Source organism: Synechococcus sp. MW101C3, assembly GCF_002252635.1.
Taxonomy (GTDB): Bacteria; Cyanobacteriota; Cyanobacteriia; order PCC-6307; family Cyanobiaceae; genus MW101C3.
Genome location: NZ_NQKX01000004.1, coordinates 1 through 115343 on the forward strand (window position 1 = coordinate 1; position 115343 = coordinate 115343).

The window sequence follows — 115343 nt, forward strand, 5'->3', positions numbered from 1 at the left end:
CAGCTCCTGCACCTGGCGGCCCAGCGTGATCTCCTGCTCATGGCTCAGCAACGGCACGCGGCCGATGTCCCGCAGATACGAGCGCACCAGGTCGCCGTCCACGGGGGGCAGGGAACGGGGCAGAACCACGGGCCGGGGGTCGGCATCGGCCAGCGACTCGACGGGCCGGGACGGGGAGAGAGCGACAATCACGGCGTGGTGTTTTGACAGTGTGTAAAGCCTAACCTGAAGAAGTGTGAAGTCCCTCTCATCTCGGACTCTTCGGGGCGACATTCCCCTGAGCGCCAGCCAGAGCAGCCAGGGTCTGAGCAGTGCCGGTCGCCAGCTTCTTCCTGCCCTGGCGCTCGCTGGCCAGAGCCGCTCATCCACCCACAACGCAGACCCTGCCTGGGGAGTAGGCGCAGCCATCCAGCCAGCAGGCCCGCCAACCGGCCCCAACGCGCCGCCCTCCGGCAGGGGCCTTCCGCCCAGCTAGAGCGGCATCCCGAGTGAGTCGAGCAGCCAGGTGGCGGTCCTGAGGTAGATGAACACCCCCGCCACGTCGGTGGCGGTGGCGATGAAGGGCGCCGACATCAGGGCTGGATCGAGCCCCAGCCGATCGAACAGCAGCGGCAGCGCCGCGCCGGCCGTGGCCGCCAGGGTGGTGATGGCCACCAGGCTCAGGCCCGCCGCCACCGCCACCAGCCAGCTGCCTGACACATAGCGGGCCCAGGGCACCACCACCAGCACCATCAGCACCCCCAGCAAGGCGCCGGCCACGGCCTCGCGCCAGATCGCCGGCCAGGTACCGAGCGCCTGGATGCGCTGGGTGCTGAGGCCACGGATCACCACGGTGGAACTCTGCGAGCCCACGTTGCCGCCCGTGCCGATCAGCAGCGGGATGAAGGCCGTCAGCATCACCACCCGCTTCAGCACCGACTCCTGAGAGGCGATCACCGCCGCGGTGCCGGCATTGGCGATCAGCAGCACGAGCAACCACACCACCCGGCGGCGGGCCACGGTGAACAGGTTGCTGCGGAAGTAGTCGTCCTCATCGCCCGCCTGAACGGCGCCGGCCGCGTAGAGGTCACGGGTGGCCTCCTGCTGGATCACATCGATCACGTCGTCGACGGTGACGATCCCCACCAGCCGCTCCTCGCGGTCCACCACCGGCACCGCCAGGAAGTCGTAGCGCTGGATCACGCGGGCCACCTCCTCCTGATCCGTGGCGGTGGTGACGTTCACCACCTCCCGGGTCATCACATCGCCGATGCGGTCCTCCGGGTCGGCCATCACCAGATCCCGTAGCGAGAGGATGCCAGTGAGGTGACGCGAAGCGTCGGTCACGTAGAGGCTGTACACGGTTTCAGTGTCCCGGGCCCGCCGCCGCACGATGTCGAGCGCCTGAGCGGCGCTGTGGAACTCCTTGAGGTCGATGAATTCGGTCGTCATCAACCGGCCGGCCGTTTCCGCCTCGTAGCCCAGCAGCTGGGCCGTGACTCGGCGCTCCGCCGGGCTCAGCTCCATCAGCAGGCGCCGCACCACCTTGGCGGGCAGTTCATCGAACAGCCGCACCCGGTCGTCCGGCGACATCTCCTCCACCAGCTCCAGCACCTCGCCGGAACGGAGCCGCTCCACCAGGCTCTGCTGCACATCGCCATCGAGGTATTCGTACACCTCAATCGCCTTGTCCTTGGGCAGCAGGCGGAAGGCCAGGGCCTGCAGCGTGCGCGGCAGGGTGCCGATCGCCTCGGCGCAATCCACCGGCTGAACCGGCTCCAGCAGCAGTTTCACGCCGCCGTAGTTGCTGGCCTTGAGCAGGGCTTCCAGCTGGCGGGACACCACCTCGGCCACCTGCAGGCCGCCGCCGAGCACGATCGTGGAGCCGCTGATGCTGCCCACCGCGCCACCGCCGTGCTCAGCGCCGCCGGACTGGCCTCGGCCGGCAGGATCCTGGCGGCCATGGCGGGCGCCGCCGCTGTCGAGCTCGCTCATCGGCCCCGAAGTGGCGGCACATCGAGTGTATGGGGAGGGTTCCTGCCACGGCCTCCCCGCAGCGGCGCTCAGCTTCTAGGGTCAGCCGGCAGCGACAACAACAACCATGAGCGTGAGCGTTTCCAATGTGGTGGTGCGCAGCGCCACAGGCGCGGAGACACCGCTGGCCGGCTATGCCGGCTCGGTGCTGCTGATCGTGAACGTGGCCAGCCGCTGCGGCTTCACCCGCCAGTACGCCGGCCTGCAGACGCTGCAGGACACCTACGGCGCCCGCGGCTTCAAGGTGTTGGGCTTCCCCTGCAACGATTTCGGCGCCCAGGAACCGGGCACCCTGCCGGAGATCCAGCAGTTCTGCTCCACCACCTATGGCGCCAGCTTCGAGCTGTTCGACAAGGTGCAGGCCAAGGGCGTGAAGAGCGCTCCCTATGACGTGCTCACCCAGGCCGAACCGGCCGGCGATGTGGAGTGGAACTTCGAGAAGTTCCTGGTGGGCAAGGACGGAACGGTGCTGGCGCGCTTCAAGAGCGCCGTGGATCCCACCGGCCCTGAGCTGACGGCAGCCATCGAGGCGGCCCTCGCCGCCTGAGCCGACCGCAGAGGCCGAGCGGCTCCATGCCGCTCACAGCCTGCGGCGACGCAGGGCGGCCATCAGCCGATGGCTGGCGGCGACCCCTGCGGCCGCTGCCAGCAGACCCAGCACCAGGCTGGCCAGTAGCAGCCAGAGTCCCTCGCCGGCGCGATCGAGCTCGGCCAGCCGCACCAGGTTCAGCATCCAGCTGCTGAAGGTGGTGAGGGCCCCGCAGAAGCCGATGCCGAGGCAGAGCACCAGCGGCGTGCGCCAGGGGATCGGTCCCGCCAGCAGGCCGAGCACCAGGCAGCCGGTCAGGTTCACCAGCAGCTCCGCCCAGGGGGCACCGCCCAGCACAGGGCCGAGACGCGCTTCCGCCTGCCAGCGCAGCAGGGCGCCAGGCACCGCCCCCGCAGCCACCAGCAGCAGCTCCACGAGCTCGAAACGCAACCGCCGCGCCTGAAGGTCGCCCGGGTCAGGCACGGGCTACCGCCTGCCCCAGCAGCACGGCCAGCACGCCCAGCAGCACGGAGGCCGCCAGCAGCGCCAGTGTTTCGCGTCGCCTGCCGGCCTGCCAGGCCAGCAAGGCTTCCAGCATGAAGGTGGAGAACGTGCTGAAGCTGCCGAGAAAACCGGTGCCGATCAGCAGCAGCAGGGGGCTGCCAGTGCCGCTGGAGCGATCGAGCGCCACCACCAGCCCGAGCGCGAAGCTGGCGGACACGTTGACCGCGAGGGTGGCCCAGTGGCGATGAGGCAACAGCGGCTCAAAGTGGTTGACCAGCCGCAGCCGCAGCCAACTGCCGGGTACCGCACCGACGGCCACCAGCAGGGCCTCATTCACCCGACCAGCCAGCCGCGCCGGGCCGTTCCGGCGGCAGTCGCTGCCTCGACGTGCAACCAGCGTTCCCCCTCGGGCTCCTGCCACACGCGCAGCAGCCGCAGCGGCGCGCCCGCAGACACGGGCAGCAGGCAAGGCGCGCGGTGATGGGGAGAAGCGCGCAGCACGCCATCGCGCGAGCCCTCAGCAAGCAGCGGATCGCCGTTCTGGCGGCGGCGCAGCTCCGGGGTGCGCCAATCGGCGCCACCGGCGGGGAGGGAGGCCGGAGCGATCAGGGCGAAGCCCAGCACCCAGATCCAACGCCAGGCCATCAGATGTCGAGCTGAGCGAAATCGAGCTCGGCGCTGTGGGTTTCGATGAATTCGCGGCGGGGCGCCACTTTGTCTCCCATCAGGATGGTGAAGATGCGATCCGCTTCAGCGGCATCTTCGATCTCCACCCGCTTCATCTTGCGGGTGGAGGGATCCATGGTGGTTTCCCACAGCTGCTTGGGCATCATTTCCCCCAGACCCTTGAAACGCTGGAGTGTGTAATTGGCCTTCTCACCGAAGCCATCAAGGGTTTTCCTGAGGTCTTTTTCGTCGTAGCAGTAGGTGTGGTTCTTGCCGCGCTCCACCTTGTAGAGAGGCGGGCAGGCGATGTAGATGTAGCCGCCTTCCAGCAACATTTTCTGGTAGCGATAGAAGAAGGTAAGCAGCAGCGTGCGGATGTGGGCGCCGTCAACATCCGCGTCGGTCATGATCACGATCCGGTGATAGCGCAGCGAGGATTCATTGAATTCTTCTCCCTTGATGCCCAGCCCCAGGCCAGTGATCAGCGCCTGGATCTCGGTGTTCTTGTAGATCTTGGCGTCGTCGGTTTTCTCGATATTGAGGATCTTGCCACGCAGGGGCAGGATCGCCTGGAAGCGGCGGTCGCGGCCCTGCTTGGCGGAGCCACCGGCGGAGTCGCCTTCCACGATATAGATCTCGGATTCGGAAGGATCGCGGGAGCTGCAATCGGCCAGCTTGCCGGGCAGTGTGGAACTCTCGAGCACCGATTTACGGCGCACCAGTTCACGGGCGCGGCGAGCCGCCTCAGCGGCGTTGAAGGCCTGGATCGCCTTCTCCAGGATCAGGTCGATCACCTGGGGGTGGAACTCAAGGAATTCGCTCAGCGATTCGCCCACCACGGTGTCCACGATGCCGCGCACCTCGGTGTTGCCGAGCTTGGTCTTGGTCTGACCTTCGAATTCCGGATCGGGCACCTTCACCGACAGCACGGCGGTGAGCCCCTCGCGGATGTTCTCGCCCGCCAGGTTGGAATCACCGTCCTTGCGCTTGCCGCGCTTCCTGGCGAAGGTGTTGAGCGTACGGGTGAGAACTGTTTTCAGACCCTCGATGTGCGTGCCGCCGTCGACGGTGCGGATGTTATTGGCGAAGCCGAGAATGCTGTCGGAGTAGGCGTCCACGCACCACTGCAACGCAGCCTCCACCTGCACGCCGTCCTTCTCAGCATTCACATAGATGATGTCGGGGTGAAGGGGATCCTTGCCGTCGTTCATGTAGGCGACGTACTCGCGGATACCGCCTTCGTAGTGATAGATCTCCTCGTGGGCGCTGCCGTCGGCGCCGAGGGCCTCGCTGCGTTCATCGCGGAAAACAATCCGCACACCGCCGTTGAGATAGGCCAGCTCCCGCAGCCTGCCGGACAACGTGGTGTAGTCGAAGTGGATGCCGCCGGAGAAGATCTCGATATCGGGCTTGAAGCGCACCGCCGTGCCAGTGCGGCCGCTGGTATCGGCTTCCGAGCGCAGGGTTCCGATCGGGGCGCCGCGCTCGAAGCGCTGGCGGTGCACCTGATCCTGCCGGTGCACGGTCACTTCCACCCACTCGCTGAGCGCGTTCACCACCGAAACGCCCACGCCGTGCAGACCGCCGGACACCTTGTAGCCGCCACTGCCGAACTTGCCGCCGGCGTGCAGAACGGTGAGCACGGTCTCCAGGGCCGACTTGCCGGTGCGCGGGTGCACGTCGGTGGGGATGCCGCGTCCGTTGTCGGTGACCTCTGCGGAGCCGTCCTCGCAAAGGCGCACCAGGATCTCAGTGCAGTGGCCGGCAAGGGCCTCGTCCACCGAGTTATCCACCACCTCATACACAAGGTGATGCAGACCCCGCGGCCCGGTGGTGCCGATGTACATGCCGGGGCGCTTACGCACCGGTTCCAGGCCTTCGAGCACCTGAATCTGTTCGGCGCCGTAGGCGTGCTGAACTTTGGAGGAGTCGCTCATTCCGAAAGGCTCAGGTGGCAAGTTGCGGCGTGCGCCGGTAGCCGGGTGAAGCGGTGCAGCAGCGGCACAGGGCGCTCAAAAGGCCAATCGAGGTGTCGATCTTACCACTGCTGCTTCAGAGGGGCGCCCAGGGGGCGCTCAGCGCCCGTTTGCGACAGGGATGCACCCCCCAGTCGCATCTCTGCTCCGTCCGTCCCGCGCCGGGACCGCCCGCAGGCCTCCGGCGCATCCCCTCGGGCCGTTCCTCAGCGAGGCTCAGGTCACCCCGAGCGCGCCCTGCGCAGACGCCCCCCGGATGGCCGCTTCGCTTCCCCTCGTGCTCGTGCTGCTCGGGCCCACCGCCAGCGGTAAGTCGGCCCTGGCCCTGGAGCTGGCCGGCCACTTCGACCTCACGGTGCTCTCGGTGGATTCCCGACAGCTTTATGCGGGCATGGACATCGGCACCGCCAAACCCACCGCCGCCGAACGGGCGCGCGTGCCCCACGGCCTGCTCGACCTGCGCCCGCCCGACCAGCCGCTGAACCTGCAGGAGTTCCGCCAGGCGGCCGAGGCCGCCATCGCCGCCGAACACCAGCGCCGCGGCGTGGCCTTTCTCGTGGGGGGCAGCGGGCTGTACCTGCAGGCCCTCACCCAGGGGCTGCAGCCACCGGCGGTTCCGCCACAGCCGGCCCTGCGCGCCCAACTGGCGGCGCTGGGGCCAGCCACCTGCCACCAGTTGCTGCGTCAGGCCGACCCGGAGGCGGCAGGGCGCATCGACCATGCCGACACCGTGCGCACCCAGCGGGCCCTGGAGGTGCTGTACGCCACCGGGCGGCCCCTGTCCAGCCAGCAAAGCCAACGACCACCCGCCTGGCGGGTGCTTGAACTGGGCCTTGACCCCAGCGACCTCAGGCAGCGGATCGCCCGCCGTACCCGTTCGCTCTATGCCGATGGCCTGGTGGAGGAAACGCAGGAGCTGGCCCGGCGCTTCGGCCCCAACCTGCCGCTGCTGCAGACGATCGGCTACGGCGAAGTCCTGCAGCTGCTGGCGGGCGAGCTGAGCGAGGCGGAGGCGATCAGCCGAACCGACCAGCGCACGCGGCAGTATGCCAAGCGCCAGCGCACCTGGTTCCGGCGCCGGCATGACCCGCTGTGGCTGGATCCGGGCGCTGGCGCCACCGATCTGCTGAGGGCCGCCGTGGTGGCGGTCGAAGGGGTTCTAGGGTAAGTGTGAGTGCTCGACGGCTGTTCCCCGTGCCGGCCTCCGCTACGCCCCTCGCTTCTTTGAATGCCTCCTCGTCCTCGGTTTGATCGTCGTGCTCCCGTGCGGGAGCTCCCCAACATCAACGAACGCATCAGTTACCCCCAGTTACGGGTGGTCGATGCCGACGGCAGTCAGCTCGGCGTGATCACCAGGGAGGAAGCCCTCGAGGTCGCCAAGGACCGTGAGCTCGACCTTGTGCTGGTGAGCGAGAAGGCGGATCCGCCGGTGTGTCGGATCATGGACTATGGCAAGTTCAAGTTCGAGCAGGAAAAAAAGGCCAAGGAAGCCAAGAAGAAGTCGCATCAAACCGAAGTCAAGGAGGTGAAGATGCGCTACAAGATCGATTCGCACGATTACCAGGTGCGCATCGGTCAGGCCATCCGCTTCCTCAAGGACGGCGACAAGGTGAAGTGCACGGTGATCTTCCGCGGCCGGGAGATTCAGCACACGGCGCTGGCTGAGCAGTTGCTGTATCGGATGGCCAAAGACCTCGAGGAAAGCGCCGAGATCCAGCAGGACCCCAAGCGCGAGGGGCGCAACATGATCATGTTCCTCACGCCGCGCAAAACGCCGCTCACCAAGGAAAAAGATGCCGCCGCCCTGGCGGCCAAGGCGGTGCGCACCATTCCTTCACCGCAGCGCCAGACCAGCGCCGCCGCTGCAGGCGAGGCCGCCGAGGGCTGAGCGCGCACGCAGGCGCAGAGCGTTGCTCGCTGCTGCGGCACGCCCATGCTCAGAGCGTGGTGGCGAACAGTTCGAGCATTCCCCGCCAGCCGGCGGCGGCAGCGACGGGGTCATGGTCGGGCCTGGCCTCGCACATGAATCCGTGGCCCGCCTCCAGTTCGATCAGCCGGTGGCGCCCGCCCGCCGGATCGGCCTGGCGTAACGCAGCCCCGATCGCCGCCAGCTCAGCGGCCGGCATCAGCGGATCGCGCCGCCCGCAGAAACACCAGACCCTGCCAGTGACCTCCGGTAACACCTCCAGGGTGGGGGGGCCGCCCCCCGGCCTGCCGCTGGCCACCCCTGCCCCGTAAAAGTCTGCGGTGGCAGCGATCTGGGGCAGGCTGGCCGCCAGCAGAGCGGCGTGGCCGCCAAAACAGAAGCCCACGCAGCCCAGCAGGCCGGCCCCGGTGCGTTCCTGCAACCACTGGCAGGCCACGTCCAGATCAGCCAGCAGCTCGGCGCTGCTGGTGCGGTCCTTGTGGCTGCGTCCTTCGGCCAGATCATCGGCGCTGTAGCCCAGCTCCAGGGCCGGAGCGCTGCGGGCGAACAGGGGCACCGCCAGCGCCGCATACCCCTCCAGAGCCAGCCGGTCGGCGACCGAACGCACCCAGGCGTTGATGCCGAAAACCTCCGGCAGTACAAGGATGGCGCCTCGTGCGGGCTGGGCGGGAGCAGCCCACCAGCAACGCAGCGGCACCGAAACCACACCGGTGCGCTGCGCCTGCTCGCCTGCCAGCGAACCTGCCGGCCTGTCAGCAGCCACCAGGCCAGGAGCAGCAGCGGGGGCTGCAGGAAGGGTGATCCACTCGGCCACGGATGCTGTCGCAGGGGTCGGCCCACACGATGCCACTGCGGCGGTTGGGCCAGTGGCGGAGCAACCGGCACAGTCTCTTATGACAAACAGGGAATTGTCACCGGGGCCGAAGCTCCGTAGGGTGTCCCCAGACGTTCAGGTCCGGGCCGGCGTGCGATTTCACATCCAGCAGGAAAGCGACATCCCGGCGTCGACACAGCTGTACAACCAGATCTGCTTCGCGATCGCGGCCCGTCATTACCCGCCGGGCCACCGCCTGCCGAGCACGCGGCAGCTGGCCATGCAGACCGGCCTGCACCGCAACACGATCAGCAAGGTCTACCGCCAGCTGGAAAACGACGGTGTCGTGGAGGCGATGGCGGGCTCCGGCATCTATGTGCGCGATCAGCAGAAGCCGCGCGAGCTGAAGGCACCGCCGGGCCTGCGCAACCGCCTGCGGCCCGACATCGACCGCGAGGTGCGCCAGTGCGTCGACGGCCTGCTCAACGCCGGCTGCACGCTGCAGCAGGCAAGGGAGCTGCTCACCCGCGAAATCGACTGGCGGCTGCGCTGCGGCGCCCGCGTGCTGGTGAGCACACCGCGCGAGGACATCGGCGCCTCGCTGCTGATCGCCGAAGAACTGGTGCCGGTGCTGGAGGTGCCCGTCGAAGTGGTGCCGATGGAGGAGCTCGAGGCGGTGCTGGAGAGTTCGAGCAACGGCACGGTGGTCACCAGCCGCTACTTCCTCCAGCCCGTGGAGGAGTTGGCCCAGCGCTTCGGCGTGCGCGCCGTGGCGGTGGATCTCAACGACTTCCGCCACGAGCTCGATCTGCTCAAGGAGCTGCGGACGGGCAGTTGCGTGGGCCTGGTGAGCATCAGTCCCGGCATCCTGCGGGCCGCGGAGGTGATCCTGCACAGCATGCGCGGCAACGAGCTGCTGGTGATGACCGCCAACCCCGACGTGGGCAGCCGCCTGCTGGCCCTGCTGCGGGCCGCCAGCCACGTGCTCTGCGACCGGCCGAGCCTGCCGCTGGTGGAGCAGACCCTCCGCCAGAACCGCGCCCAGTTGATGCGGCTGCCCCAGGTGCACTGCGCCCAGAGCTACCTGGGGGCCTCCACCATCGATCTGCTGCGCAAGGAGATCGGCCTCACCGGCCAGCGCGATGGCTACGGCGATCCTGAAACCATGAAGGTGGGATGAGCAGCGTGAAGCCATCTCCGCCCGGCTCGATCGGGCGGTTGCTGCGTGCGATCGGCGCCGACCTGCGCATGATCAAAGAGCGCGACCCTGCCGCGCGCGGCACGGTGGAGATCCTGCTCTGCTATCCGGGCTTCCATGCCCTGGTGCTGCACCGTTTCAGCCACCGCCTGTGGCGGCTGGGCCTGCCGCTGGTGCCGCGGGTGCTCTCGCAGGTGGGGCGCAGCCTCACCGGCGTGGAGATCCACCCGGGCGCGCAGATCGGCCATGGGGTCTTCATCGACCACGGCATGGGCGTGGTGATCGGAGAAACGGCCGTGATCGGCGATCGCTGCCTGCTGTTTCAGGGGGTCACCCTCGGCGGCACGGGCAAGGAACACGGCAAGCGCCATCCCACGCTCGGCGAGAACGTGGTGGTGGGGGCAGGAGCGCAGGTGCTCGGCGCGATCGCGGTGGGATCGAACACCCGCATCGGCGCCGGCTCGGTGGTGCTGCGGGATGTGGCGCCCGACAGCACGGTGGTGGGCGTTCCCGGCAGGGTGGTGCATCAATCGGGGGTGAGGATCGATCCTCTGGCGCACTCGCAGCTGCCGGATGCGGAAGCCAGGGTGATTCGCAACCTGATGGAGCGCATCGACACGCTCGAAGGTGAGGTGGGTCGGCTGCAGAACTGCCTGCGGGAAGTGGCCGCCGGCCGCCCCCTGCAGGACATCTGCGGCGGCAAGGCCCAGAACCTGAGGGACCGCGAAATCCTTGAGTTCCTGGGCGATGGGCCCGGCGATGGGCCGGGTAGCGGGCTGCTGACGGCGCCGGCTGACGGCGCCGACTGACGCATGAGCTGCTGCGGCGCAGGCTCTGAAGCTCAGCCGGTGACCACCGTTTCGGCGGTTTCCATGCGGGGCTGAAACATGAACATGGAGTAGATCACGTTGCGGCGCATGGAGGTCATCATCTCCAGGAACATGTCGTAGCCCTCGTTCTTGTATTCGATCAAGGGATCCTTCTGCCCGTAGCCGCGCAGACCCACCGATTCACGCAGGGCATCCATGGCCTGCAGATGTTCGCGCCAGAGGGTGTCGATCTGCTGGAGGATGAAGAACCGCTCCGCCTCCCGCATCAGCCCAGGCCTCACCTGCTCGATCTGGCTCTCCTTGAGGTCGTAGGCGTTGCGCAGCTGCTCGCGCAGGAATGCCTTGAGCTCTTCGGTGGAAAGGCCCTGGAGCTGCTCGGGCGTGAGATCGGCCAGCAGGTACACGAACTCCTGAACCTTGGCCACCAACCGGCCCAGATCCCATTCCTCGGGCGGCAGATCAGGGTTCACGTAGGCATCCACAATGTCAGACATGGTGCGTTCGCCGTAGCCGATCACCTGCAGCTTGAGCTCCCGGCCTTCGAGCACGCGGCGCCGCTCGGCATACACGGCTCGGCGCTGGTTGTTCATCACTTCGTCGTACTCGAACACCTGCTTGCGGATGTCGTAGTAGTAGGTTTCAACCTTCTTCTGCGCCCCTTCCAGCGAGCGGGTGAGCATGCCCGATTCGATCGGCATGTCTTCTTCCACCCGGAAGGCATTCATCAAGCCGGCCACACGTTCACCGCCGAAGATGCGCAGGAGATTGTCTTCCAGCGAAAGGAAGAAACGGGTGCTGCCGGGATCGCCCTGGCGTCCGGCCCGGCCGCGCAGCTGGTTATCGACCCGGCGCGATTCGTGCCGCTCAGTGCCGATCACGTGGAGGCCACCGGCCTGCCGCACCCGCTCCTCCTCCTCCTTCACCACCACGTCGTACTCGGCGCGGACCCGGGCGATCAGGCTGCGCAGCGCCTGAATCTGGGGGTCGTCGGTGGGGGCCTTCTCCGCCGCCTGGGCGATCCGGTCTTCCAGCTGCAGCACGCTGAGGGCCCGGTCACCCCAGGCTTTCACCAGTTCACGGGCCAGCTCCACCAACGATTGCTCGGTGGCGGGGGTGAGGGCGCAGGGGAAAAGAGCGCCGATGGCACGGGCCTCGCTGGGCGCCGAGACCGGCAGGGGGGCACCGGGAGCAAAACCGGCACGGGAAGCCTCCCGGGGCAGGGGGATCGGCGGCCGATGGCCCTCCTCCGGCCGCACCAGCAGGGGCAGGAGCACTTCCCTGAGCTTCAGCCGTGCCATGTAATCGGTGTTGCCGCCAAGGATGATGTCGGTGCCGCGGCCCGCCATGTTGGTGGCGATCGTGACGGCTCCGGCCCGGCCGGCCTGGGCCACGATCTCCGCCTCACGCTCAACGTTTTCGGGCTTGGCGTTCAGCAGGTTGTGGGGAATGCCCTGCTCGGCCAGCAAAGAGGAAAGCAGCTCCGACTTCTCCACGCTGGTGGTGCCCACCAGGATGGGGCGCCCGTCGTGGTGAATGGTGGCGGTTTCCAGAGCCACCGCCCGCCATTTGGCCACTTCGTTCTTGTACACCTGATCCACCAGATCGGTGCGGGAGCGCTGCCGATTGGTGGGCACCACAGTCACTTCGAGTTTGTAGGTTTTCTCGAATTCCACTTCTTCTGTCTTGGCGGTGCCGGTCATGCCGGCCAGGCGTGGATAGAGCAGGAAGAAGTTCTGGTAGGTGATGCTGGCGAGTGTCTGAGTTTCCGGCTGGATCGGCAGATTCTCCTTGGCCTCGATCGCCTGATGCTGCCCATCGCTCCAGCGGCGACCGGGCATCACCCTGCCGGTGAACTCATCCACGATCACTGCGTCTTCGCCGCGCACGATGTAGTTGACATCTTTGATGAACAGCTCCTTGGCCTTGAGCGCATTGGTGATGTAGTGGGCCCAGGGATCGGCGGGGTCGAACAGGTCTTCCACTCCCAGCAACTGCTCAGCCTTGGCATACCCCTCATCGGTGAGGGTCACATTGCGCTGCTTCTCATCCACCTCGTAATCCCCTTCGGGATCCACACCATCTTTCGAGCTGCCTTCAGCACGGATGAGCTCATTGGCAATATCAGCAGCGCGGCGGTATTTCTCCTGGGGGCGCTCCACCTGCCCTGAGATGATCAGGGGCGTGCGCGCTTCATCCACCAGGATGGAATCAACCTCGTCAATCACGCAATAGTTGAATTCACGCTGCACCACTTCTTCGATATCATTTGCCATGTTGTCGCGAAGATAATCAAAGCCCAGCTCACTGTTGGTGGCATAGGTGATATCGCAGCCGTAGTTGCGACGCCGCTCGCTGGGCGGCATGTCCTGCTGGATCAGCCCCACAGACAGCCCCAGGAAGCGGTGCACCTGCCCCATCCACTCGGCATCACGACGCGCCAGGTAGTCGTTCACCGTGACCACGTGCACACCCTTGCCGGTGAGCGCATTGAGATAGGAGGGCAAGGTGGCCACAAGGGTCTTGCCTTCACCCGTCTTCATCTCGGCGATCTGCCCCTCGTGCAGCACCATGCCGCCGATCAGCTGCACATCGAAGTGGCGCATCCCGAGCACCCGCTTGCCCGCTTCGCGCACCACGGCGAAGGCTTCAGGCAGGAGCTCATCGAGAAGCTGGCGCTGACGGGCCGGAGTTTCCGCCTTTGCCAGGCGCTCACGGAAGTCGACGGTCTTGCGCCGCAGGTCGTCATCGTCGAGAGGGGCCACCTCCTCTTCAAACAGATTGATGTCGGAAACGAGCGGTTGGTAGCGCTTCAGCTTCCGGGCATTGGGATCTCCCAGGAGGAGCTTGAGCATGGAAACGGACCATTCGTATTGCGTCACCCTACCACCGCAAAATCATGGTCGGGAGCGGAGAAGCCAGCTGCTGCAAGGGTTTTCGGCACCCGCGCCAGCGGGAATCCACCCCTGCTGGTCGGGTTGACGAGGCACCCGCAAACTGTGCCAGTCCTAATGAGAGCTTCCCTACCGGCCAGATTTGACCAGGAGAAGCCCCATGAAACGCACGCGCCACACCCCCAAGCAGATCATCCGCAAGCTGCGCACCGCTGAGCAGCTCCTCAACCAGGGCCAGACCGTCGCTGACGTCAACAGGACCCTGGAGGTGGCGGCTCCCACGTATCGCCGCTGGCAGGAGCTCCACGGCGGCATGAAAGCCACCGAGGCAAAGCACCTCAAGAAGCTGGAGCAGGAGAACACCCGGCTGAGACGCTTTGAGCTCGACAAGGCGATGCCCTAGCAGAAGGCTTCTGCAAAGCATTAAGAGCTGGCCGAGGGAAGGTTCTGAGTCCGGAACGACGGCGCAGATGCGTCGTGGGTCTGCAGGATCGATTCCGGGTTTCTCAACGTCATGCCTGTGGGTTGGCATGCCAAAAAAGCAATACCCAGCGGCGCCCTGTCCCGCTGGCTGACGTCGAGGAGCAGAAGTTCAGGCAGCCGATCCGTGACTGTCCCGGCGCAATGTGCGTTGGGGCCGGCGGGTGCTCTATAGGAGGCTGAGGCTTGATGGTTGGAGTGTCAACTACAAGCGGGTGCAACGGATCTGGCGGGAAGAGGGGCTGCAGCGGCCCCAATCGCGCCAGCGGAAGCGCTCACAGCCGGCGGACGGCTCGAGGGAGCTGCTGAGGGCCGAGTACGAGCACCACGTCTTGACGGTCGACTTCCAGTTCGACCAGACGATGGATGGCCGGTCGTTGAAATTCCTGAACGTGCTGGATGAAAACAGCCGCATCTGTCTGGCCATTCGTGGTGGCCGGCGCTGCAATTCTATTCACATGATCTACACGGTTTAGGAGCTGCACAAGCTGGATCCAGCACCGACCCACCTACGGATGAACAATGGGCCTGAGCTCATTGCCCATGCCTTGCAGGAGTGGTGCACAGGCCGCCGATCCAGGACGGCCTGTATCCCGCCGGGTTCCCCCTAGGAGAATCCATTCGTGGAGCCGTTCGACGGCCAATTCAAGGATGAGTTCTTGAACATCGACCTATTCACGACGGCGCAGAAAGCCAGGCTATTGGCAGAGCAGCACCGAATCGAGTACAACACCTTCAGACCGTATTCAGCGCTCCAGGGGCGTACGCCCTTGGAGGTCGTCAAGCAGTGGAGAGCGGCTTGACTACCCACCAGCTCTCAGAGGAACTGGACCAGCAAAGGAGGTCACGTCATGATCGGCGCCGCACGTGTCACTTCCTGGGCGGAACTGGACCCGCTTGGGGGGATGCTTATCGAGGAAGTCCCTTAACATCCGGCCGTTGAAGTGGCGGAACTCGGAGTCCAGGCGGTTGGATATCTGCTCCGCGACCCAGATCAGGTGCTCCAGGCGGCTGGCAAGGACAAGCGAGTGCCAGGTGTACGCGAAGGCGGAGGCAGGTGGCGACTTTTCATCTCATCGAGTCGCAGGAACGGACTCGGAACGGTACAGGGGACACTCCTCGCGCGCAAACAACCCTAACTGCTCCGTGTATCCGAACTGCCTGGGGGTGACGGCTATAATCTGCAATGACAGCAACGTCATCCGGGACATACAACATGCCTATGTCAACCGCAATACCTAATGGGCGAAGAGAGGCTAAGGTCGAAAGGCGAATTACAGCAATATGCTTAATATTGCTTGTTCTTTTCTGGAGATGGTTATGGGGCGATTGCTGGAGCCCCATTAATCCCTCATGCGCTACCGCCCCACAACATGCTGACAACGTTCAACACTATTACGCATGGGCAGCCTACTCAAGAGGCACTCTATCAACCTGGCTACCGCCTAGGTTCAGCAACTGGACATGGCCTCAGGAAGTCCCTCTGATATTTGGCGACACAATCCCAATCGCCTCGATTCTACTGGCTCCAATTGCAAGAGTTTCCGGGCACAGCACCCAATACTTCAGCTTTGTGAGCCTGGTTAACTTCGTATGTTCATATCTGTGCGGTGCATGGATTGGTCGTCATTTTAACTTGCGAGCTTATTCAGCTGCGTTTATCGGTATTGCAATGGCACTTAGCCCAGTGGCAATTTATCGGGCATCAGGCCACGAAGCATTATCGCTACACGCAATAATCATATTTGCAATAGCACTGACAATTAAAAGGATTCGATCACTGCCTGCATGGTCTGCTTTAATCTTCGTGGCATTGGGCACGCACGCATACTACTTTCCAATTGTCTTTTCACTGGGAGTCTTTTCGCAGCTTGCATGTGATGAGAGCGACATTCAATGCAGGCAAAGTGCAATGCATTCTGGGGTCAAAAGGCTGTCAATACTTGTCGCGATCACAATCCTAAGTCTCTTGGTGTATGGATATATTCCCAACTCAGCAGAGCTAGACCCTGGTGGCGGCACATGGAGCGCAAACATCTTTGCCCTTCTAGACTCCCAAAGTCACTCATTCATAGCAAAGCCCTTGGACAGAATAGACCCCTATCAGTGGGAAGGCTTTAGCTATCTCGGATGGCTTGGCATCACTGCATTGATTCTTAGCGCAGGCGCCATTATATGTTCCGTCAACAATGGTCACAATGATCATCAAGCCATTTTTCCAAGACCACGTTGCTACTGGACTTTGATTACATTGTTTGCGGTGTTCTCTCTCGGAAATACATGGTTCATCGGAAGTCATAAGGTTATAGAAGTCAGTGATGATCTGCCTCTGATCAATCATATGTTTTCCACATTTCGCGCCACAGGCAGATTTATGTGGCCGATGTATTATAGCATCTTGCTTTGGGGGATGCTCTCTGCGATGAGATCAACAAGGGTCCCGAAATCATTGACGATTTTCTTTGCTTTGCTTTTGCTTGAGAGCCATGTCCCAATGGCTTTGTTTATAAGGCAGGATTTTGCGTCTCACTACCGTGAGGGCCAAGAGTGGCAGCAAAGACTAGATTCGAATCAAGATCCCCTGATTAATACACTTAAGAATGCTCAGCTTTTTCTAAACCTAACTGGCGACCCTCGGTTTGAAACTGACTCCCTCCCATCCTTTATACCTCAAGCGATTAATCCTACGATTGCAACCAATTATAAGCCCTACCTTGCAAGAATGCCCCAGAACTTTAGTGACTTAAACTCAGGAAAGCCGTGCGAACTCGCCATGATGATGCTCAAACGCGCAGGCGGCTCATTTCAACAAGACAGGATTTATGGAATATTGCCAGAGAAAGAAGCGAATGAATGCAGGCATATCGTTGACATTAGCTCGAAGCAGTCGCTTATCGCAAAAGACCCAACAGCTGTCTATGCTATTCGACAACAGCCAGGTTGAGAGCATTGCATCTATAAAACGGTTGACGGCGTAAGCCGTTGCCACAGATGAACTGTTGCCATCGTGGCTCGTTCTGCATGGAGGACTGTCGAGAAGAGCAAAGGGATGGCGGGGACTTTCGGGAAACTTGTCACTCCTAGGCGTGCATTCCCACGAGGTTGTTCATGCCTGCAGCTAAGCGAGCCGCTGTCGCGGGGTGAGGCTACCAAGGGCCATGCGGCACCTGTGGCCGCTATAGATCCGCAGATAGGCCGGCAGCAGCTCATTTCGACCCGATGAGTTGCTGCAGGGCATCACGTTGGTCCACTCCACCAGCAAGGTTTTGATGAACTGCTCGGCCTTGCCATTGGTCGTTGGGATGTAGGGCGCAGTCTTCTTGGCCCTCTTTCCCATCGCCTAGCAGCCTTTCGCTAGCCGTGCAATTTGTAGGCAGAACCGTTGTCGCTGACCACCCACCCGTAGGCACTTGATCCCTTGGCCGCTGTCCGACCACAATATGGTTGAGGTCGCCTACGTAGTTGACACCGGGCACCAGGCGGCTGGTTCGTATGGATTTTAGATCACTGCGGCAGGTGCGCAACAGGGTGGACCGTGGGTTATTCGCCCCTCTGCTCATGGCGTAACCGTTCAAGCTCTTCACGTGCTTGCTGCAGGGAATGCCAATGCTGCTCAGCTTGCAACCTGTAGGGCAGGTGGTTACGCTCACCCCACTGGCATTCAGGCCGCAGTTCAGCAATCTGGGCGAGAAGGCTGCCCTTGGCAGTGAGCAGCGGCAGGATCTCCCGAAGCGAATTCAGCCAAGCGGGCTCGCTCGTGCCAAAACTCAATAGGCCCAGGCCATGGCCATGGAGAAGGCCTAAACCATGGGTATCGGAACGTTCCAGCAGCTCGTTCCATAGCCTCCAAACACCAAATCCACGCTCCCTCACATTGATATCGTGAAACAGCACCACGGCTTCGGGCTTCAATAGCGGTCGCCAGGTTTCGAGATCGTGCTGGACGGCGTCATACGTGTGCAGACCATCGACATGCAGAAGATCAATGGCTCCGGATGGAAAGTGAGTAGCGGCTTCATCAAAGCTGGACCGAACCAGCCGCGAACGACAACGATGGTTGCGATCCTGCTCGCTCTGAACGCGTTGATAGACCTCCTCTCCATACCCGCCCGCATGCTCGTCTCCCTGCCAGGTGTCAACGGCGTAGACAAAGGTTTGGGGTGAAAACGCCTGTGCCGCCTCACAGAATGCGAAAAAAGAAACTCCAAAGTGCGTACCAAGCTCAACCACGGTCTGCGGTTGGAGGTGCTCCACAAGCCAATGGGCAAGGGGCACATGTTCCCACCACGCCGAGGGGGCCAGGTAGCGGGGCAAAAGGCCAAGATTTCGTTCCATCAGCAAGTTCATTGGCGGTGGCAGGCTCCCAGCTCCTTGCTGGATGGGCTGTCTTGGTGGGACAAACAGCCAAACTCGATCTCCTGCATCGGCAGACCTGCAATGCCGGCGTACATGGCACTCGATTCGCTGTGGAGGATCAAGGCATCATGCTGCCACTGCAGCTGACGATGGTCTTCCTGTGTTCCTGCCGCCAGGGAAACGGCAATGGCATAGTCACCAGGAGCCAGCACAGGCAGGGTAAATCGAAAGCGTGCAAAGTAGGTAGCTCCGGCCGGAACCGTGAAGGTCGGGTCTGGATGGGATAAACAGGTGTTGTCTCCGAGTACCGCCATCCCACGAGAATCTTTGAAGATGAATCCCACAATGGGCTGGCGGATCGCTGCGTGGGCACGGGCTGTGATCGAGAGATCGACAAGCTCTCCGCCCATGGCCGTGCGAAGCGGCAGGCCACTCGCCGCGTCAACCAGGTGCACGCTCTCCAGACTGGCCTCCGCGGTTCCAAACGAGCTTGAGAGCAACAGGGCCTGATCAAAAGGCGTGATCTCAATCAAATTCCCAAGCCCTGCATTGAGCCGTAGCTCCTGTCGGTAGTCGCGCCAACGGGTGTAGTACTCCTCCGCAGGCTCGACAGGTGGCTTGGTGGTCTTGTCTGGAGCCGTAACTGAACGGCCAGTCGATGCGTCCTGGGCGATGTAAAGGTCCTCAAGGTAGAAGTCGCTGACTGTGGACGCTTCTCCGGCGAACTTGATGCGACCCGCCTCAAGAAGAATGGCTCGATTGCAGAGGCTACGCAAAGCCTGTGTGTCGTGGCTCACGAAGAGCAGACACTTCTCCTCTCGCTGGCGATTCAGAAAGCGAAAACACTTCTGATTGAAGAAGGCATCTCCCACGCTGAGAGCTTCATCCACCACAAGGATGTCGGCATCCACATGAGCAACGACGGCGAACGCCAGCCGCACAGACATGCCACTGGAATAGGTTTTAACCGGCTGATGAACGAAGTTGCCAATGTCAGCGAAAGCGAGTATGTCGTCGAGCTTCTCTGCGGTTTCTTCTCGACTAAGCCCGAATAGGGAAGCATTGAGATAGATGTTTTCTATTCCTGTGAACTCAGGATTGAAGCCACTACCAAGCTCCAGCAAGGCAGCAACCCTACCCCGCGTCTGCACCTGCCCTTCGCTCGGCGTAAGGGTGCCACAAAGAATTTGCAACAAGGTGCTCTTGCCACTGCCGTTGCGGCCGATCACACCAAGTGTTTCGCCGCGGCGCACCTCAAAGCTGACATTCCGCAAGGCCCAGAACTCGCGAAAGTATTGGCGACGGCCACGCCAAAGGGCCTGCTTCAAACGTTGGGTGGGATCGTCGTAAATGTGGAAGCACTTTCCCAAGTCTTCCACGTGGATCATCAGATCATCCGACTCAATAGTCACGTTGGAAGAGGTAGCAGGGACGCCGGAGAAAGATTATAGTTCATGGGGTGGTGCTTCTTACATCACATCAGCGAAGGCCCCTTGAGCCTTTTGAAACAAACGTAGCCCCAGCTCAGCGATCACAACCCCAAGCAGAAGGCCAACAACGACATAGCCAAGCTCAGGAGCCTCCCCCTGAATCGCCACGCGACGGGTCTGCTCAATGACTTGTGCCAGGGGGTTGAGCTGCAACAGAGGCTGCCAACGTGGTGGCATCGCGGACATCGGGAAGAAGACCGGGCTCAGAAACATCAGCATGCTGACCACCACTTGCACAACTTGGCCGATATCCCGCAAAAAGACCCCCAGAGAAGACAGCAGCCAGGTGATCCCAAGGCAGCCAAGGAGGAGGGGAATCCAAATCACCGGCAGCCAAAGGATGGAAGCTGGAATGGCCTGAAACGCAACCAGTTCGAAAACAAGGAGAATGATGAGGCTTGCGAGTGCATGGAAGGCGGCACTGCCAAGAGCAACAGAGGCCAGGATCTCCAACGGAAACACAACCTTTTTCACATAGTTTGGATGCGACAAGACCAGGCCGGGCGCCCGATTCGCACATTCAGCAAAGAGGTTGAATACAATCAGACCAGCGAATAGATTGACAGCAAAAGCAAGAGACCCCTGATTTTGCAAAGTGCCCCAACGGGACTGGAACACTTGCGAAAAAACAAACGTATAAACGACCAACATCAACAGGGGCTGAAGAAAGCTCCAAGTCCAACCCAGGTGCGAACCCCGGTAGCGCCCCAACACCTCCCGCTCTGTCAGCCGCCACCAGAGCTCACGATTCTTGAGAAGCACGACGGGAAACTGCAACCTCCACCTACGTGATGGGCTGAGCGGATGGCGGCCTGGGCTATGGCCAAGTGCACGGCGAGTTACAATCATTGCGTGCTGATGGGGCAGAGAAATCAGGATGGCCGGCAGTCCATTGTAGAGGCTTGTCACTCCTCAAGGAGCAACGATCAATCTGTGGCCTCTGAGCATCCGGAACAACCGAGAGAGGCTATGAAATGGCTGGTGAGGTCATAGAAAGACCCTCAATGAAGAAATGCCTTCGAATGGATGCTCAAAGCGCTTGAATGAATCAACGAGTGCACCTAGAATTCGCAATCCTGGAACGCCACCAATGTGGAGATCTTCGCTCCAGTGAGATAAGAAAACAGAGCCACGGAAAGGGATACCGAGGTCAGGAAAGCCAACTGACTGATGGCATGCTCAGAGAGCGAGGCGTTTTGGTAGGCATGCAACAAAATCATCATGAGCGCCGTACCGAGAGCCAGCATGGCCACCGAGGACTTCATGAGGCGATCGATTCCGGATCGACCATGAAGCAAGCGATCAATCAACCGGCCGCCACGCCCGATGTGGTTGCCGTAGCGTTGCGCGAAGAAGAAGCGGGTAACCACATAATCAGAAATCAGCGCACAAGCAGAATAGAATAGGAAACCAGCAACCAGGAGCGAGGTTGTGCCGGTGAAGATTGAAAGCTGAGTTGCATAGGAAGAGTACAACAGCAGCGAGGCCACCAGACACACAGATCCAAATCCCAAGAAGGCATAGCGCGGACTGAAAGAAAGCATGAACTTGAGATGTCTCCACCCATCTCGCCACGTACGCAGATGGGGACGACGACCCGGTGGATTGGGGCGAAGGTCCGTAGGGATTTCAACCAGGTGCAGGTCACGAAGGCTGGCCTTGATGACCATCTCAGAGGCATATTCCATGCCAGTGTTGCAAAGGGAAAGGGCCAGGATCGAGCTTCTGCGGAAAGCCCGCAATCCACAGTGAAAGTCACCGACGTCAATGCCAAACAACATCCTTCCCAACAGGCTGAGCACAGGATTGCCCAGATAGCGATGCAAGAACGGCATCGCCCCTGGCGAAATCGTGCCGCTGAAGCGATTGCCCATCACCAGATCAGCCCCGGCTTGCAGCGGTGCCAGGAAGAGCGGCGCCTGATCGAAGCGATAGGTGGAATCTGCATCCCCCATCAACACAAAGCAGCCCCGTGCCGCCTTAATACCAGCAGAGAGAGCCGCGCCGTAGCCACGAATGGGAACGGGCACCACGCGTGCACCCTCCTGCTGAGCGATCTGCACAGAGCCATCTGAGCTGCCATTGTCAGCCACCACGATCTCAAAGTTGAGGCCCGTTGCTTCCCCTCCACGATGGCAATCACGAATCGTGGCGGCCAGAGTAGGCGCCTCATTCAGGCAGGGAATCACAAAACTAAGCTGAGGATCGGCATCAACTTGCAAATCCAATGCACCACTTCTGAATTCCCATCCTATTGGGCTCATCCGCCCGGCGGCGTTCGGCTGAAGTGAAGAAACTCAACGCAATGAAACGGAACAGAGGCTGAGATCCTCCACTCCTTTGCTCGTTTGATAGAACGAGCAGGTTCCCGCCTGGAAACCAGCAGCAGTGATCTCAGGGGCTTCCGCCAAGAACGCACGAAGCCGCTCCTCTGGCCGATCAGCACCACCTTGAAACATCAAGACCAGAAACGAGTCGAAACCGCTCTCCAGCAGCTGCCGCTGAATCCGCTGGTGAACCATGGGCAGCTTCGAGTGAGCCGCTGAGGCCGGGGCGATCCCCGGGTTCCAGTGCAACAGTGGATTGTTGCTGGCAAGGGTGTGCGACTTGATCCAACCGATGGGTCGATCGAGCAGGACAACGGGGACACCAGCAGGGAACTGAAGCCGACCATCACGCAGGGGCACCAGCGCCGATGGGGAGGCTGAGCGAATCAGAGTCCAGTGCTGCTGGAACCCTGAGCGCCCCCAGCTTGGCGTGATCTGGCTAGCCAGGCTGAGCGCCAGCAAGGCAGCGAGAAGGAGCGAGGGGTTCAGGAGCCGTGGCGGCATGGGCAGGGGGGCAAGCAGTTGCCGGCAGGCCATGGCGATCACCAAGCCCATCAGCAGTTGCAACGGGATGGCATAGCGCCCGATGCCGCTGAGAAAGAGCCAGAACACATAGGAGGCCGCAAGACCCAGCACCATGGCCCGTGGCCTCCGGCCCAATCGTTGCCGCAGGGCAGGGAGAACGAGCAGAGCCAGGCTGCTCAGAGCCCAGAGCAAGGTGCGCAGATCCCTGATGCCGACCTCGGAACGACGCGTCTGCAGGTTCTTCTCAGGATTGAACGGCGGAAAGAAGCTGTCGGTGAAATCAAACAGGGGAGCGAGCAGAAAGGCGGCTGGTGAATCAGGCTGAAAACGACGTTCGTGGGGGTGGACGTCTTCGTGAAGCGGCGAGCGGAAAAGATGATTGAACAGCGGGAAGAAGGGGCTCCCCGTATTGCGGCTGGAATGAAACAGCTGCGGAGAGGCGAACAGCATGAAGCTGATCAGAAATGGCATCAGCCAGGTCACCAAGGCCAACCGCAACCGGGAGAGCAGCGCCGGCCATCCCTGCGAGGCGGGCGGGCCCAGTGCCAGCACAGACACCAACAGCGGCAAGGTGATCAGAAAGGTGAGCTTCATCCCTACGGCCGCGCCTGCCATGCCAGCGGAGAAGGCCACCAGCACACGCTTCCGCCCTGGTGCAACAGATCCCCTCACCGCCAGCAAGGCCAGCGCAAGGCTGCTGACGCTGAGCAGCGACAGGGTAAGGTCAGCCATCGTGTTGCCCGCCTCGGACAACACCATCGGGGCACTTCCCCCCAGCAATGCCGCCAGAAATGACAGGAGGCGATCGTGGGCGAACACCATCAACCCGATCGCATAGATCACCAGCAGAGCAACGCCCTGGACCAATGAGAACAGCAGCGTCGGCAAGAGCGGCTCGACCACATGGCTACCTGCCAACATCCATGCCGCTGGCAGGCTGGCCAGGGGGTTCAGGAAGGTCTGAGTGCCACCGGGAAGAAGATCGGCTCCGTAATCACCGGCGAGAAAAGCCAGTGCAGCGTAGAGGTGATAGTTGCGAGCGTCGTAATTGATATCCTGGCCATGCATCCAGCTGTAGACAGGAAACACTGCCATCAGCAAGGTGGCCAGAAGCCAATCCAAACGAGTCAACTTCGAAAGAAGCACCAAAAGCCTGAGTTGGTTCGCAAACACTATCAGGAAAGATCCCAGCCCACTGGATGGCGGTGGAGGCGAAGATGGAACACTGTCGTCAGTTCCACCAGGAGCCAGGCCTGTTGATCACCGTGATTCGCCACCGTGCAGGCGCTCCCAGCCTGCGTCTGGGACTTGGACCAGGGCTGAGGCCGGTGGATGCAATTGGCCAGCTGCAGAAGCTGCTAAATTGCAACAGTTTTTGGGCCACGGCACGAAGCCGGGTTCAGCTGCGAACGATGCTCAAAGGTAGCTCCGTTGTGGTGAGTGCCTGGAGCGGACAGCAGCTTGTGGGGTTTGGCCGGGCCAACAGTGATGGCGTGTTTCGTGCCGTGCTTTGGGATGTCGTTGTGGCTGAGCAAAGCCAGGGGCATGGGTTGGGGCGCCAACTGGTGGAAGCGTTGCTGGCTGCACCAGCCTTGGCACAAGTGGAGCGCACCTATCTGATGACGACGAACTGCGAAGGTTTCTACCGGAAGCTGGGATTCAACGCCGTTCAGCACCAACGGCTGATGAGGCGTGAGGGCAGCGGGGAATGAGCAACTCCTCCCTGCGGGTGCGGGTGGCCATCCCCCACTACTTCCGTGAGTGCAGCGGCGGCACAGGCTATGGATCAGGAAAGCCAGGGGCCCGCTTTGAACGCTGCCTGGCGCTGGGCCGATGCCTGGCCGCCCTGCTGGCACTGGAGCGGAGCACGGAGGATCTGGTGCTCAACATCGGCCAACGTGTGCTGGAGGGCGCGGGGCCCCTGCAATTCGGCGACAAGCACCGGCTGGCCTCGATCAGCCTTGACTTGCATCTGTTCACCAGTGAGGGCCATCAACTGGAGGAAGCGATTCGGCCCTACGCCGATCGGCTGACCCTCCACACCTTGTCACTGGAGGATCCGCGCCAACTGCCCCTGGCCGCCCGCGACTTCCTGATCCAGGCTGACCCCGTACTGGATCTGGCCCTATACCTGGAAGACGATCTGGTGATCGGTGATCCCCTCTTCTTCGACAAGCAGGCCTGGTTCCTTGCCGGCTGTGAACACAAGGCGGTGCTGATGCCGCACCGCTACGAACGGGTTCCAGGCCAGGCGGGCCAAAGGTTGCTGGTGGATGGCCCCTTACGCAGCGATTTCATCGGCCGGTTCACCACGCCCCAGGCCGCCGTTGGCCGCGGGCGGTTCTGGGATGGGCAGGAGATCGTGTTTGATCGAACGGCCAATCCACATTCTGGCCTCTTCTGCCTGAGCAACAGCCAAGTGATGCAGCTGCGGGGTCAATCCTTGCCCAAGCAGGGGTTCGTCGGTCCGCTGGAAACCGCCGCCACGCTCACCGCCCTGCGTTTTTTCGCCGTGCTGAAGCCAGCGCTGGCGCACAGGCAGTTCCATTGGGTGGAGCATGGCCACCCCTCGTTTCAGCCGTACGCCAAGCAGTGGCCGCGCGCCTGAGCACCAAGCCAAGGCCTGGAAGCACGGTGATAAGGTGACATTGCATTTTGGATTCAGCCATGCCGGTTCGAAATATTATCTTCAAAGGGCGCCAATTCGTGATCGAAGATCTTCCCGAAGAAGCCAGGCAGGTGTTCGGCCTGCTCCAAGCTGCAGGGGAGCAGATCACCCGCGGCCAGGCAAGTGTGGCTGTGGCGGAAACAGCCCGGCAGGTATTAACAGCAAAGCTGGATCAGTTGCTTCATGATGTGCCTTCCAGCGAAGTCACTCAGCCATAGCGGTGGAGATGTGCAGGCTCTCTGAGAGGAGAAGCCTGCACAACCATAGACATTCAGCCTCTCCGATCCGTCGCGAGACTACCTGCCGCCTTGGTACTGTCTGCGACCCTGGTTGTGCACCCGAAGGAATGGGGCTGTGGCCATGAACATGCCGCAGCCCGCACCCGATCGCCTGTGACTCAACAGCTCTGAACGCCCCACCACCGGCAAGACCTGGTGGCAGGTGGCACTTCAGATATGCCCATGAAACGCATCTTGAATGAGAGCGTGGTGACGGACCAAACAATCAGCGCGATCGTAGTGGCTGATCACCGTTCGGCGTGCCGCAAGCCGCAATGAGGCATAGGCCCCTGGGTCACTCAAAACAGCATGCATCTGATTGGCAAGAGCATCGGGGTTGAAATAATCCACAAGCAGGCCATTCTCACCGTGGCGGATCACCTCCCGCACCGGTGCGGTATCTGAGCCCACCACCACACAACCGGCCGCCATGCTCTCAAGCAACGACCAGGAGAGCACAAACGGGATCGTGAAATACACGTGGCAACTAGAGATTGCCAACAGCCGCAGAAAGTCTGCATAGGCCAGGCGGCCAGGGAAATAGATGCGATCCAGATTGATCTGTCCTTCAAGTTCAGCCAGCAGCTGCTCTTTGTGGGGAACATCAGGACGGGCACCGTATCCGCCTTCGGATGTGCCCACGATGATGATGTGAGCCTGCGGGCACAACTCCTGAAACCTGGGTAGAGCGCGCATGAAACGGTGAAAGCCGCGGGCAGGCTCAAGCGATCGGCTCACGAAGGTGACAACGGGATCAGCCGCACTGAGCCTGCGGCCGCGCACCTCTAGATAGAGATCTTTCTGTGGCTTGGCATGGCGGGTATCGATGCCATCGTGAATGATGCGAATTCGTGAGCGAAGCTCCTGCGGATAGGTGCTGCGTTGAAAACGGGTGGGGCTGACACCTGCGGTGACCTGCTGCAGCGACAGCAGGATGCTGGCATTCTTGCCTCGCAGCTTTTGCAGAATCAGAGAATCGCTGGAGCAATACTCTGGATCAAAGCCGAGATCAAAGCCATCAGCGTTGTAGTAATACTCACAGTAACCAATCAACTTCGCAGTGGGCCATACATCCAGCAGGAAGAGATCCTCACCCCAGCCTGTATGCGTGCAGATCACATCCGGGATGAATCCTTCATCACGTAGCGTTTGTGCGGCTGCAGCACAGCTGCGCGCGCGAATCATCTTGCTTTCAAAGTCCACCGCCAGGGGATCAGTATCACGGCCGCTGGAGCGATCAAAGCCGTAGTGGCGATAGGGATAGGTCTTCGGAAAGGCGGAAAGGGGCCGAACATTGCCAAGCGCCAGAACCGTGTGGCCTTTCGCCTGGCAATAGGGCAGCAGATGCTTGTACTGGCCAGGAAAATTCTGATGAACGAACAGGATGTTCATGCAGGTGGAACTCAGGCGTCAACGGATCGAACAGAAAAAAAGCGGGGCCGAAGCCCCGCTTGAATGAGAAGGAGAAGACCAGACTCAGACCAGTTCAGTGCCGGTGAACAGGCTGTTGTCGAACACACCCAGCTGGCGGAGTTCGCTCGCTTCCACAGTGTAAGCCTGGGGATTGGCGAAGTCGAAGGACGACTCGGTGTACAGATACAGAGCCGTATCCGTTTGACCCTGCTGGACGATCAGGGCTTGGTTGGTGACAGCATCCACAAAGGTGAGGATGCCGACGAGATCACCAAGAGCAAGACCGTTGCCGATCACACCCACGCCGTTGATGTTTCCAGCAACAGCGTTGGCATCGAACAACTGGGCATCGGTAAGGCTGCGGGCCGGACCGGTGAGGTTGAGGACGTTGCGACCGGAGAGGTTGTTGCCTGCATTACCCGTGGAGCTCAGGCCACCCAGGACGAGCTGGGCATTGGTCGCCGGTGCGGTGGAGAGCAGCCCGCCGATGTCGGTGAGCAAGCCACCGGTGATATCGATGGAGTCAGCAAGGGAATAGCCGGTGATGAAGTCACCGCCAGTGCCTGTTCCACCAGTGCCACCATCATTGCCCGTGTTGTAGCGGACAACTTCAACTGCGCCGGAGAGAGCGATGGTGTCAGCACCGCCATTACCGGCCACTGTCACGTTTTGACTGGGGTCACCAGAGAAGTTGGTGAAGGTGTCATTGCCGGCACCCAGGTTGTAGGTGGAACCAGCAGCAGCATTGTCGAATCCGGTGGTGAAGACATCGACAGCCTGGCCCTGAACAAAGCTGGTGGCATTGAGGGTGAAGTTGTCACCATCAGAGTTGATGTCACCATCGAGATTGACCGCCAAACGACCACCGGTGGGCAGAGGCAGCAGAGTGGTGTCGAGAACCAAGGTTTGGTTGAAAGCACCGGGGGAAACGTTCAGAATTTCAATGTTCTGAACTTGCGTGCCGGTGACGGTGGTGGTGGAACCAATAACGGCATCGAGGGCGAACACGAGAGTGTCGACATCGGCACCACCATTGATGCGATCGCCGGGGGTGAAACCACCAAGGTCATCGGTGTGAACGATGCCTTCTGACAGGGCAAATGTAGAGCCAAGGACAATGAGATCATTGCCGGCGCCAGCAGTCACCGAATCATCGCCCAGACCCACCCGAACGGTGTCTGCGCCGGCACCAGAGGAAACCGTGTCGTCCTCGTCTTCAATGCCATCGGCAGTGCTGATGGAGTCAGCACCAGTGCCGGTCACGACCGAATCAGCACCGAGTCCAGCCAACACGGTGTTGGTGCCATCTCCGGCGTTGATGGTGTCGCTACCCGTACCACCAACGATGGAGTCGTTGCCGACGCCCGTGATCACCGAGTCTTCACCAGTTCCAGCGTTGATGGTGTTGTTACCAGTGCCGCCATCGATGATGTCATTGCCACCGTCACCCAGTACGGAGTCGTTGCCTTCGCCGACGCTGATGGAGTCAGCACCACCCTGGGCATCGACGGTGTCATTGCCACCGCCAGTAACGATGGAATCGTTGCCACCGCTGCCGAGAACACTGTCGGTGCCACCAGCGGTGACAACCGTGCCAGCTGCATCGAGGTCGACGGTGTTGTTACCGCTACCTGCATCGATGAACAGCGAACGCTCGATGTTGAGGAGGAAGTCGTCACCACCGGCGGTGAAGATCGACTGAAGCCCAGGAGCAAAGAACAGACCGATTCCACTGAAGCGAACCGGTTGGTTAACAGCCGCAGGGTTGAAATCAAAGATTTCGATGCTGCTGATGTTGGTGAGGCTCAGCTGCAGAGCCAGTGAGGCGAGCGGGTTGCTGACAGCAAACTCAAGCTCAAGGGTGTCCACACCGCCGAGGCCGTTGGCGAAATCGCCGACTTGCACGTCCGAGAGCTGGAAGGCCGTGAACGTGTCGCTGAACGCGGTGCCGACAAGATTGTCGGCATTGGGGGTGTAGAAGAGTGCCGTGTTGATAACGACGAAACCAGGCGGCACACCCACAACGGAAACGTTGAGATCGGCGCTTTGCTCAACAATGATGCGCCCGGCCAGCAGCGGATCAGCACCGGTGAGGTCGATGTTGAGGCTGGAAACCGAACCCGCCAGCAGAGGAGTGGCGCGGATGATCAGCACATCATTGCCATCACCAACAAGGCTGTTGAACTGGTCGACGCTGAGGTCGCGCAGATCAAACGTGAAGGTCTGAGGACCATTCACCGAGGAGCCAAGCTCAATAACCTCAAGACCCGTCACGTTGACGAGGTCGACGGCGGTGACATCTGCCGAATCAAGAATCAGCAGTGTGTCAGCGAAGGTTTCATCCTGATCGAGCGGTGCTTCACCGAAGGCAAGCACAGATTCGGGGCTGATCAGCTCATCGCGGATGATGATGGTTTCGCTGTCGGTGTCATCCTGACCGGAGTAGCGGATCGAGATGAGATTGCCAACGAGATCCACTGGGCTGAGGAAGCTCAGATCCAGGGTCACGTTGCCGGCGTCATCACCAGAAGTGAACACCGAGAAGATGCGTGAGCCGATGTCATCGGACGTGCGGACCAGCTCGTCGCTGAGGGTGATCGAGTAATCAGCGTTGCCAATCAGATCAAGGGCTTCGATCCGGCTCACCCGCAGGGTTTCCGAACGGAGCAGGGTTCCGCCATTGGCGAGGCTAATGGTGTCGATCCCAGCGCCACCGTTGATCGAATCGGCAAAGGTCAGGGAATCGGTGTCGATCACCAACTCATCGTTACCCAAGCCAAGCAGAACAGTGTTGGCGAAGGTGTCGTCTTGGATCACATCATTGACAACCTCACCAACAACGACGAGGTCATCATCATCGCCAGCATCAACGAGGTTGGCACCGCTGCCAGTGAACACAACGTCAGAGCCAGCGCCGGAGCTGATGGTGTCGTCGCCTGAACCAATCACATCGCCAGCGATGATCACATCACCAACGATGAAGTCTTGGCCGCTGCCGGTGGTGATGGAGTCGTCGCCGAAACCACCCGTCACTGCGTTGTCGCCGTCACCAGCGTTCACAACGTCGTCGTCGTCGCCAGCGTCGATCGAGTCGTCGCCAGAACCAGAGGTGATGGTGTCGTTGCCCGCGTTGGTGTCGACACTGTTGTCGCCATCGCCAGCGTCGACAAGATCGATTCCATCACCGGTCGTGATGGTGTCGTCGCCAACGCCAGCGGACACTGAGTTGCGACCATCGCCGGCATCCACCAGGTTGTCACCTTCGCCAACGAAGAGTTCGTCATCACCGCCTACGGTGAAGACGGTGTCGTCTCCGTCTTGGGTGACGACAAAGAAATCGGTGGGGAAGGTTGGCGACTGGGTTCCAAGCTCGAGGAAGTTATCCCCGATCGCCCCAAACACGCTCACATCCGGGAGGAAGTTGTTGATGACATCGCCCAGGATCGAGGTGTAGCGCAGGCTCAGATCACCATCGAGAGCAAATGCATTGATGGTGCTGATGCGGCGGTTGTCATTGATGGGAAGGCCGAGATCCGTGGTGATGTCGAGGGAAGCATCACCGTCGATCACCAAGGTGGTCAGCGCGTCACCAACGCTGAGCAGATCGACCACATTGGTGATCGAGCCAAGCGAGGTGAGCGCAAGGGTTTCGATGCTGGCGTTAGCGCTGAGAGGACCCTGGGTGAAATCAAGGCCGAGGGCTTCACCGAAGGTAGAGTCAACCGGTGTTTCTTCGATGACGACATTAACCAGATTGTTAGAGCTGGCTAGTGCGTTGACGTCGAAGTTGTATTCGATCGTGCTGAAGCTGTCCTTGATTTTAGTGGTGAAACCAACAGCTGATTGGATGTCCTCAAGGAAGAGGAACCCAAGCTTTGACTGATTGATGTTGATCTTGGTGAGCCCATCGGCTGCGCCGCTCGCGCCATTGAGGCCGAAGGCACGGCTGAGATCAACGGAGCCAACATCCCAGAGATCTTCGCCAGAAGGATTCAGCTCCAGGGTCTGAATGCCAAAGCTGGTGAAGTTGCCGATGGTGAAGCCACCATTGGTACCGATCTGCAGGGTGGACTCGGTGCCGGCGCGACCAGTCAGCTGATCGTTCTGACCGAGGGTCTGATCAGTGCCGATGAATTTGAACTCGGCCACAGCTGTGGCCGTCACCACATCGGTTGCTGTGGTGAGGACCGTTTCGGTGGGGAGGACAACCGGAGGAGTGGTGTCAATGATCACCACGGAGTCGCTACCAGGCGGCTTGGAGAAGACGATCTGGTTGGGGAAAGTGATCTCAAGGGTTTCCGTCTCGCCAACAATCGCGTCTTGCGCGATGGTGACCTGGAGGACGCCCACGCCGGTGGCACTGATCTCAACAGTGCCCGCCAGCTTTCCACCGACCACGTCAGCGGCCTGAACACCGCTGAGCTCGTAGGAAATGGATTGACCGGCCAGATCTGGGATCGTCTGAATCAGGAAGATGACCGTGCCACCTTCAGTGACGCTGCTGGCATTCGAGCTCAGCAGCGCAACTGTGCCGACGGGGGGCAGGCCATTGATGGAGGCTTGGGTGGCTGCCGACGAAGGAATGGTGGCCGTGGTAGTGACGGGCACCAGGAAGTCGACGCCGAAGGTAGTCGCGAGCGGACCGGCGTATTCAAGAGTTGCCGTGACATCCGCTGCCACAAGGCCGGTCCAGGTTTGGGAGGCCGCCTGCTTCGATTCCAAAGCCACGCGGTCTGGCGAACCAGCAGGCTGCGCCAGAGCGCCTAGGGCAACGAACAGGCCCACGTCCTGGATCGAAATCTCACCGTTGTTGACCTTGGCCGTCCAGAACTGAAGGCCGGCTGCATCGGCCTGACGCCCAAAGGCATTGACGTAGAACGAATTGATGATTTGTTCTGTTGTCTTGCCGACGGTCGTCTGGGCAAACTCAACGCTTGCAGCAAAGAAATCCGCGACTTGATCGAGGGGCAGGGCAGCCTGAGGGCCCGTGGTCCAGTAGGTGAGACCGGCCGGATCCGCTGGCCTGCCGAAATAAGTGATGTAAAGAAGTTGAGTTTCGAGGGCAGTTGCCATTCGTGGAGTTCTCCAGGCTTGGGGAAGAGGGGACGGTCTCCGCAGCTGGGCTGCGGCTGCGGCTGCCGAGAAACCTTAAGGGTCTTGGCAGTTCTGTCAAGGCTGTTGCCGCAGTGGCAGACCCAGCAGATCCGCCCAATCATACCCGAGCATTACGAGTTGAAACCAGCTTTTGCCGGTGTGATATGCCGCTTCGCTGACAGATCTTGGACTGGACGTACAAAGCTAGCAAACGTCGACTGGCTTCGGAATACTGCACTACCCCATCCGGCCGGCGCGAAGCCCACAACCCACCAGTTCCTGCTATCTGCTAAAGAGCCGCTTGGATCGCCTCTGCGGAGCACGGCTGTTGAGACAGGTCGTGACTCGTGAGCCGTTGCGGCTCGTGAGCCGTGTGGGTAAGCAGTTGAATGACGGCGTGAACCCAGAGGCGCACAAGTCAATTGATGGCCCCTATTGACAGCTCCCCATTCACGCCGACGGTTTCCTGCCTGGTGGTGTCCCGCAACGCCTCACTGCTGAACCGGCTGGTTCGCAGCCTTGGCGAAGCACGCCGCTTCTGGAACGACACCGATGAAATTCTCTGTTCGTGGAACGGACATCCGGAGGATGAAGCTCTGCTTCAGGCTGAAGCCCACCCACCATTGAGAATCGCAGCCCGCTCACCCTATCATTTCGCCACCAATGTGAATGCCCTGGCCGATCAAGCCCGCGGTGACCTGTTGGTAGTGCTGAACGACGACGTCATTCTCGATCGTGGCAGCCTGGATCGGGCCATTCAGATCCTGCAAAGCCGGCCCGAGGTTGGTGTGGTGGGGGGGCGCTTGCGCACCAGCGCTGGTCGCCTGGGTCATGCCGGCATCCTCTTTGCGAACCCAGGTGTGCCGTACAACCGCTTCCGTCCTGATCGCCTCGGCTCCCTGATCAACCCCGATGCGCTGGCCGTGCGGGAGTCGGGGCCCATGCCTGCCGTCACAGGTGCACTGATGGTACTGCGTCGCGAAGATTTCCAGGCCATCCGGCTGCGCGAGAGCTTCAGCGTGTGCGGGGAGGATGTGGCTCTTTGCCTTGATCTTTACGACAATCTTGGTAAATGGGCTTATTACGCTAGCGATGTAACGGCAATCCATGACGAGAAAAGCACCCGCGGGGAGACCCTTGATCACTACGACCTGCATCAAGTGGCGGAGCTGGTGAGGGAAAGGCTCCGCAAGAACCCCGCTCTACGTGCACAACAGGCCTATTGGGCAGTCCAGGAAGCCGATGAACTCGAGGGGATTGTGCATCGGCTCCGCGAAGACAACCGGCAAAGGGAAGAGCAATGGAGCGAGAAGTGGAGCGAAAAAGAGAAGGAGTCGGCGATGATGGCGGAGGCCAGCGAGAGGAAGATCGTGGAACTGGCCGAAAAGGAGAAGAACTGCTTGGCCGTTCTGGAAGCCACCCGGGAAAACGTACGCGAACTTGAAATCGCACAACAGAACGCTGCTGATCAAAAACTAAGTGACAATCGAAAGCTGGGAGAGATGCAGGGAAAACTCAATCGTGCCCTGCTTGATCAAGAAAGTCTCAAGCACAGCCGTTCCTGGCGGCTCACCGCTCCCTATCGTCGACTTGGACGCCTCCTTCAGCGTTGGCGTCGCAGCTCCTGAAGCCAGGCCTCAGCCCCCGGCAGGAGACACTCAGGCGAGCTTTCCGTACCAACCGGCTCCGAGAACGGGGTGGGGTGATGGGCGGGGCGCAGCAGCCGCTTGATCCGCTCCTTCACCGTGCTGAGTCGCCGGCGCCAGCGTTGCCGCCGGCGGGGTCTTGGCGCAGGAGGCTCAGGATTCATCGTTGCATCGGGGCCTGCCAACGAGGGCGCGCCCACGAATGGCGCTGGATCAGCTCCCGGCTGCAGACCAATCGCCTCAACGAGCTGATCGGCACTCTGGCTCCAGGACTGGGGGGTGAACGGCGCGGGTCGGTGGCCGGGTGCTGCTGCCGCGTTGCCAGAGATGTCCTCCAGAAAACGAGCGATGGACTCGCTGAGGGCTTGCCGGCTGGCCTTGCTGGGGAAAAAGCTGGCATGGCCGCCGGTGACCTCGTGGAACACCGGCAGATCCCGCAACAACAGGGGCAAGCCAAACGAGGCGGCTTCAATCAGCGGAATACCGAAGCCCTCCCCAAAGGAAGCCCCAATCAAGCCTGAGGAACGCTCATACAGGCACTGCAACAGGGAATCTGACGCCGCATCAAACCAAAACAGCTGGTGGTGAAGCAGGGGATGCCGCCGGATCGCCGCCACCGTGGCCGGCAGGGTTCTGCGGTCTGGATCCGGTAGGTCGGTCCAACCTTCACGGCCCACGATCACCAAGTTGAAGGTTGCCCCGTTCTGCCAGAGCGCCGTGGCCGCTTCCAACACCTCGAGGTACGCCTTGCGTGGTTCGACCGTCCCCACCATCAGCAGGGTGGGCCAGGGGCCCAGGGCTTCCACGGCTGTGATCTCCTCCTGGCTAGGCACGGTGGCGGTGCCACGTTGAAAATCAGCTCCGTGGTGAAACCAGCCGAGCCGGAATGGACTCTCCTGCGCCGCCGCCTGCCGCTCCATCCGCCAACCCTTGAGCTCCTCCATCACGCTCCTGGAGACACACACGGCCCCGTCTGCCTGCAGAACCACATCGAGCCAGGCGCGATGCCGTTCAGACGCACCCGGCGGGAAGCATTCCGGCAGAAAACAAGGCAAGAGGTCATGCACCACAAAGTGCACCTCCACACCTTGTGCACGCAAGAAGGCGTAGTAAGCCCGTTGGCTCAGTACCACGTGATGGCTGAGGTCGATGCCAAGAAACACATCACCGGGGTACCAGGCAACAGGCCCATCCTCCAATTGATCGACCGCCGCTTGCAGCAGATTGGTGGTGAAGTGGCGCGCGTAGCGATAACCCAGGCCGTCCGAACAAGCCACAACAGGTTCGACCCGGAAACCAACCGGTGGACGCGCCAACAACTGCTGACAGATCGAACGCACCACACGCTGCACGCCGCTGCCCAGATCCTGCTCTGCCAAGGCCGAGACATCCAGGAGCAACTGGCGTTGCCGCGGCTCGGGAGGAAACAGCAAGCCGAGCGTATTGGCAGCCTTGACGATCTGCTGAGGATCTTCAGGCAGCTGCTGGCGAAATGGGGTGAGCAGCTGCTGGCGGCGCTGAGCTTGCTCGCCAGCGTGATGCAGGGCCTCCGCATAGCGAGCGGCGCAGTGGTCGGGGCGATGGCGCTCGGCGATTTCGCGGCGGCCACATTCCACGAGCCGCCGCCGCCGTTCTGGATCGCGCGCCAGCGACTCCAGGGCACGTGCCAACTCTGCGGTGTCGCAAGCCTCCGAAAGGCGGAGCGCACAGCCTTCGGGGATCTCCCGAAGGCTGCCATGTTCGTTGACGATCAGGGGGACCCCGCCAGAGAGGCAATCAAGAACCGTCCCGGAAGTCTCGCCCCGCGAAGAGCTGCGCAGCTGAACGGCAAGGTCGGCGGCCGCCAGGTAGCCGAGGTAGTCGGCTGTATCAATCCAGCCGGTGATCCGGACCTCCGCCAGGAGGGCGCCCTTCCCCCGTGCCCGCCGAATGGCCCGGCGCATGCGGTTCAGCAGCCGTTGATCACTCCCAGCCGAGCCAGCGAACACAAGGGCACAACGGGGGTCGCTCGCCAGGGACGACGCCAGGAACGCCTCCAGCAAGAGCAGGCTGCGCTTGGCCACCCCAAGGAATCCAAAGGTGCAGATGACGAGGCTGTCCTCGGCGAAATCGAGGCGAGCACGCTGATCAGAGCGATCGGTGGGCTCAGGGAGAACCTCCTGCTTGAGATGGGGAATCAGGGTCCAGATCTCAGCGGCGGTGGGGCCGTAGAAGGATTCCGCCAATCGCAGTGCCTCGCGGCTGTGAACGATCACGCCGTCGGCCTGCTGAAGCAGCGGCAGGTTGCAGGGGTAGGCCCAGATGACGTGATCATCGCCGCCTCGCTGCGACGCTTCGTAGGCGAGGCAGGCCTGATAGCCGTGGGAGGCGTAGAGCCTCTGCAGGCAACTTCCTCCGAGCCATTCATCTGACTCTGGGCTGCACACCACATGGCCAAGAAAGAAGTCGTGCAGGACAACCACACCAGGGAAGGCCCCCAGCAACCGCATGATCTCCAGGTGAGCCGACGAATTCCCTAAGTGATACAGAACATGGTCGTAGTGATGGGCGCGACTGGCGAACTGCAAAGGCGTGAGCACAGACAGCACCCCTTCTGGAGGTGGTCCATCCCACGGCAACTCGGTGACAACATCAATCGAGAAGTGCCTGGCCAGGTGGGGCAGCAGAGCGAGGCTGTAGGTGCTGATTCCGCTCCTTTGGGGGGGCATCGGGCTGATGTAGGCCAGCCGTGTGCCCGGGGAGCGTGGAGGCAGAGAGGGGGTGCCAGCCGGTGCACAGACGCGCGTTCGAGGCCACGCGGGTGGATGGAGTGAGGGGACACACACCTCGTCGAAGCCATACAAGGCCTGAAGCGCCTCCAGGCAGGTCTGGCCAAGCTCGGGAACGAGGCAGAAATGGCGCGGGCGCTGACCAAGCCAGGCCAGCAACACCCCGGCAGCGGGGGACTCCCCCCATTGCCGATCCCCGCAGATCAGGACCGGACGCTCTGCAGCGACAAGGCCAGGAGGCGCACTGGAAAGGCAGCGGCGCAGCAAGGCAGGATCTGCAGCGGCACTCTGACGCTGTAACTGACGCAGATCAATCAGCAGGGCAGGAAGGCGGCCTAGGGCTACCCATCCTCCCACAGCGGGGCCTGGCCCATGCCGGCAGACACCCGTGGGAAGATAGCGTCACGTCTACCCTGCGGACCCTTTGTCCCTGTCCACGGTCTTTCCCCATGACCCCATGAGCGCCGTTTCACAGTCCGAGCACGCTCAAGCTGCCGAGGAAGTGCCGGCAGGGATCCCAGGCGTGCCTGCACCAACACTGCGCTCCCTGGCCCACTGCAACCTGCTGCGCCCCTTCGTTTACCACATGGTTCTTGAAGAAACGCTGGACAAGCGTGCACTGGAGCAGGAGTTGAGCAAAACCCTGCTTTCGAACTTTCGCAAAGCCAATGGCCTGCAAGATCAAGCCAGCGAAGCCCAGTTCCTGAGCAAAATGGGATGGACGCAACAGGATTACCTGTGGCAAGTTCAATTGCCACACCGCATTGCCGTCCATTGCGGCCAACACTTTATCGCCAAAGCCGAAGCACGATTCCTGGACAAAAAGAACCAACTTGACCAAGTCATCTATAGCCTGATCAGAGTGAAGGATGGCTCTCTTGCCCGCGAGCTTTACCTCAGAATTGAAGAGGGAGAAGCCACGTTTGCAGAGCTGGCTGAGATCTACAGCGAGGGGCCTGAAAAGACATCGCGCGGACTGGTTGGCCCCCTGCCTCTCAATCAGGCCCATCCCCAACTCGCGCAACGCTTGAGAAGCGCCACGGTCGGCTGAGAAGCGCCACGGTCGGCGAACTGATCGCTCCGTTCTCAGTCGAGCAGCTCTGGTTGTTGGTACGGCTCGAAAGGCATCAACCCGCTAGCCTTGATGAGGCGATGCGGCAGCGGATGGCCCAGGAGCTGTTCGATGAATGGATGCAGGAGGAGGTCACCCTTAGGATCAAGCAAATGTGCCCAGCCCCGCTGAACCCTCTCGTATGACCACCACCACCTACCAAAAGCTTTGGGAGCTTGAGGTGTTCAGTTCCCTTGGAGCTGAGGGGAAACAACTGGTGGAGGATACGTCCCGCCTGTTGCAGTACCGCGTCGGGCAGTCGATGGCGGTCGCCAACACCATTCCCAGTGAAGTTCTGATCATCCTTGAGGGAAGCGCCCGTCTCACTGCCCATCAAGGCACAGGCTGGCGAACTGTCGAGCGATTGGAACCCGGTGAGGTTGTAGGGCTCGCTTCACTGCTGAGCGCCGCCCCCTGTGAGGAGGTTCATGCCTCCAGCGAGGTGATGGCCCTGGCCATCCCCGACAATACAATTCTGAAGTTGCACTCCAGAGACAAGATCTTTAAGGATTGGTGCTCGACGCACCTCTGGACTGCAGAGCTTGTACGCCTCGTTCAACTCCTTCAAAGCCAATCCGCAGCTTCTCCTCTCAGCATCCGTGAGAGCGTGGCGCTGCTGCGATCCGAGGCCACAGTCCGCACTGTTCCGCTCACGACGCCACAGGTCGACGCTGACCATGTGTGGTATGTGGCAAGCGCAAACCTGCCTGGCTTGGAGATCGGGGCCGTTGTCGCCTCTGGCGCGAGCCTGCCAGCCCCCGTTGGCCCGTTGGCGGCAAGGTTGATTGGATGGCCAGTCGGGATCATCGAACGTCTTGGCAGAAGCCCGGCCGCTCCAGCTGCCAGCGGCAAAGAGAACGGGAGCCTCATCACCGCAGTGGATGGTGCCGGTCCCACAGTCCTGGCTGCACCTGAATCGCCTTTACCCACGGCAGAGAATCTGGGAAGGAGTGATGAACGGCAACCCTTCAAAGTCATCAGGGGGGAGGGCCCCATTGATGAAACCCTGGCTTGCTTTCAGATGCTGAGCAGGCAGATGACCCTGCCCTTTCGAAAGGATGCCATCGAGAAGGTTTTACGGCAGCAGCTGCAACGCGGTCAGGCGCCGAACATGCAATTGGTCGGAAGCCTCGCTTCAATGATGGGCATGCATGTGGTGGGGGCAAAAGTCAGCAGTAGCGCCTGTACCCGCCTGCAGACTCCCTCCCTGGTCGAATGGGACGGCACCTTTGCTCTCCTGCAAGCCAGTAACGCCCGCGGAATCGTGCTGGCCTCTCCGCGTAAGGGCTTGATCCGGCTTAGCCCTCAGGAAGTGGATGAAGCCTTCCCAGATGGAATCAACCTTCTTCTTGTCGATCGCACCAGCGTCACACCAGAGCAGAAGTTCGGGGTGTCGTGGTTCCTGCCGGCGCTGAGGCGTCACCGGGGTGTGCTCACTCAGGTGCTCGTCTCCTCCTTCGTGGTGCAGCTGTTCACGTTGGCCAATCCCCTGATCATTCAGGTGATCATTGACAAGGTGATCAGCCAGCGCAGCCTCGACACACTGCAGGTTCTCGGCATTGCATTGGTTGTTGTCACCTTGTTGGAAGGGGTGCTGGAGAGTCTTCGCACCTTTATTTTCACTGAAACAACCAATCGCATCGATACGCGGCTGGGCGCAGAGGTCATAGATCACCTACTGCGCCTTCCTCTTGGCTATTTCGATAAGCGCCCGGTCGGAGAGCTGGGCAGTCGGATTGCGGAGCTGGAGAAGATCCGCATGTTCCTGACAGGACAGGCTCTCACCACGATTCTAGATGCCGCCTTTTCGGTGATCTACATCATCGTGATGTCGATCTATTCATGGGTGCTGACCCTGATCGCTCTGGCGGTGGTGCCGATTCAAGTGGCTCTGACCGTGCTGGGAGCTCCGCTGTTTCGGCGTCAGTACCGTGATGCCGCCGAAGAAAACGCAAAAACACAATCCCACTTGGTGGAGGTCCTTACCGGAATTCAAACCGTCAAAGCCCAGAATGTGGAGATGGTCAGCCGGTGGAAGTGGCAAGACCTGTACTCAGGCTACATCAGTAAGTCCTTCGAAAAGACAATTACAGGGACGGCACTAAGCCAGACAAGCCAAGTCCTTCAGAAGCTTTCTCAGCTGATGGTGCTATGGGTTGGCGCTACTATGGTGCTGAAGGGCGAACTAACCTTGGGCCAGCTGATTGCCTTTCGCATCCTCAGTGGATACGTCACACAGCCCTTGTTGCGTTTGGGCTCAATTTGGCAGAACATACAGGAATTGAGAGTTTCCTTTGAGCGTCTAGCCGATGTTGTTGACACTCCGGAAGAATCCAATGAAGCAGATAAGCAGAAGATCCCGCTACCTGCCATCAATGGCAGCGTTCGCTTTGAAGATGTAACCTTCCGCTTCAACTTGTCATTGCCGCCAGTTCTCCACAACGTCAACCTGACGATTCCATCAGGAACGTTTGTTGGAGTTGTCGGCCAAAGCGGAAGTGGCAAGAGCACATTGATGAAGCTGCTGGCAAGGCTGTATAGCCCTGAATCAGGTCGCATCCTGATTGATGACTACGATATCGACAAAGTTGAACTCTATTCTCTGCGTCGTCAGATTGGCATCGTACCTCAGGAGCCACTCTTATTCAGCGGTACGATCAACGAAAACATTGCACTTGGCAATCCCAATGCCACGAGTGACGACATCGTCGCAGCAGCAAAGATAGCCTGCGCTCATGACTTCATCATGAGCCTTTCAGCAGGCTACAGCACAAACATCGGCGAGAGAGGCGCTGGCTTATCAGGCGGGCAGAAACAGCGCATTGCCATTGCCCGAACTCTTATCACCAACCCCAAGTTGCTTGTGATGGATGAGGCAACCAGTGCACTTGACTACGATACGGAACGTCGCCTTTGCGACAACTTGGTTGAAAGCATTCAAGGAAGCACGGTGTTCTTCATTACACACCGTCTAAGCACGATCCGCCGTGCCAAGCTCATCGTAATGATGGACCAAGGAAACGTTGTCGAACAGGGCACCCATGAAGAACTTGTTCAACTGAAAGGTCGCTACTACGCTCTCTACCGCCAACAAGAAGGCAGCTGATCCTAGCTCAAAACGAACGATGTTCTCTTCTTCGCAACTTCAGTGAAACTGACCAATCCCCTCCGCAAGCTCCAAAACAACATCGAGCAAAGCATTCACACAGAATCAGAAAATGCTTCTGTGCTGGAGCAGTCACCATTTTGGGCGACGGCAACAACCTGGGGACTGATTGGCACTGCTGCCTTCGGTGTGGGTTGGATAGCCTTGGCGCAAACGGAAGAGATTGTGGTAGCCCCGGGAAAGCTAGAACCAATCGGTGTCGTTCAGGACATCCGTCTTCCGGTGGGCGGCGTCGTTGCGAAAGTTCTGGTTAAGGATGGCCAGAAAGTCAACGCTGGTGAGACTCTGCTTCAATTAGACAGCGAAGCAACAGAGGATCGCCGCCGGAGCCTCATGCGGGGCATCCTGTTGAAAAAGGAACAGCTGGAGCTCAAAGAAAAGGAGCTTGCAAAATATCTGGACCTAAACTCAACTGAACAGCAATCACTGCAGCGGAACCTTGAGCTAGAAACAGAGGTGCTCAAGCGCCTGGAAACCCTGACCAAAGAGGGCGGCATTGGCGAGCTACAATATCTCAATCAGCGCAATAAGGTTGCAGAGATTGACGGAAACTTGAATCAAACGCGTGTTGACAGAATGCGCCAAAAAGCAATCCTAGACCAGAGCATTCAGCAGTTGAGAGGAGAGGTAAACGAGCTTAACTCCAGCCTTTCCGACGTAAGGATTAACATTCGATATCAGAATGTCAAGTCACCAGTCAACGGTATTATCTTCGGGCTCAAACCAACTGGACCTGGCTTTGCCGCCCAAACAAGCGAGCCAGTGATGCAGATTGTTCCCTTCGATAAACTTGAAGCCAGTGTAGAAGTTGCCAGTCAAGACATCGGCTTCGTCAGCGTTGACAAGCCAGTGGATATCAGCATTGATTCCTTTCCAGCCACTGATTTCGGCGTGATCAGCGGTGTCGTAAGACAGATTGGCTCCGATGCGATCCCCCCCGATCAGCTGAAACCAAACTATCGGTTCCCCGTAAAGATCAAGTTGAATACCCAACAACTGAAGATTGAATCTGGCCAGGCACTGCCTTTGCAGGTTGGTATGTCCTTGCAGGCAAACATCAAACTCCGCAAAGTCAGCTATCTGCAGCTCCTCCTGAATACATTCAGAGACAAAGCCGACTCACTTCGTCAGATTTAGCTTCCAGTACCCCTTAGGGTTCATCAACAATCGTGGCACTCAAGACTGTTGTGCTCCGTACGCGTAAACTGAGGGAAGCGAACCAACCAACTAAACGTAAACCCCCTGAATCTTGCTTGCAAGATTCAGGGGGTTTACCGTATGAAGCGGGTGACGCGATTCGAACGCGCGACATTCACCTTGGCAAGGTGACGCTCTACCACTGAGCTACACCCGCAGCCATTTGACTGGCACTCATTCATTATGCACCACGGGCTGCCCGCCAGTCAACGCTGCTGGAGCAGTGGCGAGAGTCTATGGTGCAATGGCTCTTGGGCCACTGCTGGCAAGGGCTGGAGTGGGTAAGCGAGACCGAGCAGAGTAAAGCGCCCGCCAACAAGAGGCGAAGACCAAACTCAACAGTCCGTAACCGAAGAGGCAGGCGATGGGAGACCATCCGGCAAGCTTGAATCTCATCTTTGACACCTTGATCTTTGGCCAGGCGGCCCGCTCACCTCTGGCACGGGGTGGCATCTATCGTTATGCCAGCCAGTTGCTGCGGGCACTCCACGATCAAGCCAACATCACACTGAGAACCTATTGCCCAGAGCCACTTCTTGCCTCTCTCGCTGAAGTCGAACTGAAGCGACTTGATCTCGGTGCCAATCCATTGGCCCTAGCCCTGACGACGTCGATGTTGACGAGGAGCCTCCCGCCCCTGCTGATCCGACTGGCAAAGCCATTCCGTCGCAGCTTCGCACGCCTTCCAGGAGCACGCGCCGCTAGCCAAAAGAGGTTCGACACTCTGCTGAAGAGCTGTGACAAAGAGCTCACCCTGTTCCACACGCCTTTTCAAGCCGTACCTTCTGCCATCCGCCGTCATGATGCGCTGCCAGTGGTCGTGACGGTCCACGACATGATTCCAATGATCATGCCAGAGTTATTCACGAGGGAAACCGTCCGCCATTTTCACGGGCTTGTCGATGGATTATGCAGGAGCGATCAGGTGATTTGCGTATCAGAATCCACGAAGCGGGACTTTCTGCACTTCACCCGCACCGTGCCCGCGGAGCATGTTCATGTCACTCCACTGGCCGCCTCCCCAGAGCTGCAACCGGTAACGGATCCTCATCTCCTGAGCTGTGCCCGTGAGCGTTTTGGACTGAAGCCCCAAGACCGCGTCATTCTTAGCTTATGTACACTTGAACCTCGAAAGAACCTCGCGACACTACTGACTGCATTCGAGGCGTTACAGCGGCACAGCTCGCTGGACTCCATCAAGCTACTGCTGGCAGGATCAGTCGGATGGAAGTCGGCACCCCTGTTGGACAGACTTAGGGAGAGCTCCGCCAGTTCGAACATTCATCTGCTTGGACATGTCACTGAAGAGGAGCTGCCGGTGCTGTATTCGCTTGCTGAGGTGTTTGTCTACCCATCGCTATACGAAGGGTTTGGATTGCCGCCCTTGGAAGCGATGAGCTGCGGAACACCGGTGATCGTCGGAAACACGTCATCGATCCCGGAGGTGACGGGCGAGGCCGGCTTGACCATTGATCCACAAAGTCCGGCAGAACTGACTACTGCCCTTGAGCGCTTGCTGGCATCAGAAAGCCTGCGGCGCCAATTGGCTCAGCAGTGCGAGGTCCAAGCCAAGCAGTTCAGCTGGGCTCGTACCGCTCACCTGACCCGTGGGGTGTACGACATCGCCCTTGCGAGCAGAAGATGATCGCCTTCGCCTACAGGCCGATGGGATTCCGCGAGATCGGCGGCATTCATGTGGTGGCCACCGAAGTGGCTCGGCGTCTGCGAGACTCCCAGTTCGCCTCTACCGGATTGTGGACCCTACGCAGGACGTTGAAGTCCTTGCCCCATGAAGAGAAGTGTGGCGTCTTGCCTGGTACTCAGCCTACCGAGAGGGTCAGGCCTGGAGAACGCTTGCTCCTGTTTGGCTGCGACAGCGCCTGGGCCTATCTGCTTGCCATCCATACCCGCTGCTTCAATCCATCCGTTCGTATCGCCTGGCTCCCAAGCTTTCATGACCCTGACTTTGTCAAGCACCGCTGGCGGGCGCGCCTGGCCCAGGTAGTGCTGAAAATGATGCAGAGGATCGGAATCAACGTGTATGTGCAGACGATCCATGAGCAGAAACTGCTTCAGGCAGGACGCTGTCTGCTTTCAAGTCATGCTCTGCCCCTTGCGGTGCTGCAGCGGCTGAAGGTTGAACAGGCGCACTCGTGCCCGGACGCCAGGCAGAGGCCCTTTGACTTGCTCTTTCTCGGACGCCCCACCGAACAGAAAGGTTGGTCGAGATTCCTTGCTGTGGTGCATGAAACAGGGCTTCGAAGTGCGGCCATCGTTCCAACCCCCCCACCCAGCAGTGACATCTCACGCTCACCCACGTTGACTGTGGTTGTTTCACCAACGACGAACAAAATTCCTTCCCTGTTGCGCCAAGCCAAACTGGTGTTGATCCCTTCCGATTATGAATCGCTTGGCCTTGCGCAGATAGAGGCTGTGGCCAGCGGCTGCGTGGTACCAATCCTGGGGCGATGGCCACTGTGGGATCAGTTTTCACTGCTGCACTGGGACACCTGCAACCGCGACGAACTGGTGACCTCCTGTCTTCGCCTCAGCCGACAACCCTCCTTGCGGAGTCGTCTATCACGAATGCAGCGAAGCTACCTGCTTCAACATCCGATGATGGACACCCCCTTCTTACCTGAATTTTAACGCTGTGTCGCCACGGGTCTCCATTGTGCTGCCCTTCCGGAACCAGGGGGCGCTCCTATCCCAGGCCTGCAAGTCTCTGCAGGCTCAAACGGTCGACGCATGGGAGTGTATTCTCGTCAACGATGGGTCAGATAGCGAAGCACAAGAAATTGCTGAGGCTGTTGCCACACGGGATGGACGCTTCAAACTCATTAGTCTTCCACGCAACAACCATTTTCCCGGACCCTGGCTCGCGCGCAATGTCGGCTTGGCCAGTGCAACAAGCGAACTGATTGCGTTTCTCGATGCCGATGATCTCTGGCATCCACGCAAACTTGAACGCCAGCTTGTCCTTCACTCCGTTCACGGAATCGAATTGTCTGTCACCGGGTATCACCGCTTTGAGGCAAGCAGCATGAAGTTAGTCGAAACGCGCAGGCCTCCGCTTACCCTCGATCTCAAAGCACTGCTACGGGGCAATCTTGTGCCGTTCTCGTCCGTGATCATCCAGCGTGATTGTCTCACGCAACCGTTCCATCCTGAACGCCACGAGGATTACGGCCTATGGCTCCGGCTGTTCGCCAACGACCCGCCACCGCGTTATGGATGCCTCATGGAGCCGTTGATGGCCTACCGGTTGCATAGCTCATCCCTATCATCCCAACGTGGACGCAGCATCTTCGCTGTGGAGAAACTATTCAGGCACACATTCAGTGCTCCCAGCCGAAGACTCATGGCCCTAACAGCCTGGGCGCTTGAGCGTGCGTGGAGACAAACGGTGGCTGGAGCACACCGGATCCTGTGGCAGGGTGCCAAGCTGCCATCGCCCTTCATCGACTATCTGGCGAGCGGGAGTCAGCTGTACATCGACGAACATCGTAGCCCCTCATAGCTATCGAAAAGCAACACCAATTGCTGTGCCTGCTGAAGCAAGGATTAGGCACCCTAGAGCGCTGGCAAGGCCTGGACATTCACAGAGGCAGCCAATCCATTGGCACCCAGGATGCTCACCAGAGATCATCCATCTTCTCTCGTTCAACCCACCTTCGGCTGAGCAGCGAAAGCTCACTGTAGCGATCAGCCTCTCGCGCATGAAGGGAACCGTGATGTTCATCACAGGCACGAACCGCGAGCACCACGAGTGAATAACAGGATCGATCCTCTCGCAATCTGCGAACTGGCCTGATTAAAGCGAATTGGCCGTATCTCCCTCAAGCCACTTGATAATACACAAGTGAATTGGACCCATCTGCTGACTCCACCTGCTGAAAGACCGGCAATGTATCTTGTGCATAGGCTGGAGTTTCCACTCGGCGATTACCGGGATCCGCAACAACATCCTGGGTAAGGACAGCAACCAAGGCCCAGCTATCTCCACCGTTCGTGCTCTCGCTGACCGCAACAACCCCTTCTCCATCGATATTGATATCATAGGCGATCTTGATCGTGCCATCATCCATCAAGCTGATCTGCATGTAGTTGCCGCTGGGCGGATCCGTGATCACAACAGGCTCATCCCATGAGTCCGTATCATTATTGTATCGCAAGTAAACAACTCTGCCCTCACCGTTATTCGTGGCAACATGGATGTTGCCGTCCTCATCGGTCAACGAGCTGAAATGGGTGGCATTGGGATCATTCTGACTATCTCCCTTGATCAAGATTGTCTCACTGACGCCAAGGCTGCCACCAGAGGACGCGCTTTCCGCAAACTCAGTCCAATTGAGGGTGTCTCCATTGGTATAAAGGACCCCAAAGCCGTCATCCAATGCAATGATGTCACCCGACATCCTGCCGTCATTCGTTGTATTAGGAATTCCTTGATTGAGGACAGTCCATGTTGCTCCTTGATCATTGCTCTGAGCGACCCTTAGGCTGGCCTGTCCTGTTGACCTGTCGGTTGCCGTAAACGCTACTACGATCGTGCCATCCTCCGTGACTGCGATGGACGGCCGCTCAATCCTAAGGGACGCAGGACTGGGTGGGATTACCGTCGATTCAATTGTCCAAGATACACTCTGCTCCGAATAACTCAGGATGGCAAGAGCGATCCTGCCGCCTTCAATTGTATAGACCGAATACAGCTTGCCATCCACGATTACGCCATCTGCACGGGAAGAACCAGTGGAGTTCTCCAGCGTGACAGCTGCCATCCATGTTGAGCCATTGTCTATGCTGGAATAAAGTGAAAGCCGGCCATTTGTGTTGGCCATCACATGAACAGCGCCATCTTCAGTGACCCATGAATGATCCTGAAAGCGCGAGGAGATCATGCCCTCATTCCCGTTCGTGATCGTAGTGGGAATACCGGTGATGACATCCGGGGCACTAGGGGCACTTGGGACAAACAGGATGGTGCCATTCACAGAGAAAGCGGCAGGATCGGCCGGCGAGTTGTTCGCGATGATCTCATCCAAGTCTTCGCCAACTAGTGTGATTGTCCCTGCATTGCCAGGGTTGGTGAAGCTATACGCTGTGGCGAAGATCTGGCCAGAGGAATTAGCATTAACAACATTATTGCCCTGCAGATCGGCGAAGATTGAGCCACCGGTTGTCTCCCTTCCATTCACAACTGCTCGAGCCCTCAAAAGAATGCCATCGCCCTCAGACTGGAGGATCGTGTTCGCATAAAGTGCGATGTTAATGCTCGAGTTTTCATAAGACAAGATCTTGATTCCTTCAGCAGACTGACTGCTCTGAATGGGATTACTCGCAAGTGTTGAGATTGTGTTATTCGACACCATGGCTTCGCCAACTTCTCCATTGACTCCGGCAATCAAGTAGATTCCGTCGGCGTCATTGCCAAGCGTGGTGACTTCATTGTCTTCAATGTTTACACTCTGGATAACACTATTCCTGAGCACGTTAACATAAATCGCGTCAGACTCTAGGTTGAATTGATTATTCGAGCCGCTGCCAACGTCTCCCGTTGTCAGAATCGTGTTGCTATTCACGGTTGCCTGCCTGATCGTTGCCCCATCCAAGCTGCTCAGGTAAACACCTTCGGAGAGAGGGCCCGACGTTGAAATGTCATTCTGGTTCACTTGCACAGTTCCAATCGAGCCAGATCCAGAGGCCAGCACACGAATACCATGGGACAAGAAGGCTCCATTCGTGCTGATCGTGTTCCCAATGAGGTCTAGGCGATCAAGGTAACCATTGGAAACGACCACTTCAATGCCAGCTGTTTGTGCACCACTGGCTGTGATTGCATTATCGAGAATTTGGAGATCGTTGGTCGGGGACGTAGTGGCACGGCTTTCCGTCACAAGGATGCCACGATTCCCATCGCCAATCGCGGAGATCTTGTTCCCAGAGATGGTATGGGTATTGGCACCTTGAACCAAGATACCCGAACCACCATTGCCACTGATTTTGTTAGAGAAAGTGTTGTCAACCATTTGCCCTGTGAGGGGATCCATCAGAGCACCAATCGTGTTGTGACTTGAATTGGCTGTGATTCGGATCCCATTCCCCGAGTTGCCCTGGCCAGTGACACCATCGAGCATCAAGCCAAAGAAGTTATTCTGAACAGTGATCCCATTCGCATCAAGCCTGAGGCCATCACCACCGGCATCATTTAGTGACAACCCTCGAAGGCTTGATTCCGCGGCTCGGCTGCCGCGGAAGACTAATCCTGCTCGACCATTGAAATCAATGGCGATGCCGGGCGCGCTCATGTCATTAAACAATCCACTGATCGCCACCCGGTCAGTTACTACGGGCAAACTACTAAACAGGCTGATTGTTCCTCCAGCAAGAGAGGGATCAAAGCCAATCGAATCGAACCCGATAGAACTATTGGCACTGGTGATTGCCCACCTCAGGGTCCCAATCCCTTGATTGGCCAGGCTAGTTACAAGAAAGTCCATTCAGCCCACAACATATACGATATATCTTGATGCTATTGATAAAAATCTTGTCCTTCTGCAGCCTGGGCGGTGATCTTTATAGTTTTTAACAGTTAGCCGGGCTGGATGCCTCCAGAACCGAAGCAAAGTGGCTGACAGGTTCTTTTTGCCTGAGCTGCGAGGATTGGCTCGCTCAGTGGAGTTCCCTCACACCAGAATCCATGCCAACGTCTACCGAAGTTGATCAGTTTCTGATCAACTCATCAGGAAGATCCCTAATCCCCGCATAGGCGACGGTAGCTACCAGGAAGGATGGCGCTGATCCATGCTCTTGCCCAGGCTCAAGGTCACTGGAAGCCCGGCTCCGGTTGAGCCAATCCAGCAATAGCCGGCTGCTGATCATCGATGAACAGCCACACACTGACGATCAACGGCAACAGCCTGCCCTGTGTCAATCAGGTTGACCGGTAGGAACAGGTGTTCTGAGGCCTGAGAACGCTGTTAGGTTCGGGAGTGCGGCCAGGCTGTAGCGGTGCCTTTCAGCAAAGGTGTCACTTTAGGGCTGATCTCAAGCGGCCTCAGCCAAAGGTAGCGCCAGAGTCAACACTGGATCTTCTGGAGGCTTGTTGATCCACACCTGTCCCGTGTCAATCAGGTTGGCGCCAGCAGCGGCTGGGTCGGCTCCATCGCAACGGCTTCGCTGTAACGACGCATGGATCTGCTCCATCAAGCCCCGGGTGTGAAAATGAGAGGGCTGACATCATTCCTGAACCCGGGGGCGTCGGCACCTCGATCAGCGCATCCACCATGGCTGGATTGCTGAGGTCATACCGCTGCTGCATCAGATGGACATGGAGCATTGTCCTTAGCAGATAGGCAGAGAAACCGCCATTGGAGCCGGCTTTGGGGTAGCGAGCCTCGATCACATGGATCAGTGCCACCCAGGGCACTAGCTTCTCCATCTCAATCAACAACTTCTCTTGCATGGTGCGCTTCTTGGCTGTGGTCTACCCGTAATCGACAAACCCAAGCTGCTTGCAATCTATGGACCCAGTCCGTACCGACGATCACAGAGCCATTGTCCCGTGAATGGGATGACTTTGCCAGAGTCTCCCCAGTCCCTAATGCCTACGAAATGCATAGAGCTGCAGAGAGAGCGCTGGTATAACTTGCAACCTTCGATGGAAGGTATTGACAAAACTGTCAATGGCGGGCTTAGGCATAGTGAAATGATCCTTTTCTACTGCGCTTTCAGCATGCCAAAGATAATCGTCAAAAATCAGCAGTCCATCATTTTTAGTGAGGTGGAAGCTCATTACCGCATCACTAAGCACATCGGCTGCTTGGTGGGACCCATCAATATAAACAAGATCAAAGCTATTCTCATGGCCTTTTGCCAGAAGCCTTGCTAGTGCTCGATGCGAAAAGTCCTTGTGGATTGAGAGCGTAACTGGATGCGCTGCTCTATCTCTTGAGATAGAGATATTCTGGCGAAACCTTTCCTCTACGAAACTCATATTCGTGAAATACTTGCCTTCCTCTTGTTGGTGCTCAATTCCACCTGCCCATGTATCAACGCAATGAAGATATAGTGGGCGTTCGTTCGCACAATTATCTATCAGCCAGCAGGCTGACTGACCTTCATACGAACCGATTTCAAGGATCTTTCGAGGCTTTAGCTCGGAGATCAAACGCTTCCAAATGGGGACATGAGTTTGAAACCAGCGATTTGAAAAAGTCAACTCTGCCATTCAGGCCAATGAACTTTGTTGGATAGGTTCATCCTATACGAAAGCCGATCTCTGGCACCGCTGATGATCAAGTGTTACGTTACCTGAATCCCTCATCAGGCCAAGACTGTACATGGCTCGCACCAACAGCAAAACGCTGAAGCTTCGATCCATTTGCATCAGATGGGGCATGCGCGAAAGGAGATTAGCAACTTGGACAGGAAAGACAGAGAAGCGGTAGATATGGTTGCGTTTGGTGCTCTCGGCTGGATCCTCTGCCTCTTGAAAAGTGGCCAGATTGGTTAGGCATCACCTTTCCTGCAAGAGGGGGAAGGAGCATGATAGCAATCCTGAAAGCGGGGGCTTCGGAAGGGCGATCCACAGAGGTAATCGAGGCAGAGGCCTACAAATCAGCTGGACTCATCTAGTTGTATCTTCCCATCCCAGGCGCCATGGTTCGGAAGAACAATGAGCGGCATCGCACAACCACACTGCAGCCTTGAAAAGTGCTTCTAATGTCATACGTAGATGCTGGGCTTGCCAAAGAGGACGCTATTGATCAACTGGTCGAAGCCAGGCCTGGCAGAGTATCTCGCATGATATTGGTGAACATAGGATGGGCCATTTGGGCCGAGAAGCCGAAGCTTGCTGAGATCATTTTCAATCATCTCCTTAACTTTTAAATGATCTGTTCCGTCGTAGCATGAAGGATAAAGCATGCCAAACTCTCCATTCGCAATCGGCTCCCTAAAGCCAACAATATCGGGAGCAATGATGGGGACCGACAGAGACGCACATTCCAAAGCCACCAAGGGCATGCCCTCATACTCCGAAAAGAAAACAACGACATCACAAAGGGACAAGAAGCCGCCAGCGTCTTTAACATTCCCTACATAACTGAGGTTGCCATACTGTGAAGCGGCTTTGTCAACGGTGCTGCGCAATTCACCATCTCCTCCTAGGAGATAGGAGACGCCGCTGTTAGCTTGAGTGGATTCGACAAGCCTCAGAAACTCATCGGGCCGCTTCTGTCTGTCTAAACGGCCGAGAAAACCAACAATCACATTGGTATCTGGGATTCCTAGCGCCTTGCGGCTATAGCGAGCAGAAGCCTGTTGCGATTGCAGACGCATAGACTTTACCTGGTTGTGCACGACAAGGACTTTGCTTTGATCCACGCCATAGCGGCCGCAAATAAAGTCTTTATATGTCTCACTGATGACGATTCGAGTGTCAATGAAATCTTTGTAATAGTTGCTGAGGTCGAACCAGCTCAGGGTGCCAGTGGCTCCGATGCAATGGAGCAAGTCGACAACACGGGTTGAGGGGAAGTACTTTTTGATCAGCGGCGTAAGGCAATAAAGATGCGGATTGCTCATAATCATTATTGCCGCAGGCTTGTGAATGCAAATCAATGCCCAGAGTGCCTTGATTCTGCCGATTGGCGATGTGCTCAGTTCTTCCAGGATGCCAGCACACAGTGCCACAGAAGAAAACTGCTCTCTGAAGTAGCTATTCTCACCATGTCCACGAACGACAATATTCAATAACTCTCGACCTTGAATCTCCTTCAGATATTCACAAAGATCCAACAAGACCTGCTCTGCCCCGCCAGCACGCCACCAATAATGGCCAACCAGAACGCTACTGGAAGCAGGGCTGAGCGCAGAGAGCTTAGAATAGATGTCATCAAAGCTACTGCTAGCATAATTGACGCTCTCTGATAATCCGCAATACTGCTCACATGGATTGGGGAGGAACCTTAGAGAGACTAGTTCAGAGATCAACTTCTTAGGCCGAGCAATCGCATAGAACAGATAGCGCGTTTTAACCCTTGCCACGGGTGTATCAATTTTCAAGGCTTGCCTCAGCAGCATCGCTAGCGCTTGCCTTGAGTAATACCTAGGATCAAGTGGAGACGTCGTAGTCTCTGATCCAGATCGCGCTTTCATATAATTCAGCTTGGCCCCTGCCATGAACGGCAGACGACAAACAAACGTACGCCAATGAACATAACGGCTAGCGAGTGCGAGCTCAGGAGACCTCGTCATCATACTTTTGACGTTCTTACGGTAGTAAAAGACGATGGATCTATTGGGCTCTCCATACCAGCCTTTTACAAGTAGGCTCATATACGTGGCCCAGTCTTCATACCACTTAATGCCACCGGCAACTGTCTTATCTCTTTGGCCCTTGATTGACTCCCATGCTCTCTTTCTAAACATGGAGGCTGTTGCACAATAATTATAGACGAATAGCCTTCTTATGCCAAAGTCTTCAGCAGGCGAGAAGTTTTGCTCAAATCCGAATCCCACTACGTTTGGATATGTCCAACCAATCTTCTCGCTTGACATCATTGTTGCCAAGCCTTTGAGAAGATAGTCGGAAGAGACAAGATCGTCGGAGTCAAGAAACACCAGAAAGTCACCCTTGGCGATCTTTGCGCCGAAGTTGCGAACCTGAACCAATCCAGTATTAACGGCAAGGCGCTTAACCGTCACATGATTGGCACAACCAGAGGCTTGGCCCTCAATCACATCAAGCAAGTGCCGGGTATCCTGGCTAGTGGAATGGTCATCGATAATGATAATTTCATAGCTACTGGGGTCAAGAGTTTGCTTGCATGCGCTCAGAAATGCCGCCTCAAGCTGATCTGGCTTGGTATTGTATACAGGTATCACTACAGATGCAAGCATAAATAAATGATCGCCGATGTCTAATATAGTAGCACGCTAAGCACTTTCCCGCCAAGACTTTCACCTACAGATTCTGGAAGCTATGGCGATTCATAGGGAATTGAGGCCAGCTAACACAGCTGGCATTCACTCATTGGTGACAAGAAGCCCTGCACTCGTTGGTTACATGTAGAAGAGAGCCCCTCAAAGGAGCCATGCGCTGCAGCCTCAGACCCATAGAGGAAGGCGATACCGAACCCACTTCAAGGCTCCCACTGCGATCAAGACCCCAATGGTGTTAATGGCAAGGGAGAGTAACTCATCTCCAAGCTGGATCTGACCATCAATCAAGCTGTCCCTCACCGGTGCAAGCGCTTGGTAGAAGGGATTGAAGTCAGCGAGAACGCTGAGCTCGCCAAGGCCTTCCCGCTTGTAGAGGATTGGAGAAACAAGAAAAAGCAGCTGGAGAAGAATCGGCATCAACTGAGCAAAATCCTTGAAGCGGGCTCCCAACACGGCCATCAAAACGATGATCCAAAATGTGAATAGGAATAGATTGAGCAATGGTAGCCAGATGTAGTGAACAGCATTCAGGAGAAGGCCTGGATCAATCAATGCGAAGGCGAGGAGAACAACCACAAAGGCCTGGGCGAACGTCTGGAGCTGGAAAGCCCATTCCTCCAGGCAATAGAAGATGCTCGGCATCGCATTGTTCACGAGTTGGTCACGGCGCAGCAGGAATAGAGTGCTGCCTGCAAGCGACGCCATGCTGACGAGCCCCCAGATAGTGACACCAAATCCGAGATAGATAATGTAACGGAGAGGGTCGGCAACCTTCAGAACAGTGCCGTACACAACTCCTAAAACACCAACACTTAATAGATTGCTCAGGCCCATCCAAAAGCTACCCAGCGTGGTGCGGCTGAACCGAGCCAAGGTGCGCAACCAAGCGCTGTACCACCATGCACGCGCCGTGCGGCACGCATAACCCAGTCCATGGCCCATGGCAGGCTTTGCATCTCGCAGACTCATATCCCTCGATGAAAGCTCCTGCATCGCTCAGCCCACCCCCTTGGTGTAGGCCTCGATCGCATCCTCTAGGGAGCCATCAAACTCAAGGTGCCCGTGCATGAGAACCACCCCCCTGGTGCAGAATTGAGCGAGCAGGTCATTGGAGTGGGAGGCCAGAATCAGTGTTCCCGCTTCCCCTAAGAAGCGTGTGAGCTGGTGCCGGGCTCGGGAGAGGAACCACTGATCACCAGCCCCTAGCCCCTCGTCTAGCGCCAAGGCTTCATGCCTGAAGGCGGTAAGGAGCCCGAACTGCAGCCGGGTGCGCATGCCTTCGCTATAGGTGCGAATCGGTAGATGGATGAAATCAGCCAATTCTGTAAAGGCTGTGAGTTCCTCCAGAAAAGCGTCAAATCCCTTGATTGTGTTGCAATTGAAGAGATAGTGGGCGCGTGCAGCGTGCCTGCCGGTGAGATCGGTGTCCACCCAAAAGTTCTTATTGATCAGTGGAACCACCCGACCATAACGGCGGATACTGCCACTGCTTGGCTTGTAGATGTCACAGAGCAACCGCAAAAGGGTGGATTTACCGGCACCGTTATGGCCCAGCAATGCGACTCGCTCTCCTTTATTGACTGTGAAGCTGAGGTTATTGAGAGCGCGCACCGAGACCCCTCCTCGTTTGCCGCGGTTCAGCAGGCCGCCAGTGAGCCCACCGACGAGCGCTGCTTTGAGCGAACGACCGCCAACGCCCTCCACCGGAATGTCGAGGCAAACCCTGTCAAGCTCCACCAGCGGCTGATCACCAGGACTGGAGGCCAAGCCTCTCCTTGAAGAGAGCGTCACGCTATCGGTCAACGTACAATTGTGCCAGGTAGCACTTGCATCAGGCTGCCCATTTCCAGGGCCTGCAACGCATAGCTCCAGCCCAGGTTGCTCTTGATGCCGGCCCGCTCCAGCGCCTGCTGGAGGGTGTCGGTGGTGAGCACGCCGAAGATCACCGGCACGCCCGTATCGCGGGCCACGGCCGCCACGCCCTTGCTCACTTCGGAGCAGACGTAATCGAAGTGGGGCGTGTCGCCGCGGATCACGGCCCCGAGTGTGATCACCACCTGATAGCGGCCCGAGGCCGCCAGACGCTGCGCCACGAGGGGAATCTCGAAGCTGCCGGGCACCCACGCCACATCCAGCTGCTCGCTGCTGGGGGTGACGTCGATGCCGTGGCGAGACAGCGCATCCAGGCAGGCGCTGAGCAGCTTGCCCGTGACCAGGTCATTGAACCGGCCCACAACAATGCCGATATGGAGGCCGCTGACCTCGGTGAACCGTCCTTCGAAAACCGCCAAGGGCCTCAGACCACGAAGTAACTGATTCCCCAGTTGAGCAGAACGAGGGCCACCCAGGCGGCCCCACCCAGCAGGATCAGGCGGTTGGAGCGGCCGCTGTCTTCGGTGCTCGCGTAGAGCACTGGCACCGCCACGATCAGGGCGAACGACATCACCACCAGGGCCAGAACGGTGAGGGTGTTGAGGAGCTGCATGGGACCTGCGGGGCCTGGGGAGGGCAGTGCGACGATCTTCCCACGTGGGATTTCCCTCACCTGCGGGCGGCCGCGGGATCCTTCACATCTTGTGGGGAGCAGCTGGCCCGGGGCCCCTACCATCGCTGCAGCCAGGAGCCGCCCGTGGGCGCCGACGCCGATCGCCAGCTCTCGTTGGTGCCTGAGGAGGCGCTGCAGGGCAGTCTGTTCGGCGCCGCCGAGCCCGCAACCGCACAGGGCGAAGGAGGCAGCAGCAGCCCGGGCGATCTCGACCTGGAAGATGGCGCCCTCGCCGCCGCCGCTGCCGCCCGGCCCCGGGCCCACTCGCGCCGCAGCCTCTCCACCGATCCCGACACCGACGAAGCCCCTGCCAGCGCCGCCGGCGAAGCCAGCCCGCAGGACGTGTTGGCGGAGGACCAGCCACGCTGGCATCACCACAGCCTGGTGGCGGCGGAAGCCCTGCCGCCGATGCTGCGGCACTACGCCGAGCTCAAGCGCGCCCACCCCGAGCGGGTGCTGCTCTACCGCCTCGGCGACTTCTTCGAGTGCTTCTTCGAGGACGCGATTCAGCTGTCCCGCCTGCTGGAGCTCACGCTCACGGGCAAGGACGCCGGCAAGGCGATCGGCCGGGTGCCGATGGCCGGCATCCCCCACCACGCCGCCGAGCGCTACTGCAGTGAGCTGGTGCGCCGCGGTCTGAGCGTCGCTCTCTGCGACCAGCTGGAGACCACTGCCGCCAAGGGGGCGCTGCTGAAGCGCGACATCACCCGCGTGCTGACCCCCGGCACCGTGCTGGAGGAGGGGATGCTGGCCGCCCGGCGTAACAACTGGCTCGCGGCGGTGGTGCTGGAGCAGGGCGACTGGGGGCTGGCGGTGGCCGATGTGAGCACCGGCGAGTTCCGCCTCAGCCAACGGCAGGGGAGCGATGCCCTGCACCAGGAACTGCTGCAACTGGAGGCGGCCGAGCTGATCTGGCCCGATCCCGACGCCGCGGCGTACCCGGACGGCACCGCCGCCAAGCCGGCCTGGTGCCCACCGGCCCTGCACCTCACCCGGCTGGCGCGCACGCCGTTCAGCCTGCCGGAGGCGCGGCGCACACTGCTGCAGCGCTTTCGGCTTGCCACCACCGACGGTCTCGGGCTGGCGGAGGCGCCCCTGGCCCTGCGGGCGGCGGGCGGGTTGCTGCGCTACCTCGACGACAACCAGGCCGGCGCCCAGAGCACCGCCGCCGGCGTGGTGCCCCTCGATCCACCCAGCCTCCGCTTCGCCGGCGATCAGCTGGTGCTCGATGCCCAGACGCGGCGCAACCTGGAGATCACCCGCACCCAGCGCGACGGCCAGTTCCACGGCTCGCTGCTGTGGGCCCTCGATCGGACCATGACCGCCATGGGCGGCCGGGCCCTGCGTCGCTGGCTGGAGGCGCCGCTGATGGACCGCGCCGCCATCCACGCCCGTCAGGAGGGCGTGAGTGAGCTGGTGGAGCAGCGCGGGCTGCGGCTGGCCCTGCGCCGTCTGCTGCGGCCGATGGGCGATCTGGAGCGGCTGGCGGGGCGGGCCGGTGCGGGCACTGCCTCGGCCCGGGATCTGGTGGCCCTCGCCGATGGCCTCGAGCGGCTGCCGCGGCTGGCGGCGTTGCTGGCGGCGGCGCGCAGCGAGCCCCTGGCGGCCCTGCGCGAACCGCCGCCCGAACTGGCGGTGCTGGTGGAGCAGCTGCGTCACACCCTGCAGGACACCCCGCCACTGAGCCTCACGGAAGGGGGGCTGATCCACGACGGCGTCGACGCGCGACTCGATGGGCTGCGCAACCGGCTCGACGACCAGCAGGCCTGGCTGGTGGAGCAGGAGAAAGCGGAGCGGCAACGCAGCGGCATCCCCTCGCTGCGGGTGCAGTTTCACCGCACCTTCGGCTATTTCCTCTCGGTGAGCCGGGCCCGGGCCACACGGGTGCCCGAGCACTGGATCCGGCGCCAGACCCTCGCCAACGAGGAGCGCTTCGTGACGCCCGAACTCAAGGCGCGCGAGGGCCGCATCCTGCAGCTCCAGGCTCGCGCCGCCCAGCGGGAGTACGAACTGTTCAGCGAGCTGCGCGCCGCCGTCGGCGCCCTGGCCGCGCCGATCCGCAGCGCCGCCCGGCGCGTGGCCCGCCTCGATGCGATCGCCTCGCTGGCTGAGGTGGCCGCCACCTGCGGCTACTGCCGCCCCGAGCTCACCGGCGACCGCAGCCTCTGGATCGAGGCCGGCCGCCATCCCGTGGTGGAACAGCTGCTGGTGGAGGAGCCCTTCACCGCCAATGGCATCCACCTGGGCGAGGCGGACCAGCCCGATCTGGTGGTGCTCACCGGGCCGAACGCCAGTGGCAAGAGCTGCTATCTGCGCCAGACGGGCTTGCTGCAGCTGATGGCCCAGATCGGCAGCTGGATTCCCGCCAGCCGCGCCCGTCTCGGCCTCTGCGACCGCATCTTCACCCGGGTCGGCGCCGTGGATGACCTCGCCACCGGCCAGTCCACCTTCATGGTGGAGATGGCCGAAACGGCCAACATCCTGCACCACGCCACCGATCGCTCTCTGGTGCTGCTCGATGAGATCGGGCGCGGCACTGCCACCTTCGACGGCCTCTCGATCGCCTGGGCGGTGGCGGAGCACCTGGCCGACGGCCTGCGGGCGCGGGCGGTGTTCGCCACCCACTACCACGAGCTCAACGAGCTGGCCGAGCTGCTCCCGAACGTGGCGAACTTCCAGGTGCTGGTGGAGGAAACCGGCGATCAGCTGGTGTTCCTGCATCAGGTGCGTCCCGGCGGCGCCAGCCGCAGTTACGGCATCGAGGCGGCCCGCCTGGCCGGGGTGCCCCAGCAGGTGGTGCGCCGCGCCCGCCAGGTGCTCGGACGGATCGAGGCCAACAGCCACGTGGTGGTGGGGCTGCAGGTGGCGGCCTAGGGAAGGCCTCAGGCGCGGTCCAGCCAGGCGCGCCGCAGCAGGGCGTTCACCGCCGCCGCCGCCAGACCCGCCCCCCCCTTGCTGCCCTCCAGCCGGATCTGGGGCAGGCCGCTGGCGGCCAGGTGGCGCTTGCTCTCGGCCACCCCCACAAAGCCCACCGGCATGCCGATCACCAGCGCCGGCGGCACCACGCCCGCGACCGGCTCGGGGGCGGCCACCAGCTCCAGCAACCGTTCGAGCGCGGTGGGGGCACTGCCGATCAGCACCACCGCCCCCGGCAGGGCCGCCAGGGCCGGGGCCATCCCCGCAGCGGTGCGGGTGCTGCCTTCAGGGGCCAGCGCCGGCGCCCAGGCCAGCACGCTGTGCACCGGGTTGCCGAAGCTGCGGCGGGCCATCGGGGTCACCGCCGCCGCCGCCATCGCGGTATCGGTGAGGATCGGCGCCCCGGCCGCCAGGGCCGCCAGGCCGGCGACGCAGGCGCCCGGGCTGAAGCGCAGCTCCGGCGCAATGGCCAGATCGCCACTGCTGTGCACCAGGCGCTCGAGCACCTCCTGTTGCACGGGGTCAAGACCGGTGGGCCCCAGCCAGCCCCGGATCCGCCGCACGCTTTCGGTGAAGATCGGATGGTCCACGGCCTGCCCCGATGCCGATCCATCTCTACTGGGGCGACGACGAGGCCAGCCGTCAGCGGGCGGTGGAGGAGCTGATCACCGCGTCAGTGGATCCGGTCTGGCAGAGCATCAACCTCAGCCGGCTTGATGGCAACGACACGGCCCAGGCCGGCCAGGCCCTGATCGAGGCGCGCACCGGCCCGTTCGGCGGCGGTGACCGGGTGGTGGTGCTGCAGCGCAGCCCCTTCTGCCACACCTGTCCGGCGGAGCTGGCCACGCAGCTGGAGGCCAGCCTGGAGCTGATCCCCGCCACCAGCCACCTGGTGCTGGTAAGCGAAGGCAAACCGGACGCACGCCTGCGCACCACCAAAGCCCTCAAGGCGATCGCCAAGGAACGCAGCTTCATGCTGCCGGCGGTGTGGGATGGAGAGGGCCAGCTGGAACTGGTGCGCAGCACTGCCCGCTCCCTGGGCCTGACGGCCACGCCGGTGGCGATCGAAGCGCTGGCGGGTGCGATCGGCAGCGACAGCGCCCGCCTGGCCAGCGAGCTGGAGAAGCTCGCCGTGTTCTGCGGTGAGCGCCCGATCGACGGCGCGGCGGTGGCGGCGCTGGTGGCGGGCCACAGCACCAGCAGCCTGGCGGTGGGGGAAGCGCTGCTGCGCGGGGACGCCGGCGAGGCCATCGCCCTGGTGGACGAGCTGGTGCGGGCGGGCGAACCGGCGCTGCGGATCGTGGCCACGCTGGCCGGCCAGCTGCGGGGCTGGGTGTGGGTGAGCCTGCTGGACGCCCAGGGCGAACAGGACGTGGCCGTGATCGCCAAGGCGGCCGGCATCGGCAACCCCAGGCGCATCTACGTGCTGCGCAAGCAGTTGCGCGGACGGTCGGCGGAGCGGCTGCTGCGGTTGCTGGGGCAGTTGCTGGAGGTGGAGGCGGCGCTCAAACGGGGCACCGAAGCCGGCGACGCCTTCCGCGATGGGTTCCTGTCAGCCCCCCTCCGATAATCAGGACCGATCCACCGTTCGCGCGCGCACCGGGATGGCCCTGCTGGTTCAGAAGTTCGGGGGCACCTCCGTCGGCAGCGTGGAACGCCTGCAGGCCGTGGCGCGTCGCATCGCCGCCAGCCGCGAGGAGGGCCACGATCTGGTGATCGTGGTGTCGGCCATGGGCCACACCACCGACGAACTCACCGGCCTGGCCCGGGCGATCACCACCACCCCTCCCCAGCGGGAGATGGACATGCTGCTGGCCACCGGTGAGCAGGTGTCGATCGCCCTGCTGGCGATGGCGCTGCAGGCGATCGGCGTGCCGGCCGTGTCGATGACCGGCGCCCAGGTGGGGATCGTCACTGAATCGTCCTACGGGCGCGCGCGGATCCTGGAGGTGCGCACCGACCGGATCGAGCGGTTGCTGGAGGAGGGCCAGGTGGTGGTGGTGGCAGGCTTCCAGGGCACCAGCAGCGGCAGCGCCGGTACGCCGGAGATCACCACCCTGGGCCGCGGCGGCTCCGACACCTCGGCCGTGGCGCTGGCGGCGGCGCTGGCGGCCTCGGTGTGCGAGATCTACACCGATGTGCCGGGCGTGCTCACCACCGACCCCCGCAAGGTGGCGGATGCCCAGCTGATGGAGCAGGTGAGCTGCGACGAGATGCTGGAGCTGGCCAGCCTCGGCGCCTCGGTGTTGCACCCACGGGCGGTGGAGATCGCCCGCAACTACGGCGTGCCGCTGGTGGTGCGCTCCAGTTGGAGCGAGGCCCCCGGCACCCGGCTCACCAGTGGCCCGCCGCGCCCGATCGGCAGCGGTGGGCTGGAACTGGGCCGTCCCGTCGATGGCGCCGATCTCGAGGAGCACCAGGCGGTGCTGGCCCTCACCCGCGTGCCCGACCGACCCGGTGTGGCCGCCCTGCTGTTCGAGGCCCTCTCGGCCGCCGGCCTGAACGTGGATCTGATCGTGCAATCGACCCATGACGGCACTACCAACGACATCGCCTTCACCGTGGCGGAGGATCAGCTGGAGGCCTCACTCACGGTGTGCCGCGCTCTGCTCGGCGATCTCCAGGCCGACGACACGGCCCTGAGCAGCGAGGCGGGCCTGGCCAAGCTGAGCATCTCCGGAGCCGGGATCATGGGGCGGCCGGGCATTGCCGCGCGCCTGTTCGACACCCTGGCGCGCTACGGGATCAACCTGCGCATGATCGCCACCAGCGAGGTGAAGGTGAGTTGCCTGGTGGACGGCAGCCAGGGCCACAGGGCCCTGCGGGCCGCCGCCGAAGTGTTCGAGCTGCAGGAGCACCAGCTGCGCCAGAACCCGCTGCCCTGCAGGGTCAACGATCCCGCTGTGCGCGGCGTGGCCCTCGACCGGGATCAGGCCCAGGTGGCCGTGCGGCAGGTGCCCGATCGGCCCGGCACCGCCGCCGCCGTCTGCCGCAGCCTGGCGGATGCGGGCATCAGCCTCGACACGATCGTGCAGTCGGAGCGCACCCGCGGGGAAGGGCCCACCCGCAGCCGCGACATGAGCTTCACGCTGCGACGGGAGGATCTGGCGCGGGCCCGCCAGGCACTGCAACCGCTGCTGCTGCAGTGGCCGGAAGCGAGCTTCGAGCAGGGCAGCGCCATCGCCCGGGTCAGCGCTGTGGGCGCCGGCATGCCCTGCACACCCGGCACGGCGGGCCGCATGTTCCGGGCCCTGGCGGCAGCGGGCATCAACATCGAGATGATCGCCACCAGCGAGATCCGCACCAGCTGTGTGGTGGCCGAAGACGACGGGGTGAAGGCCCTGCAGGCCGTGCACGCCTGCTTCGCGCTGGGCGGCGAGTCCAGCCATCAGGCGCAAGGCAGCGAGGCTCCCGCCAGCCACGACGCCGCCCTCCCCGCAGACGCCTAGGTGCACTGGCTCTCCACCCGTCGATGGCTGGCCCTGGCGGCGGGGCTGGATGCCGCCGGCCTCATCGTGCTGGCGTTGCTGATCGGCCGGGCGCGCCAGGCGCCGAGCGATCCGAGCGCCGGCCTGCTGCTGATCCTGGTCTTGCTCTACTGGACCTTCGGCTGGCTGTTCGGTTCGTACACCGTGCTGCGCCGCGCCGACATGCGCCGCATGCGCCTGGCCCTGCGGCTCGGGGTCACGAGCGCGGTGTCGCTCAGTGCCGCCGCCCTGCTGGGCTGGTTGGTGCGGGCAGGCCCGGCTGTGGCCGTGCTGCACCGCGGCAGCCTCATCCCGCTGTTCGTGTTGCTGGCCCTGTGGAGCGCCTTGGTGCGGCTGGCGATCCGGCAGGTCTCCAGCCACCCCGGCAACGACCACTGGCGGGTGCTGGCGCTGCCGGAGGAAATCGCGGCGATCGAGCGGGAGTGGGGGCACCAGGCGGGGAGACCGGCACTGGCCATCCAGGATGCGCGCGCCCAGGCGTCGCCGGTGGACGGCCATCCCATGGACCGTGAAAAGCTGCCGGGCGGGCTGGATGGCATCGCCCTCAGCCCGGGTGTGCAGGCCGACCCCGCCCTGATGCGGCAGGCGGAGCAGCTGGCCTGGCTGGGCGGGCCACTCACCACCCTGGCCGAGATGGCCGAGCAGGAGCTGCAACGCATCCCGCCGCAGTGGGTGGGCCACCAATGGCTGCTGTTCTCCGGGCGGATCGAAGGGCGTCAGCCCACGGTGGAGAGGCAGCTCAAGCGCTTCGCCGATGTGGCCATCAGCCTGCTGCTGCTGCTGCTGGCTGCGCCGCTGCTGCTGCCGGCTGCAGCCCTGATCCACCTGGGCGATGGCGGACCTGTGTTCTACCGCCAGCGTCGCTCTGGCCTGATGGGCAAAGCCATTGAGGTGATCAAGCTGCGCTCGATGGTGCGACAGGCGGAACTGGGCGGGGCCAGGTGGTCGGAGCCCAATGATCAACGCATCACCCCGGTGGGTGTGTGGCTGCGGCGCACCCGCCTCGATGAACTGCCCCAGCTGCTGAACGTGCTGCGCGGCGAGATGAGCCTGATCGGCCCACGGCCGGAGCGGCCGGAGCTGGAAGGGGAGCTGGAGCAGCGCATCCCCCACTACCGGCTGCGGCACTGGATCCGCCCGGGCCTGAGCGGCTGGGCCCAGGTGAACATGCCCTACAGCTCCAGCGTGGAAGATGCGCAGCTGAAGCTCAGCTACGACCTCTACTACCTGCGCAACGGCAGCATCTGGCTGGATCTGCTGATCCTCGCCAAAACGATCAAAACCGTGCTGAAGGCCTCCGGGCGTTGACCAGCTGATCGCAGCAGGGCTCAGTGATGACCCACCAGTTTCTGACGCAACTGCTTGATGCGATCGCGCAGGTTGGCCGCTTCTTCGAAGTCGAGGTTCTTGGCGGCCGTTTTCATCTTTTCCTCCAGCTGGGTGATCAGCTCCGGAAGCGCTTCGAGCGGGGCTTCGTTGTGAACAGCCAGCTCCACAGCCTGCTCCAGCTGATCGTCGTTGAGGCGGCGGGACACCTCCAGGTAGGCCAGGATCGAGTTGCCGGCCCGCTTGCCGGCGGGGGTGGGGGTGATGCCGTGCTCTTCGTTGTAGGCATGCTGGATGGCACGCCGTCGCTCGGTTTCGGAAATAGCCTTCGCCATCGAATCCGTGAGGTTGTCGCCATAGAGCAACGCCACCCCACTCACATGGCGGGCGGCGCGGCCGATCGTCTGGATCAAGGAGCGTTCTGCCCGCAGGAAGCCTTCCTTATCGGCATCGAGAATCGCCACCAGCGACACTTCCGGAAGATCGAGCCCTTCGCGCAGCAGATTCACACCCACCAGAGCATCGAACGCGCCATTGCGGAGATCCTGGATGATCTCGATGCGCTCGATCGAGTGGATCTCGGAGTGGAGATAGCGCACCCGCACCCCATTTTCGGCCAGGTAATCGGTGAGATCCTCCGCCATGCGCTTGGTGAGCGTGGTGATCAGGCTGCGCTCCGAGCGCTCCGCCCGCACCCGGATTTCAGCCAGCAGATCATCCACCTGCCCCTCGGTGGGGCGCACCTCCACGATCGGATCCAGCACGCCGGTGGGGCGAATCACCTGCTGGGCGATGTGGCCCTCGCTCTGCTGCATCTCCCATTGCCCCGGAGTGGCGGACACGAAGATGGTCTGGCGGGCCTTTTCCCAGAACTCCTCCGCCTTGAGCGGGCGGTTGTCAGCGGCGCTGGGCAGGCGAAAGCCGTGGTCGATCAGCACCTGCTTGCGTGCCTGGTCGCCGTTGTACATGGCATGCAGCTGGGAGCAGGTGACGTGGCTTTCATCCACCACCAGCAGCCAGTCGTCGGGGAAGTAATCGATCAGGCATTCGGGCGGAGTGCCGGCCTGGCGGCCCGCGAGGTGGCGGGCGTAGTTCTCCACGCCGTTGCAGTAGCCCACTTCCTTGAGCATTTCCAGGTCGTAGGTGGTGCGCTGCTCGAGGCGCTGGGCCTCCAGCAGCTTGCCCTGCGCATGCAGCACCTCGAGACGATCGCGTAGCTCCGTGCGGATCGCGTCGATCGCCACTTCGAGCCGATCTTTTGGGGTCACGAAGTGTTTGGCGGGGTAGATGTTCACCGCCTCCAGGCTCTGCAATATCTCACCGGTGGTGGGGTCCACGTAGCGGATCGCCTCCACCTCATCCCCGAACAGCTCAATCCGCACGAGCCTGTCTTCATAGGCGGGGCCGATCTCCAGCACATCGCCCTTCACCCGGAAGCGGCCGCGGCCCGCCTCCAGGTCATTGCGGGAATACTGGTTGTTCACCAGCTCCCGCAGCGAGCCGCGCAGATTGAGCGTCTCCCCCACCTGGAACTTCACCGCCGCCTTGAGGTATTCCGAGGGGATACCGAGGCCATAGATGCAGCTGATCGAGGCCACCACGATCACATCGCGGCGCTCGAACAGCGAACGGGTGGCGGAGTGCCGCAGCATGTCGATCTCTTCGTTGATCGAGGCCGTCTTGGCGATGTAGGTATCAGAAACAGGAACGTAGGCTTCGGGCTGGTAGTAGTCGTAATAGGAGATGAAATACTCAACGGCGTTCTCTGGAAAGAACTCGCGCAGTTCGTTGCACAGCTGCGCCGCCAATGTCTTGTTATGGGCCAGCACCAGGGCGGGTCTGCCGGTGCGGGCGATCACATTCGCGATCGAGAAGGTCTTGCCCGTTCCGGTGGCGCCCAGCAGGGTCTGAAAGCGCTGCCCCTGCTCCACGCCGCGGGTGAGGGTCTCGATGGCGGTCGGTTGATCCCCCTTGGGTTCGTAAGGGGCTGTGAGCTGATAACGGGGCATGCCGCTCGGATGCCAGGCCAGGCCTGCCGGTAGCACCTGATCCTAAGGAAGCCGCAAGGGGTGAAGCGGCGGAGAGCCGCCCAGCGCCCGCCAGTTTTCAGCTGAGGCCGGCCCCGGCCAGCAGACCTGCACGGGTGAAGCTCACATTGAGGCCCAGCAGGCCGAGAATCAAGGTGCTGAGGATGCTGTAGGCCAGGGCGCCGAAGATCGCACTCACCGCTCCACCGCGCAGCCGGAAGCCCTGGATCAGCCACGCCGCCAAGGCGAACAGGATGATCGTGATCAGCCAGTTGAACAGGAAGGTCACCGGGGCGATCAATCCACCCAGGCTGGTGACCGCCCAGGGGAGAGCGAGCAGCAGTTTCAGCGGCCACACCAGCAGGGTGCCCAGCAGGCCGATCACCACAGCAGAGAGCATGGCCGTCCCGAAGCTGGACATCTCCACCCCCAGGGGGAGAGCCGCCACGATCAGCAGGATGCCGGCGCGGATGGGCCACTGCAGCAGCCAGACAAAGGCTCCCATGCGTCAAAGATGCGGACACTGAACCCTATCCACCACACCAGGGGGTGGATAGGGCGCTGGGCACATTCCTTCATGGCCCAGGAGACAGGCGAAGCAACCGTGGCGGCAACCAGCTTTGGCCAGACAGCCAATCGGATCAATGAACGGCTGCCGGAACGCCGTTGAGCGCCTCGCGCAGGCTGCGCACCACCGCAACCATCGCCAGGTCGTCGTGGAGGCGGTTGATGGCCGAGCCCACGCCCACGCCGCTGGCGCCGGCGGCGATCGCCAGCGGCAGGCTGACGGCCGAGAGGCCGGAGGCGCACAGCACCGGCAGGGGGACGGCGCGGCTGATCGTGTGGGCCGCCGCCAGGGTGGGTGCCGCCTTCTCGATCAGGCCGAGGATGCCGGCGCTGTGGGGGAGGGCACTGGTGCCGCCTTCGGTCTGGATGATGTCAGCGCCTTCGGCGGCCAGGGCCACTGCCAGCTGCTCCTGCTGGTCCAGCGGCAGGATGTGCGGGACGGTGACAGACAGCACCACGTCGGGAAGTAACTGCCGGGTGCGGCGGGTGAGGGCGATCACCTCCTCGGCACCGAAGCGGCGGCCCAGCGGATAGAAGGCATCGAAATTGCCGATCTCCACCATGGCGGCGCCGGCGGCGACCACCGCGGGGAACAGCTCGGGGTCGACCGCCGAGGCGCAGATCGGCAGACCGGAGGCCGCCGTCGCCAGCCGGACCAGCTCGGGGTCACAGGCCACGTCGATCAGGTCGGCGCCGCCAGCGCCCGCCGCCCGGCTCACCGCCGCCACCGAGGCCGTGTCGCGATTGGTGAGGCCCGCGATCACCTTCAGCATCCGCCGCGAGGCCAGCGAAGCTTGCAGAGCAGCGGGCAGACTGGCAAGACGGGACATCGGCGGGGGCAGCGGATGACTGGCATTGTCCCACCCGCCATGCACGGGGAGCCGCCAGCTGCCGCCTCCCCGTGGAGCCCTCTTCACCTGCGCCTGCACCGCACCCTGCTGCTGCAGCCCGAGCTGCTGCCACCGGGGGAGCGGCTGCTGCTGGCGGTTTCCGGCGGGCAGGATTCGATGGCGATGACCGGGCTGCTGCTCGACCTGCGCCGCCTGCACCACTGGCAACTCCATCTCTGGCACGGCGATCACGGCTGGCGCCCCGAAGCCAGCAGCCAGGCCCGGGAGCTTGCCACCTGGGCCAGGCAGCAGCAGTTGCCGCTGGAGCTGGCCACCCCTGACCGAGCGCTGGCCTCGGAAGCGGAGGCACGGGAATGGCGTTACCACTGCCTGCAGCACCAGGCGCTGGGGCTGGGTTGCCGCCGGGTGGCCACGGGCCACACCGCCAGCGACCGCGCCGAAACCATGCTTCTGCACCTGGCCCGCGGCACCCATCTGCGGGGCCTGGCGAGCCTGAGACGCCTGCGTCCCAGCAGCGGCACTGTTCAGATCGCCCGGCCGCTGCTGGGGCTGATGCGTCAAGAAACGGAGCGGTTCTGCGCAGACCGTGGCCTGCCCGTGTGGCCCGACTCCAGCAACACGGATCCTCGCTTCAGCCGCAACCGCATCCGCCATCAGGTGCTGCCGGTGCTGGAGGAGCTGCATCCCGGGGCCAGCCGGCGCATGAACGCCCTGGCCGAACGGCTGGAGCACGGCCAGGCGCTGCAGAGCGAGCTGCTGGCCCTCAGCATCGCAGCGCTCAGCGAGCCTGACAGCCCCCGCACGCTCAGGCGTGCCGCCCTTGCCGGTCTGTCGGCGGCCACTCAGCGGGTGGTGCTGCACCACTGGATCGAGCGGGAAACGGGCTCCGGGCCGCTGAGCTCCCAGCTGGAGCGTCTGAGGCAGCGGTTGCCGCCGGAGCGCGGGGCTGGCAGCCTGGATCTTGCCGAGGGCTGGCGGCTGGTGTGGGGGCGCGCAACGCTCACACTGGAGCGGTCAGTCAGCCGCACCGATCCAGCATCGGCTTCGACCCTCCACGCCACCCCCCACTGATGTCCGAAGTGTTCGATCAGGCCAGCTTCGATCGCAACTACGGCGTTGTGGAGCTGGCCTACAGCCAGGGTCGCTACGACGAAGCCCTGTCCGGCGCCGAAGCGTTGATGAAGGAAGTGGAGGGCACGGGGAACCGTCCCCAGGTGCTCCGCCTCAAGCTGCTGCTCGGTCACATCAATTTCTATGGGCTGCAGCAGCCGCTACGCGCCGGGCAGCTGTACCACAACGTGCTCGACAACGCCCTCGACCCCATCTACCGCGACCTGGCGGCGCAGGGGGTGGAGCTCACCGAGAAGGCGTTGCAACAACAGGCCAGTGAGTCCGAGCCGGGGCATGTTGCTGATCGACCGGCCAAGCCAAAGATCGGCGGCAACGCCGCCATGCCCTGGCTGAGCGGTAACGGGGACGACGAGGAGGCAGAGCTGCTCGACCTCGAGGCAAGCGCGTACAGCTCGCTGCCGTTCATGCCCACGACCCCGAAGGGCGGCTCTGCCCAGGGTGCGGCCTCCGGCAGCAGCAGACTGGCGATCGACACGGTGCTGCCGGTCCCGCCCCCCATCGAGACCGTGAACGTGCGGGTGGTGGAAGACACCACGCCGGCAACCCGCTGGACCGCCGATGCGGGGCTCACGTCCCTGCCTCCGCTGGAAATCAGCCCCGAAGAGGAAGCGGAGCTGATGAAAGGACTGCTGCGGGTGGTGCTGGACTGAGGCCCAGCACCACCCGGCAGCGGCGTCAGCCCGCGGCGGTGGAACGGCGGCGGCGCACCCGGTTGGCGGGCATTTCAGGTTCCTCGCGGCGCTCTGCCTGAGGCTCCTCCTTGGCGACGGCGGCCGCTGGTGCGGCCACGGCGAGTTGACGAGCTGGCGTGGCGGCAGCCGCCGGGGCCGTGCGCACCGCACCATCCCGCACCACCTCGCGGCTCTGGTGCCGCACCGTGCGGGGAGCCGGCCGGGTGTCGGGCTCGGCTTCGGCGCGGCCCTTGTAGGCGGGCGTGCCACCAGGAGCAGGCTGGACCAGACAGATGATCAGCGGCTCCACCTGCAGCTCGCGGCGCAGCCGGCGCTGCAGCCCCACTTCGATCTCGCGCTGCACGCCCACCCAATCCACATCGGGTGCCTTGCCGCCGCTGTTGCGGGAGAGCTGATTCCAGCGGTTCTCCAGCACCCAGGTGATCTCACGCTCGGCCCAGACCGAGAGCTTGCGGGCATCGGCTGTGGTGACCACGCCGCGCAGGTTCACCCGCGGCGGGGCCGCCATCACGCCATCGGTGCTGATCACGGTGAGCAGGGTGATCACCCCGTCTTCAGCCAGCTGCTGGCGCTCCTTGAGCACACGAGCGTCGACGATGCCGTTGCGGGAGGCATCGAGCAGCTCAATGCCGGCCTTCACCGGTTCCCCTTTGTGGATGCGGTCGGGGGTGAGTTCCACCACATCGCCGTTGTCGATGATGAGGATGTTGTCGGCGGGGACCCCCATCGACTGGGCCGTCCTGGAGTGGCATACGAGCATGCGGTGCTCACCGTGCACGGGCACGAAGAACTTCGGCCGGGTAAGCGCCAGCATCAACTTGTGATCCTCCTGGCAACCGTGTCCGGACACGTGGATGCCCTCGCCTTTGCCGTACACAACCTTCGCCCCCATCATCATCAGCCGGTCGATGGTGTTCACCACTGAGATGGTGTTGCCGGGGATCGGGCTGGCCGAGAAGATGATCGTGTCGGTGGATTTCACCTGCACCTGCGGGTGCTCGCCACGGGAGATGCGGCTCAGGGCAGCGAGGGGTTCACCCTGGCTGCCGGTCATCAGCAGCAGGGTTTCACGGTCGGGCAGATCACGGATCTGCTTGATCGGTACGAACAGCTCATCGGGGCAGCGGATATAGCCCAGCTCGCGCGCCTTGGCGATCACGTTGAGCATGGAGCGGCCCAGCAGGCCCACCTTGCGGCCGTGCTTCATGGCCAGCTCCAGAATCATCGACACCCGATGCACCGAGCTGGCGAAGGTGGTGACGATCACCCGCCCTTCGGCATTGGCGAAGTGTCGGTCCAGATTCGGGAACACAGCCCGCTCGGGCGGGGTGAAGCCGGGAATCTCGGCATTGGTGGAGTCGCTGAACAGGCAGAGCACGCCCTGCTCGCCGTAATGGGCCATGCGCTGGATGTCGAAGTATTCGCCATCCACCGGGGTGTGGTCGAACTTGAAATCGCCGGTGAACACCACCACGCCCACGGGGGTTGTGATCGCAAGGCTGAAGCTGTCAGCGATCGAGTGGGTGTTGCGGATGAACTCCACCTTGAAATGCTGCCCCACCTTCACCACATCGCGGGGGCTCACGGTTTGGATGACGGTGCGATCGGTGACCGCTGCCTCCTCCATTTTCCCCTGCAGCATGGACATCGCCAGCCGCGGCCCGTAGATCACGGGGATGTTGAAGTTCTTGAGGTGATGCGGAATGCCACCGATGTGATCTTCGTGACCGTGGGTCACGATCATGCCGCGGATGCGCTTCTGGTTTTCGCGCAGATAGCTGGTGTCGGGGAGCACCACGTTCACGCCGTGCATGCCGTCGCTGGGGAAGGCGAGGCCGGCATCCACCAGCATCAGGTCATCGCCGTACTCGAACACGCAGGTGTTCTTGCCGATCTCGTGCAGGCCGCCGAGGGGAATCACTCGGAGACAGGGTTGTTTGCCGTTGGTGCTTGAGGTCATCAGGGGTGTCTCCGGATCAGATCCGGAACGAAGGGGAATGGAGCCGTGGAGCAGATGTTGTGGTCTGGTGCGGTGAAGCTGAAGCAGGAGTTCCGGGCGAGGCCATGCCGGAGGGGAGCCTTGGCGTCACGTGGGACGCAGGGCGGCCAGGGCCGTGGTCAATCGTTCGCGCACATCGCTGTCGGCAGAAACAAGAGGAAGTCGGGGGGCGCCCACGGGCCAGCCTTCGAGCTGCAGGGCGGCCTTGACCGGGATCGGATTGGTACTGGAGAACAGCGCCCGGCACAGCGGCATCATCTGCTCGTGCAGCGCCTGGGCGGTGGCATGGTCGCCGGCATGGAAGGCGGTGATCATCTGCCGGATCCGGGGGCCCACCAGATGGCTGGCCACGCTCACCACACCCACAGCCCCGAGCGCCAGCATCGGCAGGGTGAGGGCATCGTCGCCGCTGTAGATCGCCAGGGCCGAGCCACAGCGGACCCTTAGCTGGGTGACTTCGTCGGTGCTGCCACTGGCGGCCTTGTAGCTCACCACGTTGGGCAGATCCATCAGCCGCTCGGTGGTCTCCGGGGCCAGGCTGCAGGAAGTGCGGCCGGGGATGTTGTAAAGCATGATCGGCAGCTCCGGCACGGCGCTGGCGACGGCCCGGAAGTGGGCCTCGAGCCCCTCCTGGGGCGGTTTGTTGTAGTAAGGCACCACCACCAGGGCACCGTCGGCACCGAGCGCGGCCGCCTGGGAGATCGCCTCCACGGCCTCGGCCGTGCAGTTGCTGCCGGTGCCGGCGAGCACCTTGGCGCCGGGTCCCACCGCCTCCTTCACAGCCTGGAACAGCTGATGCTGCTCATCCCAGCTGAGCGTGGGGGATTCGCCGGTGGTGCCGCACACCACCAGACCGTCGGAGCCATGGGCGACCAGGTGCACCGCCAGGCGGGCAGCCAGATCGAGATCAAGGGAGCCATCGGCCGCGAACGGCGTGACCATGGCGGTGAGCACCCGGCCGAAAGGCGCGGCAACCAGTGTCAACCGGCACCTCCTGCAAGGGATTGCGCGCGGGATGGTGTTGCCGCGGAGGGCTCGGCCCTGCCACCTGGGGGCTGGCGGGACGGGTCGAACAGCAGCTCGGCGATCTGGATGGCGTTGAGCGCGGCCCCCTTGCGGATCTGATCACCACAGAGCCAGAGCTCCAGCGCATGTGGATCGCTGATGTCCTGGCGCAGCCGACCGATCGCCACAGGATCCCTGCCGGTCACATCGGTGGGCATGGGGAAACGGTTGGCATCGAAATCCTCGATCAGCTCCACACCGGGTGCCGCCGCCAGCAGGGCACGGGCCTCCTCGGGGGGGAAGGGCTCTTCGAACTCGATGTTCACCGCCTCCGAATGGGCCCTGAGCACGGGCACGCGCACGCAGGTGGCGGTGAGGCGCAGCTGCGGCAGCTGCATGATCTTGCGGGTTTCATTGACCATCTTCAGCTCCTCCTCGCAGTAACCGTTGCCCTGCAGCGGCGAGTTGTGCAGGAAGAGGTTGAAGGCGAGCGAGTGGGGCAGCACCGTGCTCACGGGCTGGCCACCATCGAGCACGGTGCGGCTGAGCGCGCGCAGCTCCTCCATCGCCCGGGCTCCCGCGCCGCTGGCCGATTGGTAGGTGCTCACCACGACACGCCGGATCGGACGCCGGGCCTGAAGAGGAGCCAGGGCCAGGGTGAGCAGGATCGTGGTGCAGTTGGGGTTGGCCACGATGCCCCGGTGGGCGAACGCCGCCGCCGGATTCACTTCGGGCACCACCAGCGGCACATCCTCATCCAGGCGGAACGCGCTGGAGTTGTCGATCACCACGGCGCCGGCCGCCACCGCCACTGGCGCCCACTGCCGGGAGATGGAGCCGCCCGCAGAGGCCAGGACCAGGTCCACCCCTTCGAAGGCGTCCGGGGCGACCGGCTGGACGGTGAGCGACTCGCCCCGCCAGGTGAGGCTGCGGCCAGCGGAGCGGGGGGAGGCCAGCAGGCGCAGCTCGGCCACCGGGAACTGGCGTTCCTCCAGCAGCTCAAGCAGTTCACAGCCCACCGCACCGGTGGCGCCGAGTACGGCGACGGTGAGCGGCTGGCGGTTCAGGAAGGAGGCGGATGGTGCGGTGGACAACGTGGCGGGGGAGAACGGAGCAGTAACGAAAATGGATTCAGACGGGGTGGAGCCGAAACGGATCAGGAGGCAGCGGCCGGGCCTTGCAACGAGCGCTTGGAAAGAGAACGGAGTGGGCCGACCGACGAAGCGAGGGAAATGAAGACAGACGAAAAGGGAACGGTGAGGGGAGCGGGGGGTGTGAAAACTCTGTGCAGCAAGCGCGGCGATTCAGACGGGGTGGAAACGGCCTGGACTCGGGCTTTACGAGAAGAGCGTTTCCAGCCGGCGTCGAACCGGATGGGGATATGGATCTGTTTGTCGTCCCGATCACCTTACCCGGACCCCATCGCTTTGGCGAACAAGGATGGGCCTGCCTGGGGCGGCCTCTGCACGGTCCATAGGGGGGGGAGAGGCGAGTTTCTAGTATCGGGAGCTGCCCTGCCCCGCCGGTCCAGCCGGTTCGTCCATGAGCTCTGCTTTGAAGGTCAAGACCAGCCCCCTCCCCGGCAGCCGGTTGGCCCTGGAAGTGGAGATCCCTGGCGGCCGTTCCCAGGCCAGCTACGAAGCGGCGGTCAACAAGCTGAGCCGCAGCGTGCGCCTGCCGGGGTTCCGGCCCGGAAAGGTGCCGCGCCCAGTGCTGCTGCAGCAGATCGGTCCGCTGCGGATCCGCGCCACCGCCCTGGAAGACCTGGTCGACAGCGTCTGGCGCGATGCGCTCGCTCAGGAAAAGATCGAGGCACTCAGCAGCCCTGAACTGAGCGAAGGCTTCGAGGCGCTGCTGGAGCGCTTCAACCCCGGTGATGCCCTGGTGCTCACCCTGGAACTTGATGTGCAGCCCACCCCCAGCCTGAAGGCCACCACTGGCCTGACGGCCGAAGCGGAAGCGGTCAGTTTCGACCCGGCCCGCATCGATGAACTGATCGAGCAATCCCGCCGCCAGCGGGCCACCCTGGTGCCGGTGGAAGGCCGGCCCGCCGCCAACGGCGATGTGGCGATGGTGAGCTTCAGCGGCAGCTACGCCGACACCGGTGAGCCGATCGTGGGCGGTACCGCCGAAGCCCTGGAGGTGGAGCTCGACGATGGCCGCATGATCCCCGGATTCGTGGAAGGCATCCTCGGCATGACCATCGGCGAGGAGCGCCAGGTCAGCTGCCAGTTCCCCGACGACTACCCCCAGGAAGACGCGCGCGGCCGGGCCGCCAGCTTCGCGATCACGCTCAGCGACCTCAAGACCCGCGAACTGCCCGCCCTCGACGACGCCTTCGCCCAGGAAGCCAGTGACAAGGCCACCGTGGCCGAGATGCGGGCCGACCTGGAGACCAGGCTGCGCGATGACGCCGAACGGCGCGCCCGCAACGGCCGCCAGGAAGCCCTGCTCAATGCACTGGTGGAGCAGCTGGAGGTGGAGCTGCCCGAAAGTCTGATCCAGCAGGAAGTGCGCTCCTTGATCGAGCAGACGGCCAGCCAGATCGCTCAGCAGGGCATGGACGTCAAGAAGCTGTTCACCCAGGAGCTGGTGCGCAGCCTGATGGACACCTCCCGTCCTGAGGCGGTGCAGCGGCTGAAGCGCACCTTCGCCCTGCAGGCTCTGGCCGAGGCCGAAGCGATCGCGGTGGAGCCGGCCGTCATTGACGCCAAGGTGAAGGAGGTGAGCAAGGGCTTCAGCGACACCAGCAAGATCGACCCCGAGCGGCTGCGGCTGGCCGTGGCCGACGACCTGCTGCGCGAGAAGCTGCTGGAGTGGCTGGAGGCGAACAGCACCGTCACCGAGAAGGCGCCGGAGCCGGCCGCACAAGCCAGCGAGGGAGCTGACAAAGCCGCCACCGAACCTCCTGCCGCAGCGGGCTGAAGCGCAGCGGCCATAGATTGACTCCATCTCCCCTTGCATCCCCACGGCCGCGTGATCGACGCCTTCCGCCCCCATCCGATCCAGAACCGCTGGCAGGGTCAACCACCCATGGCCCTCAGCGGCGCGGGGCCCCAGGCCGCTCCGGGGGTGCTCCCCACGGTGGTGGAGCAATCCGGCAGGGGCGAGCGGGCGTTTGACATCTACTCGCGTCTGCTGCGCGAGCGGATCATCTTCCTCGGCACCGGCATCGACGACGCCGTGGCCGATTCGCTGGTGGCCCAGTTGCTCTTCCTGGAGGCGGAAGATCCCGACAAGGACATCCAGATCTACGTCAACTCGCCCGGCGGTTCGGTCACCGCAGGTCTGGCCATCTACGACACCATGCAGCAGGTGGCCCCCGATGTGGTCACCATCTGCTACGGACTGGCCGCGAGCATGGGGGCCTTCCTGCTCTCCGGTGGCACCAAGGGCAAGCGCATGGCGCTGCCAAGCGCCCGGATCATGATTCACCAACCGTTGGGCGGAGCCCAGGGCCAGGCGGTGGACATCGAAATCCAGGCGAAGGAGATCCTTTTCCTCAAAGACACCTTGAACGGACTGATGGCCGAACACACCGGCCAGCCCTTGGCAAAGATTGCCGAAGACACCGACCGCGACTACTTTTTGTCTCCACACGAAGCCGTGACCTACGGGCTGATCGACCGTGTCGTCACTGACACCATGCCGGCCTGAGCCGCGCCAGTGCGGCCTCCTTCGTCTGACCCCGTCATTCCGGCCCCATCTGGAGTTCCGGCCTCCAGCGTTCCTCCTCCGCTCCCGGATCCCACGCGATGGCAAAGTTCGACGCCCATCTGAAGTGCTCGTTCTGCGGAAAATCGCAGGAACAGGTGCGGAAGCTGATCGCCGGACCAGGCGTTTACATCTGCGACGAATGCATCGATCTCTGCAACGAGATTCTCGATGAAGAGCTGGTGGACACGGCCGGAAGCCCCCGCACCCACCACGACAGCGGCCGCAAGCCTGCGCCCAGGAAGGGCACAAAACCGGCCCCCACCCTTGCCACCGTCCCCAAGCCGCGGGAGATCAAGGCCTACCTCGACCGGCAGGTGGTGGGGCAGGACGAAGCCAAGAAAGTGCTGTCGGTGGCGGTCTACAACCACTACAAACGCCTCGCCTGGCAGGGAGATGGGCAGGGCGAAACCGACCATCTCGCCACCCGTCTGCACAAATCCAACATCCTGCTGATCGGCCCCACCGGCTCCGGCAAGACCCTCCTGGCCCAGACGCTCGCCGAGCTTCTTGATGTGCCCTTCGCGGTGGCCGACGCCACCACGCTCACCGAAGCCGGCTACGTGGGCGAAGACGTGGAGAACATCCTGCTGCGGCTGCTGCAGAAGGCCGACCTGGATGTGGAGCAGGCCCAGCGAGGCATCATCTATATCGACGAGATCGACAAGATCGCCCGCAAGAGCGAGAACCCCTCGATCACGCGGGATGTCTCGGGCGAAGGGGTGCAGCAGGCCCTGCTCAAGATGCTGGAGGGAACGGTGGCCAACGTTCCGCCGCAGGGCGGCCGCAAGCACCCCTACCAAGACTGCATCCAGATCGACACCAGCCAGATCCTGTTCGTCTGCGGCGGCGCCTTCACCGGCCTCGAGGATGTGGTGCAGCGGCGGCTGGGTCGCAATTCGATCGGCTTTCTGCCCAGCGACGGCCGCGGCCGCAGCCGCGTCCAGAAGGAGCAGCAGGCGGCCCACGTGCTGCGCCACCTCGAACCCGACGACCTGGTGCGCTACGGCCTGATCCCCGAATTCATCGGCCGGCTGCCGGTGAGCGCCGTGCTCGAACCGCTCGACATCCGCTCCCTCGAAGCCATCCTCACCGAGCCGCGCGACGCGCTGGTGAAGCAGTTCCAGACCCTGATGAGCATGGACAACGTGCGGCTGGAGTTCGAGGCCGGCGCCATCGAGGCGATCGCCCAGGAGGCCCACCGCCGCCGCACCGGCGCCCGGGCGCTGCGGGGCATCGTCGAGGAACTGATGCTCGATGTGATGTACGACATCCCCTCCAACGACGCGATCACCACCTTCACGATCACCCGTGAGCTGGTGGAGCAGCGCTCGCGCGCCAAGATTCTTCCCTACCCCGGCCTGGTCGACAAACAGGAATCCGCTTGAGGCACAGCCGCCATGGCAACGGCTGACCATCTGCAGGTGCCGCGCCAGCACGGCCTGTTCGACCACCACGGCATCGATCTGGGCGACGGTACGGTGGCCCACTACCTGGAGGGCCGCCAGATCCTGCGCAGCCCGCTCGCCGACTTCTCCCGTGGCGAAGCGGTCAGCGTGGTGAGCTACCCGGAAGGGGAGGTGTCGCCGGTGGGCGTGACCCTGCGGCGCGCCATGGGCCGCTTGGGCGAGCAGCGCTACAACCTGGTGTTCAACAACTGCGAGCATTTCGCCAGCTGGTGCAAGACCGGGCGGCACCGCAGCTCCCAGGTAGAGGGATGGCTGGGCACCGGCAGCCTCGGCGCCCTGGCCCTGGGTCAGTTCATCCCCGCCGCCCTGCTGGTGGCCGTGCGCCTGCTGCTGCGCCAGGGTCTGACCATCGACGGCACCCAGCTGGAGCGCGGCCGCGAGCTGGCCCGCCGCAGCCTGGAGCAGCTCGATGCCCTGCGGCTGAAGCTGCAGCAGCGGCTGGAGCTGGAGCTGGAGCAGGCCGAAGCCCGCTGGAATGGCGGCAGCAGCGACCAGTTCGACCGCCTCCGGCTGCAGGCCCAGAACCTGGCCGATCAGCTGGAAGCGGTGGAGGAACTGGAAGGCCGGCTGGAGCGTCTGCTGGGCACCGGGAGCCCCCAGTAACCTCGCTGATCAGGCCGTCGGGGACCCCGCCATGACCCAGGCCAGCGCCTACCAGCCGCTCCATCACAAGTACCGTCCCCAGCGCTTCGACCAGCTGGTGGGGCAGCAGGCGATCGTGGCCACCCTCAGCAACGCCCTGCGGCAGGGGCGGATCGCGCCCGCCTATCTGTTCAGCGGTCCACGCGGCACCGGCAAGACCTCCAGCGCGCGGATCCTGGCCCGCTCGCTCAACTGCATCGCCGCCGACGGCCCCACCCCCGAACCCTGCGGCGTCTGCGAGCTGTGCCGTTCAATCACGGCGGGCAATGCCCTTGATGTGATCGAGATCGATGCGGCCTCCAACACCGGGGTCGACAACATCCGGGAACTGATCGAACGCTCGCGCTTCGCGCCGGTGCAGGCCCGCTGGAAGGTCTACGTGATCGACGAGTGCCACATGCTCTCGACCGCCGCCTTCAATGCGCTGCTCAAGACCCTGGAGGAGCCACCGCCGCGGGTGGTGTTCGTGCTGGCCACCACCGATCCGCAGCGGGTGCTGCCCACAATCCTGTCCCGTTGCCAGCGCTTCGATTTCCGCCGCATTCCGCTGGAAGCGATCGAAACCCACTTGGGCGAGATCGCCCGGCTTGAAGCGATCAGCATCACGCCCGAGGCCCTGCATGTGGTGGCCCAGCGGGCCCAGGGCGGCCTGCGCGATGCCGAAAGCCTGCTCGACCAGCTCAGCCTGCTGCCGGCCCCGGTGGAGGCCAGCGCCGTCTGGGAGCTGCTCGGGGCGGTGCCGGAGCAGGAGTTGCTCTCCCTGGCCGCGGCTCTCGCCGGCACTGAGCCATTGGCCGTGGTGGAAACCTGCCGCGAGCTGCTGGAGCGGGGCCGCGACCCGGGGGCGGTGCTGCAGGGGTTGGCCTCGGTCTTGCGCGACCTCACAGTGGCCGCGGCCGCGCCCGGGCGCCTGGAGTTGAGCAGCCTTTCCCCCCAGTTCCGGCCGCAGCTGCCGGAGCTGGCAGCCCGCATCTCCACCCCCCGGCTGCTGAGCTGGCAGGCCGGCCTCAAGGGCAGCGAACAGCAACTGCGCCAGAGCGTGCAGCCGCGCCTGTGGCTGGAAGTTCTGCTGCTGGGCCTGCTGGCCGAAGCGTCGACGGGCAGCGCCGCCGCGCCGGTTTCTGTTTCGCCGGGAGCTGCTGCGCCCGCCCAGGCCCCAGCCGTTCCCAGCGCGCCAGCTGCGCATGCGCATGGCCCTACAGCCGCAGAGCCCGGCGTGCCTGGGCCCGCAGCCCAGGTTCCTCCAGACCCAGTGCCCTCCAGCCCAGGGGGCGGCAGCGACCTCACCGAGCTGTGGCAACAGATCCTGGCCAGCCTGGAGCTTCCCTCCACCCGCATGCTCCTGTCCCAGCAGGCGGCACTGGTGCGCCTCGACGGCCAGCGCGCGGTGGTGCGGGTCAGCGGCAACTGGGTGGCGATGGTGCAGAGCCGCCTGCCGCTGCTGGAGAAGGCCCTGCAAAGTGCGCTGGGCTCCCCCCGCCAGCTCGTGCTGGAGAGCGCCGACGCCCCAGGTCCACCGCGTGCCACCGTTAACGCTTCAGGGGCACCCGCTGGGGCCGTGCCGGGCGGAGGGGCGCCAACGCCAGCACCAGCGGCACCGGGACTGGGCCAGGGACCGGACCAGGCACAGCGAGCGGAAGCCGCCACGGCGATGCCGTTGCGAACGGTCTCCCCGCCAGCTGCTGTGACACCGCCTGTACCGGGGCTGCAGCCGGCTCAGGCGTCCTCCGCCGCCGGTTCAGGGCCTGGGGCTGCTGTGACGGCCATGGCTGGGGCTGCCACTGCCATGGCTGCCGTTGCTGCAGCTGGCCTTCCAGCACCCGCGGTGGCCGCAGGCCTCACCACGGCCACACCTCCCGGTCCACCTGTACCCCCCGTGCCACTCGACGACAAGGCGCGGCGCCTGGCGGACTTCTTCAACGGTGAGGTGGTTGCGTTCGACGGGCCGGTGCCAGGGCAGCAGGATGGGGCGAACCAGCCCTAGGAGACCTGGGTGGTGAGGTCAGCCTCACCGGTGAGATCGTCGCTTTCCTCGTGGCTGTCCTCGCCGGATGCCTCGCCCACGTGAAGCGTCTTGGCCCAGACGAGACGTTTCGGCAGCAGGGCCATGCGCAGCGCCACCCAGGGAATCACCACGAACCAGTGGGCCAGATAGGCGATGCCCAGGGCGGCAGTGAAGGGATTGATGTTGGGCAGGGGTGGGCCTTCGCTGCTGCGCCGGCAGCCGGCCACGATCGCCGCCCCGGAGAGGCCGAAGGCCACGATCGACAGCGGCCAGATCGATGGCAGCGTGCGGGTGGCCAGGGCTGTGAGCAGATCGGCGATCGACACCACCGGCAGGGCGTACTGGAGCAGAAAGAACGCCGCCAGATCCAGCTTGCGGGAAGGGGCCAGCGGGCCTGCCACGAGGCTGGGCCAATAGTCGAAGAAGCGTTGCAGGCCCCCCTCGGCCCACCGCTGCCGCTGCCGCCAGAGGGCGGGCAGGGTGCGCACCGCCTCCTCCTCCACCGGCGGATCCCAGAGCACGCCAATGCCGCAATCGCCCAGCAGCAGGCGGAAGCTCAGGTCGAGGTCGTCGGTGACGGTGGCTTCGTTGAAGCCGCCACAGGCTTCCAGGGCATCACGCCGCAGCAACTGGCCATTGCCACGCAGTTCGGGGACACCGCCGGAGGCCAGCCGTCCCTGCTGGATCACGGTGTCGAGGGCCATCTCCATCGCCTGGGCCTGGGTGAGCAGGTTGCGATCGGCTTCCACCACCGCCTTGCGCAGCTGCACCGCCGCCCAGCTGCCCGCTTCTGCGTAGGGAATCAGCCGCTGCAGCAGATCCCGCGGCATGCCGGCATCGGCATCCAGCACCAGCATCCAGCGGCCGCGCAGCTGGGGCAGCACGGCATTGAGCGCCCCCGACTTGCCGCCACCGGCATCGCGCGGACGGCGCAGCACCGTGAGCAGGGAGTGGCGGCTGCCGATCTCCTCCAACAGCGCGGCTGTGCGGTCTTCGCTGCCGTCGTCCACCACCCAGAGACGCAGCTGGCCTTCGGGGTAGCTCAGCTGCGCCACCCGCTCCACCAGGCGCCCGATCACCGCCTCCTCGTCCCGCGCCGCCACCACCACATCAACGTCGGGCCAGTGGTCCAAGGCCTCGGGGAGGGCCACCGGCGGCTGGGGTTTCCAGAGCCGGAACAGCACGGTGCGGATCACATAGGCGCCCAGCAGCAAGGTGAGGCTGATCGCCGGCAGCAGGTTGCGGGGCGGCTCCACCCAGTGGGGCGCCGCGCCGGCACAACCGCACAGGAGCACAAACAGCGCCGCTTTGCCACGCCGAGGACGAGAGGCGGTCTTCGCAGCGGTCAGGCCTGGCATGAATGAACGCTCTCCGTGATGCCACGCCGCACGCGACAGGGTCCCGGTCGTGGCAGGGCTCGAACTGGGCCGAACTCTAAAGGCCCTGACCGAGCGCCTCCAGCGGCTGGAGCTGGGTCCCCGGGTAGTACCGACTCAGCAGCTGTGGCAGGGTCCAGCCACGACCGGCCAGATCAATCGCACCCGCCTGAGAGAGGCCGGCGCCATGGCCGAAGCCGCCGCCGTTGAAGCGCCAGCGGCCGGCTCCCTCCGCTCTCAGCTCAAACAGGGTGCTGGGCAGCTGCCGGAAGGTGCGGCGGATGGCATCGCGGCGCAGCACCTGGCGACCTTCGCTCCCCTCGATGGCCAGCGCCATCACGCGGCCGCTCGGTCCCCGCTCCAGCACGCTGAGCTTCAAGGGGGTGCCCACCGGCAACCGGGCCGTGGTGAGGGCCTGCTGCACCTGAGCGGTCGTCAGCAGGCGCTGCCAGCGGAAGCGCGGGTGGTAGGCGCCATAGGCGGAACCGCCGTTGGCCAGCAGCGCCGGCAGCGACGACGCCGCCAGGGGCACGGCAAACCGCGCGTTGAAAGCGGGTGGGCCATCCGGCGCCGCCTGCAGATAGGGCAGCGGCGAGCCGCTCCACACCTCCTCAAAGCCGGCGGCCATTCCCCCGTTGGTGGCGTGATAGACGGCATGGATGGGCTGTCCCTGCCAGGTGAGCACCTGGCCCCGGGTGGCCTGGATCGCAGACCGGACCGCCGCCCCCGCCTGCCGCGGATCGGCGTAGACCTGGCACTGGGTGTCAGCGCAGAGGTGGTAGCCATCGGTGGCATAGCGGTGCTTGTTGCGCAGCGACCAGGTGCGGGCCAGCACCGCCTGGGCGGCAAGGGCGGCCGGCGGTGATCCGGCGCCGATCTCATGGGGCACCACCCCCAGCAGGTAGCGCTCCAGCGGCACCTCCTCGATCAGAGTCCAACCGCCGTAGGCGTTGCTCGCCAGGCGGAACGGCCCCTGGAACACACCGCCCTCCCAGCGCAGCCCTCCCGGCGCCGTGATCCGCAGCGGACCTTTCAATGCCGCACCGGCAGCTCCCGGCTCCCCGGACGTCAGCACCAGCCGCTGGCTGAACCGCTGCTCCACCTGCCGGGCCTGCAGGCCGGCCGGAGCCTGGGTGGCGACAGGCGCCCATACCTCCCATTCGGCGGGATGAGCGATCACCGGAGTCACGCCGAGCTCCCGCCAGGCCGTCGCCGCCTGTTCCGCACTCTCGAAGCTGGCGAACGGGCCCAGCACGGTGCGGGCGAGCTGGAACGGCTCCGCCAGGGGCACCTCCTGCCAGCGCAGGCGAACGCTGGACCCCGAGAGCCGCTGGCCGTCGGCGTCGGTGACCACCAGCTCACCCGCCGCCGCCTGGAGCACCAGTGGAGCGGCCTTGGCCACCCCGCCAGGAGCAGGGCCCAGGCGTGGGCCGAGCGACACCCACAACACAGGCTGGGCGGGCTGCACCGGCGGCGGCGCACTGGTGGGCCAGTGCAGGGGCAGAGGGGCCGGGAGGGGGTCGAGAGCGGGGACAGCACGGCAGCCGGGTGCCGCCAGCAGGGTGAGCGCCAGCCCGAGGGCCACCGGCGCCAGGGCAGACCCGGGCTGCAGGGAGAGGGGGGCGGAAGGACGCAACAGCTGGCGGAGCATGGGCAAAGCGGACGGGGGGAGTTGGCAGCCGGCACTACCAAGTCGTAGTTTGGTTGTTTGTGAAGTCGCGCAGGACATGCCGAAGCTCAAGACCCGCAAAGCTGCCGCGAAGCGGTTCAAGCTGACCGGCAGCGGAAAATTCATGCGCCGGCATGCGTTCCGCAACCACCTGCTCGATCACAAGAGCCCCAAGCGCAAGCGTTTTCTGGGCACGATGGCGGTGGTCGACGAACGCGACGCCGACAACGTCAGCCGCATGCTTCCTTACGCCGGCTGACCTCTCGCCAGGTCGCCCACTCCTTTTCCTTTCCATTTCGCCCTGAGAACTCACCATGGCCCGCGTCAAGAGGGGCAACGTCGCCCGTAAACGCCGTAACAAGATCCTCCGCCTGGCCCGTGGCTTCCAGGGCAGCAACGGCAGCCTGTTCCGCACCGCCAACCAGCGGGTGATGAAGGCGCTGTGCAACGCCTACCGCGACCGTCGCCGCCGGAAACGCGATTTCCGCCGTCTCTGGATCGCCCGCATCAACGCCGCCGCCCGCATGAACGGGCTGAGCTACAGCCGGCTGATGGGCGGCATGAAAAAAGCCGACATGCTGCTGAACCGCAAGATGCTGGCCCAGCTCGCCGTGGCTGATCCCGCCAGTTTCACCAGCGTGGTTTCGGCCGCTACGCGCTGATCACCACCGCACTGCGGGGAGGCCCGATGGACATTCTCCTGCCTCAGGCCTATCTGATCGGCCTGATCCTTCTGCTCGGCGGTGCAGCCGTGGTCATCGCCCTGCAGGTGATGCGGGTCCGCCGCGATGAAGCGGCGCTGGCACGGCTTGAGGGGCAAGCCAAGGGAGGGGACGGCAAGGACCCTGCCGTTCTCTACGAACTCGGCTCTGTGCAGCTGCGCAAGCGCCTCTACGCCCAGGCGGTGGACACCCTTCGCCTGGCCCAGAAGAAGAGTGGCGGTGAGCCCCCCGAGGCGCAGGCGCTGATTCAGAACGCGCTTGGCTTTTCCCTGGCGGCCCAGAGCAACTACGCCAGTGCGATCCGCCACTACAAGGCAGCTCTTCAGGCCAAACCCGATTACCCGGTAGCACTCAACAACCTGGGCTACGCCTTCGAGCGACAGGGCAAACCGGATGAGGCGCGGGACACCTATGCCAAGGCCCTCAGCCTCGATCCCACCAACAAAACAACCCTCAAGCGCCTGAAGCTGCTCGATCGTCGCTTTCCAGCTGAACTGAAAGCCCCGGCGACCAGCGGCCAGGGGATGGCTGCGGGCACTGGCGAGCCAGGCTCATCATCAGCTGGGTCCAGCAGCACAGGCAGCAAATCGTCCCCAAAACCCTCGCCCACCAACACACCGGTCTGACCACAGGGCGTCAGGCTCCCGGCTGATCCGCTTAAAGCGACAGCGGGAACCGAACACATGGCCTGGAGAGGGCCCGCCGCCCCTGAGGTTCGCTGCCTCAGGGGCGCTCGCTTGTCGTCACCACAGCCCGCGGACCGGCGCCACCTGGCCGGCTGGCCGGGAAGCGGGTGGGCTGAAACTCACGGGATCAAGCACCAGCCGACCGCCGGAATTGGTGAGCCGCGGTGCATTCCAGCCCATCAGCGAGAAGCCCTGCAGGCCGAGAAAATCACCGCCTGGTTCGAGGCCCAAGGTGAGGGTGTCGATCAGGGGGATGAGCTCCAGCTGATCAGACTTGGCATTGAGGTTGCCCTGCACCGGCGAGGAGGTGCCGCCCACCGTGAGCGTGCCGCGCAGATCGATCATCTGACCCATGGCCGTCACGGTGTCGAGGCGCAGCTCCACAGGGGTGGGGACGCCGCCGCCAAAGGCCTGGTAACTGCCGCGCCACTGCCGCGGCAACTGGGCGGCAAGCAGCACGGCCCGGCCTACCGGATCGAAGGTTTCCACCGGACCGGTCTCACTGAAGGAGGTGTCCAGCGGCGAGGCGGGCGGCAGGGTGAACGGGACAAAACTGCCCACCGGCACCGCACTGGCGGCGAGCAGCAGGGGGAGAACCGGTGTCATGGAACCAAGCGGGCTTGCGCGAAGGTTAGGAGGCGTGCGCTGTAACTTCTCCCCATGGTGCAGATTCCGGCTTCGGATCCGTCCGCCCTCGCCGACGACACGCTGGTGATCGGCGGTCGCCGCTTCCGCAGCCGCCTGATGACCGGCACGGGCAAATACCCCTCGCTAGCGGCGATGCAGGCCAGCCTGGCGGCCAGCCGCTGCGACATCGTCACCGTGGCGGTGCGGCGGGTGCAGGCGGCGGCGGCAGGCCATCAGGGCCTGATTGAGGCGATCGACTGGAGCACGATCTGGATGCTGCCCAACACCGCCGGCTGCGCCACCGCAGATGAGGCCGTGCGGGTGGCGCGGCTGGGCCGCGAGCTGGCCAAGCTCGCCGGACAGGAAGACAACACCTTCGTGAAGCTGGAGGTGATCCCCGACGGCCGCCATCTGCTGCCCGATCCATTCGGCACCCTCGAGGCGGCCGAGCGGCTCGTGAAGGAGGGTTTCACCGTGTTGCCCTATATCAACGCCGATCCGCTGCTCGCCCGTCGACTCGAGGAGGTGGGCTGCGCCACCGTGATGCCGCTGGGCTCTCCGATCGGCTCCGGCCAGGGCATTCGCAACGCCGCCAACATCGCCTTGATCATCGAGTCGGCGGGGGTGCCGGTGGTGGTGGATGCGGGGTTGGGCGTACCCAGCGAAGCGGCCCAGGCCATGGAGATGGGGGCTGACGCCCTGCTGATCAACAGCGCCATCGCCATGGCAGGCGATCCACCGGCCATGGCCTGGGCGATGGCTCAGGCCACGGAGGCGGGCCGGTGCGCCTGGAAGGCCGGGCGCCTTCCGCAGCGACAGGACGCCCAGGCCAGCTCACCCCAGTGGGGACGGGTTGGCAACACCGAGGCTCCGCGCCTGTGACATTCCCTTTCGGCCTCGATGGCGGCGCCGAAGGACATCGTTAAGGTTCGCTTTCTGAATCGGGCCACCCCACCATGTCGGTCACCAAGGAGGACGGGGGCAGGCTCAACGCCTTTGCCAGAGAACCGCGGATGCAGGTGGTCGAAGCCGGCGGTGAACGCAGCCGCAGCACCACCGTCCTGCTGATCGCAGGTGGGCTGCTGGTGCTGGCCATGGTGGGCGTGGCGGTCGGCATCAGCTGACGCCACTGCTGCACGAGGGGGGCGGAATGCCTGTAGTAGCTTGCCCCAAGAGAGCAATCGCTCGTTCAGCAGGAGTTCAGACGTGAAGGTTCTCGTTCTCGGCGGCGACGGCTTCTGCGGCTGGCCCTGCGCTGTGAACCTGGCCGACGCCGGTCACGACGTCGTGATCGTCGACAACCTGAGCCGCCGCAAGATCGACATCGACCTTGGGGTCGAATCGCTCACTCCGATCGCCACGATCAACGACCGCCTGCGTGCCTGGGAGGAAACCGGAGGCCGGCCCATCCGTTTCGTGGCACTCGACATCGCCCAGCACTACGACCTGCTGCTGGGGCTGCTGCGCAGTGAGCGCCCCAGTGCCGTGGTGCACTTCGCCGAACAACGGGCCGCCCCTTATTCGATGAAGTCGAGCGCCACCAAGCGCTACACGGTCGATAACAACGTGAATGGCACGCACAATCTTCTTTGTGCAATTGTTGAAAGCGGTCTCGACATTCATATCGTTCACCTCGGAACGATGGGGGTGTACGGCTATGGATCCCACCGTGGCGCCACCATCCCCGAGGGCTATCTCACGGTGGAAGTTCCCCAGCCCGATGGCACCCGCTTCCAGGAGAAAATCCTTCACCCCACCGATCCAGGCAGCGTCTACCACATGACGAAAACGCTGGATCAGCTGTTGTTCTTCTACTACAACAAGAACGACGGCATCCGCGTCACCGACCTGCACCAAGGCATCGTCTGGGGCACCAACACTGACCTCACTGACAGGGATCCGCGCCTGGTCAACCGTTTTGACTACGACGGTGATTACGGCACCGTGCTCAATCGCTTCCTGATGCAGGCGGCGATCGGCTATCCGCTCACGGTGCATGGCACCGGCGGCCAGACCCGCGCCTTCATCCACATCCGCGATTCGGTGAAATGCGTGGAGCTGGCGATCGACAATCCCCCCGCCTCAGGGGAGAAGGTGCGCATCTACAACCAGATGACCGAAAGCCACAAGGTCAAGGATCTGGCCGAAAAGGTGGCGGCCGTCACCGGGGCCAAGCTCAACCACCTCCCCAACCCCCGCAAGGAGGCCATCGAAAACGACCTGATCGTCGACAACCGCTGCCTGATCGAGCTGGGGCTCAAGCCCACCACCCTCGACGACGGCCTACTGGGCGAAGTTGTGGATGTGGCACGCCGCTGGGCCGATCGCTGCGATCGCTCCCGCATTCCCTGCGTGTCCACATGGACCCACAGCCAGGCGGCCGCGCTCCAACCGGTGGTTTGAACGGACCGTCCGCAGGCACGCCGTCCACGTGAAGATCGCACTGTTCACCGAAACCTTCCTTCCCAAGGTCGACGGCATCGTCACGCGGCTCACCAAAACGGTGACCCACCTGGTGGATGCGGGCGACGAGGTGCTGCTGTTCTGCCCCGAAGGAGCCCCGGATACCTTCATGGGCGCACGGGTGATCGGCGTGCCGGCCCTGCCCCTGCCGCTCTACCCCGAGCTGAAGCTGGCGCTGCCGCGGCCCTTGGTGGCCGAGGCGCTTGACGCCTTCAAACCCGACCTGGTGCACGTGGTGAACCCAGCGGTGCTCGGCCTGGGCGGGATCTGGCTGGCGCGTACCCGGGGCGTGCCCCTGGTGGCCAGCTATCACACCCACCTGCCCAAGTACCTCGAGCACTACGGCATGGGCATGTTTGAACCGCTGCTGTGGGAGCTGCTAAAGGCGGCCCACAATCAGGCGGCCCTCAACCTCTGCACCTCCACGGCGATGGTGGAGGAACTCAGCCAGCACGGCATCCAGCACACCGCCTTGTGGCAGCGCGGAGTCGACACCGATCTGTTCCGACCGGAATGGCGCAATCAGACCATGCGCAGCAAACTCACCGGCGTGCACGGCGACAGCGACAGCCTGCTGCTCTACGTGGGCAGGCTCTCGGCGGAGAAGCAGATCGAGCGGATCCGGCCGGTGCTCGATGCCCTGCCCCAGGCCAGGCTGGCGCTGGTGGGTGATGGCCCACACCGCCAGCAGCTTGAGAAGGTGTTCGCCGGCAGCGCCACCACGTTCGTGGGCTACCTGGGCGGCGAGGATCTGGCCAGCGCCTATGCCAGCGCCGATGCCTTCCTGTTCCCCTCCTCCACCGAAACGCTTGGGCTGGTGCTGCTGGAGGCGATGGCGGCCGGTTGCCCGGTGGTGGGCGCCAACCGCGGCGGCATCCCCGACATCGTCACCGACGGAGTGAACGGCTGCCTCTACGATCCCGACAGCCCGGCCAGCCTCACCGCCGCCACCGAAAGGCTGCTGGCCAGCACCGAACGGCGCCAGGCCCTGCGGCTGGCGGCACGAGCAGAAGCAGAGCGCTGGGGCTGGGCGGGCGCCACCCAGCAACTGCGGCGCTTCTACAGCGAGGTGGTGCGCCCCCCTCTGCAACTGGTGGCCTGAAGCCCCCCGTAGCAGCTTGAAGCCATCCGATGTCACCTGCTGGCGGCTTCAGTTGCGCAGCTGGGGCAGGGTGTCACGGAACCAGGTGGTGAGCAGGGCCTTCACCATCGGTGCGGCAACGGTGCCGCCGTAGCCGCCACTGTTCTCGCCGAAGGCAATGATCACCAGGTTGGGCTTGCCCGCCGGCGCATAGCCGCCGAACCAGGCATGGTCTGGCCGGGGGGGATCCTCGGCGGTGCCTGTCTTGCCGGCCACGGCGGGCAGCGAAGGGTCGTTCAGCAGGGTGGCCGTGCCGCTGGTGACCGCATCGCGCAGGCCCTCCCGCAACACTTTCAAGGTGCTGGGTTTGAGGCCGATCCAGCGGCGCTCCACCGGCCGCTCCGCCAGGTGGGGCGTCACCAGCCAGCCGCCGTTGGCGATTGCCGCATACAGGCGGGCCATCTGCAGCGGCGTCACGGTGACGGCCCCCTGGCCGATCGAGGAGGTGATCGTGTCCACCGAGGTCCACGGCTCATCGAGCACCTGGCGCTTCCAGGCGGGATCGCCCAGCAAGCCGGGGCTCTCCTCCCCCTTGAGTTCGACACCGGTGAGACTGCCGTAGCCCAGGCGGCGGGCCGCTCTGAACAGTTCATCGGGGCCGGTCTTGAGGCCCAGCCGGTAGAAGAAGCTGTTGCTGCTCACCGCCATGGCCAGGCGGAAACCGATGCTGCCGAAGCTGCCGTGATCCGCGTAGCACTGGCCGTCGTAGCAGAAGGAGCCTGAGGTGAGGATGGTGGAGGCGGGATTGAACAAGCCCGATTCCAGCCCCGCGATCGCGGTGATCACCTTGAAGGTGCTGGCGGGCGGGAACCCGCGCAGCGCCCGGTTGAGCATGGGGGCTTCCGGGCGGTTGAGCTCGTTCCACTGCGCTGTGGTGGGGCCCTCCGAGAAGATGTTGGGATCGAAGTTCGGGCGGCTGGCCATGGCCCGGATCGCGCCGGTCTGGGGATCCATCGCCACGATCGCCCCCTTGCTCACCCCGCTGAGGGCCTTCTCGGCCGCCTTCTGCAGCTCCAGATCGAGGGTGAGGCGCAGATCGTTGCCGGCCCGCGACGGCTTGTCGCCCAGCACCCGCTGCACCTGCCCATCGGCGTTCACTTCCAGCTGCTGTCCCCCCCACTCGCCGCGCAGGTGGTTCTCGTAGACGCGCTCCAGGCCGGTGCGACCGATACGGTCCTGCAGGCGGTAGCCCGTTTCAGACAGCTCCTTGTATTCCTCCTCCGTGATGCTGCTCGTGTAGCCGAGCACGTGGGCGCCGAGCCGTCCGTGCGGGTAGGCGCGCAGCACGTCGACATCCACATCAGCCCCTTTGAGCGACTCGGCCTGCTCGCGAAAACGCAACACCTGCTCGGTGCTGAGGGGGCCCGCCAGTTCAATGCGGAAGCCGTCCACGGCTCTGCCGTCCTTGCGTTTGGCATCGAGCTGCGCCGGGTCGAGCGCCAGCAGCGCAGCCAACTGCACCCGCAGCGACGGCCAGGCTGCGTCATCGACAAGCCGGGGCTGGATGTAGAGGTTGTAGGTGAGGCGGCTGCTGGCCAGCACCTGGCCGTTGCGATCAAGCAGACGGCCGCGCATCGGATGGCGCGGCAGCAGGCGAATGCGGTTCTGATCCGCCAGCAGCTTGTTCTCTGCCCCCTGCGCGAGCTGCAGCCACACGAGCCGGGCGCCCATCGCCCCCAGCACCAGCACGATCAGCCCGAGCAGCCAGGCCGGCTGGTGCCGCATGCCCGCGTGGCGGGCCTGTCCGTGCAGATGCCCAGCGGCCATGGGCGTCAGGCCTCCAGGCGGTGCTGGAGCAGCGCCAGGCGCTCGGAGATCCGCGCCAGGGTGGTCTGCAGCGCCTCCCGCTCCCGCTGCGGGTCTGCGGCCTCTGAGAATCCGGTGGCGGCCGGATCGCCCGCCTGCGGCGACCAGGGCGGTGGCGGGGCCACATCGTGCACCTCCACCTTCATCACGGGATTGCCCAGACCGGGCTGGATCTGATCAAGGCTCTGGCGCACGGCCCGCGCCGCTGGATCGCCTTCCTGCTTCAGCTGGGCGAGCGGGTCGGGCGAAGCGGTGAACGCTTCCACCACCTCGCGCGGGCCCCCCTTGCGCGCCCGCTCGACCACCGCCATACCTACCGGCAATACCTCCTGCATCAGCGCGAGCCGAAGGGAATCGAGAGGATCAGCCATGCCGAAGCAACCGAGGCAGCACCACCCGCGCAGGCGAGCGGCTTTGCCCCCAGTTTGCCGCCCTCCGGAGGTGGCAGGGACTCAGGGCAGCCGCTGCACGCCGGGATCGACGATCATCTGGCGGCAGAACTCGCGCGAGCCCACCATCCAACCGGCCCCCACTGCCAGCACCAGCAACGCGGTGAACGGCAGCACGGCCTGTCGGGTGACGTCCAGCCCTGCCCACTCTCCCCAGCTGCGCAGCAGCCGCTCGCGATCGAAGCGGCGGCGCTCCTGCCGCTCCAACGTCTGCCGGCGGCGCAATGACTTCTCCACCCAGCGCTCGAAGGAGCGTTTCTTGGTCACGGCCATCTTGCGCTCCACCTCCAGCAGGTGGCCGGCGCTGAGCTCGGGGTTGAAGGTGCTGATCAGTTCCAGGGTCTTGAGGAACATCTCCACGGCGCCATCCTTGATCTGCGCCTCCTGCTCGGGGATCTCCTCCCACAGCACCTCGGGGTAGAAGCGACCCCGGTTGGCGAGAATCTGCTCCTCCTGCAGCTGACCGGGTTCGCGCAACCAGCGGTCGGTATTGGCATCGAAGCGCCGCCAATAGAGAAAGGGATTGAGGTAGATCACCTTTCCGGCCAGCTGGATGCTGTCCTGCTGGAGGCGGCGCTGCAGCTGCGGGTCCTGCTCAAGGGCGACAGTCAAGAGAGGAAGGCCGGGCCCCGATGGTATCGAAGCTGTCCCGGGCGGGCCAGACCAGACCCAGACCAGACAAAAGAACGCCGCCGGAGGCGCCTTCAGCCGGCTGTCACTCCCACTCGATCGTGCCGGGAGGCTTGCTGGTGATGTCGTACACCACCCGGTTCACGCCCCGCACCTCATTGACGATGCGGTTGGAGATCTTCTCCAGCAGGTCGTAGGGCAAGCGCGACCAATCGGCGGTCATGCCGTCTTCGCTGGACACGCAACGGAGAACGATCGGATAGGCGTAGGTGCGCTTGTCGCCCATCACACCAACGCTGCGCACCGGCAGCAGCACCGCAAACGCCTGCCAGATGTCGTGGTAGAGCCCTGCATCCCGCACCTCCTCGCGCACCACCAGATCGGCATCGCGCAGGATGTTGAGGTTCTCGGCCGTGACCTCGCCCAGGATGCGGATCGCCAGGCCAGGCCCCGGGAAGGGATGGCGGCGCACGATCTCTTCGGGCAGGCCGAGGCTGCGGCCCACCTTGCGCACCTCATCTTTGAACAGACGCCGCAGCGGCTCCACCAGCTTGAACTGCAGATCCTTGGGTAGGCCACCCACGTTGTGGTGGCTCTTGATTTTCACAGCCACCCGTTCGCCGGTCTTGGGATCCACGCCGGTGCCGGCCGATTCGATCACATCGGGATAGAGGGTGCCCTGGGCGAGGTAATCGAAGGGGCCGAGTCGCTTGCTCTCCTCCTCGAACACACGGATGAACTCGGCACCGATAATTTTGCGCTTTTCCTCCGGATCGGTGATGCCCTTGAGCTTGGCGATGAAACGATCACGGGCATTGATATATTCCACGCGAATATGAAACTGGCGATCGAAGAACTCCATCAGGAATTCAGGCTCCCCTTTGCGCATGAAGCCCTGGTCGATGAACATGCAGGTGAGCTGGTCCCCGATCGCCCTGTGCAGCAGAAAGGCGAGGCTGGAGGAATCCACGCCACCGGAGAGGGCGAGCAGTACCCGTTTGCTGCCGACACGGGCCTGAACATCGGCCACGGCTTCTTCAATGAAGGCGCTGGTGGTCCAATCTGGCTCGCAGCCGCAGATGTGATAAACGAAGTTCCGGATCATCACCATGCCACCGGTGGAGTGCACCACTTCGGGATGGAACTGCACGCCATAAAGATGGCGGCGATGATCCGCCACTGCCGCTTCCGGCGTGTTCCTGGTATGGGCCAGCCGCGCGAATCCAGGCGGCAGAGTCTCCACCGAATCGCCATGGCTCATCCACATCGTGGCGCCGTTTTCCACGTTGGTGAGCAGATCGGTGGGATCGTCCACCTGAAGCGGTGCCTTGCCGTATTCTCCGCGGCCCGCCGCCACCACGTTGCCGCCCAGCTGCTGCACCATCAGCTGCATGCCGTAGCAGACCCCGAGCACCGGAATGCCCAGATCCCAGAGGCCCGGATCGCACACAGGCGCCCCTTCGGCATACACCGAGCTGGGGCCACCGCTGAGGATGATGCCTTTGGGGGCCAGCTCGCGCAGCTCATCGGCGCTGGTGGCGTAGCCCATCACCAGGGAATACACCTCGGTTTCCCGCACACGGCGCGCGATCAGCTCCGAATACTGGGATCCGAAATCGAGGATCACGATCGCCGGGTGGCGCTGGCTCTCCGGCTGTTCCAGCGACTGTGAAGCTTGAGACATACGACCGGAACGCTTCTTGATCGGCGGCTGGCCGGATGCGTTGCCCCCGGAGCAAGGCCCCGCATGGGCCGCCAGGCCTGAGGGACTCACCCTAGAGGGTGCCGGAATGCCTCCAGCAACTCCTGGCCTTGAGGTCCGCACACACGCAGCTGGCGCCGGCGGTCGAACAGCGCGGCCCCCACGCGCATGGGGAAACTGCCGTAGCGGGCCAGATAGGCCATGCTGCGTTGCTCAATGGCCGCGGCGATGCGCCGCTCCAGCCGCTGGGCCAGGGCAGGGTCCACCGCCACCAGTTCGCTCAGCGCTGCCTCCACGGTGGCGGCACCATGCAGGCGGCCGAGGGCCTCACCGCTGAGACCTTCAAGGGCCGCCAGGGCGGTCAGCACCTCGGCGCGGCCATCGGCGAGATGGTGATGGGTGTGGAAGATCCCACCGGCCAGCTTGATCAACTTGCCGTGGTAGCCGAACAGCAGCAGGCGGCGCACTCCCGCTTCCGCCGCCGCCACCAGCACCGGCCCCAGCCAGTTGCCGGCCTTGAGCAGCAGCCCGGCGGGGAGCCCCAGGCTGGGCGCCAGATCGAGGCCATTTTCGCCGATCACAAGCACGAGATCACCGTTGAAGCCGGCCGTGGCGGTGCGCGCCGCCAGGGCCGCCAGGCAGGCCTGCAGTTGATCGGGAGCGGCGCTGCGCTGCACCTCCGCCTGGGTGCCGATCAGCGCCAGTCCGTCAACCACGCCGAAGGCCGCGTTGCTGGTGCGCAGCGCCAGGGCCCGGCCCTCAGGCAGCACGAGCCGCAGGCACACCGCCCGGCCGGCACCGACCAAGGGCCGCAGGTTCGTCTCCAGCAGGGCACGGGCATAGGCGGAGGCGCACAGGTCGCCCGTCGCGCCATGCACCCCCACCCCTTCGCCGGCCTCCAGCACGAAGCACGAGCCGCCGGCCGGCGGCGGCTGGATCCAGCAGGCCACCACCCACACCGCCAGGCCACGGGTGAGATCCAGGCCGGCGCCGGGGTCGCAGCGACTGATGCCGAGAGCTCGGCCTGGCCCGATCGGAGCCGCCGCTTCCACCGGCACCGGCCGCAGCCCGGGCGGCTCGAGCAACTCCAGTGTCTGCAGGCCCTCGAAGGCAGCCGCAGGGCCAGCTTCCGCCCGTTGGAGCGCCTGCACGGCGGCACACGCCGCCGCCGTCACCCACACCGGCAGGGTGTAGCCGGGTGAAGCGTTCACCATCCGTTTTTTAAGGTGGTTGATTGTGCCGCTGCGCCCCCGCGTTTCCACTCCCCATGCAGGACAAGCTCACCCTGATGATTCCCGGTCCCACACCGGTGCCGGAGACCGTCCTGCTGGCGATGAGCCGCCACCCGATCGGCCATCGCAGCGCCGATTTCCAGGCGATCGTGAAGCGCACCACCGCGCAGCTCAAGTGGCTGCATCAGACCAGCAGCGATGTGCTGGTGCTCGCCGGCAGCGGCACGGCGGCGATGGAGGCGGGGATCATCAACATCCTCAGCCGCGGCGACAAGGTGATCTGCGGCGACAACGGCAAGTTCGGTGAGCGCTGGGTCAAGGTGGCGAAGGCCTACGGGCTGGATGTGCAGGTGATCAAGGCCGAATGGGGCCAGCCTCTGGATCCGGACGCCTTCCGTGTGGCGCTGGAGGCGGATACGGACAAAGCGATCCGTGCGGTGATCCTCACCCACTCGGAAACCTCGACGGGCGTGATCAACGACCTGGAAACGATCGCCCGGCACGTGCATGCCCACGGCCAGGCCTTGATTGTGGCCGACTGTGTCACCAGCCTGGGGGCCTGCAACGTGCCCATGGACGCCTGGGGCCTCGACGTGGTGGGCTCGGGCTCCCAGAAGGGCTACATGATGCCGCCCGGCCTGGGCTTCGTGGGCATGAGCGAGCGGGCCTGGCAGGCACAGCAGCGCTCCGACCTGCCCAAGTTCTATCTGAACCTCGGCGCCTATCGAAAAGCGGCCGCCCAGGACAGCAATCCGTTCACCCCTCCGGTGAACCTCTACTTCGCGCTCGAGGCCGCCCTCGACATGATGCAGAGCGAAGGCCTGGAAGCGATCTTCACCCGGCATGAACGCCACCGGCGCGCGGTGAGCGCGGCCATGAAGGCGATCGGCCTGCCGCTGTACGCGGCGGAGGGCCACGGCAGCCCCTCGATCACCGCCGTGGCACCCAGCGGCATCGATGCCGAAGTGCTGCGCAAGAAAGTGAAGGCCCGCTACGACATCCTGCTGGCCGGCGGCCAGGACCACCTGAAGGGCTCGGTGTTCCGCATCGGCCACCTCGGCTTCGTCTGCGACCGGGATGTGCTCACGGCGGTGGCGGCGATCGAAGCCACCCTGCAGGAGATGGGCATGGCCACAGCCACCGTGGGAGCCGGCATGGCAGCCGCTGCCACCGAGCTGGCCCGCTGAGGCGCAGCGCGCGGGGCGGCCTTCCAGGAGGCCGCCTTCCGGCACCTTGCTACATTGCGGGAATGCGGGTGTAATTCAGTGGTAGAATGTCAGCTTCCCAAGCTGAACGTCGCCGGTTCGAATCCGGTCACCCGCTTGAAAGATTTTCAATTTGAATTGGTTTTGAGCTGCCTTAGCACTTAGCTGCTGAAGCAGCTTCAGCTCCAAGCACATCGCCCAATGATGGGGCATTGAAGTGAAGCGTGTGCAGCGAATGAATCGCACCCCTGGCTGATCGGAAGCCACCCAACTGCCTGGCAGCACTTGGATTGAGGGTCTCAAGCACTCTCCGCCTTCCCCCTAACGACCTGCAGGGTGCCCGTCTGCGGATCAGGACTGGTTCCTCACATCTGCCGGTCCTATCCAGCATCGCCGGAACCCTTGTGGCATCTGCCGGATCTGATAACGCTGCGCAGGGGCGGTGCGGCATTGACCCTTGCGCGGCAGGCCGTGAGGCCGTCACACCAGGCAGGCAGCGCGAGGGCGTTGGCTCAACACCTGCCTGGGGAAGGCCAGGCCGGATGAGGCCGTGATCGGCAGGGTGCCCGCTGACCCAGGCGGGGGTGCAGGCTCAGGCGCGGGGTTTGATCAGTTGCAACACCTGGGGGCCAAGGCCACCCACACGACGCTCGCAGTCGAGGAGCAGCAGAATGCAGCGCGCAGATTCAGCCAGATCGCCCTCTTGCGCTGCCGCTTTGGCAGCAGACTCATGGCGGCTGATCTCTTGAAGGAGGGCAGAACGCTGCTCGTGCGAAACTGCTTTCACCGCCATGCTTTTAGCGACGACTGTCAAAACCGGAGATCATCAATAGCGCAAGTGTATGGGGTTTCGAGCAGAGCTGCCTGAGTTCTTGCCGCAGCGAAAAGTAACAGCTTTGCCGACCGCCATACGGCTGGGCCTGCCGCCAAACGCTCATGTTCCAGGCTCTTCTCCCTCGTCGACAAGATCGGCAATCTGCGATCTCAGGGCTTCCACGCGAGACTGATCACCCCGGCTCACCGCCACAGCAAGGGCGAATTCAAGCTTTTCGCGTTGGTGACCCCGCTCCACATAAGCGGAAGGGGGTGTGCAGGAAGGGAACGTGCGGGAGGCGGAGGTTCCGGTGGCGTTCAGCCCAGCCGACCCGAGGGGCCGTGGCAGGGGGCAAGCGGGATAGGTGAAAGCCATGTTCGCTTTCTTTTCATTCTGCCACCCCTGGCCAGTGCATCGAGAGAAGGTGAGCTATGCGGCGTCCCGGTAGCTCTGCGGCTCGGGTGCCGATGACAGGAACACTTCGGCCACCGGCTCCGCCTGGGGACCTGGCTCATCCAGCAGCTGCCGGCAGTCCTGAAGCAGCGCTTCCACGTGGTCGAGGGCATCGAGCTGAGCCTGGTCTGGCGACTCAGGCCGCTGGATCGCCGTTTCAAGGGCGCCAAGCCGCTGTTCCAGCTTCACCAGCCGATGGGAAAGGGCGGCCACCGTCTGGGCAAGATCCTCGGCGGTTCGCGTGATCCGGAAAGACACCGATTCGGTCGTCATCGCAGGCAAAGTCGGTAACGCCGATGACAACACACATCCCCGGCGGGCTCAAGTCGTCTTTCAGACTGAGGGATCCCACCAGCGGATCTTCTTCATGGCTGCACCAGCGACTTTGGTGCTCTATCTGCTGTGCGGGACGGCCGGGGGCCTACTGGCTCTGCGTACCGGAATTCCTGCTGCCCCTTTGGCCGGCGCGCTGCTTGGAGCGGCCGTGGCGAGCATGAGCGGGCGCCTCGAAGTGGCCCAATGGCCCACCGGAACCCGCACCCTGCTGGAGATCGGCATCGGCACGGTGATCGGCACTGGGCTCACGAGTGCCGCGCTGGCGGAGCTGCGTGTGTTGTGGCGGCCGGCGATCCTGATCACCGTGGCCCTGGTGGCCACCGGCCTGGTGGTGGGGTTGTGGTCGAGCCGTTTGCTGGGCGTGGATCCGGTCATCACCCTGCTGGGCGCAGCACCGGGGGGCATCAGCGGCATGAGCCTGGTGGGAGCGCAGTTCGGTGTAGGGGCGGCCGTGGCGGCCCTGCATGCCGTGCGGTTGATCACCGTGCTGCTGGTGCTGCCTGTGATCGTGCGCCTGGTGCTCGGCAGCACGGGCGGTTCGTCATCGGGCTGAGCCCGGCCCTGGCCATAACCGCCACAGAGGCCCCTCGACAGCCGAAGCACGGCCGATACGTTGGGCCCAGCAGCCTCGGGCCCGCCTCCACCCTTCCATGCAGCACCCCACTGTTCGCCGCGCCACTGTTCACCACGACACTGTTCGCCAAGACATTGTTCGGGCCGGCACTCTGCAAACCAGCGCCGCCGAGTCCGGCCTTGCTCCAGCCGGTGCTCTGCGAGCCAGCTCCTTTCGCCGCATCCGCACCGCCCTCACAGCAGGTCTGTTCACGCTGGCTGGTTCCCTGCTGACGGCCGGGGCGATCCCACAGCCCGCCTTGAGCCAGGCCACCACAGCGCTGCCTGCCGATCAAGGCAGCAAGGGCGCGCAGGTGTACTGCTTCATGCGCAAGGCGGGCAACAACCACGAGGTGAGCTGGACGGCGGCCTATGCCCTGATCCGGCGGCAATCCGCGAGCCTGTTCAAGACATCTCCGCAGCACGGCGCCGTGATGATCACCGAGGCGGTGGTCAACAACCCGGACGCCTTCCCCGATTGCGGCCAGTACCTGGGGGCGCTGTTCGGCAGCGAGAACCCTGCCCCTGCGGCTCCTGCCGTCACCTCCAGCGGGCCGGTACCGATCCAGGGGGGCATGACCCGCGAGGAGCGCTACAACAATTGAAGGTGTTGCACTGCACTTGAGCAGGAACCGGCTGCAGGGGATCCGCCTGCTCACCACGGTCGCCCTGGCCGGCTTGGCGTTGATCGGCTGTGCGGCGGCTCCGCCGCCGGAGCTGGGCGACGCGCCAGCCAACGACGACTGCCTGCGCGAGGTGAAACTGGCGGAATTGCCGGCGGCGCTGCAGCGCTGTGACGCATCGGTGCAGGCCTTCCCCACCGATCCCCGCCCCTTGAGCGAGCGCTCCGTGCTGCACAGCCTGGGGGGCGATCAGGAGGCCGCCTGCCGGGACATCGAACGGGCCGCCCAGCTGCTGCGGCAACAGGGCAACCAAGCGGAGGACTCCCAGCTGACCATCGACATCCGCATCCGGCTGGAGGGCTGCCAGGAGAAGGCACCGCTGCCTGGCACCTGATCAGGGCGGTGCTGACCCGCCCCACGCTGACGAATCACGGTCGTTGGGCACGGCTCGCGGGGCACGGGGCAGCCATCACTGGAAACCGAGGACTGCGCCGTGATCACCAGCGCTCGATCAGCTGCCGCACCATCGCCGGCAGCGCCTGGCGCCGCAGAGCCGTCTGACGGCCTTCCAGCAGCAGCGTGATGCGCTCGGCCTTGCTGGCGATGATCCCGTCCACGAGCTGATCGGCCACGCCCAGCTGCAGCCAATGGCTGGTGAGCGGTCCGGCCATGCCGATGCGGTGGCAGCGGTCCTCCGCCTGCTCCGCGTCCCCCGGCGTCCAGGGGCGCTCCAACAGCACCACATGGGCGGCCCTGTGCAGCGTGAAGCCCAAGCCACCAGCCCCGAAAGTGGCCACCAGGCAGGGCGTCGCCCCGGCCTGGAAGCGATCCACCTGTGCCTGGCGCTCCAACGCCTTCAGCCGACCCGTGAGCAGCGCGCCACCCAGGCGGGCCTGCAGCTGTTCGGCACTGGCCACGAAGGCGGTGAACAGCACCACGGCCTCCCCCTGGCGCAGAAGGGCCTCCACCAGCTGGATGGCGGCAGGCAGCTTGTGCTGGGCACCGATCCGGCGCAGGGCGGTGAGCATGGCGAGGGGCTCGGCGTCGCGGCGCACCTCGCCCCTGGCGGCCCGGCAGCGGTAGTCGTCCAGCCTGGCGGCCAGTTCCTGCTCGAACGCCATCGCCTGGGACTCCCCGAGCGCCACCGGGAGCATGCGGCGGCACTTTGGAGGCAGATCGAGGCAATCCTGCTTGCGGCGGTGGAGCACGAGCGGCCTTGTCAGCCGCTGGAGTTCATCGAGCCGCTCGGCTCCGACTGCCTGCCACTGGCGCCGTCCACCCCGTTCGCTCCAGTGCCCCTGACAGAACCGCTCCTCGTAGGCATGCCGGTCTTGGGCGAGGGGATGGCCGATTGCCGCCAGCAGCGGAAACAGCTGAACCGGGCGGCCGTTCTTCATCGGGGTGCCGGTGAGCAACCAGATCGCCCGCAGCCGCGGATGTCTGGCCAGCCGCAGCAGGGCCTGGGTGCGCGCCGCCTGGATGTTCTGGGCGAAATGGGCCTCATCCACGATCAACACCGTGGCGGCCGGCGGCAACGAGCGCGGCAGGGCCGCCCAGCTGATCAGCTCCAGATCAAGGGCGAGGGAGAGGCCCTCCTGCCGCCAGTGGGGATGGAGGGCGGTTGGAGCCACCACGGCGATGCGGCAATCCGCCGCCCGGACCATGGCCCGGGCCGCCACCAACGCCGTGAGCGTCTTGCCCAGGCCCATGGCGTGGGCCAGCAGGGCACCGCGACGAGCCAGCAGCCAACGCGCCGCCAGCCGCTGATGGGCGAACAGACGGCGCCCATCGGCCAGAGGCTGATCCAGGGCGGCCTGGGCCACGAGGGTGCGGTGAGGCGGCAGGGGCGGCAGGGGCTGCTCCAGCCATTCCATCCACTGCGCCAGCTCCGGATCGATCCGAAAGCGCTGGCCAAGCAGCTGGCGCAAGGCCAGCGAGGCCTCGAGCGGAAAGGCCCAGCAACCACGCCGCGCCTGCCACTGGCCCCGGGGCCGCACGGCGCGCAACTGGGCCTGAGTGACGGGATCAAAGGGGGAGACCACCTCGATCTGTCCCGATGGGCCGAGACGCAGCAGACAGGTGGCGGCGGAAACCGTGCGGGGTCCGAGGGAGCGGCTGACCGAGGGAGAGCTGCTGACGGCGGGAGAGCGGCTGGCGACGGGGGCGCTGCAAGCGGGCCGAAGGCAAATTTAGTCGAATCGGGGCGACGGGCAACCGTTGGCGCTGAAGGCTGAAAAAAGCAATCCTCGACACATTGACATCTGTTGAGGTGGGGGCAAACTCTCCGCAACTGAGCCATCAGGATGCACGCGAGAGATGCGGTGTTCCTTGAAGATCTCTGCCCCAAACTTCGCGTCAGGCGCTGGCGTCAATCTCTCCACAAACACACTGACAATCGTTGTATTTACTGCGGCAATCGCTCCGAATCCATTGATCATCTGATGCCCCGCTGCCGTGGTGGCCTGAGCGTGACAGCAAACTGCGTGCCGGCCTGCCTGGCCTGCAACGGCCACAAAAGCGATGCCGATCCCTTCGATTGGTACCGGCGTCAGCGCTTCTACGACCCGCGGCGGGCCATGGCGATCCGTGCCTGGATGGATGGGGATCTACGCCTGGCGGTGCGGCTGCTCCAGTGGGCCAACCCGGAGCCCAGCTCCAGCCCGCCGCTCCATGCCGGAGCCACTCCAGCGGGGACGGACTGGGCCTTTCAGGCGGCCTGAGCGCGCCTCGCCGGTTCACCAGACCCGGCAGGCCACCGGGCCGTTGTGGCGGACGCAGATCCCCTCTTCCCGCTCCGGGGCTTCCGGGGCGAGCAAGGAGACGACCAGCACCAGGCTGAGGGCGAGCACGGCCGGAGCCCAGGCCAGAGCGGTGTTCCAGGTGGCCGCGCGGGCAGAGGGAAGCGCGGCGGGGCGCTGACTCCGGGCCACGAAGGGGCCGGCGGGCACCCTGCGGGAGCTAGAGAGAGAGGAGGCGGTCATCAACGAAAGCCATGAATGTGATACAGGTGTACTCATGACGGTCGGTGATGTCAATGGCCGGCCGGCCAGCGTGCTGGTGCTGGGCGGTGGCTACAGCGGACTGCGGTTCGCCCAGGCCCTCACCGAACACGCGCTGCCGGTAGCGGTCACCTCCCGCCGCCAGCCGGCCCAGCCGGAGGCGCTCACCCCCTGGGGATCCGCTGGCAGCGCGCTGCCGCTGCGCTGGCTGAGCTTTGACCCCGACAACGGCGCGTTGCCCGATGCCGAGGCGCTCGACGGCATCACCCATGTGCTGGTGACGATCCCGCCCGACGGGCAGGGAAAGGATCCGGTGCTCGAACATCTGGCCCCGCTGCTGGCCCAGCTGCCGCTGCAGTGGATCGGCTACCTCTCCACCACCGGCGTCTACGGCGACCATGGCGGTCGCTGGGTGGACGAGACCACTCCTCCCGCGCCAGGGGCGTCGCGCAGTCGCGCCCGGCTGGCCTGTGAGCAGGCGTGGGATTGCAGTGGCCTGCCGGTGCAGATCTTTCGCCTGCCGGCGATCTACGGGCCCGGTCGCTGCCCCTTCCAGAACCTGCTGCAGGGCACCAGCAGGCTCGTGCACAAGCCGGGTCAGGTGTTCAGCCGCGTCCATGTCGATGACATCGTGGGAGCGCTGATCCACTGCATCGGCCTGCCGCCCCAGCGGCGCCCGCGGATCGTCAACCTCTCCGACGACCGCCCCTGCCCCTCAACGGAAAGCCTGGGCTACGCCGCCCATCTGCTCAACTGCAAACTGCCGGCCGTGGAGCGGTTTGAGGACATCTGCGGTGGCATGAGCCCGATGGCACTCAGCTTCTGGGTGGAAAATCGCCGCGCCAGCAACCATCGGCTCTGCCATGACCTGGGCTACACCCTGCGCTACCCCAGCTACCGCGAGGGTTTTCGCGAGGCCCTCGCCGAAGAGCGCCGGACGGCCGCGCGCGGCAACGGCGATCAGGCCGCATGAGCCCAGGTCTCCGGCCGACTCCGCCGGGCCCGTTCAGCGGCGGGTGAACACCCGTTCGATGCTTTGGCTGTCGGCGGGGGAGGCGTCAGCGCCGGGCTCGGGGCAGACTCCGGCCGCATCCGGTTGAAGGCTCTTGAGGGTGGGGAGCTTCGTGTCCTGCATGAAGCGGCAGCCATCCACGGTGACCCAGCCCCGCTCCAGACCGACGGCTGTTCCGACCACCGCCAATCCGATCAGAAACCACCGAAACATGTCGTCACTCTCCCATCAGCGCGAGACTAAGCCCGCTGCCATTGCCGTCTCCCTCGGTGACCCGGCTGGCATCGGCGCGGAAGTGGCTCTCAAGGCTCTGGCCCTGCTCGGCGATCGGCAAGCGGAGGTGGTGCTGGTGGGTTGCCGCCGCTGGCTGGAAGACACCCACCGGCGCCTGGAGCCGCTGAGCAGCGTTCCCCTGGCCGACCCCGGCGGCCTGGAGGTGCTGGACCTGCCGCTGGAGGTAGCGCCACAGCCCGGCCAGGGTTCAGCGGCCAGTGGTGCCGCCAGCTTCGCCTGGCTCACCGCCGCCACAGCGCTGGTGACGAGCGGCCGCTGCCGCGCCATCACCACAGCGCCGATCGCGAAGCACGCCTGGCATGCAGCGGGCCATCACTACCCCGGCCAGACCGAACGGCTGGCGGAACTGGCCGGCGGCGTGGAGGCCTCGATGCTGTTCACAGCCCGCTCCCCCCTGACCGCCTGGCGTCTGAACACGCTGCTGGCCACCACGCACATCCCGCTGGCGGCCATGCCGCGCTGTCTCGATGGGGCGCTGGTGGAGCGCAAGCTCGACGTTCTGCTGGCTTTCTGCCAGCGGTTCAAGCCCTATCCGCGGCTGTCAGTGGCGGGCCTGAACCCCCATGCCGGCGAAGCAGGCCAGCTCGGGAAGGAGGAGGTCGAGTGGCTGGTGCCTGCACTGGACCGCTGGCGGCGACGCCATCCGGACGTGGAGCTGGTGGGGCCGGTGCCGCCCGACACCTGCTGGCTGGGTGCCGCCGCCGCCTGGCGTGGTGACGGTGAGGGATCGGACGGCTATCTGGCTCTGTATCACGATCAGGGCCTGATTCCGGTGAAGCTGCTCGCCTTCGATGCGGCCGTGAATGTGACCCTGGGGCTGCCCTTCCTACGCACCTCCCCCGATCACGGCACCGCCTTCGATATCGCCGGACTTGGCATCGCCCGCGCCGACAGCATGGTGGCGGCGCTCACCGCCGCCTGGGACCTGGGCTGATCGGCAGCCGCGCGGGTAGGGAGCGGGGCTGCTGGACACCAGCGCGGATCAGCCGGGCTTGACGCGCATCAGCACCTGGCCGAACTCCACCGGGGTGCCGTTCTCCACCAGGATTTCCACCACCTGGCCGGTCATTTCCGCCTCCAGCTCATTCATCAGCTTCATCGCTTCGAGAATGCAGACGGTCTGGCCGACCGAAATGACACTGCCGAGCTCCACGAAGGGGGGATCTCCCGGTGAAGCTGCCCGGTAGAAGGTGCCCACCATCGGTGCGGTGACCTCCACCAGATCGGCCCGCAGGGCGGCGGCGGCAGGCGGCGCGCTGGAGGGCTGGGGGGCGACTGGGGCTGGCGCAGCCTGCGCGGGGGCTGCCATCGCCACCGGGGCGTAGGCGGCAGGCGCAGGAACGGGGTTGGGGGCCGGCAGGTTGCGGCGCACCTCAAGACGAAAATCCTCCCCCTCCAGCTTCAACTCCTGGATGTCGCTGCCTTCAAGGAAGGTGAGCAGGGCGTGGAGCTGGTTGTTGTCGAGTTGCATGGCGCTTCAGGACTCCCGACCCAGGTAGCTGTCGGTGCGGGTATCGATCTTGATCTTTTCACCGATCGAGATGAACAGCGGCACCATCACCTGGGCGCCCGTTTCCACGATCGCCGGCTTGGTACCGCCGGTAGCGGTGTCACCCTTGACGCCGGGGTCGGTCTGGGTGACTTCCAGCACCACGGAGTTGGGCAGCTCCACCTCAAGTGGGGAACCATTCCACGACACCACATTGACCTCCATGCCCTCCTTGAGGTACTTGCGCCCATCGCCGATCTGGTTGGCGGTAAGGCGGGTTTCCTCGTAGCTGCCCATGTCCATAAACACGTAGTCGTCGCCTTCCATGTAGGTGTGCTGAAGGGTGGACTTCTCCAGCAGGGCCTGAGGAACGGTTTCGCCGGCGCGGAAGGTTTTCTCCACCACGCTGCCGCTCTGCACACCTTTGAGCTTGGTGCGCACGAACGCGGAACCCTTACCGGGCTTTACATGCAGAAACTCGACGACCCTCCAGACCTGACCATCCAGCTCGATCGTGGTGCCTGTACGAAAGTCGTTGCTGGAGATCATTCCGAGGGAACGGGTCAGCGGGATTGTACGGCTGCCCTTCGGCCCCTCCCCGCCGTGCGGCTGCAGCGACCGCGCCGGATGGAACGGGACCGGCCGGCTGTGCCAAAGTCCGGAAAACGGCAGACGGACAGATGCGGAGGACCCGGGTCGGTGGTTTGTGGGCCCTGCTCCTGGCCGTGGTGCTTTGCGCAGCGACGGGGCTGACGGCGCCCCGACCTGTCGCTGCAGCCCTACCCCCAGGCAATGCCGTCACCGATCCCGCTGCCCTGCTGCGGGATGCGCTGCCGATCGAAGCCACCGATCTGCAGGATCTCCAGCACCGGCTCGAAAGCACCAGCGACGACCTGCGCGCCAAGCGCTGGAGCGCCCTGACCAATGTGGTGCGCCGCTCCCAGTCGCTGCTGGGTACCCGTCGTGTGGGTCTGCTCGACAGCTTCGACCCGGCGGACCGCGACAAAGCGGAAGCCCTGCTCGAACAGTTGCAAGGATCCCTCCAGGACATGGCGACAGCAGCTGAGCGCCAGGACCGGGAGGCCTTCCTGGATGCCCGCCGCGAGGCACTCAGCCGGATCGGCGCCGCCGAGGCCGAGCTGGTGGGTCCGTTCCCGTTCACCATTCCTGCCGCCTTCGACGACCTGCCGCGGCTGCTGGGCCGGGCCACCGTGAGACTCACCACCACCAAGGGCGATCTCACTGCCGTGGTGGATGGCTACAACGCGCCGATCACCGCGGGGGCCTTCGTGGATCTTGTGCAGCGGGGCTTCTATGACGCTCTGCCCTTCATCCGGGCCGAAGACTTCTATGTGCTCCAGACCGGCGATCCCGCCGGTCCCGCCGACGGCTTCGTGGATCCCAGGACACAGCACAACCGCCCGGTGCCCCTGGAGATCAAGGTACCCGGCGAAGCGGCCCCCTTCTACAACCAGACCTTCGAGGACCTGGGCCTGTTCAAGGCCACCCCGACCCTGCCCTTCGCCACCAAGGGCACCCTGGGCTGGGCCCATTCCGATGAAGCCCTCGACGACGGCTCCTCCCAGTTCTTCCTCTTCCTGTTCGAAGCCGAGCTGACCCCCGCTGGGCTGAACCTGATCGATGGGCGCTATGCCGCCTTCGGCTACGTCACCGACGGCTTTGATGTGCTCGAAGAACTCACCGCCGATGACGGCATCGTCAAGGCCACGGTGCTGGAGGGGGCCGAGAACCTGCGGCCCCATGCCTGAGCCACCGGCCGCCTGCGGCGAGGGCTCCACGCCCACGCTCGGCGATCTGGGCGAATGGCGACTGCTCGAGCGTCTGCGGGCCTTCGCGCCGCCGGGCCAGTTCGATGACGATGCCGCCCTGATCGAGGAGCGCGCTGGCGGGGTGCTGGTGGTCAATACCGATGTGCTGGTGGAGGGGGTGCACTTCAACGACGCCACCATGGGCCCTGGCGATCTGGGCTGGCGTGCCGCCGCCGCCAACCTGTCGGATCTGGCCGCCATGGGCTGCCGTGAGGTGGTGGGGCTCACCGTGGGCCTGGTGGCCCCACCCCGCACCCCCTGGGCCTGGGTGGAAGGGGTGTACGGCGGCCTGACCGCGGCGCTGGCCACCACCGGCGCGCCGCTGCTCGGGGGCGACTGCAGCAGCGGCAGCGAGCGCCTGCTGGCGGTGACGGCCCTGGGCCGGCTGGGGCCGCAGGGGCCGATCCGGCGGCAGGACGGCCGTGCCGGTGACGTGCTGGTGTGCAGTGGTCTCCACGGGCTCAGCCGCCTAGGCCTGGCGCTGCTGCTGGAGCAGCCGCTGCACGGGCTCATCACCGGCAGCATCGCCGCCACCGACCTGCCTGAAGACCTGCGGCAGCGGGCGATCGCAGCACACCGGCGCCCTCAGGCGCGTCTTGATGTGGTGGCGGCTATGGAGCAAAGCCAGCCCCCCGGGGATCCCTGGCGGGTGGGCGGCACCGATAGCAGCGATGGGCTTGCGGCGGCACTCACTGCCATCGCCGGCACCAGCGGCTGTGATGCGCTGCTGGATCGCTCAGCCCTGCCGATCGATCCGGCCATGGCGCCGTTGCGGGAGGCCACCGACTGGTGCCTCGGCGGCGGAGAAGATTTCGAGCTGGTGCTGGCCCTGCCGGAGCGGTGGGCCCAGCGCCTGCAAGCCTGCCTGCCGGGGGTGCACTGCCTCGGCCGGCTGGTGGCCGGCACGGGACGGCTGCTCTGGCAGGGAACAGAGGAGCCACTGCAGGGCCCAGCCGGGTTCCGGCACTTCGGCTGAAGCGTGCCGGAGCACGTGGCCGGGCAAACCAGCGTGGCGGCGGCCCCACAAAAAAGGGCCTCCCTGCGCCCCCCCCCTCAGGAGAGGCCGTGCAGGAAGACCCGATTCAGTTGGCAATACGGCCCGATTCGGAAGAGGGCGATCCGGGCGAACGAGGAACGGGAGGATCAGACCCAGTTGCGGGCCACCACTTCGGCCAGATCAACAACGCGTTGGCTGTAGCCCCACTCGTTGTCGTACCAGGAGATCACCTTCACCATGTTGTCGCCCATCACCAGGGTGAGGTCAGCGTCCACGATCGTGGATTCATCAGTGCCGGCATGGTCAGAGGACACCAGCGGCAGATCGGAATACTTGATGATTCCCTTCATGCCGTTCCGTGACGATTCCTCAAGCACCGCATTCACTTCTTCGCGGGTTGTTCCGCGGCTCACCTCCAGCACCAGGTCGACCACCGACACGTTCGGGGTGGGCACCCGCAGGGCGATGCCGTTGAGCTTTCCTTTCATCGGGGGATACACCAGAGCCACAGCCTTGGCAGCGCCAGTGGAGGTAGGAACGATGTTGATGGCAGCAGCGCGGGCCCGGCGCAGATCACGGTGGCTGGCATCGAGGATGCGCTGGTCACCGGTGTAGCTGTGGGTGGTGGTCATCGTGCCTTTGACGATGCCGAAGGCCTGATCGAGCACCTTGACGATCGGCGCCATGCAGTTGGTGGTGCAACTGGCATTGCTGATGATGTCGAAGCCGTCATGGGTGTATTGATCGGCGTTCACACCCACCACGAAGGTGCCGATGCCATCACCTTTCCCGGGAGCGGTGATCAGCACTTTGCGGGCACCGGCCTGAATGTGCTTTCCTGCCCCTTCCTTGTCGATGAACACGCCGGTGGCTTCGATCACCAGATCCACACCCCATTCCTTCCAAGGAAGGTTCAGGGGGTTGCGGTCAGAGAAGCACTTGATGGTGCGTCCATTGACGATCAGGGCGTCATCGGTGTGGCTCACCTTGGCGTCCCGGATCTTTCCGAGCATGGAGTCGTACTGAAGCAGGTGTGCGTTAGTGCGCGGATCGGAGGTGTCGTTGAGGCCGACAATTTCGATGCCGGTGTTCTCGCCGCGGCTCAGCCAGCAACGCATGAAGTTGCGACCAATCCGGCCAAATCCATTGATCGCAACACGCAAAGCCATGGCAACAGCGGGCAAACCCGCTAACAAGGGAGGTTTTGGCTGCCGATCATACAGAAATGGCGCCCCTGCCCCCACGGAAGCCATGCCGGGTGCCACAAGGTGTCTCAGCAGGGACAAGCGGGGATCCTGCCGCTTAAGTTTCGGTTCATCCTGGAGACGCCGTTGGGACTGCTGGTCGATCGCGGGCAGCCTTTGCACTTCATCGGTGTCGGCGGGATCGGCATGTCCGCCCTGGCCGAGATCCTGGTGGAGCGGGGCTTTTCCGTCAGCGGCTCCGACCCCCGCGACAACAGCGTGCTGCAGGCCCTGCGCCGCCGGGGTGTGCGGGTGTTTCAGGAGCAGAGCGCCGCCACCATCGAGGCGATCCGCACCACAGCCGCGGCCGATCCGCAGATCGTGGTGAGCTCCGCCGTTCCCCAGAGCAATCCCGAGCTGGTCGAAGCCCGCCGCGTGGGTCTGTCGGTGGTGCACCGCTCCGATGTGCTGGCGGCCCTGATCAACAGCCAGGACGCGATCGCGATCGCCGGCAGCCACGGCAAGACCACCACCAGCACCATGGTCGCCACCCTGCTGGCCGCCACCGCGAACGACCCCACGGCCGTGATCGGCGGCATCGTTCCAGGCTTCGGCAGCAACGCCCGGGTGGGCAACGGCAGGCTGCTGGTGGCGGAAGCCGACGAATCCGACGGTTCGCTCGTCAAGTTTCGGCCCAGCCTGGGGGTGATCACCAACCTCGAACTCGACCACACCGACCATTACGCCGACCTGGAGGCCCTGATCGGCACCCTGCAGCAATTCGCCTCCGGCTGCGGCCGGCTGCTGACCAACCGGGACTGCCCGGTGCTGCACCAGCATTTCCAGCCCAGTGCCTGCTGGTCGATCGAGAGCGCGGACGGAGCCGACTTCGCCTCCATCGCAGTGGCAGAAGAGGGGGACGGCACCCTGGCCGCGTTCTACGAGCAGGGCACAGAGGTGGGGCAGTTCAGGCTGCCGCTGCCCGGGCGTCACAACCTCAGCAACGCCACCGGCGCCCTGGCCGCCTGCCGGCTGGAAGGGGTGCCGTTCGAAGCGCTCAGCCAGGCCATTCCCTCCCTGAGCGCCCCCGGCCGCCGCTTCGATTTCCGCGGCAGCTGGCAGGGGCGTCTGGTGGTCGACGACTACGCCCACCATCCCAGCGAAGTGAATGCCACCCTGACCATGGCGCGGCTGATGGTGAGCACCGGCCGCAGCCCGCTGCCGGCGGTGCCGCGGCGGGTGGTGGCGGTGTTCCAGCCCCATCGCTACAGCCGCACGGCGGAATTCGGCGAAGCGTTTGCCCAGGCCCTCGGCCAGGCCGATGCTGTGCTGCTGGCGCCCTTGTATGCCGCCGGCGAAGCGCCACTCCCTGGGGTGTCGAGCGGATCGCTGGCGGAGCGCATCGCCGCGCTGCACCCCTCCCTTGAGGTGCGTGTGGCAGCCGACATGCAGCACCTTGCCCAGGACGTGGCGACGCTGAGCCTGGACGGTGACCTGGTGCTGGCGATGGGGGCCGGGGACGTCAACGGGCTGTGGGACCGGCTCAAGGCCCTGCCCGGCGCCGCTGTCGTCACACCCCTGGCTGCCTGAGGGATGGCGGGCGGCGAACCACCGGCCAACCTGAGCGCCCAGCTGCCGCTCGCCGCTCACACCACCTGGAAGGTGGGCGGCCCCGCCGAATGGTTCGGGGAACCCTCCAGTGAGGAAGAGCTGCACGCCATGGCCCGCTGGGCCTGGGAGCGCGGTCTGCCCTGGCGCCTGATCGGCGCGGGCTCCAATCTGCTGATCAGCGACAGCGGCCTGGCGGGCCTGACCCTCTGCTCACGCCGCCTCCAGGGCAGCCAGCTGGACGCCAGCACGGGCCTGGTGGAAGCCAGAGCGGGAGAGCCGATTCCCACCCTGGCGCGCCGGGCGGCCCGGGCGGGCCTGAGCGGGCTGGAATGGGCCGTGGGCATCCCGGGCACCGTGGGGGGTGCTGTGGCGATGAACGCCGGTGCACAGGGAGGCTGCACGGCAGAAGTGCTGCGCGACGTCACCGTGGTGGCGCCTGATCCGGGCAGCGTTCCCTTCATCCTGCCGGCGTCGAGCCTGGAGTTCGCCTACCGCCACAGCCGCCTGCAGGAGGAGCCGCTGCTGGTGCTCTCAGCCCGGTTCCAGCTGAGCGCCGGCCATGATCCGCGTGCGATCGACCGGCGCACAAGCGCCAATCTGCAGAGCCGCACCGGAACGCAGCCTTACCACCTGCCCAGCTGCGGAAGCGTGTTCCGCAACCCGGAACCGCTCAAGGCCGGCCGGCTGATCGAGGAACTCGGCCTCAAGGGATGCACGGTGGGCGGCGCCATGGTGTCGCCCATGCACGCCAACTTCATCGTCAACACGGGGGAGGCCACCGCCGCGCAGATCAACCGCCTGATCGAACGGGTGCAGGAGCGGGTGCGTCAGGCCCATGGCCTGGAGCTCCACCCGGAAGTGAAGCGTCTGGGCAGCTTCGATCGGGCAACGATGTCCGATTGAACAGGGTGTCGGCGGGGGGCAAGCCGTTCCAGTGGTGCTGCTGAACGACCGTGGCGGCCCACGTACGCTGTGGCCCCACGACATCGTCCCCATGGCAGGCTTCGGTCTTCCCAACTTCGGCCAGCTCACCGAAGCGTTCCGCAAGGCGCAGCAGATCCAGCAGGACGCCCAGAAACTGCAGGACGAACTGGATGCCATGGAGTTGGAGGGCACCAGTGAGGACGGCCGCGCCAGCGTGTGGCTCTCGGGCAATCAACAGCCCCTGCGGGTCAGGCTGGCTCCCGAACTTGTGGCCTGCGGCGCCGAAGCCACCGAAGCCGCCGCCCTCGAAGCGCTGCGGGCCGCCTACGAAAAATCCACCGCGACCATGAAGGAGCGGATGGAAGAGCTCACCGGTGGGCTCAATCTGACGGGGATGGGGGGCTGAGCCCTTCCTGCTGGCTCTGCCGCAGCCGGCGGCGAGAGGGCTGGCGCTGCCGGCGATCCAGCCGCACCTCGGTCCGCTGTGCCTGAACATCCGGCTCCTGCGTACGGCGTGCTGGCCCTGAGCCACCGGCCGCCAACAACTCCTCCAAGGCCTGCAGGTAGTGGGGGTAACGGTCCCAGTCGGTGCCGACGCAGCAACCGGGATCGCCGCGGTGCAAGCAGTTGCGGTACCGGCACGCACCCGAGCGCAGCGCCTCTCGCATTTCAGGAAACAACGCGGCCAGCCGGATGGGATCGAGCGGCAGATCCGGCCGGTTGAATCCCGGCGTATCGGCGAGCAGGGCCTCGGATCCCAGCGCGAACAGCTCCACGTGCCGCGTTGTATGGCGGCCACGCTGCAACCGCCCCGACACTGCAGCCACCCGCAGCTGAAGCGCTGGAATCAGGGCGTTCAGCAGGCTGCTCTTGCCCACGCCGGAAGGGCCGCACAGCACGGTGATACCCGGTGTCACCAGCCGCTGCCGCAACAGCTCGAGCCCCTCACCTGTGGCCACGCTCAGGCCGATCGGGTCATACCCCCAGCCCTTCAGGCGAACCAGCCACGCCTCCAGGACGGGGCGGGGCACCAGGTCAACCTTGCTGAGCACCAGCTCCACCTGCAGGTCGGTGGCCTCTGCCGCCAGGAGAAAGCGGGTGATCTGGACGGGATCCGGCTCCGGCTGCGCCAGCGCCACCACCACCAGCAACCGGCTGCAGTTGGCCACGGCGGGCCGCTCCAGCCGGCTGCCGCGAGGAAACAGGCGGCTCACCGCAGCGCGACCGGCGGCCCAGTCGATTCCATCGAGGCTCACCTGATCCCCGACATGGACCTGCTGGCCGCTCTTGCCCAGCCGGGTGCGCCGCACGCACAGCAGTTCGAGCTGATGGTCAGGGCCGGCCCGATCGAGCCAAACCCTGCAGAAATTGGCCTGCAGAGCCACGACCCGGCCGGTGACCGGCTCCTGCTCCACGCTCAGGCCCCGTCGCGGCAGATCAGCAGACGCGCCCCGGCGCCATCGGTGGGCTTCATGCTCAGCACCTCATGCCCCTCTTCGCGAATGCCCTCGCTCACCAGTAACTCAGGGGCGCCTGCGTCAAGATCGACCTGAAGCCAGGCACCGGGCGGCAGCTTTTCAAGCGCCAGCCTCGTGCGCACGAAATTGACGGGGCAAGGTGTGCCGCGCAGGTCAAGGCACTGGGCCGGCGCGGGAGCAGTGGAGGCATCAGCGGGCTTCATGGTGATGGGCAGGCGGCGGCCCTCACCCGAACAGTCCCCCGAAAAGACCGCTCTTGTGCGGGTGTTCCTTGCCGGAATGGTGACCGGCGAGCTGATCGAGCAACTCCCGCTCGTGGCTGGAGAGCTTGGTGGGAATATGCACCTTCACGGTGACGTGATGGTTCCCCCTGGCCACGGGATTCCCCAGCCGCGGCACCCCTTTGTTGTTGAGCGTGAGCGTGGCACCGGGCTGGGTGCCAGCAGGAATCTCCAGGGTTTCCGGACCATCAACGGTGTCGACTTCGATCTTGTCGCCGAGGATCGCCTGGAGATAGCTGATCGTGACATCCGATTGGATGTGGATGCCTTCACGGCGCAGGTGGTCGTGGGCCTGAACGAACAGGTAGACGTAAAGGTCACCGGCCGGACCGCCCCGCTGGCCCGCGTTGCCCTCGCCCGTCACCCGTAGCCGGGTGCCTGAATCGACGCCGGCTGGAATGGTGATGCGCAGCTTCTTGCGCACCTGCTGCACCCCCTGGCCGCCACAATCGCCGCAGGGATCGGCGATCACCTGGCCGGTGCCTTCGCAGGTGGGGCATGGCGCCACCTGCGTGAAACTGCCGAATGGGGTGCGGGTGGCACGGCGCACCTGGCCGGATCCGGAGCAGGTGCCGCAGGTGGTGGGCCCGCTGCCCCGTTTGGCGCCGCTGCCCTCGCAGGTGGCGCAGGTTTCCAGGTGGCGGATCTGGACATCGCGCTCCTGCCCGAACACGGCCTCGCTGAAACCGATCGTGAGATCAAGGCGCAGATCATCGCCTTGGCGCGGGCCACGGCGGCGTGGGCCACTGGCACCGCCGGCCCCCCCGAAACCGCTGAAGAAGGTCTCGAACAGGTCGGCGAAGCCGCCCATATCCGTCATGTCGGGGCCGCCGCTGGCGCCGGACACACCCGCTTCACCAAACTGGTCGTAGCGAGCGCGGGTCTGGGGGTCGCTCAGAACCTCATAGGCGCGCCCGATCTCCTTGAAGCGCTCCTCGGCGCCGGGATCCTTGTTGATGTCCGGGTGGAACTGCCGCGCCAGCCGGCGGTAGGAACGTTTGAGGGTGTCGGCGTCGGCATCACGGCTGACACCCAGAAGGTCGTAGTAATCGGCCATCAACTCGGATCCGCGCCGGCCATGGGTTCAGTGTCCCCGTGCGGGGCGTTGGCGGCGTTGGGCCCACCGGCAGGACCGGGGCCCATCGACACCTTCACGAGAGCATGACGGATCACCCGGCCTTCCAGCTGGTAACCGCGCTGCAGTTCGGCGATCACCACGTCCTCCATCACCTCGTCGCTGGGCTCCCGCAGCACGGCTTCGTGCAGGTTGGGGTCGAACGGCTCTCCCTCCACGCGCATCGGCGAGACGCCCAGATTCTTGAACACATCGACCAGCTGTTTGTAGAGCCCCTGGTAGCTGCGATGCACGTCCTGGGCTTCGGGGTTCTGGGGGTCCAGCTGCTGGCGCGCCCGGTCGAAATTGTCGACCACCGGCAGGATCTCCGCGAGCGTGGAGCAGGTGATCTTCAGGCGCAGCTCGTCCTGATCGCGGCTCTGGCGCTTGCGGAAGTTATCGAAGTCGGCGGCGATGCGCATGTATTGGCTGCGCACGCCCTCGTGCTCGGCCTGGAGGCTGCTGAGCGTCGCCTCCAGTTCCTGAATCCGCTGCTCGGGACCACCGGCCTCCGAACCGATGGCATCGGCCTGGGCGGAGGCGTCGGCCGAGGCCGCGGAGGCTTCGAGCTGCGTGATCAATTCATTCGCCTCGCTGGCAAGACCCTCGACATTGGCCTCCGTGGAGGCCGCTTGAGGTGCCTCCGCAGGGGCCTCAGAATCCTGGGAGAAGGAAGAGGCTTCGCCACTCATGCCGGCTGGATCGCAGATCTGACACCAACATGTTGGAGGGTGACGCGTGCCTCCCACAAGCGGCGGAAGCCCGCACCTCGGCATCCGTCACTCACCAGGTGCGCCATGATCGCGGCAAACAAGCAGCCCTTCAGCGGGAATCTGGTCTAGAAAGGGGGCCTTGGGTGCGTGAAATCTCAGCCCCACATAGGCATTTCCCCCTAGAGCCGCGTCCTGCCATGACCCTTTCGGCAACCCGTCCGGTGCCGGATGCCATCACACCCACCCAGCAGCGCTTGGAGGTGGAGTTGTTGCTTGGGGAACGTGTGCTCCGTCCGCAGGAGCTGGAGCAGGCGGATCCAAAAGCGTTTGAGGCCTGCCCTTCGATCGGCAGTGAGAGGTGGCGCGGCTTGGCGAGCTTGCCGATTCGGCGCATCGGGAACCGGCTCGTGTTGGCCGTGCCCACCTTCTGGGGATCGGACCAGCGTCACGAGCTGATGGAGACGATCGCTGGCGACGGATTGGAACCCGATTTGCGTCTTGCTCTAAAGGGCGAAATCGAGGTTGTGCTCAAGGCGAGGCTTGAGGAGCTGGATGCTGCTGTCGCTCGTGATGGTGACGGCTCAGGTGATTCCTTGCCGAACCCCGAAGAGACGCAGCAGGAGGCCCGTGTGGAGCGGGTCTCTTTGCTGGAGAACCTGAGCCTCGAACGGCAGCTCGACGAAGCGCCAGCCGAAGACGATGCCTATATGAATCTTGATGAGGGCATTGCCGCCTCGAGTGCTTCGCCGGTGGTGAGTCTTGTGAATCGGATTCTGATCAAGGCGATCGACAGTGACTCCAGCGATGTGCACGTTGAACCTCAGGAAGAGGGCCTGCAGATCCGCTTCCGCCAGGACGGCGTGCTGCAACCTCTGGAACTCCTGCCAAGAAGCCTCATCCCTGCAATCACCTCACGGCTGAAGATCATGGCCGATCTGGACATCTCCGAACGGAGGATGCCGCAGGACGGCCGCATTCGACGGGTTTATAACGGGCGGACAATTGAACTGAGAGTAAGCACCCTGCCCAGCCGCTGGGGTGAAAAGGTGGTGATGCGGCTGCTGGACAGCTCCGCCACAAAGCTTGGTCTTGACAAGCTGATCAGCTCTCCAGCGATCCTCAATCTGGTGCGCACGCTGGGGTCACGCCCCTTCGGGATGATCCTGGTGACCGGACCAACCGGATCCGGCAAATCCACCACGCTTTACTCCCTGCTGTCGGAGCGTAACGTCCCGGGCATCAACATCTCCACAGTTGAAGACCCGATTGAATACATGCTCAAGGGCATCACCCAGACCCAGGTGAACCGCGACAAGGGCTACGACTTCAGCAATGCCCTGCGGGCCTTCATGCGGCAGGACCCCGACGTTCTGCTGGTAGGTGAAACCCGCGACGGAGAAACGGCCAAGACTGCGATTGAGGCCGCCTTGACCGGACACCTCGTGCTCACCACCCTCCATTGCAACGATGCCCCCAGTGCGATCGCCCGCCTCAACGAAATGGGCGTGGAGCCCTTTCTGATCAGTGCCTCCCTGTTGGGAATCGTGTCGCAGCGTTTGCTGCGGCACGTTTGCACGAAGTGCCGGGTGGGCTATCACCCCGGCCCTGAAGAGCTCGGCCACTTTGGCCTCCTATCCAGCCCTGATACAAAGGTCACTTTCTACAAAGCCTTTCGGCCTGA

102 protein-coding genes and 2 tRNA genes (1 of these 104 running past the window's edge) are annotated in these 115343 nt (G+C 63.7%); 51 read left to right on the top strand and 53 right to left on the bottom strand.

Annotated features, from left to right (window positions below; all coding sequences use genetic code 11):
* Both CJZ80_RS05550 and mgtE read right to left on the bottom strand, forming a co-directional pair.
* On the bottom strand, positions 1-153 hold a 153-nt coding region (locus CJZ80_RS05550; protein ID WP_304442210.1), incomplete at its 3' end, for a sigma-70 factor domain-containing protein.
* Positions 154-471: 318 nt separating this feature from the next.
* The gene (gene mgtE / locus CJZ80_RS05555) at positions 472-1974 is read right to left on the bottom strand and encodes a magnesium transporter (RefSeq protein ID WP_094511096.1); all 1503 of its coding nucleotides are present in this window, start codon (positions 1972-1974) and stop codon (positions 472-474) included.
* A gap of 106 nt (positions 1975-2080) precedes the next feature.
* Between mgtE and CJZ80_RS05560 the strand changes: the two genes are divergently transcribed.
* Entirely contained in the window at positions 2081-2560 is a 480-nt protein-coding gene (locus CJZ80_RS05560) for a glutathione peroxidase (protein ID WP_094511097.1), read from the top strand.
* A gap of 33 nt (positions 2561-2593) precedes the next feature.
* Here CJZ80_RS05560 and CJZ80_RS05565 read toward each other — a convergent pair whose 3' ends face one another.
* Genes CJZ80_RS05565 through gyrB form a run of 4 tightly spaced genes read right to left on the bottom strand, consistent with a single transcriptional unit; the run spans position 2594 to position 5649 of the window.
* Complete coding sequence (locus tag CJZ80_RS05565; protein ID WP_094511098.1) at positions 2594-3025, bottom strand: CrcB family protein; 432 nt, start codon at positions 3023-3025, stop codon at positions 2594-2596.
* Positions 3018-3395, bottom strand: a complete 378-nt coding sequence (locus CJZ80_RS05570) for a CrcB family protein (protein WP_094511495.1) — start codon at positions 3393-3395, stop codon at positions 3018-3020. The genes CJZ80_RS05565 and CJZ80_RS05570 overlap by 8 nt, the downstream gene beginning before the upstream one ends.
* Complete coding sequence (locus tag CJZ80_RS05575) at positions 3380-3691, bottom strand: hypothetical protein (protein WP_094511099.1); 312 nt, start codon at positions 3689-3691, stop codon at positions 3380-3382. The genes CJZ80_RS05570 and CJZ80_RS05575 overlap by 16 nt, the downstream gene beginning before the upstream one ends.
* Complete coding sequence (gyrB, locus tag CJZ80_RS05580) at positions 3691-5649, bottom strand: DNA topoisomerase (ATP-hydrolyzing) subunit B (protein ID WP_094511100.1); 1959 nt, start codon at positions 5647-5649, stop codon at positions 3691-3693. Before gyrB ends, CJZ80_RS05575 begins: the two co-directional genes overlap by 1 nt.
* 295 nt (positions 5650-5944) lie before the next feature.
* Here gyrB and miaA point away from each other — a divergent pair, with 295 nt between their 5' ends.
* Together miaA and infC are read left to right on the top strand one after the other, a co-directional pair.
* Positions 5945-6856, top strand: coding sequence for a tRNA (adenosine(37)-N6)-dimethylallyltransferase MiaA (gene miaA, locus CJZ80_RS05585; RefSeq protein ID WP_094511101.1), 912 nt, complete (start codon positions 5945-5947; stop codon positions 6854-6856).
* A 60-nt stretch (positions 6857-6916) separates the two neighbouring features.
* Positions 6917-7576, top strand: a complete 660-nt coding sequence (infC, locus tag CJZ80_RS05590; protein WP_094511102.1) for a translation initiation factor IF-3 — start codon at positions 6917-6919, stop codon at positions 7574-7576.
* 49 nt (positions 7577-7625) lie between these two features.
* Here infC and CJZ80_RS05595 read toward each other — a convergent pair whose 3' ends face one another.
* On the bottom strand, positions 7626-8429 hold the full coding sequence (locus tag CJZ80_RS05595) for a dienelactone hydrolase family protein (RefSeq protein WP_233132851.1): 804 nt from the start codon (positions 8427-8429) through the stop codon (positions 7626-7628).
* A gap of 151 nt (positions 8430-8580) precedes the next feature.
* Between CJZ80_RS05595 and CJZ80_RS05600 the strand changes: the two genes are divergently transcribed.
* Complete coding sequence (locus CJZ80_RS05600; RefSeq protein ID WP_094511103.1) at positions 8581-9609, top strand: GntR family transcriptional regulator; 1029 nt, start codon at positions 8581-8583, stop codon at positions 9607-9609.
* Positions 9610-9647: 38 nt separating this feature from the next.
* Positions 9648-10436, top strand: a complete 789-nt coding sequence (gene cysE, locus CJZ80_RS05605; protein WP_094511499.1) for a serine O-acetyltransferase — start codon at positions 9648-9650, stop codon at positions 10434-10436.
* 32 nt (positions 10437-10468) lie between these two features.
* Here the strand turns inward: cysE and secA are convergent, their stop codons facing one another.
* Positions 10469-13309, bottom strand: coding sequence for a preprotein translocase subunit SecA (secA, locus tag CJZ80_RS05610; RefSeq protein WP_094511104.1), 2841 nt, complete (start codon positions 13307-13309; stop codon positions 10469-10471).
* Between the two features lie 199 nt (positions 13310-13508).
* Here secA and CJZ80_RS05615 point away from each other — a divergent pair, with 199 nt between their 5' ends.
* The 4 genes from CJZ80_RS05615 (at position 13509) to CJZ80_RS14985 (ending at position 16772) form a co-directional block, all read left to right on the top strand.
* Positions 13509-13751 carry a transposase gene (locus CJZ80_RS05615; protein ID WP_094511105.1) on the top strand — a complete coding sequence of 81 codons (243 nt, stop codon included), beginning with the start codon at positions 13509-13511 and terminating at the stop codon, positions 13749-13751.
* A gap of 223 nt (positions 13752-13974) precedes the next feature.
* The gene (locus CJZ80_RS05620) at positions 13975-14304 is read left to right on the top strand and encodes an IS3 family transposase (protein WP_158217440.1); all 330 of its coding nucleotides are present in this window, start codon (positions 13975-13977) and stop codon (positions 14302-14304) included.
* 147 nt (positions 14305-14451) lie between these two features.
* The gene (locus tag CJZ80_RS05625) at positions 14452-14631 is read left to right on the top strand and encodes an integrase core domain-containing protein (RefSeq protein WP_094511107.1); all 180 of its coding nucleotides are present in this window, start codon (positions 14452-14454) and stop codon (positions 14629-14631) included.
* A 770-nt stretch (positions 14632-15401) separates the two neighbouring features.
* Complete coding sequence (locus CJZ80_RS14985) at positions 15402-16772, top strand: hypothetical protein (RefSeq protein WP_144036943.1); 1371 nt, start codon at positions 15402-15404, stop codon at positions 16770-16772.
* A 174-nt stretch (positions 16773-16946) separates the two neighbouring features.
* On the opposite strand, the gene CJZ80_RS05630 is transcribed toward CJZ80_RS14985, so the two are convergent.
* The 6 genes from CJZ80_RS05630 to CJZ80_RS05655 form a co-directional block, all read right to left on the bottom strand.
* Entirely contained in the window at positions 16947-17165 is a 219-nt protein-coding gene (locus CJZ80_RS05630) for an integrase core domain-containing protein (RefSeq protein ID WP_094511108.1), read from the bottom strand.
* A 203-nt stretch (positions 17166-17368) separates the two neighbouring features.
* Complete coding sequence (locus CJZ80_RS05635; RefSeq protein ID WP_094511109.1) at positions 17369-18175, bottom strand: class I SAM-dependent methyltransferase; 807 nt, start codon at positions 18173-18175, stop codon at positions 17369-17371.
* The gene (locus CJZ80_RS05640; protein WP_233132853.1) at positions 18172-19596 is read right to left on the bottom strand and encodes an ABC transporter ATP-binding protein; all 1425 of its coding nucleotides are present in this window, start codon (positions 19594-19596) and stop codon (positions 18172-18174) included. Before CJZ80_RS05640 ends, CJZ80_RS05635 begins: the two co-directional genes overlap by 4 nt.
* Before the next feature lie 57 nt (positions 19597-19653).
* Positions 19654-20451, bottom strand: coding sequence for an ABC transporter permease (locus CJZ80_RS05645; RefSeq protein ID WP_233132854.1), 798 nt, complete (start codon positions 20449-20451; stop codon positions 19654-19656).
* 284 nt (positions 20452-20735) lie between these two features.
* Positions 20736-21938: a glycosyltransferase family 2 protein gene (locus tag CJZ80_RS05650; RefSeq protein ID WP_094511111.1), complete on the bottom strand. Its 1203-nt coding sequence runs from the start codon at positions 21936-21938 to the stop codon at positions 20736-20738.
* A gap of 33 nt (positions 21939-21971) precedes the next feature.
* Complete coding sequence (locus tag CJZ80_RS05655) at positions 21972-23621, bottom strand: hypothetical protein (protein ID WP_144036944.1); 1650 nt, start codon at positions 23619-23621, stop codon at positions 21972-21974.
* Between the two features lie 104 nt (positions 23622-23725).
* On the opposite strand from CJZ80_RS05655, the gene CJZ80_RS05660 reads away from it, so the two are divergent.
* From CJZ80_RS05660 to CJZ80_RS05670, 3 genes are read left to right on the top strand one after another with little or no spacing between them, the layout of a single operon-like run.
* A complete protein-coding gene (locus CJZ80_RS05660; RefSeq protein ID WP_233132855.1) occupies positions 23726-24238 on the top strand; it encodes a GNAT family N-acetyltransferase in 513 nt (170 codons plus the stop codon).
* Positions 24235-25134, top strand: a complete 900-nt coding sequence (locus tag CJZ80_RS05665; RefSeq protein ID WP_094511113.1) for a hypothetical protein — start codon at positions 24235-24237, stop codon at positions 25132-25134. The genes CJZ80_RS05660 and CJZ80_RS05665 overlap by 4 nt, the downstream gene beginning before the upstream one ends.
* Before the next feature lie 59 nt (positions 25135-25193).
* Positions 25194-25412, top strand: coding sequence for a DUF6447 family protein (locus CJZ80_RS05670; protein ID WP_144036945.1), 219 nt, complete (start codon positions 25194-25196; stop codon positions 25410-25412).
* Positions 25413-25643: 231 nt separating this feature from the next.
* Here CJZ80_RS05670 and CJZ80_RS05675 read toward each other — a convergent pair whose 3' ends face one another.
* Together CJZ80_RS05675 and CJZ80_RS05680 are read right to left on the bottom strand one after the other, a co-directional pair.
* The gene (locus tag CJZ80_RS05675) at positions 25644-26864 is read right to left on the bottom strand and encodes a glycosyltransferase (protein WP_094511115.1); all 1221 of its coding nucleotides are present in this window, start codon (positions 26862-26864) and stop codon (positions 25644-25646) included.
* Between the two features lie 84 nt (positions 26865-26948).
* Complete coding sequence (locus CJZ80_RS05680) at positions 26949-31958, bottom strand: DUF4214 domain-containing protein (protein ID WP_094511116.1); 5010 nt, start codon at positions 31956-31958, stop codon at positions 26949-26951.
* 446 nt (positions 31959-32404) lie between these two features.
* Here CJZ80_RS05680 and CJZ80_RS05685 point away from each other — a divergent pair, with 446 nt between their 5' ends.
* Positions 32405-33607 carry a glycosyltransferase gene (locus CJZ80_RS05685; RefSeq protein ID WP_094511117.1) on the top strand — a complete coding sequence of 401 codons (1203 nt, stop codon included), beginning with the start codon at positions 32405-32407 and terminating at the stop codon, positions 33605-33607.
* Here the strand turns inward: CJZ80_RS05685 and CJZ80_RS05690 are convergent.
* A complete protein-coding gene (locus tag CJZ80_RS05690) occupies positions 33583-36333 on the bottom strand; it encodes a glycosyltransferase (protein ID WP_094511118.1) in 2751 nt (916 codons plus the stop codon). The genes CJZ80_RS05685 and CJZ80_RS05690 overlap by 25 nt on opposite strands.
* Before the next feature lie 517 nt (positions 36334-36850).
* Here CJZ80_RS05690 and CJZ80_RS05695 point away from each other — a divergent pair.
* The 3 genes from CJZ80_RS05695 (at position 36851) to CJZ80_RS05705 (ending at position 41807) form a co-directional block, all read left to right on the top strand.
* Complete coding sequence (locus tag CJZ80_RS05695) at positions 36851-37444, top strand: peptidylprolyl isomerase (protein ID WP_094511119.1); 594 nt, start codon at positions 36851-36853, stop codon at positions 37442-37444.
* Positions 37445-37646: 202 nt separating this feature from the next.
* The gene (locus CJZ80_RS05700; protein ID WP_094511120.1) at positions 37647-40610 is read left to right on the top strand and encodes a peptidase domain-containing ABC transporter; all 2964 of its coding nucleotides are present in this window, start codon (positions 37647-37649) and stop codon (positions 40608-40610) included.
* 42 nt (positions 40611-40652) lie between these two features.
* Positions 40653-41807, top strand: coding sequence for an HlyD family secretion protein (locus tag CJZ80_RS05705; RefSeq protein WP_094511121.1), 1155 nt, complete (start codon positions 40653-40655; stop codon positions 41805-41807).
* A gap of 145 nt (positions 41808-41952) precedes the next feature.
* Here CJZ80_RS05705 and CJZ80_RS05710 read toward each other — a convergent pair.
* Positions 41953-42024, bottom strand: a tRNA-Gly gene (locus tag CJZ80_RS05710).
* A gap of 207 nt (positions 42025-42231) precedes the next feature.
* Between CJZ80_RS05710 and CJZ80_RS05715 the strand changes: the two genes are divergently transcribed.
* The 3 genes from CJZ80_RS05715 to CJZ80_RS05725 are packed head-to-tail and all read left to right on the top strand — an operon-like array spanning position 42232 to position 45387.
* Positions 42232-43512 carry a glycosyltransferase family 1 protein gene (locus CJZ80_RS05715; protein ID WP_094511122.1) on the top strand — a complete coding sequence of 427 codons (1281 nt, stop codon included), beginning with the start codon at positions 42232-42234 and terminating at the stop codon, positions 43510-43512.
* Positions 43509-44516, top strand: a complete 1008-nt coding sequence (locus CJZ80_RS05720) for a glycosyltransferase family 1 protein (RefSeq protein WP_094511123.1) — start codon at positions 43509-43511, stop codon at positions 44514-44516. Before CJZ80_RS05715 ends, CJZ80_RS05720 begins: the two co-directional genes overlap by 4 nt.
* A gap of 4 nt (positions 44517-44520) precedes the next feature.
* Positions 44521-45387 (top strand): glycosyltransferase family 2 protein, encoded by an 867-nt coding sequence (locus tag CJZ80_RS05725; protein WP_158217441.1) that lies wholly within the window; start codon positions 44521-44523, stop codon positions 45385-45387.
* Positions 45388-45706: 319 nt separating this feature from the next.
* Here CJZ80_RS05725 and CJZ80_RS14990 read toward each other — a convergent pair whose 3' ends face one another.
* The 8 genes from CJZ80_RS14990 to psbZ form a co-directional block, all read right to left on the bottom strand.
* Complete coding sequence (locus CJZ80_RS14990; RefSeq protein ID WP_144036946.1) at positions 45707-48367, bottom strand: sialidase family protein; 2661 nt, start codon at positions 48365-48367, stop codon at positions 45707-45709.
* Positions 48368-48993: 626 nt separating this feature from the next.
* Positions 48994-49332 carry a hypothetical protein gene (locus CJZ80_RS14995; protein ID WP_144036947.1) on the bottom strand — a complete coding sequence of 113 codons (339 nt, stop codon included), beginning with the start codon at positions 49330-49332 and terminating at the stop codon, positions 48994-48996.
* Between the two features lie 135 nt (positions 49333-49467).
* A complete protein-coding gene (locus CJZ80_RS05735) occupies positions 49468-50097 on the bottom strand; it encodes a class I SAM-dependent methyltransferase (protein WP_094511126.1) in 630 nt (209 codons plus the stop codon).
* Positions 50098-50594: 497 nt separating this feature from the next.
* Positions 50595-52772, bottom strand: coding sequence for a glycosyltransferase (locus CJZ80_RS05740; RefSeq protein ID WP_094511127.1), 2178 nt, complete (start codon positions 52770-52772; stop codon positions 50595-50597).
* 207 nt (positions 52773-52979) lie between these two features.
* On the bottom strand, positions 52980-53807 hold the full coding sequence (locus tag CJZ80_RS05745; protein WP_094511128.1) for an ABC transporter permease: 828 nt from the start codon (positions 53805-53807) through the stop codon (positions 52980-52982).
* A 3-nt stretch (positions 53808-53810) separates the two neighbouring features.
* Positions 53811-54581 (bottom strand): ABC transporter ATP-binding protein, encoded by a 771-nt coding sequence (locus CJZ80_RS05750; protein WP_094511129.1) that lies wholly within the window; start codon positions 54579-54581, stop codon positions 53811-53813.
* 32 nt (positions 54582-54613) lie between these two features.
* On the bottom strand, positions 54614-55105 hold the full coding sequence (gene ribH, locus CJZ80_RS05755; RefSeq protein WP_094511130.1) for a 6,7-dimethyl-8-ribityllumazine synthase: 492 nt from the start codon (positions 55103-55105) through the stop codon (positions 54614-54616).
* 5 nt (positions 55106-55110) lie between these two features.
* Complete coding sequence (gene psbZ / locus CJZ80_RS05760; protein ID WP_094511131.1) at positions 55111-55299, bottom strand: photosystem II reaction center protein PsbZ; 189 nt, start codon at positions 55297-55299, stop codon at positions 55111-55113.
* Between the two features lie 144 nt (positions 55300-55443).
* Here psbZ and mutS point away from each other — a divergent pair, with 144 nt between their 5' ends.
* A complete protein-coding gene (mutS, locus tag CJZ80_RS05765; protein WP_233132856.1) occupies positions 55444-58233 on the top strand; it encodes a DNA mismatch repair protein MutS in 2790 nt (929 codons plus the stop codon).
* An 8-nt stretch (positions 58234-58241) separates the two neighbouring features.
* On the opposite strand, the gene CJZ80_RS05770 is transcribed toward mutS, so the two are convergent.
* Positions 58242-58865 (bottom strand): precorrin-8X methylmutase, encoded by a 624-nt coding sequence (locus CJZ80_RS05770; RefSeq protein WP_094511132.1) that lies wholly within the window; start codon positions 58863-58865, stop codon positions 58242-58244.
* A gap of 11 nt (positions 58866-58876) precedes the next feature.
* Between CJZ80_RS05770 and holA the strand changes: the two genes are divergently transcribed.
* From holA to CJZ80_RS05785, 3 genes are read left to right on the top strand one after another with little or no spacing between them, the layout of a single operon-like run.
* Positions 58877-59845, top strand: a complete 969-nt coding sequence (gene holA, locus CJZ80_RS05775; RefSeq protein ID WP_094511133.1) for a DNA polymerase III subunit delta — start codon at positions 58877-58879, stop codon at positions 59843-59845.
* Positions 59846-59879: 34 nt separating this feature from the next.
* Positions 59880-61724: an aspartate kinase gene (locus CJZ80_RS05780; RefSeq protein ID WP_094511134.1), complete on the top strand. Its 1845-nt coding sequence runs from the start codon at positions 59880-59882 to the stop codon at positions 61722-61724.
* Positions 61725-63071, top strand: a complete 1347-nt coding sequence (locus tag CJZ80_RS05785; protein ID WP_094511135.1) for an exopolysaccharide biosynthesis polyprenyl glycosylphosphotransferase — start codon at positions 61725-61727, stop codon at positions 63069-63071.
* Positions 63072-63091: 20 nt separating this feature from the next.
* Here CJZ80_RS05785 and uvrB read toward each other — a convergent pair whose 3' ends face one another.
* The 3 genes from uvrB to CJZ80_RS05800 all read right to left on the bottom strand — a co-directional run bounded on the left by uvrB (position 63092) and on the right by CJZ80_RS05800 (position 66513).
* Positions 63092-65098, bottom strand: coding sequence for an excinuclease ABC subunit UvrB (uvrB, locus tag CJZ80_RS05790; RefSeq protein WP_094511508.1), 2007 nt, complete (start codon positions 65096-65098; stop codon positions 63092-63094).
* A gap of 97 nt (positions 65099-65195) precedes the next feature.
* A complete protein-coding gene (locus CJZ80_RS05795; RefSeq protein ID WP_094511136.1) occupies positions 65196-65621 on the bottom strand; it encodes a phage holin family protein in 426 nt (141 codons plus the stop codon).
* A gap of 136 nt (positions 65622-65757) precedes the next feature.
* Positions 65758-66513, bottom strand: a complete 756-nt coding sequence (locus CJZ80_RS05800; RefSeq protein ID WP_094511137.1) for a DUF561 domain-containing protein — start codon at positions 66511-66513, stop codon at positions 65758-65760.
* A 15-nt stretch (positions 66514-66528) separates the two neighbouring features.
* On the opposite strand from CJZ80_RS05800, the gene tilS reads away from it, so the two are divergent.
* Together tilS and CJZ80_RS05810 are read left to right on the top strand one after the other, a co-directional pair.
* Positions 66529-67605, top strand: a complete 1077-nt coding sequence (gene tilS / locus CJZ80_RS05805; RefSeq protein WP_233132857.1) for a tRNA lysidine(34) synthetase TilS — start codon at positions 66529-66531, stop codon at positions 67603-67605.
* A complete protein-coding gene (locus tag CJZ80_RS05810) occupies positions 67605-68315 on the top strand; it encodes a hypothetical protein (RefSeq protein ID WP_094511139.1) in 711 nt (236 codons plus the stop codon). Before tilS ends, CJZ80_RS05810 begins: the two co-directional genes overlap by 1 nt.
* Positions 68316-68340: 25 nt before the next feature.
* Here CJZ80_RS05810 and CJZ80_RS05815 read toward each other — a convergent pair whose 3' ends face one another.
* The 3 genes from CJZ80_RS05815 to CJZ80_RS05825 form a co-directional block, all read right to left on the bottom strand.
* On the bottom strand, positions 68341-70317 hold the full coding sequence (locus tag CJZ80_RS05815; protein ID WP_094511140.1) for a ribonuclease J: 1977 nt from the start codon (positions 70315-70317) through the stop codon (positions 68341-68343).
* 126 nt (positions 70318-70443) lie between these two features.
* Complete coding sequence (gene dapA / locus CJZ80_RS05820) at positions 70444-71340, bottom strand: 4-hydroxy-tetrahydrodipicolinate synthase (RefSeq protein ID WP_094511141.1); 897 nt, start codon at positions 71338-71340, stop codon at positions 70444-70446.
* Positions 71337-72455, bottom strand: a complete 1119-nt coding sequence (locus CJZ80_RS05825) for an aspartate-semialdehyde dehydrogenase (RefSeq protein WP_094511142.1) — start codon at positions 72453-72455, stop codon at positions 71337-71339. Before CJZ80_RS05825 ends, dapA begins: the two co-directional genes overlap by 4 nt.
* A 448-nt stretch (positions 72456-72903) precedes the next feature.
* Here CJZ80_RS05825 and tig point away from each other — a divergent pair, with 448 nt between their 5' ends.
* From tig to CJZ80_RS05850, 5 genes are all read left to right on the top strand, one after another.
* Complete coding sequence (gene tig / locus CJZ80_RS05830; protein WP_094511143.1) at positions 72904-74286, top strand: trigger factor; 1383 nt, start codon at positions 72904-72906, stop codon at positions 74284-74286.
* A gap of 51 nt (positions 74287-74337) precedes the next feature.
* On the top strand, positions 74338-75018 hold the full coding sequence (gene clpP / locus CJZ80_RS05835) for an ATP-dependent Clp endopeptidase proteolytic subunit ClpP (protein ID WP_094511511.1): 681 nt from the start codon (positions 74338-74340) through the stop codon (positions 75016-75018).
* A 98-nt stretch (positions 75019-75116) separates the two neighbouring features.
* Positions 75117-76463 carry an ATP-dependent protease ATP-binding subunit ClpX gene (gene clpX / locus CJZ80_RS05840; protein ID WP_094511144.1) on the top strand — a complete coding sequence of 449 codons (1347 nt, stop codon included), beginning with the start codon at positions 75117-75119 and terminating at the stop codon, positions 76461-76463.
* Positions 76464-76475: 12 nt separating this feature from the next.
* On the top strand, positions 76476-77147 hold the full coding sequence (locus CJZ80_RS05845; protein WP_094511145.1) for a lecithin retinol acyltransferase family protein: 672 nt from the start codon (positions 76476-76478) through the stop codon (positions 77145-77147).
* A gap of 31 nt (positions 77148-77178) precedes the next feature.
* On the top strand, positions 77179-79170 hold the full coding sequence (locus CJZ80_RS05850; protein WP_094511146.1) for a DNA polymerase III subunit gamma/tau: 1992 nt from the start codon (positions 77179-77181) through the stop codon (positions 79168-79170).
* On the opposite strand, the gene CJZ80_RS05855 is transcribed toward CJZ80_RS05850, so the two are convergent.
* Together CJZ80_RS05855 and CJZ80_RS05860 are read right to left on the bottom strand one after the other, a co-directional pair.
* Positions 79167-80540, bottom strand: a complete 1374-nt coding sequence (locus tag CJZ80_RS05855; RefSeq protein WP_369803000.1) for a glycosyltransferase family 2 protein — start codon at positions 80538-80540, stop codon at positions 79167-79169. The genes CJZ80_RS05850 and CJZ80_RS05855 overlap by 4 nt on opposite strands.
* A gap of 85 nt (positions 80541-80625) precedes the next feature.
* On the bottom strand, positions 80626-82203 hold the full coding sequence (locus tag CJZ80_RS05860) for a SpoIID/LytB domain-containing protein (protein ID WP_369802997.1): 1578 nt from the start codon (positions 82201-82203) through the stop codon (positions 80626-80628).
* Positions 82204-82294: 91 nt separating this feature from the next.
* On the opposite strand from CJZ80_RS05860, the gene rpmI reads away from it, so the two are divergent.
* Genes rpmI through CJZ80_RS05875 form a run of 3 tightly spaced genes read left to right on the top strand, consistent with a single transcriptional unit; the run spans position 82295 to position 83584 of the window.
* Positions 82295-82495: a 50S ribosomal protein L35 gene (gene rpmI, locus CJZ80_RS05865; protein WP_094511149.1), complete on the top strand. Its 201-nt coding sequence runs from the start codon at positions 82295-82297 to the stop codon at positions 82493-82495.
* Between the two features lie 55 nt (positions 82496-82550).
* A complete protein-coding gene (rplT, locus tag CJZ80_RS05870) occupies positions 82551-82898 on the top strand; it encodes a 50S ribosomal protein L20 (RefSeq protein WP_094511150.1) in 348 nt (115 codons plus the stop codon).
* A gap of 26 nt (positions 82899-82924) precedes the next feature.
* Positions 82925-83584: a tetratricopeptide repeat protein gene (locus tag CJZ80_RS05875; RefSeq protein WP_094511151.1), complete on the top strand. Its 660-nt coding sequence runs from the start codon at positions 82925-82927 to the stop codon at positions 83582-83584.
* 117 nt (positions 83585-83701) lie between these two features.
* Here CJZ80_RS05875 and CJZ80_RS05880 read toward each other — a convergent pair whose 3' ends face one another.
* Positions 83702-84250 carry a hypothetical protein gene (locus CJZ80_RS05880; RefSeq protein WP_094511152.1) on the bottom strand — a complete coding sequence of 183 codons (549 nt, stop codon included), beginning with the start codon at positions 84248-84250 and terminating at the stop codon, positions 83702-83704.
* A 54-nt stretch (positions 84251-84304) separates the two neighbouring features.
* Here CJZ80_RS05880 and CJZ80_RS05885 point away from each other — a divergent pair, with 54 nt between their 5' ends.
* From CJZ80_RS05885 to CJZ80_RS05900, 4 genes are all read left to right on the top strand, one after another.
* Positions 84305-85153: a thiazole synthase gene (locus CJZ80_RS05885; RefSeq protein ID WP_094511153.1), complete on the top strand. Its 849-nt coding sequence runs from the start codon at positions 84305-84307 to the stop codon at positions 85151-85153.
* Positions 85154-85227: 74 nt separating this feature from the next.
* Positions 85228-85395 carry a photosystem II assembly protein Psb34 gene (gene psb34 / locus CJZ80_RS05890; protein ID WP_094511154.1) on the top strand — a complete coding sequence of 56 codons (168 nt, stop codon included), beginning with the start codon at positions 85228-85230 and terminating at the stop codon, positions 85393-85395.
* Positions 85396-85477: 82 nt separating this feature from the next.
* Positions 85478-86674 (top strand): NAD-dependent epimerase/dehydratase family protein, encoded by a 1197-nt coding sequence (locus tag CJZ80_RS05895; RefSeq protein ID WP_094511155.1) that lies wholly within the window; start codon positions 85478-85480, stop codon positions 86672-86674.
* Positions 86675-86702: 28 nt separating this feature from the next.
* A complete protein-coding gene (locus tag CJZ80_RS05900; RefSeq protein ID WP_094511156.1) occupies positions 86703-87836 on the top strand; it encodes a glycosyltransferase family 1 protein in 1134 nt (377 codons plus the stop codon).
* 48 nt (positions 87837-87884) lie between these two features.
* Here the strand turns inward: CJZ80_RS05900 and mrdA are convergent, their stop codons facing one another.
* The 5 genes from mrdA to cbiD all read right to left on the bottom strand — a co-directional run bounded on the left by mrdA (position 87885) and on the right by cbiD (position 93676).
* Positions 87885-89642: a penicillin-binding protein 2 gene (mrdA, locus tag CJZ80_RS05905; RefSeq protein ID WP_094511157.1), complete on the bottom strand. Its 1758-nt coding sequence runs from the start codon at positions 89640-89642 to the stop codon at positions 87885-87887.
* 5 nt (positions 89643-89647) lie between these two features.
* The gene (locus CJZ80_RS05910; protein WP_094511158.1) at positions 89648-90052 is read right to left on the bottom strand and encodes a hypothetical protein; all 405 of its coding nucleotides are present in this window, start codon (positions 90050-90052) and stop codon (positions 89648-89650) included.
* A gap of 81 nt (positions 90053-90133) precedes the next feature.
* On the bottom strand, positions 90134-90742 hold the full coding sequence (locus CJZ80_RS05915) for a hypothetical protein (RefSeq protein ID WP_094511159.1): 609 nt from the start codon (positions 90740-90742) through the stop codon (positions 90134-90136).
* 103 nt (positions 90743-90845) lie between these two features.
* The gene (guaA, locus tag CJZ80_RS05920) at positions 90846-92444 is read right to left on the bottom strand and encodes a glutamine-hydrolyzing GMP synthase (RefSeq protein WP_094511160.1); all 1599 of its coding nucleotides are present in this window, start codon (positions 92442-92444) and stop codon (positions 90846-90848) included.
* A gap of 86 nt (positions 92445-92530) precedes the next feature.
* Positions 92531-93676 carry a cobalt-precorrin-5B (C(1))-methyltransferase CbiD gene (gene cbiD / locus CJZ80_RS05925; protein WP_094511161.1) on the bottom strand — a complete coding sequence of 382 codons (1146 nt, stop codon included), beginning with the start codon at positions 93674-93676 and terminating at the stop codon, positions 92531-92533.
* A 53-nt stretch (positions 93677-93729) separates the two neighbouring features.
* Here cbiD and CJZ80_RS05930 point away from each other — a divergent pair, with 53 nt between their 5' ends.
* Together CJZ80_RS05930 and CJZ80_RS05935 are read left to right on the top strand one after the other, a co-directional pair.
* A complete protein-coding gene (locus CJZ80_RS05930; RefSeq protein ID WP_094511162.1) occupies positions 93730-94881 on the top strand; it encodes an alanine--glyoxylate aminotransferase family protein in 1152 nt (383 codons plus the stop codon).
* A gap of 64 nt (positions 94882-94945) precedes the next feature.
* Positions 94946-95017, top strand: a tRNA-Gly gene (locus CJZ80_RS05935).
* 474 nt (positions 95018-95491) lie between these two features.
* On the opposite strand, the gene CJZ80_RS05940 is transcribed toward CJZ80_RS05935, so the two are convergent.
* Together CJZ80_RS05940 and CJZ80_RS05950 are read right to left on the bottom strand one after the other, a co-directional pair.
* The gene (locus CJZ80_RS05940; protein ID WP_233132859.1) at positions 95492-95713 is read right to left on the bottom strand and encodes a hypothetical protein; all 222 of its coding nucleotides are present in this window, start codon (positions 95711-95713) and stop codon (positions 95492-95494) included.
* Between the two features lie 429 nt (positions 95714-96142).
* Positions 96143-96439: a hypothetical protein gene (locus CJZ80_RS05950; protein ID WP_094511165.1), complete on the bottom strand. Its 297-nt coding sequence runs from the start codon at positions 96437-96439 to the stop codon at positions 96143-96145.
* Positions 96440-96524: 85 nt separating this feature from the next.
* Here CJZ80_RS05950 and CJZ80_RS05955 point away from each other — a divergent pair, with 85 nt between their 5' ends.
* The 3 genes from CJZ80_RS05955 (at position 96525) to CJZ80_RS05965 (ending at position 98131) form a co-directional block, all read left to right on the top strand.
* A complete protein-coding gene (locus CJZ80_RS05955; protein WP_255100712.1) occupies positions 96525-97055 on the top strand; it encodes an AbrB family transcriptional regulator in 531 nt (176 codons plus the stop codon).
* A gap of 97 nt (positions 97056-97152) precedes the next feature.
* A complete protein-coding gene (locus CJZ80_RS15915; protein ID WP_369802998.1) occupies positions 97153-97719 on the top strand; it encodes a DUF6554 family protein in 567 nt (188 codons plus the stop codon).
* A 16-nt stretch (positions 97720-97735) separates the two neighbouring features.
* A complete protein-coding gene (locus CJZ80_RS05965; RefSeq protein WP_094511167.1) occupies positions 97736-98131 on the top strand; it encodes a hypothetical protein in 396 nt (131 codons plus the stop codon).
* Between the two features lie 103 nt (positions 98132-98234).
* On the opposite strand, the gene CJZ80_RS05970 is transcribed toward CJZ80_RS05965, so the two are convergent.
* The gene (locus CJZ80_RS05970) at positions 98235-99779 is read right to left on the bottom strand and encodes a DEAD/DEAH box helicase (RefSeq protein ID WP_233132860.1); all 1545 of its coding nucleotides are present in this window, start codon (positions 99777-99779) and stop codon (positions 98235-98237) included.
* Positions 99780-100040: 261 nt separating this feature from the next.
* On the opposite strand from CJZ80_RS05970, the gene CJZ80_RS05975 reads away from it, so the two are divergent.
* Positions 100041-100457: an HNH endonuclease gene (locus CJZ80_RS05975; RefSeq protein ID WP_094511169.1), complete on the top strand. Its 417-nt coding sequence runs from the start codon at positions 100041-100043 to the stop codon at positions 100455-100457.
* Between the two features lie 15 nt (positions 100458-100472).
* On the opposite strand, the gene CJZ80_RS05980 is transcribed toward CJZ80_RS05975, so the two are convergent.
* Positions 100473-100718: a serine protease inhibitor gene (locus CJZ80_RS05980; RefSeq protein WP_144036948.1), complete on the bottom strand. Its 246-nt coding sequence runs from the start codon at positions 100716-100718 to the stop codon at positions 100473-100475.
* Between the two features lie 34 nt (positions 100719-100752).
* Between CJZ80_RS05980 and CJZ80_RS05985 the strand changes: the two genes are divergently transcribed.
* Positions 100753-101709, top strand: a complete 957-nt coding sequence (locus CJZ80_RS05985; RefSeq protein WP_094511171.1) for an SDR family oxidoreductase — start codon at positions 100753-100755, stop codon at positions 101707-101709.
* Positions 101710-101742: 33 nt separating this feature from the next.
* Here the strand turns inward: CJZ80_RS05985 and CJZ80_RS05990 are convergent, their stop codons facing one another.
* Positions 101743-101961 carry a hypothetical protein gene (locus tag CJZ80_RS05990; RefSeq protein ID WP_094511172.1) on the bottom strand — a complete coding sequence of 73 codons (219 nt, stop codon included), beginning with the start codon at positions 101959-101961 and terminating at the stop codon, positions 101743-101745.
* Between CJZ80_RS05990 and pdxA the strand changes: the two genes are divergently transcribed.
* On the top strand, positions 101960-102976 hold the full coding sequence (pdxA, locus tag CJZ80_RS05995) for a 4-hydroxythreonine-4-phosphate dehydrogenase PdxA (protein ID WP_094511173.1): 1017 nt from the start codon (positions 101960-101962) through the stop codon (positions 102974-102976). The genes CJZ80_RS05990 and pdxA overlap by 2 nt on opposite strands.
* A gap of 48 nt (positions 102977-103024) precedes the next feature.
* Here the strand turns inward: pdxA and accB are convergent, their stop codons facing one another.
* Together accB and efp are read right to left on the bottom strand one after the other, a co-directional pair.
* Complete coding sequence (gene accB / locus CJZ80_RS06000; protein ID WP_094511174.1) at positions 103025-103513, bottom strand: acetyl-CoA carboxylase biotin carboxyl carrier protein; 489 nt, start codon at positions 103511-103513, stop codon at positions 103025-103027.
* Between the two features lie 6 nt (positions 103514-103519).
* On the bottom strand, positions 103520-104080 hold the full coding sequence (efp, locus tag CJZ80_RS06005; RefSeq protein ID WP_094511175.1) for an elongation factor P: 561 nt from the start codon (positions 104078-104080) through the stop codon (positions 103520-103522).
* A 131-nt stretch (positions 104081-104211) separates the two neighbouring features.
* On the opposite strand from efp, the gene CJZ80_RS06010 reads away from it, so the two are divergent.
* Both CJZ80_RS06010 and thiL read left to right on the top strand, forming a co-directional pair.
* Positions 104212-105300: a peptidylprolyl isomerase gene (locus CJZ80_RS06010; RefSeq protein WP_094511176.1), complete on the top strand. Its 1089-nt coding sequence runs from the start codon at positions 104212-104214 to the stop codon at positions 105298-105300.
* A complete protein-coding gene (gene thiL / locus CJZ80_RS06015; protein ID WP_094511177.1) occupies positions 105293-106336 on the top strand; it encodes a thiamine-phosphate kinase in 1044 nt (347 codons plus the stop codon). The genes CJZ80_RS06010 and thiL overlap by 8 nt, the downstream gene beginning before the upstream one ends.
* Positions 106337-106503: 167 nt before the next feature.
* Here thiL and CJZ80_RS06020 read toward each other — a convergent pair whose 3' ends face one another.
* The gene (locus tag CJZ80_RS06020; RefSeq protein WP_094511178.1) at positions 106504-107526 is read right to left on the bottom strand and encodes a type I glyceraldehyde-3-phosphate dehydrogenase; all 1023 of its coding nucleotides are present in this window, start codon (positions 107524-107526) and stop codon (positions 106504-106506) included.
* A 162-nt stretch (positions 107527-107688) separates the two neighbouring features.
* On the opposite strand from CJZ80_RS06020, the gene murC reads away from it, so the two are divergent.
* The 3 genes from murC (at position 107689) to CJZ80_RS06035 (ending at position 110482) form a co-directional block, all read left to right on the top strand.
* Entirely contained in the window at positions 107689-109131 is a 1443-nt protein-coding gene (gene murC, locus CJZ80_RS06025; RefSeq protein ID WP_094511179.1) for a UDP-N-acetylmuramate--L-alanine ligase, read from the top strand.
* A gap of 3 nt (positions 109132-109134) precedes the next feature.
* A complete protein-coding gene (gene murB / locus CJZ80_RS06030) occupies positions 109135-110055 on the top strand; it encodes a UDP-N-acetylmuramate dehydrogenase (protein WP_094511180.1) in 921 nt (306 codons plus the stop codon).
* A 91-nt stretch (positions 110056-110146) separates the two neighbouring features.
* Positions 110147-110482, top strand: a complete 336-nt coding sequence (locus CJZ80_RS06035; protein ID WP_094511181.1) for a YbaB/EbfC family nucleoid-associated protein — start codon at positions 110147-110149, stop codon at positions 110480-110482.
* On the opposite strand, the gene rsgA is transcribed toward CJZ80_RS06035, so the two are convergent.
* From rsgA to grpE, 4 genes are read right to left on the bottom strand one after another with little or no spacing between them, the layout of a single operon-like run.
* Complete coding sequence (rsgA, locus tag CJZ80_RS06040; protein ID WP_233132861.1) at positions 110457-111491, bottom strand: ribosome small subunit-dependent GTPase A; 1035 nt, start codon at positions 111489-111491, stop codon at positions 110457-110459. The two genes, CJZ80_RS06035 and rsgA, sit on opposite strands and share 26 nt — an antisense overlap.
* A 2-nt stretch (positions 111492-111493) precedes the next feature.
* Entirely contained in the window at positions 111494-111757 is a 264-nt protein-coding gene (locus tag CJZ80_RS06045; RefSeq protein WP_094511183.1) for a sulfurtransferase TusA family protein, read from the bottom strand.
* A 22-nt stretch (positions 111758-111779) separates the two neighbouring features.
* Positions 111780-112892: a molecular chaperone DnaJ gene (dnaJ, locus tag CJZ80_RS06050; RefSeq protein WP_094511184.1), complete on the bottom strand. Its 1113-nt coding sequence runs from the start codon at positions 112890-112892 to the stop codon at positions 111780-111782.
* Positions 112892-113641 carry a nucleotide exchange factor GrpE gene (grpE, locus tag CJZ80_RS06055; RefSeq protein WP_094511185.1) on the bottom strand — a complete coding sequence of 250 codons (750 nt, stop codon included), beginning with the start codon at positions 113639-113641 and terminating at the stop codon, positions 112892-112894. The genes dnaJ and grpE overlap by 1 nt, the downstream gene beginning before the upstream one ends.
* A gap of 218 nt (positions 113642-113859) precedes the next feature.
* Between grpE and CJZ80_RS06060 the strand changes: the two genes are divergently transcribed.
* Positions 113860-115343, top strand: partial view of a GspE/PulE family protein gene (locus CJZ80_RS06060; protein WP_094511186.1) — the 5' portion only. It continues 364 nt past the right edge of the window; 1484 of the gene's 1848 nt are visible here — the first part of the coding sequence; its start codon is at positions 113860-113862; its stop codon lies off the right edge, out of view.

Coding starts and splice junctions, on each gene's coding strand:
- tilS (WP_233132857.1), top strand. CDS start 66,529: ATGACTGGCATTGTCCCACCCGCCATGCACGGGGAGCCGCCAGCTGCC.
- CJZ80_RS15915 (WP_369802998.1), top strand. CDS start 97,153: ATGCAGCACCCCACTGTTCGCCGCGCCACTGTTCACCACGACACTGTT.
- CJZ80_RS05675 (WP_094511115.1), bottom strand. CDS start 26,864: ATGAACATCCTGTTCGTTCATCAGAATTTTCCTGGCCAGTACAAGCAT.
- mrdA (WP_094511157.1), bottom strand. CDS start 89,642: ATGGCCGCTGGGCATCTGCACGGACAGGCCCGCCACGCGGGCATGCGG.
- accB (WP_094511174.1), bottom strand. CDS start 103,513: ATGCAACTCGACAACAACCAGCTCCACGCCCTGCTCACCTTCCTTGAA.
- CJZ80_RS05975 (WP_094511169.1), top strand. CDS start 100,041: ATGCACGCGAGAGATGCGGTGTTCCTTGAAGATCTCTGCCCCAAACTT.
- CJZ80_RS05885 (WP_094511153.1), top strand. CDS start 84,305: ATGGTGCAGATTCCGGCTTCGGATCCGTCCGCCCTCGCCGACGACACG.
- infC (WP_094511102.1), top strand. CDS start 6,917: ATGCCTCCTCGTCCTCGGTTTGATCGTCGTGCTCCCGTGCGGGAGCTC.
- psb34 (WP_094511154.1), top strand. CDS start 85,228: ATGTCGGTCACCAAGGAGGACGGGGGCAGGCTCAACGCCTTTGCCAGA.
- CJZ80_RS05950 (WP_094511165.1), bottom strand. CDS start 96,439: ATGACGACCGAATCGGTGTCTTTCCGGATCACGCGAACCGCCGAGGAT.
- CJZ80_RS05800 (WP_094511137.1), bottom strand. CDS start 66,513: ATGTCCCGTCTTGCCAGTCTGCCCGCTGCTCTGCAAGCTTCGCTGGCC.
- CJZ80_RS05660 (WP_233132855.1), top strand. CDS start 23,726: ATGGCGGTGGAGGCGAAGATGGAACACTGTCGTCAGTTCCACCAGGAG.
- CJZ80_RS14990 (WP_144036946.1), bottom strand. CDS start 48,367: ATGGACTTTCTTGTAACTAGCCTGGCCAATCAAGGGATTGGGACCCTG.
- CJZ80_RS05745 (WP_094511128.1), bottom strand. CDS start 53,807: ATGCAGGAGCTTTCATCGAGGGATATGAGTCTGCGAGATGCAAAGCCT.
- CJZ80_RS05670 (WP_144036945.1), top strand. CDS start 25,194: ATGCCGGTTCGAAATATTATCTTCAAAGGGCGCCAATTCGTGATCGAA.
- CJZ80_RS05665 (WP_094511113.1), top strand. CDS start 24,235: ATGAGCAACTCCTCCCTGCGGGTGCGGGTGGCCATCCCCCACTACTTC.
- CJZ80_RS05720 (WP_094511123.1), top strand. CDS start 43,509: ATGATCGCCTTCGCCTACAGGCCGATGGGATTCCGCGAGATCGGCGGC.
- clpX (WP_094511144.1), top strand. CDS start 75,117: ATGGCAAAGTTCGACGCCCATCTGAAGTGCTCGTTCTGCGGAAAATCG.
- CJZ80_RS05990 (WP_094511172.1), bottom strand. CDS start 101,961: ATGTTTCGGTGGTTTCTGATCGGATTGGCGGTGGTCGGAACAGCCGTC.
- tig (WP_094511143.1), top strand. CDS start 72,904: ATGAGCTCTGCTTTGAAGGTCAAGACCAGCCCCCTCCCCGGCAGCCGG.
- secA (WP_094511104.1), bottom strand. CDS start 13,309: ATGCTCAAGCTCCTCCTGGGAGATCCCAATGCCCGGAAGCTGAAGCGC.
- CJZ80_RS05630 (WP_094511108.1), bottom strand. CDS start 17,165: ATGGGAAAGAGGGCCAAGAAGACTGCGCCCTACATCCCAACGACCAAT.
- CJZ80_RS05875 (WP_094511151.1), top strand. CDS start 82,925: ATGGACATTCTCCTGCCTCAGGCCTATCTGATCGGCCTGATCCTTCTG.
- CJZ80_RS05615 (WP_094511105.1), top strand. CDS start 13,509: ATGAAACGCACGCGCCACACCCCCAAGCAGATCATCCGCAAGCTGCGC.
- holA (WP_094511133.1), top strand. CDS start 58,877: ATGCCGATCCATCTCTACTGGGGCGACGACGAGGCCAGCCGTCAGCGG.
- CJZ80_RS06020 (WP_094511178.1), bottom strand. CDS start 107,526: ATGGCTTTGCGTGTTGCGATCAATGGATTTGGCCGGATTGGTCGCAAC.
- CJZ80_RS05735 (WP_094511126.1), bottom strand. CDS start 50,097: ATGGCAGAGTTGACTTTTTCAAATCGCTGGTTTCAAACTCATGTCCCC.
- miaA (WP_094511101.1), top strand. CDS start 5,945: ATGGCCGCTTCGCTTCCCCTCGTGCTCGTGCTGCTCGGGCCCACCGCC.
- murB (WP_094511180.1), top strand. CDS start 109,135: ATGGCGGGCGGCGAACCACCGGCCAACCTGAGCGCCCAGCTGCCGCTC.
- CJZ80_RS05740 (WP_094511127.1), bottom strand. CDS start 52,772: ATGCTTGCATCTGTAGTGATACCTGTATACAATACCAAGCCAGATCAG.
- CJZ80_RS05985 (WP_094511171.1), top strand. CDS start 100,753: ATGACGGTCGGTGATGTCAATGGCCGGCCGGCCAGCGTGCTGGTGCTG.
- rpmI (WP_094511149.1), top strand. CDS start 82,295: ATGCCGAAGCTCAAGACCCGCAAAGCTGCCGCGAAGCGGTTCAAGCTG.
- CJZ80_RS05845 (WP_094511145.1), top strand. CDS start 76,476: ATGGCAACGGCTGACCATCTGCAGGTGCCGCGCCAGCACGGCCTGTTC.
- CJZ80_RS05655 (WP_144036944.1), bottom strand. CDS start 23,621: ATGGCAGTGTTTCCTGTCTACAGCTGGATGCATGGCCAGGATATCAAT.
- efp (WP_094511175.1), bottom strand. CDS start 104,080: ATGATCTCCAGCAACGACTTTCGTACAGGCACCACGATCGAGCTGGAT.
- CJZ80_RS05695 (WP_094511119.1), top strand. CDS start 36,851: ATGAGCGCCGTTTCACAGTCCGAGCACGCTCAAGCTGCCGAGGAAGTG.
- rplT (WP_094511150.1), top strand. CDS start 82,551: ATGGCCCGCGTCAAGAGGGGCAACGTCGCCCGTAAACGCCGTAACAAG.
- CJZ80_RS05715 (WP_094511122.1), top strand. CDS start 42,232: ATGGGAGACCATCCGGCAAGCTTGAATCTCATCTTTGACACCTTGATC.
- CJZ80_RS14995 (WP_144036947.1), bottom strand. CDS start 49,332: ATGCAAGAGAAGTTGTTGATTGAGATGGAGAAGCTAGTGCCCTGGGTG.
- thiL (WP_094511177.1), top strand. CDS start 105,293: ATGCCTGAGCCACCGGCCGCCTGCGGCGAGGGCTCCACGCCCACGCTC.
- dnaJ (WP_094511184.1), bottom strand. CDS start 112,892: ATGGCCGATTACTACGACCTTCTGGGTGTCAGCCGTGATGCCGACGCC.
- pdxA (WP_094511173.1), top strand. CDS start 101,960: ATGTCGTCACTCTCCCATCAGCGCGAGACTAAGCCCGCTGCCATTGCC.
- CJZ80_RS05930 (WP_094511162.1), top strand. CDS start 93,730: ATGCAGGACAAGCTCACCCTGATGATTCCCGGTCCCACACCGGTGCCG.
- CJZ80_RS05810 (WP_094511139.1), top strand. CDS start 67,605: ATGTCCGAAGTGTTCGATCAGGCCAGCTTCGATCGCAACTACGGCGTT.
- CJZ80_RS05880 (WP_094511152.1), bottom strand. CDS start 84,250: ATGACACCGGTTCTCCCCCTGCTGCTCGCCGCCAGTGCGGTGCCGGTG.
- CJZ80_RS05690 (WP_094511118.1), bottom strand. CDS start 36,333: ATGCCCCCCCAAAGGAGCGGAATCAGCACCTACAGCCTCGCTCTGCTG.
- CJZ80_RS05980 (WP_144036948.1), bottom strand. CDS start 100,718: ATGACCGCCTCCTCTCTCTCTAGCTCCCGCAGGGTGCCCGCCGGCCCC.
- CJZ80_RS06010 (WP_094511176.1), top strand. CDS start 104,212: ATGCGGAGGACCCGGGTCGGTGGTTTGTGGGCCCTGCTCCTGGCCGTG.
- guaA (WP_094511160.1), bottom strand. CDS start 92,444: ATGTCTCAAGCTTCACAGTCGCTGGAACAGCCGGAGAGCCAGCGCCAC.
- CJZ80_RS05850 (WP_094511146.1), top strand. CDS start 77,179: ATGACCCAGGCCAGCGCCTACCAGCCGCTCCATCACAAGTACCGTCCC.
- CJZ80_RS05700 (WP_094511120.1), top strand. CDS start 37,647: ATGACCACCACCACCTACCAAAAGCTTTGGGAGCTTGAGGTGTTCAGT.
- CJZ80_RS05650 (WP_094511111.1), bottom strand. CDS start 21,938: ATGAGCCCAATAGGATGGGAATTCAGAAGTGGTGCATTGGATTTGCAA.
- CJZ80_RS05560 (WP_094511097.1), top strand. CDS start 2,081: ATGAGCGTGAGCGTTTCCAATGTGGTGGTGCGCAGCGCCACAGGCGCG.
- grpE (WP_094511185.1), bottom strand. CDS start 113,641: ATGAGTGGCGAAGCCTCTTCCTTCTCCCAGGATTCTGAGGCCCCTGCG.
- CJZ80_RS05635 (WP_094511109.1), bottom strand. CDS start 18,175: ATGAACTTGCTGATGGAACGAAATCTTGGCCTTTTGCCCCGCTACCTG.
- CJZ80_RS05575 (WP_094511099.1), bottom strand. CDS start 3,691: ATGGCCTGGCGTTGGATCTGGGTGCTGGGCTTCGCCCTGATCGCTCCG.
- uvrB (WP_094511508.1), bottom strand. CDS start 65,098: ATGCCCCGTTATCAGCTCACAGCCCCTTACGAACCCAAGGGGGATCAA.
- CJZ80_RS05685 (WP_094511117.1), top strand. CDS start 32,405: ATGGCCCCTATTGACAGCTCCCCATTCACGCCGACGGTTTCCTGCCTG.
- mgtE (WP_094511096.1), bottom strand. CDS start 1,974: ATGAGCGAGCTCGACAGCGGCGGCGCCCGCCATGGCCGCCAGGATCCT.
- CJZ80_RS06045 (WP_094511183.1), bottom strand. CDS start 111,757: ATGAAGCCCGCTGATGCCTCCACTGCTCCCGCGCCGGCCCAGTGCCTT.
- CJZ80_RS05780 (WP_094511134.1), top strand. CDS start 59,880: ATGGCCCTGCTGGTTCAGAAGTTCGGGGGCACCTCCGTCGGCAGCGTG.
- CJZ80_RS05795 (WP_094511136.1), bottom strand. CDS start 65,621: ATGGGAGCCTTTGTCTGGCTGCTGCAGTGGCCCATCCGCGCCGGCATC.
- psbZ (WP_094511131.1), bottom strand. CDS start 55,299: ATGCAGCTCCTCAACACCCTCACCGTTCTGGCCCTGGTGGTGATGTCG.
- CJZ80_RS05680 (WP_094511116.1), bottom strand. CDS start 31,958: ATGGCAACTGCCCTCGAAACTCAACTTCTTTACATCACTTATTTCGGC.
- CJZ80_RS05815 (WP_094511140.1), bottom strand. CDS start 70,317: ATGACCTCAAGCACCAACGGCAAACAACCCTGTCTCCGAGTGATTCCC.
- CJZ80_RS06035 (WP_094511181.1), top strand. CDS start 110,147: ATGGCAGGCTTCGGTCTTCCCAACTTCGGCCAGCTCACCGAAGCGTTC.
- CJZ80_RS05910 (WP_094511158.1), bottom strand. CDS start 90,052: ATGGCTGATCCTCTCGATTCCCTTCGGCTCGCGCTGATGCAGGAGGTA.
- cbiD (WP_094511161.1), bottom strand. CDS start 93,676: ATGGTGAACGCTTCACCCGGCTACACCCTGCCGGTGTGGGTGACGGCG.
- gyrB (WP_094511100.1), bottom strand. CDS start 5,649: ATGAGCGACTCCTCCAAAGTTCAGCACGCCTACGGCGCCGAACAGATT.